This is a genomic window from Streptomyces smyrnaeus, assembly GCF_017676345.1.
GTDB classification, from domain to species: Bacteria; Actinomycetota; Actinomycetes; order Streptomycetales; family Streptomycetaceae; genus Streptomyces; species Streptomyces smyrnaeus.
Window position 1 is genome coordinate 1 of record NZ_JAFFZM010000010.1, and the last position, 114,631, is coordinate 114,631.

The 114,631-nt window shown below is 72.2% G+C and carries 99 protein-coding genes and 2 pseudogenes (1 of these 101 cut by a window edge); 51 read left to right on the forward strand and 50 right to left on the reverse strand.

All coding sequences use genetic code 11. The features are described 5' to 3' along the window. Positions 1–73: 73 nt before the first annotated feature. The 10 genes from JW613_RS17515 (at position 74) to JW613_RS17560 (ending at position 13,830) form a co-directional block, all read left to right on the forward strand. Positions 74–1,024 (forward strand): carbohydrate ABC transporter permease, encoded by a 951-nt coding sequence (locus JW613_RS17515; protein ID WP_180289783.1) that lies wholly within the window; start codon positions 74–76, stop codon positions 1,022–1,024. Then, entirely contained in the window at positions 1,024–1,926 is a 903-nt protein-coding gene (locus JW613_RS17520; RefSeq protein ID WP_209211761.1) for a carbohydrate ABC transporter permease, read from the forward strand. The genes JW613_RS17515 and JW613_RS17520 overlap by 1 nt, the downstream gene beginning before the upstream one ends. A 222-nt stretch (positions 1,927–2,148) precedes the next feature. Beyond that, positions 2,149–3,336 (forward strand): ROK family transcriptional regulator, encoded by a 1,188-nt coding sequence (locus JW613_RS17525; protein ID WP_209211942.1) that lies wholly within the window; start codon positions 2,149–2,151, stop codon positions 3,334–3,336. 224 nt (positions 3,337–3,560) lie between these two features. Then, complete coding sequence (locus tag JW613_RS17530; RefSeq protein WP_099884909.1) at positions 3,561–4,673, forward strand: substrate-binding domain-containing protein; 1,113 nt, start codon at positions 3,561–3,563, stop codon at positions 4,671–4,673. A 67-nt stretch (positions 4,674–4,740) separates the two neighbouring features. Next, positions 4,741–5,565 (forward strand): ATP-binding cassette domain-containing protein, encoded by an 825-nt coding sequence (locus JW613_RS17535; RefSeq protein WP_209211762.1) that lies wholly within the window; start codon positions 4,741–4,743, stop codon positions 5,563–5,565. Continuing rightward, on the forward strand, positions 5,562–6,920 hold the full coding sequence (locus tag JW613_RS17540) for a sugar ABC transporter permease (RefSeq protein ID WP_372447956.1): 1,359 nt from the start codon (positions 5,562–5,564) through the stop codon (positions 6,918–6,920). Before JW613_RS17535 ends, JW613_RS17540 begins: the two co-directional genes overlap by 4 nt. Before the next feature lie 315 nt (positions 6,921–7,235). Further along, positions 7,236–9,152 carry a 1-deoxy-D-xylulose-5-phosphate synthase gene (dxs, locus tag JW613_RS17545; protein WP_209211763.1) on the forward strand — a complete coding sequence of 639 codons (1,917 nt, stop codon included), beginning with the start codon at positions 7,236–7,238 and terminating at the stop codon, positions 9,150–9,152. A 190-nt stretch (positions 9,153–9,342) separates the two neighbouring features. Beyond that, a complete protein-coding gene (locus JW613_RS17550) occupies positions 9,343–10,872 on the forward strand; it encodes a glycosyltransferase family 39 protein (protein ID WP_209211764.1) in 1,530 nt (509 codons plus the stop codon). Positions 10,873–11,044: 172 nt separating this feature from the next. Then, complete coding sequence (locus JW613_RS17555) at positions 11,045–11,518, forward strand: hypothetical protein (protein ID WP_209211765.1); 474 nt, start codon at positions 11,045–11,047, stop codon at positions 11,516–11,518. Continuing rightward, positions 11,515–13,830, forward strand: coding sequence for a hypothetical protein (locus tag JW613_RS17560; protein WP_209211766.1), 2,316 nt, complete (start codon positions 11,515–11,517; stop codon positions 13,828–13,830). The genes JW613_RS17555 and JW613_RS17560 overlap by 4 nt, the downstream gene beginning before the upstream one ends. Before the next feature lie 79 nt (positions 13,831–13,909). Here JW613_RS17560 and JW613_RS17565 read toward each other — a convergent pair whose 3' ends face one another. From JW613_RS17565 to JW613_RS17585, 5 genes are all read right to left on the reverse strand, one after another. Further along, entirely contained in the window at positions 13,910–16,039 is a 2,130-nt protein-coding gene (locus tag JW613_RS17565) for a 3-hydroxyacyl-CoA dehydrogenase NAD-binding domain-containing protein (protein ID WP_209211767.1), read from the reverse strand. Continuing rightward, positions 16,036–17,253 carry a thiolase family protein gene (locus tag JW613_RS17570; protein ID WP_209211768.1) on the reverse strand — a complete coding sequence of 406 codons (1,218 nt, stop codon included), beginning with the start codon at positions 17,251–17,253 and terminating at the stop codon, positions 16,036–16,038. The genes JW613_RS17565 and JW613_RS17570 overlap by 4 nt, the downstream gene beginning before the upstream one ends. Before the next feature lie 120 nt (positions 17,254–17,373). Beyond that, positions 17,374–18,636 (reverse strand): ribonuclease D, encoded by a 1,263-nt coding sequence (locus JW613_RS17575; RefSeq protein WP_209211769.1) that lies wholly within the window; start codon positions 18,634–18,636, stop codon positions 17,374–17,376. A gap of 124 nt (positions 18,637–18,760) precedes the next feature. Continuing rightward, positions 18,761–19,441 carry a response regulator transcription factor gene (locus JW613_RS17580; protein ID WP_099884917.1) on the reverse strand — a complete coding sequence of 227 codons (681 nt, stop codon included), beginning with the start codon at positions 19,439–19,441 and terminating at the stop codon, positions 18,761–18,763. 423 nt (positions 19,442–19,864) lie between these two features. Continuing rightward, positions 19,865–20,536, reverse strand: coding sequence for a DUF3000 domain-containing protein (locus tag JW613_RS17585; RefSeq protein ID WP_209211770.1), 672 nt, complete (start codon positions 20,534–20,536; stop codon positions 19,865–19,867). A 73-nt stretch (positions 20,537–20,609) separates the two neighbouring features. On the opposite strand from JW613_RS17585, the gene hemE reads away from it, so the two are divergent. After that, a complete protein-coding gene (gene hemE / locus JW613_RS17590) occupies positions 20,610–21,704 on the forward strand; it encodes a uroporphyrinogen decarboxylase (RefSeq protein WP_209211771.1) in 1,095 nt (364 codons plus the stop codon). A gap of 147 nt (positions 21,705–21,851) precedes the next feature. On the opposite strand, the gene JW613_RS17595 is transcribed toward hemE, so the two are convergent. Further along, the gene (locus JW613_RS17595; RefSeq protein WP_209211772.1) at positions 21,852–23,249 is read right to left on the reverse strand and encodes an FAD-dependent oxidoreductase; all 1,398 of its coding nucleotides are present in this window, start codon (positions 23,247–23,249) and stop codon (positions 21,852–21,854) included. A 106-nt stretch (positions 23,250–23,355) separates the two neighbouring features. Here JW613_RS17595 and hemG point away from each other — a divergent pair, with 106 nt between their 5' ends. Both hemG and hemQ read left to right on the forward strand, forming a co-directional pair. Next, positions 23,356–24,801 (forward strand): protoporphyrinogen oxidase, encoded by a 1,446-nt coding sequence (gene hemG, locus JW613_RS17600; RefSeq protein ID WP_209211773.1) that lies wholly within the window; start codon positions 23,356–23,358, stop codon positions 24,799–24,801. Then, positions 24,794–25,510 carry a hydrogen peroxide-dependent heme synthase gene (gene hemQ / locus JW613_RS17605; RefSeq protein ID WP_209211774.1) on the forward strand — a complete coding sequence of 239 codons (717 nt, stop codon included), beginning with the start codon at positions 24,794–24,796 and terminating at the stop codon, positions 25,508–25,510. Before hemG ends, hemQ begins: the two co-directional genes overlap by 8 nt. 15 nt (positions 25,511–25,525) lie before the next feature. Here hemQ and JW613_RS17610 read toward each other — a convergent pair whose 3' ends face one another. The 5 genes and pseudogenes from JW613_RS17610 to JW613_RS17630 all read right to left on the reverse strand — a co-directional run bounded on the left by JW613_RS17610 (position 25,526) and on the right by JW613_RS17630 (position 33,318). Further along, the gene (locus tag JW613_RS17610; RefSeq protein WP_209211775.1) at positions 25,526–27,139 is read right to left on the reverse strand and encodes an alpha/beta hydrolase; all 1,614 of its coding nucleotides are present in this window, start codon (positions 27,137–27,139) and stop codon (positions 25,526–25,528) included. A 196-nt stretch (positions 27,140–27,335) separates the two neighbouring features. Then, a pseudogene (locus tag JW613_RS17615) lies at positions 27,336–28,539 on the reverse strand (MbnB/TglH/ChrH family RiPP precursor modification enzyme). 147 nt (positions 28,540–28,686) lie between these two features. Then, positions 28,687–30,186, reverse strand: a complete 1,500-nt coding sequence (locus JW613_RS17620; RefSeq protein ID WP_209211776.1) for an ABC transporter substrate-binding protein — start codon at positions 30,184–30,186, stop codon at positions 28,687–28,689. A 3-nt stretch (positions 30,187–30,189) separates the two neighbouring features. After that, entirely contained in the window at positions 30,190–32,388 is a 2,199-nt protein-coding gene (locus JW613_RS17625; RefSeq protein WP_372447962.1) for a hypothetical protein, read from the reverse strand. Between the two features lie 210 nt (positions 32,389–32,598). Beyond that, complete coding sequence (locus JW613_RS17630) at positions 32,599–33,318, reverse strand: peptidyl-tRNA hydrolase (RefSeq protein WP_209211778.1); 720 nt, start codon at positions 33,316–33,318, stop codon at positions 32,599–32,601. A 33-nt stretch (positions 33,319–33,351) separates the two neighbouring features. On the opposite strand from JW613_RS17630, the gene JW613_RS17635 reads away from it, so the two are divergent. Together JW613_RS17635 and JW613_RS17640 are read left to right on the forward strand one after the other, a co-directional pair. Then, on the forward strand, positions 33,352–34,239 hold the full coding sequence (locus JW613_RS17635; protein WP_209211779.1) for an ABC transporter ATP-binding protein: 888 nt from the start codon (positions 33,352–33,354) through the stop codon (positions 34,237–34,239). After that, positions 34,236–34,913 carry an ABC transporter gene (locus tag JW613_RS17640; protein WP_209211780.1) on the forward strand — a complete coding sequence of 226 codons (678 nt, stop codon included), beginning with the start codon at positions 34,236–34,238 and terminating at the stop codon, positions 34,911–34,913. Before JW613_RS17635 ends, JW613_RS17640 begins: the two co-directional genes overlap by 4 nt. Before the next feature lie 48 nt (positions 34,914–34,961). Here JW613_RS17640 and JW613_RS17645 read toward each other — a convergent pair whose 3' ends face one another. Beyond that, positions 34,962–36,359 carry an alkaline phosphatase PhoX gene (locus JW613_RS17645; RefSeq protein ID WP_209211781.1) on the reverse strand — a complete coding sequence of 466 codons (1,398 nt, stop codon included), beginning with the start codon at positions 36,357–36,359 and terminating at the stop codon, positions 34,962–34,964. Between the two features lie 172 nt (positions 36,360–36,531). Further along, the gene (gene zapE / locus JW613_RS17650; protein WP_209211782.1) at positions 36,532–37,656 is read right to left on the reverse strand and encodes a cell division protein ZapE; all 1,125 of its coding nucleotides are present in this window, start codon (positions 37,654–37,656) and stop codon (positions 36,532–36,534) included. A gap of 64 nt (positions 37,657–37,720) precedes the next feature. On the opposite strand from zapE, the gene JW613_RS17655 reads away from it, so the two are divergent. From JW613_RS17655 to JW613_RS17675, 5 genes are all read left to right on the forward strand, one after another. Beyond that, complete coding sequence (locus JW613_RS17655) at positions 37,721–38,542, forward strand: pyrimidine reductase family protein (RefSeq protein WP_209211783.1); 822 nt, start codon at positions 37,721–37,723, stop codon at positions 38,540–38,542. 100 nt (positions 38,543–38,642) lie between these two features. Further along, the gene (locus tag JW613_RS17660; RefSeq protein WP_209211784.1) at positions 38,643–39,116 is read left to right on the forward strand and encodes an indole-3-glycerol phosphate synthase; all 474 of its coding nucleotides are present in this window, start codon (positions 38,643–38,645) and stop codon (positions 39,114–39,116) included. A gap of 133 nt (positions 39,117–39,249) precedes the next feature. After that, entirely contained in the window at positions 39,250–40,665 is a 1,416-nt protein-coding gene (gene murC / locus JW613_RS17665; protein WP_209211785.1) for a UDP-N-acetylmuramate--L-alanine ligase, read from the forward strand. A 52-nt stretch (positions 40,666–40,717) separates the two neighbouring features. Continuing rightward, a complete protein-coding gene (gene msrB / locus JW613_RS17670; RefSeq protein WP_209211786.1) occupies positions 40,718–41,122 on the forward strand; it encodes a peptide-methionine (R)-S-oxide reductase MsrB in 405 nt (134 codons plus the stop codon). Positions 41,123–41,276: 154 nt separating this feature from the next. Beyond that, positions 41,277–42,800 carry an MFS transporter gene (locus JW613_RS17675; RefSeq protein ID WP_209211787.1) on the forward strand — a complete coding sequence of 508 codons (1,524 nt, stop codon included), beginning with the start codon at positions 41,277–41,279 and terminating at the stop codon, positions 42,798–42,800. On the opposite strand, the gene treZ is transcribed toward JW613_RS17675, so the two are convergent. Together treZ and lpdA are read right to left on the reverse strand one after the other, a co-directional pair. Continuing rightward, positions 42,797–44,554, reverse strand: coding sequence for a malto-oligosyltrehalose trehalohydrolase (gene treZ / locus JW613_RS17680; protein WP_209211788.1), 1,758 nt, complete (start codon positions 44,552–44,554; stop codon positions 42,797–42,799). The genes JW613_RS17675 and treZ overlap by 4 nt on opposite strands. 58 nt (positions 44,555–44,612) lie before the next feature. After that, complete coding sequence (lpdA, locus tag JW613_RS17685) at positions 44,613–46,067, reverse strand: dihydrolipoyl dehydrogenase (protein WP_209211789.1); 1,455 nt, start codon at positions 46,065–46,067, stop codon at positions 44,613–44,615. Positions 46,068–46,172: 105 nt separating this feature from the next. Between lpdA and JW613_RS17690 the strand changes: the two genes are divergently transcribed. Next, complete coding sequence (locus JW613_RS17690; RefSeq protein WP_307865933.1) at positions 46,173–47,081, forward strand: LysR family transcriptional regulator; 909 nt, start codon at positions 46,173–46,175, stop codon at positions 47,079–47,081. Positions 47,082–47,087: 6 nt separating this feature from the next. Here JW613_RS17690 and treY read toward each other — a convergent pair whose 3' ends face one another. Then, positions 47,088–49,496 (reverse strand): malto-oligosyltrehalose synthase, encoded by a 2,409-nt coding sequence (treY, locus tag JW613_RS17695; RefSeq protein ID WP_209211790.1) that lies wholly within the window; start codon positions 49,494–49,496, stop codon positions 47,088–47,090. Between the two features lie 61 nt (positions 49,497–49,557). Continuing rightward, on the reverse strand, positions 49,558–51,696 hold the full coding sequence (gene glgX, locus JW613_RS17700) for a glycogen debranching protein GlgX (protein WP_209211791.1): 2,139 nt from the start codon (positions 51,694–51,696) through the stop codon (positions 49,558–49,560). A gap of 178 nt (positions 51,697–51,874) precedes the next feature. Between glgX and JW613_RS17705 the strand changes: the two genes are divergently transcribed. Both JW613_RS17705 and JW613_RS17710 read left to right on the forward strand, forming a co-directional pair. Further along, positions 51,875–53,218, forward strand: coding sequence for a DUF5919 domain-containing protein (locus JW613_RS17705; protein ID WP_209211945.1), 1,344 nt, complete (start codon positions 51,875–51,877; stop codon positions 53,216–53,218). Between the two features lie 145 nt (positions 53,219–53,363). Then, on the forward strand, positions 53,364–54,602 hold the full coding sequence (locus JW613_RS17710; RefSeq protein WP_209211792.1) for a S8 family peptidase: 1,239 nt from the start codon (positions 53,364–53,366) through the stop codon (positions 54,600–54,602). A gap of 136 nt (positions 54,603–54,738) precedes the next feature. Here the strand turns inward: JW613_RS17710 and JW613_RS17715 are convergent, their stop codons facing one another. From JW613_RS17715 to JW613_RS17770, 13 genes are all read right to left on the reverse strand, one after another. Then, positions 54,739–55,530, reverse strand: coding sequence for a sirohydrochlorin chelatase (locus tag JW613_RS17715; protein ID WP_209211793.1), 792 nt, complete (start codon positions 55,528–55,530; stop codon positions 54,739–54,741). Then, a complete protein-coding gene (locus tag JW613_RS17720; RefSeq protein ID WP_209211794.1) occupies positions 55,530–56,519 on the reverse strand; it encodes an ABC transporter permease in 990 nt (329 codons plus the stop codon). Before JW613_RS17720 ends, JW613_RS17715 begins: the two co-directional genes overlap by 1 nt. Beyond that, the gene (locus tag JW613_RS17725) at positions 56,506–57,288 is read right to left on the reverse strand and encodes an ABC transporter ATP-binding protein (protein WP_209211795.1); all 783 of its coding nucleotides are present in this window, start codon (positions 57,286–57,288) and stop codon (positions 56,506–56,508) included. Before JW613_RS17725 ends, JW613_RS17720 begins: the two co-directional genes overlap by 14 nt. Continuing rightward, positions 57,285–58,382, reverse strand: coding sequence for an ABC transporter substrate-binding protein (locus JW613_RS17730; protein ID WP_209211946.1), 1,098 nt, complete (start codon positions 58,380–58,382; stop codon positions 57,285–57,287). The genes JW613_RS17725 and JW613_RS17730 overlap by 4 nt, the downstream gene beginning before the upstream one ends. A 226-nt stretch (positions 58,383–58,608) precedes the next feature. Beyond that, positions 58,609–60,015, reverse strand: coding sequence for a sulfate adenylyltransferase subunit 1 (locus tag JW613_RS17735; RefSeq protein WP_209211796.1), 1,407 nt, complete (start codon positions 60,013–60,015; stop codon positions 58,609–58,611). A gap of 3 nt (positions 60,016–60,018) precedes the next feature. After that, positions 60,019–60,954, reverse strand: coding sequence for a sulfate adenylyltransferase subunit CysD (gene cysD / locus JW613_RS17740; RefSeq protein WP_209211797.1), 936 nt, complete (start codon positions 60,952–60,954; stop codon positions 60,019–60,021). Then, positions 60,951–61,493 (reverse strand): adenylyl-sulfate kinase, encoded by a 543-nt coding sequence (cysC, locus tag JW613_RS17745; RefSeq protein ID WP_209211798.1) that lies wholly within the window; start codon positions 61,491–61,493, stop codon positions 60,951–60,953. The genes cysD and cysC overlap by 4 nt, the downstream gene beginning before the upstream one ends. A gap of 52 nt (positions 61,494–61,545) precedes the next feature. Continuing rightward, complete coding sequence (locus tag JW613_RS17750; protein ID WP_099884946.1) at positions 61,546–62,262, reverse strand: phosphoadenylyl-sulfate reductase; 717 nt, start codon at positions 62,260–62,262, stop codon at positions 61,546–61,548. Further along, positions 62,262–62,444: a hypothetical protein gene (locus tag JW613_RS17755; RefSeq protein WP_209211799.1), complete on the reverse strand. Its 183-nt coding sequence runs from the start codon at positions 62,442–62,444 to the stop codon at positions 62,262–62,264. The genes JW613_RS17750 and JW613_RS17755 overlap by 1 nt, the downstream gene beginning before the upstream one ends. Further along, positions 62,441–64,165 carry a nitrite/sulfite reductase gene (locus JW613_RS17760; protein ID WP_245225884.1) on the reverse strand — a complete coding sequence of 575 codons (1,725 nt, stop codon included), beginning with the start codon at positions 64,163–64,165 and terminating at the stop codon, positions 62,441–62,443. Before JW613_RS17760 ends, JW613_RS17755 begins: the two co-directional genes overlap by 4 nt. A gap of 233 nt (positions 64,166–64,398) precedes the next feature. Beyond that, positions 64,399–64,482, reverse strand: a complete 84-nt coding sequence (locus JW613_RS36805; protein WP_344569275.1) for a putative leader peptide — start codon at positions 64,480–64,482, stop codon at positions 64,399–64,401. 197 nt (positions 64,483–64,679) lie between these two features. Next, positions 64,680–65,255 (reverse strand): GNAT family N-acetyltransferase, encoded by a 576-nt coding sequence (locus tag JW613_RS17765; RefSeq protein WP_209211800.1) that lies wholly within the window; start codon positions 65,253–65,255, stop codon positions 64,680–64,682. Between the two features lie 74 nt (positions 65,256–65,329). Next, positions 65,330–67,177 carry an ABC-ATPase domain-containing protein gene (locus JW613_RS17770; protein ID WP_209211801.1) on the reverse strand — a complete coding sequence of 616 codons (1,848 nt, stop codon included), beginning with the start codon at positions 67,175–67,177 and terminating at the stop codon, positions 65,330–65,332. A gap of 311 nt (positions 67,178–67,488) precedes the next feature. Between JW613_RS17770 and JW613_RS17775 the strand changes: the two genes are divergently transcribed. Then, entirely contained in the window at positions 67,489–68,622 is a 1,134-nt protein-coding gene (locus JW613_RS17775; RefSeq protein WP_209211802.1) for an MFS transporter, read from the forward strand. 55 nt (positions 68,623–68,677) lie between these two features. Here the strand turns inward: JW613_RS17775 and JW613_RS17780 are convergent, their stop codons facing one another. Then, positions 68,678–69,208 carry an SRPBCC family protein gene (locus JW613_RS17780; RefSeq protein WP_209211803.1) on the reverse strand — a complete coding sequence of 177 codons (531 nt, stop codon included), beginning with the start codon at positions 69,206–69,208 and terminating at the stop codon, positions 68,678–68,680. Positions 69,209–69,429: 221 nt separating this feature from the next. Between JW613_RS17780 and JW613_RS17785 the strand changes: the two genes are divergently transcribed. Continuing rightward, positions 69,430–69,864, forward strand: coding sequence for a protein-tyrosine phosphatase family protein (locus tag JW613_RS17785; RefSeq protein WP_209211804.1), 435 nt, complete (start codon positions 69,430–69,432; stop codon positions 69,862–69,864). A gap of 26 nt (positions 69,865–69,890) precedes the next feature. Here the strand turns inward: JW613_RS17785 and JW613_RS17790 are convergent, their stop codons facing one another. The 3 genes from JW613_RS17790 to JW613_RS17800 form a co-directional block, all read right to left on the reverse strand. Next, a complete protein-coding gene (locus tag JW613_RS17790; protein WP_209211805.1) occupies positions 69,891–70,676 on the reverse strand; it encodes a Mut7-C RNAse domain-containing protein in 786 nt (261 codons plus the stop codon). Then, positions 70,673–70,978, reverse strand: coding sequence for an acylphosphatase (locus JW613_RS17795; RefSeq protein WP_209211806.1), 306 nt, complete (start codon positions 70,976–70,978; stop codon positions 70,673–70,675). The genes JW613_RS17790 and JW613_RS17795 overlap by 4 nt, the downstream gene beginning before the upstream one ends. 155 nt (positions 70,979–71,133) lie before the next feature. Further along, positions 71,134–71,625, reverse strand: coding sequence for a MarR family winged helix-turn-helix transcriptional regulator (locus tag JW613_RS17800; protein WP_209211807.1), 492 nt, complete (start codon positions 71,623–71,625; stop codon positions 71,134–71,136). 119 nt (positions 71,626–71,744) lie between these two features. Between JW613_RS17800 and JW613_RS17805 the strand changes: the two are divergent. Together JW613_RS17805 and JW613_RS17810 are read left to right on the forward strand one after the other, a co-directional pair. Next, positions 71,745–73,273, forward strand: a pseudogene (locus JW613_RS17805) (MFS transporter). Between the two features lie 74 nt (positions 73,274–73,347). After that, positions 73,348–73,809: a TIGR03618 family F420-dependent PPOX class oxidoreductase gene (locus JW613_RS17810; RefSeq protein ID WP_209211808.1), complete on the forward strand. Its 462-nt coding sequence runs from the start codon at positions 73,348–73,350 to the stop codon at positions 73,807–73,809. Between the two features lie 45 nt (positions 73,810–73,854). Here the strand turns inward: JW613_RS17810 and JW613_RS17815 are convergent, their stop codons facing one another. Continuing rightward, positions 73,855–74,208, reverse strand: coding sequence for a MerR family transcriptional regulator (locus JW613_RS17815; protein WP_209211809.1), 354 nt, complete (start codon positions 74,206–74,208; stop codon positions 73,855–73,857). Positions 74,209–74,271: 63 nt separating this feature from the next. Here JW613_RS17815 and JW613_RS17820 point away from each other — a divergent pair, with 63 nt between their 5' ends. After that, positions 74,272–75,114, forward strand: a complete 843-nt coding sequence (locus JW613_RS17820; protein ID WP_209211810.1) for an aminotransferase class IV family protein — start codon at positions 74,272–74,274, stop codon at positions 75,112–75,114. A gap of 5 nt (positions 75,115–75,119) precedes the next feature. Here JW613_RS17820 and JW613_RS17825 read toward each other — a convergent pair whose 3' ends face one another. Together JW613_RS17825 and JW613_RS17830 are read right to left on the reverse strand one after the other, a co-directional pair. Further along, positions 75,120–75,668 (reverse strand): GNAT family N-acetyltransferase, encoded by a 549-nt coding sequence (locus JW613_RS17825; protein WP_209211811.1) that lies wholly within the window; start codon positions 75,666–75,668, stop codon positions 75,120–75,122. A gap of 68 nt (positions 75,669–75,736) precedes the next feature. After that, positions 75,737–76,066 carry a winged helix-turn-helix transcriptional regulator gene (locus tag JW613_RS17830; RefSeq protein ID WP_209211812.1) on the reverse strand — a complete coding sequence of 110 codons (330 nt, stop codon included), beginning with the start codon at positions 76,064–76,066 and terminating at the stop codon, positions 75,737–75,739. Positions 76,067–76,245: 179 nt separating this feature from the next. On the opposite strand from JW613_RS17830, the gene JW613_RS17835 reads away from it, so the two are divergent. Then, complete coding sequence (locus JW613_RS17835) at positions 76,246–77,181, forward strand: NAD(P)-dependent oxidoreductase (RefSeq protein ID WP_209211948.1); 936 nt, start codon at positions 76,246–76,248, stop codon at positions 77,179–77,181. A gap of 246 nt (positions 77,182–77,427) precedes the next feature. Continuing rightward, positions 77,428–78,159, forward strand: a complete 732-nt coding sequence (locus tag JW613_RS17840) for a dienelactone hydrolase family protein (RefSeq protein WP_209211813.1) — start codon at positions 77,428–77,430, stop codon at positions 78,157–78,159. A gap of 272 nt (positions 78,160–78,431) precedes the next feature. On the opposite strand, the gene JW613_RS17845 is transcribed toward JW613_RS17840, so the two are convergent. The 5 genes from JW613_RS17845 to JW613_RS17865 form a co-directional block, all read right to left on the reverse strand. Beyond that, a complete protein-coding gene (locus JW613_RS17845) occupies positions 78,432–78,893 on the reverse strand; it encodes an SMI1/KNR4 family protein (protein ID WP_307865935.1) in 462 nt (153 codons plus the stop codon). After that, a complete protein-coding gene (locus JW613_RS17850; protein WP_209211814.1) occupies positions 78,890–79,249 on the reverse strand; it encodes a DUF4180 domain-containing protein in 360 nt (119 codons plus the stop codon). Before JW613_RS17850 ends, JW613_RS17845 begins: the two co-directional genes overlap by 4 nt. A 68-nt stretch (positions 79,250–79,317) precedes the next feature. Then, the gene (locus JW613_RS17855; protein WP_209211815.1) at positions 79,318–79,623 is read right to left on the reverse strand and encodes a DUF397 domain-containing protein; all 306 of its coding nucleotides are present in this window, start codon (positions 79,621–79,623) and stop codon (positions 79,318–79,320) included. 36 nt (positions 79,624–79,659) lie between these two features. Next, on the reverse strand, positions 79,660–79,881 hold the full coding sequence (locus tag JW613_RS17860; RefSeq protein ID WP_209211816.1) for a DUF397 domain-containing protein: 222 nt from the start codon (positions 79,879–79,881) through the stop codon (positions 79,660–79,662). Beyond that, positions 79,862–80,716 (reverse strand): helix-turn-helix domain-containing protein, encoded by an 855-nt coding sequence (locus tag JW613_RS17865; protein ID WP_209211817.1) that lies wholly within the window; start codon positions 80,714–80,716, stop codon positions 79,862–79,864. Before JW613_RS17865 ends, JW613_RS17860 begins: the two co-directional genes overlap by 20 nt. Before the next feature lie 181 nt (positions 80,717–80,897). On the opposite strand from JW613_RS17865, the gene JW613_RS17870 reads away from it, so the two are divergent. From JW613_RS17870 to JW613_RS17890, 5 genes are all read left to right on the forward strand, one after another. Next, the gene (locus JW613_RS17870; RefSeq protein ID WP_209211818.1) at positions 80,898–81,140 is read left to right on the forward strand and encodes a hypothetical protein; all 243 of its coding nucleotides are present in this window, start codon (positions 80,898–80,900) and stop codon (positions 81,138–81,140) included. Then, positions 81,137–81,568, forward strand: a complete 432-nt coding sequence (locus tag JW613_RS17875; protein ID WP_307865936.1) for an ATP-binding protein — start codon at positions 81,137–81,139, stop codon at positions 81,566–81,568. The genes JW613_RS17870 and JW613_RS17875 overlap by 4 nt, the downstream gene beginning before the upstream one ends. Before the next feature lie 33 nt (positions 81,569–81,601). After that, positions 81,602–82,231, forward strand: coding sequence for a TetR/AcrR family transcriptional regulator (locus JW613_RS17880; RefSeq protein ID WP_209211819.1), 630 nt, complete (start codon positions 81,602–81,604; stop codon positions 82,229–82,231). Further along, the gene (locus JW613_RS17885) at positions 82,228–83,676 is read left to right on the forward strand and encodes an MFS transporter (RefSeq protein ID WP_209211820.1); all 1,449 of its coding nucleotides are present in this window, start codon (positions 82,228–82,230) and stop codon (positions 83,674–83,676) included. The genes JW613_RS17880 and JW613_RS17885 overlap by 4 nt, the downstream gene beginning before the upstream one ends. A 106-nt stretch (positions 83,677–83,782) precedes the next feature. Further along, the gene (locus JW613_RS17890; protein ID WP_209211821.1) at positions 83,783–84,889 is read left to right on the forward strand and encodes a metallophosphoesterase; all 1,107 of its coding nucleotides are present in this window, start codon (positions 83,783–83,785) and stop codon (positions 84,887–84,889) included. 75 nt (positions 84,890–84,964) lie between these two features. On the opposite strand, the gene JW613_RS17895 is transcribed toward JW613_RS17890, so the two are convergent. Next, the gene (locus JW613_RS17895) at positions 84,965–85,171 is read right to left on the reverse strand and encodes a hypothetical protein (protein ID WP_209211822.1); all 207 of its coding nucleotides are present in this window, start codon (positions 85,169–85,171) and stop codon (positions 84,965–84,967) included. A 447-nt stretch (positions 85,172–85,618) separates the two neighbouring features. On the opposite strand from JW613_RS17895, the gene JW613_RS17900 reads away from it, so the two are divergent. Continuing rightward, a complete protein-coding gene (locus tag JW613_RS17900) occupies positions 85,619–86,566 on the forward strand; it encodes a carbohydrate kinase family protein (protein ID WP_209211823.1) in 948 nt (315 codons plus the stop codon). A gap of 105 nt (positions 86,567–86,671) precedes the next feature. Here JW613_RS17900 and JW613_RS17905 read toward each other — a convergent pair whose 3' ends face one another. Then, the gene (locus JW613_RS17905) at positions 86,672–87,637 is read right to left on the reverse strand and encodes a beta-ketoacyl-ACP synthase III (protein WP_209211824.1); all 966 of its coding nucleotides are present in this window, start codon (positions 87,635–87,637) and stop codon (positions 86,672–86,674) included. A gap of 91 nt (positions 87,638–87,728) precedes the next feature. On the opposite strand from JW613_RS17905, the gene JW613_RS17910 reads away from it, so the two are divergent. Then, a complete protein-coding gene (locus tag JW613_RS17910; RefSeq protein ID WP_209211825.1) occupies positions 87,729–88,340 on the forward strand; it encodes a TetR/AcrR family transcriptional regulator in 612 nt (203 codons plus the stop codon). A 120-nt stretch (positions 88,341–88,460) separates the two neighbouring features. Here the strand turns inward: JW613_RS17910 and JW613_RS17915 are convergent, their stop codons facing one another. Further along, a complete protein-coding gene (locus JW613_RS17915) occupies positions 88,461–90,146 on the reverse strand; it encodes an acyl-CoA dehydrogenase family protein (protein WP_209211826.1) in 1,686 nt (561 codons plus the stop codon). A 140-nt stretch (positions 90,147–90,286) separates the two neighbouring features. Here JW613_RS17915 and JW613_RS17920 point away from each other — a divergent pair, with 140 nt between their 5' ends. The 3 genes from JW613_RS17920 (at position 90,287) to JW613_RS17930 (ending at position 94,506) form a co-directional block, all read left to right on the forward strand. Further along, on the forward strand, positions 90,287–91,363 hold the full coding sequence (locus JW613_RS17920) for a YihY/virulence factor BrkB family protein (protein WP_245225885.1): 1,077 nt from the start codon (positions 90,287–90,289) through the stop codon (positions 91,361–91,363). A 356-nt stretch (positions 91,364–91,719) separates the two neighbouring features. Continuing rightward, positions 91,720–92,832: a ribosome small subunit-dependent GTPase A gene (rsgA, locus tag JW613_RS17925; RefSeq protein WP_209211828.1), complete on the forward strand. Its 1,113-nt coding sequence runs from the start codon at positions 91,720–91,722 to the stop codon at positions 92,830–92,832. A gap of 132 nt (positions 92,833–92,964) precedes the next feature. Beyond that, the gene (locus JW613_RS17930) at positions 92,965–94,506 is read left to right on the forward strand and encodes an AlkA N-terminal domain-containing protein (RefSeq protein WP_209211829.1); all 1,542 of its coding nucleotides are present in this window, start codon (positions 92,965–92,967) and stop codon (positions 94,504–94,506) included. Here JW613_RS17930 and JW613_RS17935 read toward each other — a convergent pair. Beyond that, positions 94,460–94,879, reverse strand: coding sequence for a PPOX class F420-dependent oxidoreductase (locus JW613_RS17935; RefSeq protein WP_209211830.1), 420 nt, complete (start codon positions 94,877–94,879; stop codon positions 94,460–94,462). The genes JW613_RS17930 and JW613_RS17935 overlap by 47 nt on opposite strands. 152 nt (positions 94,880–95,031) lie before the next feature. Between JW613_RS17935 and JW613_RS17940 the strand changes: the two genes are divergently transcribed. Next, positions 95,032–96,204, forward strand: coding sequence for a protein phosphatase 2C domain-containing protein (locus tag JW613_RS17940; RefSeq protein WP_209211831.1), 1,173 nt, complete (start codon positions 95,032–95,034; stop codon positions 96,202–96,204). Between the two features lie 74 nt (positions 96,205–96,278). On the opposite strand, the gene JW613_RS17945 is transcribed toward JW613_RS17940, so the two are convergent. Beyond that, positions 96,279–97,445 carry a DUF2637 domain-containing protein gene (locus JW613_RS17945; RefSeq protein ID WP_209211832.1) on the reverse strand — a complete coding sequence of 389 codons (1,167 nt, stop codon included), beginning with the start codon at positions 97,443–97,445 and terminating at the stop codon, positions 96,279–96,281. Positions 97,446–97,665: 220 nt separating this feature from the next. Further along, entirely contained in the window at positions 97,666–98,517 is an 852-nt protein-coding gene (locus JW613_RS17950; RefSeq protein ID WP_209211833.1) for a (2Fe-2S)-binding protein, read from the reverse strand. 143 nt (positions 98,518–98,660) lie between these two features. Here JW613_RS17950 and JW613_RS17955 point away from each other — a divergent pair, with 143 nt between their 5' ends. Next, entirely contained in the window at positions 98,661–99,437 is a 777-nt protein-coding gene (locus JW613_RS17955; RefSeq protein WP_209211834.1) for a GntR family transcriptional regulator, read from the forward strand. An 83-nt stretch (positions 99,438–99,520) separates the two neighbouring features. On the opposite strand, the gene JW613_RS17960 is transcribed toward JW613_RS17955, so the two are convergent. Next, a complete protein-coding gene (locus tag JW613_RS17960; RefSeq protein WP_209211835.1) occupies positions 99,521–100,351 on the reverse strand; it encodes a hypothetical protein in 831 nt (276 codons plus the stop codon). 515 nt (positions 100,352–100,866) lie between these two features. Here JW613_RS17960 and JW613_RS35845 point away from each other — a divergent pair. The 4 genes from JW613_RS35845 to JW613_RS17975 are packed head-to-tail and all read left to right on the forward strand — an operon-like array spanning position 100,867 to position 105,592. Continuing rightward, positions 100,867–102,387, forward strand: coding sequence for a hypothetical protein (locus JW613_RS35845; RefSeq protein ID WP_245225886.1), 1,521 nt, complete (start codon positions 100,867–100,869; stop codon positions 102,385–102,387). After that, on the forward strand, positions 102,308–103,423 hold the full coding sequence (locus tag JW613_RS17965; RefSeq protein ID WP_307865937.1) for a glycosyltransferase family 4 protein: 1,116 nt from the start codon (positions 102,308–102,310) through the stop codon (positions 103,421–103,423). Before JW613_RS35845 ends, JW613_RS17965 begins: the two co-directional genes overlap by 80 nt. Further along, positions 103,417–104,901 (forward strand): sensor histidine kinase, encoded by a 1,485-nt coding sequence (locus tag JW613_RS17970; RefSeq protein ID WP_307865938.1) that lies wholly within the window; start codon positions 103,417–103,419, stop codon positions 104,899–104,901. The genes JW613_RS17965 and JW613_RS17970 overlap by 7 nt, the downstream gene beginning before the upstream one ends. Next, positions 104,882–105,592 carry a response regulator gene (locus JW613_RS17975; RefSeq protein WP_209211837.1) on the forward strand — a complete coding sequence of 237 codons (711 nt, stop codon included), beginning with the start codon at positions 104,882–104,884 and terminating at the stop codon, positions 105,590–105,592. The genes JW613_RS17970 and JW613_RS17975 overlap by 20 nt, the downstream gene beginning before the upstream one ends. A 113-nt stretch (positions 105,593–105,705) precedes the next feature. On the opposite strand, the gene JW613_RS17980 is transcribed toward JW613_RS17975, so the two are convergent. Then, entirely contained in the window at positions 105,706–107,562 is a 1,857-nt protein-coding gene (locus JW613_RS17980) for a PucR family transcriptional regulator (RefSeq protein ID WP_209211952.1), read from the reverse strand. A gap of 306 nt (positions 107,563–107,868) precedes the next feature. On the opposite strand from JW613_RS17980, the gene JW613_RS17985 reads away from it, so the two are divergent. From JW613_RS17985 to JW613_RS18005, 5 genes are all read left to right on the forward strand, one after another. Further along, positions 107,869–108,774: an FAD binding domain-containing protein gene (locus JW613_RS17985; RefSeq protein WP_209211838.1), complete on the forward strand. Its 906-nt coding sequence runs from the start codon at positions 107,869–107,871 to the stop codon at positions 108,772–108,774. Beyond that, on the forward strand, positions 108,765–109,289 hold the full coding sequence (locus JW613_RS17990) for a (2Fe-2S)-binding protein (RefSeq protein ID WP_209211839.1): 525 nt from the start codon (positions 108,765–108,767) through the stop codon (positions 109,287–109,289). The genes JW613_RS17985 and JW613_RS17990 overlap by 10 nt, the downstream gene beginning before the upstream one ends. Position 109,290: 1 nt before the next feature. Next, positions 109,291–111,684, forward strand: a complete 2,394-nt coding sequence (pucD, locus tag JW613_RS17995) for a xanthine dehydrogenase subunit D (protein ID WP_209211840.1) — start codon at positions 109,291–109,293, stop codon at positions 111,682–111,684. A 232-nt stretch (positions 111,685–111,916) separates the two neighbouring features. Next, positions 111,917–113,398: an NCS2 family permease gene (locus JW613_RS18000; RefSeq protein ID WP_209211841.1), complete on the forward strand. Its 1,482-nt coding sequence runs from the start codon at positions 111,917–111,919 to the stop codon at positions 113,396–113,398. A 119-nt stretch (positions 113,399–113,517) separates the two neighbouring features. Next, a protein-coding gene (locus JW613_RS18005) for an XdhC family protein (protein WP_209211842.1) crosses the window boundary here: on the forward strand, positions 113,518–114,631 show its 5' portion. Its footprint extends 50 nt past the window's final position; only the first 1,114 of its 1,164 coding nucleotides appear in the window; its start codon is at positions 113,518–113,520; its stop codon lies beyond the right edge, outside the window.

Here is a 114,631-nt window from a genome sequence, read left to right on the forward strand (position 1 = left end):
TCCGCGATGCGCAGCAAGGGGCACCCCCTGACCGGCCCCCGACAGCACAACCTCCGCACCGCAAGGAGACCCCGTGTCATTGAAGGCCCCGCCGTCCCCGGCCAGCAGGAGCCGGGGACGTGGCGGGCAACCCGTCCGGCCGGTCCGCCGCACACGAGGCGGACTGGCCCGGCTCGGCCCGCTTCCCTGGATCGCCCCGGTGGTCCTGCTCATTCTCGCTGTCGTCGTCTGGCCCGTCATCGAGCTGGTCAGGACCTCGTTCCTGAACATCAGCATCGCGGGGATCGTGCGGGGCTCGGCCGGCACCGACAAGTACAAGAAACTCCTCGACGAGACCGATTTCGGGCACGTCATCCTCTGGACCGTGCTGTGGACGGTCGTGGTCGTCGGCGTCACGATGATCGTCTCGCTGGGCCTGGCCCAGCTGTTCAACCAGCGCTTTCCGGGCCGCCGCGTCACGCGCTGGGCCCTGATCGCGCCCTGGGCCGCCTCGGTGCTGATGACGGCCATCGGCTTCAAGTGGATGCTCGACCGCACGGCCGGTGTCCTCAACACCGTGATGATCGACCTGGGCCTCATCGACGACTCCAAGGACTGGCTGGGCTCTGCGGGCACCGCCTGGCCCTGGATGATGTTCGTGGCGGTCTTCGTCTCGCTGCCTTTCACCACCTACACCCTGCTGGCCGGGCTCCAGACGATCCCGGCGGACGTCTACGAGGCCGCCCGGATCGATGGTGCGGGGGCCTGGCAGACCTATCGGGGGATCACGCTGCCGCTGCTGCGGCCGGCCTTCCTGGTGGGTGTGGTCATCAACCTGATCAACGTCTTCAACTCGTTCCCGATCATCTGGGCGATGACGCAGGGCGGCCCGGGCAGCGACACCGCGACGACCACGGTGTTCATGTACAAGCTCAAGGAGACCGACATCGGCGAGTCCGCGGCGATGTCGGTGGTCAACTTCCTGATGGTCGTCGTGCTCGTGCTGATCTTCCTGAAGGTCAGCCGGTGGAACGAGGAGGACTGATGGCGACCGCAACACAGACCGCCGGACCCGAACCGGTCGAGAAGGGGACGGCCCGGCGCGCCCCGCGCCCGGCGCGGCCCAAGCGCACCTTCCGGCCGCGCACCCTGGTGATCACCGCGGTCGCCTGGCTGCTCGCGGCGCTCTTCCTCGCGCCGTACCTGGAGATGATCGTCACCGCGCTGCGGCCGGCGGAAGAGCTGCGGGACCGCACCTATCTGCCGGACAAGCTGCACTGGTCCAACTTCATCGACGTGTGGAAGGAGTCCTCGCTCGGGGACAACCTCCAGGTGACGCTGCTGATCTCGGGCGGTGCCACGCTGCTGGTGCTGCTGGTCTCGCTCCCGGCGGCCTACTACACGGCCCGGATGCGGTTCAAGGGTCGCAAGTGGTTCCTGCTGCTGGTGCTGGTCACCCAGATGTTCCAGCCGACGGCGCTGCTGGTGGGTCTCTACCGGGAGTTCCATCAGCTGGACATGCTCAACTCGGTCTGGACCCTGATCCTCACCAACGCCGCGTTCAACCTCGCCTTCGCCGTCTGGATCCTGACCGCCTACATCGGTTCGATCCCGCCGGAGCTGGAGGAGGCGGCGATGGTCGACGGCACCAGCCGCTTCGGGGCGATGATCAAGGTGACGCTGCCGCTGGCGCTGCCCGGCGTCGTCACCGCGGTGATCTTCACCTTCATCACGTCCTGGAACGAGTTCGTGATGGGGCTGACGCTCTCCACCGAGCCGGACAAACAGCCGCTGACGGTCGGGATCAACAACTTCATCGGTGCCTACACGGTGCAGTGGAACTACCTGTTCGCCGCGTCGGTCGTCGCGATCGTGCCGGTGATCATCCTGTTCGCCTTCATCGAACGGCACGTGGTCTCCGGCCTGACGGCAGGCTCCGTGAAGTGATCTGCGGCGGCGGGAAGCGGGTACGCACCCGAGCGCACCCGCCGCTGCTCACGGGTCCCCGGCCGCGGCCGGGGACCCGGCGTTTTCCCCCGTTCAGCTCCGTATGATGACCCACAAATGAGCACCAACCGCTCCCAGCCGAGCTCGAAGGGCTTGACGGGAAGAACCGCTGGGGCTCTTCTTAGGGTTCAGTTGTTGGAGACAAACGGGGAGTGAACAGTGGTGGAGACTCCGGGGTCGCAGTCCTCGCTGCACCGGGCGAACCTCGAGCGCGTCGTGCGGGCCGTCCGGATGGCGGGTTCGCTGACCCAGGCCGAGATCGCCCGCACCACCGGGCTGTCGGCCGCGACCGTCTCCAACATCGTCCGTGAACTCAAGGACGCCGGGACCGTGGAGGTCACCCCCACCTCCTCCGGCGGGCGCCGGGCCCGCGCCGTCTCGTTGAGCGCGGACGCCGGGATCGTCGTCGGTGTCGACTTCGGCCACTCCCATCTGCGCGTCGCCGTGGGCAACCTGGCGCACACGGTGCTGGCCGAGGAGGCCGAGCCCATCGATGTGGACGCCTCGGCCGACCAGGGCTTCGACCGCGCCGAGCAGTTGGTGCGGCGGCTGGTGGGGCAGAGCGGAGTCAGCCCGGCGAAGGTCATCGGCATCGGCCTGGGCGTGCCGGGCCCCATCGACATGGAGACCGGTGTGCTCGGCTCCACCGCCATCCTGCCGGGCTGGGTGGGCACCAACCCGCGCGACGAGCTCGCCGCCAGGATGGGCGTCCCGGTCTACGTCGACAACGACGCCAACCTCGGCGCCCTCGGCGAACAGGTCTGGGGGGCCGGCCACGGCGCCCATGACCTGGCGTACATCAAGGTCGCCAGCGGCGTCGGCGCCGGACTGGTGATCAACGGCCGGATCTACCGCGGCCCGGGCGGCACCGCCGGGGAGATCGGCCACATCACGCTGGACGAGTCGGGCCCGGTCTGCCGCTGCGGCAACCGCGGCTGCCTGGAGACGTTCACCGCGGCCCGCTATGTGCTGCCGCTGCTGCACTCCAGCCATGGAACGGATCTGACGATGGCCCGGGTGGTGCGGCTGGCGGCCGAGGGCGATCCGGGCTGCCGACGGGTCGTCGCCGACATCGGCCGGCACATCGGCAGCGGTGTCGCCAGCCTGTGCAACCTCCTCAACCCCTCGCGGGTCGTCCTGGGCGGTGACCTCGCCGAGGCCGGGGACCTGGTGCTGGGTCCGGTACGGGACTCGGTGGCGCGCTACGCCATTCCGAGCGCGGCCCGCCAGTTGAAGGTCCTGCCCGGCGAACTCGACAGCCGCGCCGAGGTGTTGGGTGCCCTGGCGCTGGTCCTCAACGAGATGGGTGACACCACCCTGGTCGATGCCGCCGCCTCTGCTGTCGCCTAGCCGCTGGGGCGGCGACCCGCCGTTGCGGATTCGCTCTGTTGCCGGGTGCGGCGCCGTTGTGGTTGCTCGCATAGTTCCCCGCGCCCCTTTCGGGGTTCGGGGTTTCAACGGATGGCATCGTTGTCATCTCGTTAAGTATTTGCTTATTGACCGCTGAGTCACCGGCGAGTTGACTTCCGGCTACCTCGGCCGCAACGCCGCGGCCCCGTCAGGGAGGTCTCTCAATGCACGCAGCGCTGCGCGGCATCGTCCTCGGCACCGTCACACTCTCACTCGCCCTCACCACGGCCGCCTGTGGCAGTGCCGACCAGGCGGACGGCAAGGACAGCGACAAGTCCAAGAAAGGGCCGCTGACCATCGGGCTGCTGCTGCCCGAGAACCAGACGGCGCGCTACGAGCGCTTCGACAAGCCGCTGATGGTCAAGAAGATCAAACAGCTGGCGGGCAAGGACACCAAGGTCCTCTACGCCAACGCCAAGCAGGACGCCAACCTTCAGCAGCAGCAGGTCGACACGATGATCGCCAAGAAGGTCGACGCGCTGATCGTCGACGCGGTGGACGCCAAGTCGATCTCCAGCTCGGTCAAGAAGGCCGACGACAGCGACATCCCCGTGGTCGCCTACGACCGCCTCGCCGAGGGCCCCATCAAGGCCTACACCTCCGTCGACAACCCGCGGGTCGGCCGGATCCAGGCCAAGTCCCTCCTCGACGAGCTGGGCGACAAGGCCGACAAGGGCAAGATCGTCATGATGAACGGCTCCGTCACCGACCCCAACGCCAAGATGTACAAGGAGGGCGCCCACTCCGTCCTCGACGGCAAGGTGAAGATCGGCAAGGAGTACGACACCAAGGAGTGGAAGCCGGAGAACGCCAACGAGAACATGAAGGGCGCCATCTCCTCCCTCGGCAAGAAGAACATCGTGGGCGTCTACTCCGCCAACGACGGGATGGCGGGCGGCATCATCACCGCGCTGAAGCGGGCCGGCTTCGACAAGGACGAGCTGCCCCCGGTCACCGGCCAGGACGCCGAGCTCAACGCGGTCCAGCGGATTCTGGCGGGCGAGCAGTTCATGAGCGTCTACAAGCCGTACGTCCCCGAGACCTCCGCCGCCGCCGAGTTCGCCGTCGCGCTGGCCCGGGGCGAGTCGCTGGACAAGATCGCCACCTCCAAGACGGACAGCGAGTCCACCAAGGACATCCCGACGAAGATCGTCACGCCGCTGCCGCTGGTCAAGGACGACATCAAGAAGTACGTCGGCAAGTCCGGCTTCTTCACGGCCAAGGAGATCTGCACCGCCGACTTCAAGAAGGCATGCGCCGAGGCGGGCATCAAGTAGACCCCGGCAGCGGTCGGCACCCCCACCGCTTCGGCGGTCGGGGGGTGACGGCCCAGGGGCATAAGGAGTGATTCACGTGTCCGCTTCGCCCGTGCTGGCGTTGCGCGGAATCTCCAAGCGGTTCGGCGCCGTCCAGGCGCTCACGGACGTCGAGCTGGAGATCCACCCCGGTGAGGTCGTCGCGCTCGTCGGCGACAACGGTGCGGGGAAGTCCACCCTGGTCAAGGCCATCGCGGGTGTCGCCCCGGCCGACGAGGGCACCGTGGAGTGGGACGGCAGGCCCGTCCGTATCGAGCGGCCGCACGACGCCCAGGAACTGGGCATCGCGACCGTCTACCAGGACCTCGCGCTGTGCGACAACCTCGATGTCGTCGGCAACCTCTTCCTCGGCAACGAGATCAAGACCCGCGCCGTGCTGAACGAGGTGGAGATGGAGCGCCGCGCCAGGGAGCTGCTGTCCACCCTCTCCATCCGCATCCCCAGCGTCCGCGTCCCGGTCGCCTCGCTCTCCGGCGGGCAGCGGCAGACCGTCGCCATCGCCCGCTCGCTGCTGGGCGACCCCCGTGTCGTCATCCTCGACGAGCCCACGGCGGCGCTCGGCGTCGAGCAGACCGCGCAGGTGCTCGACCTGGTGGAGCGGCTCCGGGAGCGGGAGCTGGGAGTGCTGCTGATCAGCCACAACATGGCGGACGTACGAGCCGTCAGCGACCGGGTCGCGGTGCTGCGCCTCGGCCGCAACAACGGGACCTACACGGTGAGCGAGACCACCCAGGAGGAGATCGTCTCCGCGATCACCGGGGCGACCGACAACGTCGTCACCCGCCGCAACGCCCGTACCGCAGACAACGCCCGTACCGCAGACAGCGTGCCCACGACGGAGGTGCACAAGTGACCACCGGCACCCCCACCGACGGCACACCGGCCGACGGCACCCCCGTGGACGTCACCAAGGCGGACTCCGGTGAGGCGGACGCCGCGCAGGCCCCGGGCGCGGCGGAGAACCAGTCGGCGGCCCCGGACGCGTCCGTGGCCACCCTCGACCCCCGGCTGCTGGTCCGCCGGCGCGGCTTCGCCGGCTATCTGGAGGACCTGCTGCGCCGGCTGCGCACCGGCGAGCTGGGCTCCATTCCGGTCATCGTCGGTCTGCTGGTCATCGGCGCGGTCTTCCAGCTGCAGGACTCCGCGTTCCTGAGCGCCAACAACCTCAGCAACCTGTTCGTGCAGAGCGCGGGCACCGGGCTGATCGCGGTCGGCATCGTCTTCGTGCTGATACTCGGCGAGATCGACCTGTCGGTCGGCTCGGTCAGCGGTATGTCGGCCGCCGTGCTGGCCGTCCTCAACATCAACCACGGCATGAACGAGACGCTGGCGGTGCTGCTGGCCGTCCTCACCGGAATGGCGGCCGGTGCGATCCACGGCTTCTTCTTCGCCAGGATCGGCGTCCCGGCCTTCGTGGTCACCCTGGCGGGCCTGCTGGGCTGGAACGGCCTGATGCTCCAGATCCTCGGCCCCAGCGGCACCATCAACCTGGACGACGACGGGCTGGTGGCGCATCTCACCAACTACTACTTCTCCGACAAGGCCGCGGCCATGGGCCTGGCCACCTTCTGTGTGCTGGCCTTCCTCGGCTTCTCGCTGCTGGACCAGCGCCGGCGCAAGGCCGCCGACGTCCCCAGCCGTCCGCTCAGCGAGATCCTGCTGCGTACAGCGGTACTGGCGGTACCCGCCTACGTCGCGGCCGCGGTCTTCAACTCCTACAAGGGGCTGCCGCTGGCGGTGGTGATCTTCCTCGGTGTGGTCGTCCTCGGCGACTTCGTGCTGCGCCGTACGAGCTACGGGCGCCAGGTCTTCGCCGTCGGCGGGAGCAGCGAGGCCGCCGGGCGGGCGGGGATCAACGTGCCGATGGTGCGGATCACCGTCTACGCCATCGCCGGAACGATGGCGGCGGTCGGCGGACTGTTCTTCGCGTCACAGATCAACGCGGCCAACCAGTCCTCCGGCGCCGGCAGCCTGCTGATGAACTGCATCGCGGCAGCCGTCATCGGCGGCACCAGCCTCTTCGGCGGTCGCGGCAAGACCTGGTCGGCGCTGCTGGGCGCGCTGGTCATCCAGTCCATCAACTCCGGAATGGCCCTGCTGGGCACCGGTTCGGCGCTCCGCGACATGATCACCGGCGCGGTGCTGCTGGCGGCGGTCGTGATCGACTCGGTCTCGCGCCGGACACAGAAGACGGCCGGTCGGGCCTGACCATTTCCGGCCACTTTTCCTGGCCCGGCATCGACCGACGAAAGGCCCCTGACCAGGGAATCCCTTGTGTCGAACGTATGCACTAGACCGGTGGAGGCCTGCCGGAATGCGAGGGCCACTCCGGGCAATCCTCCCGGAGTGGCCCTCGCATTCGGCCGGGTACCGCCGGTAGGGACCGGCATTCGTGTGAGTGAGATGCCACCGTCCGGTGAATCCGGACGGGGGCGGAACATTAGACTCGACGGATCGGAAGCGGCACGGTCCGACAACGACGGCTCGACAGCGTTCGATCACGCTTGACGCAAGGAGGTACGGGTGGCGTTGCTGACCCGCATCAGGGGACCACGCGATCTGGACCGGCTCACCCCGGAGCAGCTCGACGAGCTGGCCGGGGAGATCCGCACCTTCCTGGTCGAGGCGGTCTCCAAGACCGGCGGCCATCTGGGCCCCAACCTCGGTGTGGTCGAGCTGACCATCGCCCTGCACCGGGTCTTCGACTCACCCGCGGACAAGGTGCTCTTCGACACCGGGCACCAGTCCTATGTGCACAAGCTGCTGACCGGGCGGCAGGACTTCTCCAAGCTGCGGGCCAAGGGCGGCTTGTCGGGCTACCCCTCGCGGGCCGAGTCGGAGCACGACGTCATCGAGAACTCGCACGCTTCCACCGTGCTGGGCTGGGCGGACGGCCTGGCCAAGGCGAACGAGGTGCGGGGCCGGGACGACCATGTGGTGGCGGTCATCGGTGACGGCGCGCTGACCGGCGGAATGGCCTGGGAGGCGCTGAACAACATCGCCGCGGCCAAGGACCGACCGCTGGTGATCGTCGTCAACGACAACGAACGCTCCTACTCGCCCACCATCGGCGGTCTGGCCAACCACCTGGCCACCTTGCGCACCACCGACGGCTACGAGCGCTTCCTGGCCCGGGGCAAGGACGTCCTCAACCGCACCCCCGTCGTCGGCAAGCCCCTCTACGAGACGCTGCACGGCGCCAAGAAGGGGCTCAAGGACTTCATCGCGCCGCAGGGCATGTTCGAGGACCTGGGGCTGAAGTACGTGGGTCCCATCGACGGGCACGACATCGCGGCTGTGGAGTCGGCCCTGCAGCGCGCCAAGCGGTTCGGCGGCCCGGTGCTGGTGCACTGTCTGACCGAGAAGGGCCGTGGCTACCAGCCCGCGCGGCAGGACGAGGCCGACCAGTTCCACGCCGTCGGCGTCATCCACCCCGACACCGGACTGCCCGTCAAGTCCTCCGGCGCCGATTGGACTTCCGTCTTCAGCGACGAGATGGTCAAGCTCGGCCGCGAGCGGGAGGACATCGTCGCCATCACGGCGGCCATGATGCGTCCCGTCGGACTCCACGCCTTCGCGCAGGAGTTCCCCGACCGGGTCTACGACGTGGGCATCGCCGAGCAGCACGGCGCGGTCTCCGCCGCCGGACTCGCCACCGGTGGGCTGCACCCGGTCTTCGCCGTCTACGCCACCTTCCTCAACCGCGCCTTCGACCAGCTGCTGATGGATGTGGCGCTGCACAGGTGCGGCGTGACGTTCGTACTCGACCGGGCCGGGGTCACCGGCTCGGACGGCGCCTCGCACAACGGCATGTGGGACATGTCCGTCCTCCAGTGCGTACCCAGCCTGCGGCTGGCCGCGCCCCGCGACGCCGACCAGGTGCGCGCCCAGCTGCGCGAGGCCGTCGAGGTGGAGGACGCGCCGACCGTGGTGCGGTACTCCAAGGGCGCCGTCGGCCCGGCCGTCCCCGCGGTGCGCCGGGTGGGCGGCATGGACGTACTGCGCGAGCCCGCCACCGGCGCGGCGGCCGATGTGCTGGTGGTGTCGGTCGGGGCGCTGGCCCCGATGTGCCTGGAGGTCGCCGACCTGCTCGACAAGCAGGGCATCACCGCGACCGTGGTGGACCCGCGCTGGGTCAAGCCCGTCGACGAGTCGCTCCCGCCGCTGGCCGAGCAGCACCGGGTCGTCGTCACCGTCGAGGACAACAGCCGCGCGGGCGGTGTCGGCTCTGCCGTGGCGCAGGCGCTGCGGGACGCGGGCGTCGATGTGCCGCTGCGGGACTTCGGCATCCCCGAGCGCTTCCTGGACCACGGGTCCCGGAAGGAGATCATGGCGGAGATCGGGCTCACCGCGCCGGACATCGCCCGTCAGGTGACGGGGCTCGTCGCCAAACTGGACGGGCGCTTCGACGCGGAGCGGGCCGAGGTGGCCCGCGACTAGCCGCTTCGCGGGGTGCCCCGCTGCCCCTGTGTGGAGGGGGTGCCCCGCCCGAAGTCGGCAGGCTGCGGGCAGTTGCTGGTCGCTCGCGCGGGTGCCCCGCGCCCCTGACGGAGTGCGGTCCCCTGCGGCGCTTGAGGGAGCAGGGCGGCCAAGCGCAGCCCCCCGTGTCAGGTGCCGCTAAATTGGGGGGATGCCGTCGTCCCCAACCGCGGAACGCCACACCACCGCTGCGAGCGCCAAGGAGCCCGCAGTCGACTGGACGCGGCTCGTCGTCGTCCTCACCGCCCTCACGGTCCTCACCCGACTGCCGTCCTTCGCGCGTACGCCGTGGAACCCCGACGAGGGCTATCTGGCCACCCAGGCGCGCCAGCTGGCGGACGGCGGTGTGCTCTACGACACCGTCGTCGACCGCAAACCGCCCTTCGTGCCCCTGCTCTACCGCGGTGCGTTCGCGGTCTTCGGCGACGACTCGCTGTGGCCGCTGCGGGTGGCGGCCATCGTCGCCGTACTGGTGGGCGCGGTCCTGGCCGCCTCCATCGCGGCCCGCCGCTGGGGTGAGCGGGCGGCCTGGACGGCGGGTGTCTGCTACGTCTTCCTGACGGTCGGTCTCAAGCCGGAGGACACCCAGGCGGCGACGTTCGAGGTCTTCATGCTCCCGTGGACCGTCGCGGCCATCTGGTACGCCGAGCGGGCCCGCTGGCTGGGCGCCGGACTGGCGGTGGCCGGAGCGGTGCTCTCGAAGCAGACCGGTGGTGCCGTGCTGCTGCCGGTCCTGGCCCTGCTGTGGCAGTCCCGCGCGGGTTGGGCGGCCTTCGTCCGGGTGAGCGCCGCGGCCGCGCTCCCCGTGGTGAGCGCCGCTTTCGCTTTCGACCCCGGCCGGTTCCTGTACTGGATAGCGACCGGCTCCGGCTCCTATCTGTCCGCCGACGGCGCCGGGATCAAACCGCTGCTGCGCGCGCTCGCCGGTGTCGGCCTGCTGACGCTCGCCGCCCTCCCGCTCGTCGTCGCCCTCGTCCGCGTCGTCCGCTCCCGCGCCGCCGCCCGACCGGGCACCCGCGCCCCGCTCAGCGGCACCGCGGATCTGTGGGTGTGGCTCGCCGCCTCGCTCGGCGCCGCCACCGTCGGCTTCCAGTTCTTCGGTCACTACTTCCTCCAGCTCGTTCCGCCGCTCGCGCTGCTGGGTGCCGCGGCGCTGCACGAGCTCACCGCCAGGGCCGCCACCGCGGCGCTCGCCGCCACGGCGCTCGTGGCCTGCGGGTACGTCGGCTGGGGCTTCACCGACAGCCGTGCCGAGGTCGACCACGCGCGACGGCTGGCCGACACCGTGCGCTCCTACACCGACCGCAAGGACCGGGTGCTGCTGTGGGGCATGCACCCCGAGGGGTACTGGCTGTCCCAGCGCTCTCCCGCCTCCCGCTATCTGACCGCCGGGTTCCTCACCAACTTCAGCGGCGGCCGGGGCGAGGCGCGGGTGGGGGAGCGGTACGCGATGGAGGGCGCCTGGCCGCACTTCGAACGTGAGCTGCGGCGGCGCCCGCCCGAGCTGATCGTCGACGACTCGCGCGGCAAGCGGTACGGCGTCCAGCAGATCCCCACGCTGCGTCGCCATCTGGCCCGCCACTACGAGAAGGTGGCCACCATCGACGGCTCGTCGTTCTATCTGCGCAACAGCCCGAAGATCCGCTCCTCCCGCGCCGGACACGCGCCTCCGGCCCGCTGACCACCGTCCACCCTCGCGGCCTGCGGCTGCTCCCGGCTGCCCCCGGCTGTCCAGTTGCCGCTCTCCCGGTGATCGACTGTTGTTTCCCTGCGCCGATTAGGTTCGCCGCCCCGCGTGCGTCACGTCGGCATACGCGGGGCAGTCGCACGGCGCAGGGCACGGGGAGGACAGCTTGTCGTTCGAGCAGGAGTGGGCCGGGCTCAAAGCCGCGTACGCGCCGGAGTCGACGGCGCACATGCGGCTCGCCGGGGCCGATGTGCCCGGGGGCGGGGGTGGCGGCGGCACCGGAGGCGGGCCGGCCGGGAAGAAGCGGCTCCAGGTGACCGACCATGTGCTGCGGGAGCGCGCGGGCCGCGCCGAGACCGTACGGGGCCAGTTCCTCAAGGCGGACGACGAGGTCATGCGCGAGACCGGGCAGATCGGCGGCGGTCTCAAGGGGTTCCGTACCGAAGCGGCCCTCGCCACCTTCCAGGAGCGGTGGCGCGACCAGATGTCCTACGTCAAGCAGCAGCTCACCGGCACGGCGTCCGCGCTGCGCACCGCGGCGGGGGCGTTCACCACCGAGGACCACCGGCGCAAGAAGGAGATCGACGACGCGGCGGGCGGGAAGCCCGGCCACACTCCGCCCGCGGGTGACCGCCCGTGAGTGACACGCTCAGCTACACCGACGTACGGCACGCCGACCTCACCCCGCTGGACGAGGCCGTCGGCAAGTGGAAGAACGCCCCCGGCAAGTTCCAGCAGGTCGCCACCAACTTCCGTACCGAGGTCGTCAAAGGGCTGGCGAACTCCGACTTCGAGGGCGAGACGGCCGAGGCGGCGTGGCGGAAGTTCCGGGCGGTCAAGGCCCAGTTGCTGGCCGCGCAGGAGGAGTCCCGGCGGATGCACACCGTGCTCTCCCAGGCCCTGGAGAAGTTCCGTACCGCGCAGAAGGCGCTCAAGACCATCGAGGAGGAGCTCGAAGGCCATGAGCATCTGCGACTGGACAAGAGCGACGGCTCGGTCGAGCTGAAGCTCACGGACGAGGAGGAGAAGGCCCGCACCGCCTACGCCAAGGCCTACCGCGAGGTCATCGCCGGGTACCGGGACCGCACCCGCGCCGCCGTCGACCTCGCCGACCAGGCCGACCGGGACCTCTCCCAGGCGCTGACCACCGACGTCAACGGCACCGCACGCGGCTTCAACGACCACGCGTACGACAGCCTCAAGGCCGCGCGCGAGCACTCCGCGCGGGACCTCAGGGAAGCGCTGCACCTGGCGCGGACCAAGAACGGCGAAATGACCTCCGACCAGCTGGAGCGGCTCACCGCGCTGATCGCCCGGCACGGCCGGGACCCGCAGTTCGCCGAGCGGTTCGCCACCGAACTCGGCGCCGAGCGGACGCTGCAGCTGTGGTACAACGCCACCCACCCGCACCATCCTGATCACCCGGACACGAAGATCGACGAGAAGGCGTGGTGGAAGTCGGCCCGGACGCTGCAGGAGTCCTTGAGCACCACCCTGGCCACCGCCTCGCACTCCGACTCACCGGCGATGCGGCAGTGGCAGCAGGACATCATCGCGCTGGGCGATCAGCGGCTGGAGAGCAGCGGCGGCAGAACGCACCCCTTCGGCTTCCAGCTGATGAGCAACCTGATGCACTCGGGCACGTACGACAGCGGCTTTCTGAACCGCTACGGCGACCGGCTCGTGGCCTGGGACAAGGAACTCAACACCCGCGACAACTACGCCTACTGGGCCAACAGCGCCGACACCGACAACCTCGACCCCGGCGGCGATCCGGGCGACACCGGGCACGACGCCGTGGTCGGCTTCCTGGAGGCACTGGGCCACAACCCCGAAGCCGCCACCGACTTCTTCGGCCGGCCCGGCACCGTCAACGGCGCCGTGGATCGGGACGCCGAGCTCAACGACCACCTCAAGTACCTGACCAAGGACCGCAACTGGGTCTTCGACGGCAACACCCGGGCGGGCCCGCGCGAGATGCCCGGACACGAGGCGCTCGGCCACGCGCTCACCGCCGCCACGACCGGTTACACCTGGGACGACCCGCAGCTGACCGGCGAGGACCCGGAGATCTTCAAGCACGGCGGCGACCGGCGCACGGCGGCCACGGCCGGTGTGATGGAACAGGTCGTGCACGTCTACGGCGGCGCGGACGGCCCGAAGCTCCTGCACGACCAGCCGGCCCTCGCCCCGAGCCTGGGCGCGATGGGCGGTGCCTACGTGGACGACATCAACCGCGCCGTCTCCGGGGTGGGCGACTCGCTGCAGAGCACCGGGGCCTTTCCGCCCGGCTACCGAGGCGCCGCCCGGCTCGGCCGCGACCAGGCCGTGGACTTCCTCAGTGTGCTGGGCCAGAACGAGACCTCGCACGGCATCATGAACCAGGCCGAACACCTCTACACCCTCGACCGGTTGGCGCAGCATCCGCCCTCGGCGAGCGACGAGAGCTGGGCCACGGGGCGGCGGGTGCTGCTGACGGAGGCCGAGGCGCGGGGGACGCTCGACCACGCCCGGGTGCAGCAGATCGAGGCCCGGTACGCGGCCGACAGCGCCGACGCGCAGACAGCCTTCCGGGAGTCGGCCAACTGGACCCGCGTCGGCATGAGTTCCGCGGCACCGGCCGTCGCCAACGGCGTGCTGAACGTGGTGAGCAAGAGCGGGCCCTGGGGCGTGGTGATCCCGATCGCCCAGGCCGGCGGGGTGGAGTTCGCGAAGCTCTTCCACGACGACGCGGTTTTCGGCGGACCCGATCTGCCGGACCCGCCGGAGAACAAGGATCAGTTCTTCGCCCGCGGTGAGCGCGATCTCGGTGCGACGGCGGAGAAATATTTGGAGAAGTACGGGCGCGGCCCCGATGTGACCGGGGAACTCGCCGACGACATCAAGTCCAAGTACCTGGCCATCGGGCCGCAGGGCAACGCCTTCGAGGGCCGCGAGCCCTATACGGGGTGAAAGAGCCCCTGCCCCCCTTCCCGAATCCAATGGCGAAGGCCAAAAGAAACGGCGAAAAGGAGGGGCAGGGGCTATCGGCTCATTCCGGGATGCTGGCCAGGCCCGGAGCCAGGAAACGGCGGCCGGTGACGCGCTCGCTGACGCCCTCGCGGTCGAGGTAGGGCGTCACTCCGCCGAGGTGGAACGGCCACCCGGCGCCGGTGATCAGACACAGGTCGATGTCCTGCGCCTCGGCCACCACACCCTCGTCCAGCATCAGCCGGATCTCCTCGGCGATGGCGTCCAGCGCCCGCTCGCGCACCTGCTCCTCGGTCAGCACGCCGTCTCCCACCTGGAAGAGCGAGGCGACCTCCGGGTCCAGCTCCGTCGTCCCGGGCAGGTACAGGCTCCGCTTGCCGGCCTCGACGACCCGGCCCAGGTTCTCCGAGACGGCGAACCGGTCGGGGAAGGCCTGGTGCAGTGTGCCCGCGACATGGTGGGCGACGGCCGGGCCGACCAGCTCCAGCAGCTGGATGGGCGACATGGGAAGTCCCAGCGGCGCCAGCGCCCGGTCGGCCACCTCGACGGGTGTGCCCTCGTCGATGGAGCGCAGCACCTCGCCGAGGAACCGGGTCAGCACCCGGTTGACGACGAAGGCGGGGGCGTCCTTGACGAGCACGGCCGTCTTCTTCAGCTTCTTGGCGACCCCGAAGGCGGTGGCCAGCGCGGCGTCGTCGGTCTTCTCGCCCCGGACGATCTCCAGCAGCGGCAGGATGGCCACCGGGTTGAAGAAGTGGAAGCCAACGACCCGCTCGGGGTGCTTGAGCTGGGAGGCCATCTCGCTGACGGACAGCGAGGAGGTGTTGGTGGCGAGGATGGCGTGCTCCGGCACGACCGCCTCGACCTCGGCGAACACCTTCTGCTTGACGCCCATCTCCTCGAAGACGGCCTCGATGACGAAGTCCGCGTCGGCGAAGGCGGCGGCCTTGTCGAGCGAGCCGGTCACCAGGGCCTTGAGGCGGTTGGCCTTGTCCTGGTTGACACGACCCTTGAGCAGCAGCTTGTCGATCTCCTCGTGGCAGTAGGCCACGCCCTTGTCCACGCGCTCCTGGTCGATGTCGGTCAGTACGACCGGCACCTCGAGGCGGCGGGCGAACAGCAGCCCGAGCTGCGAGGCCATCAGACCGGCGCCGACCACGCCCACCTTGGTGACCGGACGCGCCAGGTCCTTGGAGGGGGCGCCCGCCGGGCGCTTGGCGCGCTTTTGCACCAGGTTGAAGGCGTAGATGCCGCTGCGCAGTTCGCCGCCCATGATCAGGTCGGCCAGCGCCTGGGTCTCGGCCTCGAAACCCTTGCGCAGGTCACCGTTCTTGGCGGCGGCGATGATGTCCAGGGCGCGGTAGGCGGCCGGAGCCGCGCCGTGCACCTTGCTGTCGGCGATCTGCCTGCCGCGCTCGACGGCCGCGTCCCACGCCTCGCCGCGGTCCACCTCGGGGCGTACGACCTCGATCTCGCCCTTGAGGACGGACGCCGTCCAGCGCAGCGACTCCTCCAGGAAGTCGGCGCCTTCGAACAGGGCGTCGGCGATGCCCAGTTCGTAGACCTTCTCGCCCTTGAGCTGGCGGTTCTGGTTGAGCGAGTTCTCGATGATGACGCTGACCGCGCGGTCGGCGCCGATCAGGTTCGGCAGCAGCGCGCAGCCGCCCCAGCCGGGGACGAGGCCCAGGAAGACCTCGGGCAGCGAGAAGGCGGGCAGCGCGGCGGAGACGGTGCGGTAGGTGCAGTGCAGCCCCACCTCGACGCCGCCGCCCATCGCCGCGCCGTTGTAGTACGCGAAGGTCGGTACGGACAGGTTGGCGAGCCGGACGAAGACGTCGTGGCCGCCCTTGCCGATGGCGACCGCGTCCTCGTGCCGCTTCAGCAGCTCGACGCCCTTGAGGTCGGCGCCGACGGCGAAGATGAAGGGCTTGCCGGTGAGGCCGACGCCCTTGATCTCGCCGTCCGCCGCCTCCTTCTCCACCTGGTCGATGGCGGCGTTCAGATTGGCCAGCGACTGCGGACCGAAGGTGGTCGGCTTGGTGTGGTCCAGCCCGTTGTCCAGCGTGATGAGGGCGAACCTGCCCGCGCCGTAGGGCAGATCGAGGTGGCGGACGTGGGCCTGGGTGACGACCTCGTCGGGGAACAGCTCGGCTGCGCCCCTCAGCAGCTCGGTGGTGGTGTTGGCGCTCACTTGTTGCCCTCCCAGTGGGGGTTCTCCCAGATGACGGTCCCGCCCATGCCGAAGCCGACGCACATGGTGGTCAGGCCGTAGCGGACGTGCGGCTGCTCCTCGAACTGGCGGGCGAGCTGGTTCATCAGCCGTACGCCGGAGGAGGCCAGCGGGTGGCCGAAGGCGATGGCGCCGCCGTACTGGTTGACGCGCGGGTCGTCGTCGGCGATGCCGTAGTGGTCCAGCAGCGCGAGCACCTGGACGGCGAACGCCTCGTTGATCTCGAACAGGCCGATGTCGTCGATCGACAGTCCGGCCTTGGCCAGCGCCTTCTCGGTGGCCGGCACCGGGCCGACGCCCATCACCTCGGGCTCCACACCGGCGAAGGCGTAGGACACCAGGCGCATCTTGACCGGCAGCCCCAGCTCCTGGGCCACGTCCTCGGCGGCGATGAGGGAGGCGGTGGCACCGTCGTTGAGCCCGGCGGAGTTGCCGGGCGTGACGCGGCCGTGTGCGCGGAACGGCGTCTTGAGGCCGGCCAGGCCCTCCAGGGTGGTGCCGGGCCGCATCGGCTCGTCGGCGGTGGCCAGGCCCCAGCCGGTCTCCCCGCCCTCGGGCGAGGTGCGGCGCACGGAGATCGGCACCAGATCGGGCTGGATGCGGTCGTTGGCGTAGGCCTTGGCCGCCTTCTCCTGGCTGCGCACCGCGAAGGCGTCGGCGCGCTCCTTGGTCAGGTGCGGGAAGCGGTCGTGCAGGTTCTCGGCGGTCATGCCCATGAACATCGCCGACTCGTCGACCAGCTTCTCCGAGACGAAGCGCGGGTTGGGGTCCACGCCCTCGCCCATCGGGTGCCGACCCATGTGCTCCACACCGCCGGCGACGACGATGTCGTAGGCGCCGAAGGCGATCGAGCCGGAGGTCGTCGTCACGGCCGTCATCGCGCCCGCGCACATCCGGTCGATGGAGAAGCCGGGCACGGTCTGCGGCAGCCCCGCGAGGATTCCGGCGGTGCGGCCCAGGGTCAGCCCCTGGTCACCGATCTGGGTGGTCGCGGCGACGGCGACCTCGTCGATGCGCTCCGGAGGCAGGTCGGGGTTGCGGCGCAGCAGCTCACGGATGCACTTGACGACCAGGTCGTCGGCGCGGGTCTCGTGATAGATGCCCTTGGGGCCCGCCTTGCCGAACGGTGTGCGAACGCCGTCGACGAAGACGACGTCCCTTGCGGTACGAGGCACGATGGCTCTCCTCCAGGTGCGGCCAGGGGTCTGTCGTCCCCCATGCTACTTGTCGGTAACCGCCTGGCAAGGGTTGCCCTCCTCACGGCTGGGCACGATGCCGATCGCCGGGCGGCCGCCTCACACGGAGGCGGTGAGCGCGGCGCGCAGCAGCTCGGCGGTCTGGGCGATCTGCCACTCGCGCGCGCCGAGCTCCCGCAGCGCGCCGGAGACCGACTCCACCGTCACCTCCGCCGGAGGCTCCCAGCACAGCCGGCGGACCGTGTCCGGCGTCAGCAGGTTCTCCTGCGGCAGGTTCAGCTCCTCCGCGTGCTGGGTGACGGCGGCGCGGGCCGCGGCCAGCCGGGCCGCGGCGGCCGGGTCCTTGTCGGCCCAGGACCGGGGCGGCGGGGGACCGTTGGTGGCCTGCGCCTGCTGCGGAAGCTCCTCCTCCGGCAGCGCGCGGGCCCGCTCGACGGCCGCCTGCCACTGGTCGAGCTGCTTGCGGCCCACCCGCTGACCGAAACCGGGCAGGGCCGCCAGCGCCCGCGCGTTCGACGGCATGGCCAGCGCCGCCTCCACGATCGCCGCGTCGGACAGCACCTTGCCCGGTGACACGTCCCGCTTGCGTGCCACCGCGTCCCGCGCCTGCCACAGCTCCCGTACGACGGCCATCTGCCGGCGCCGCCGCACCTTGTGCATGCCCGAGGTGCGGCGCCAGGGGTCCTTGCGCGGCGGTGGGGCCGGAGCCGCCGCGATGGCCGCGAACTCCTCCTGGGCCCACTCCAGCTTGCCCTGCCGGGACAGCTCGTCCTCCAGCGCGTCCCGCAGATCCACCAGCAGTTCCACATCGAGCGCCGCGTACCGCAGCCAGGGCTCGGGCAGCGGACGCGTGGACCAGTCCACGGCGGAGTGGCCCTTCTCCAGGGCGTAGCCGAGCACGTTCTCCACCATCGCGCCCAGTCCCACCCGGGCGAATCCGGCGAGCCGCCCGGCCAGCTCGGTGTCGAAGAGCCGCGTGGGCCGCATGCCTATTTCCCGCAGGCACGGCAGGTCCTGGCTGGCGGCGTGCAGCACCCACTCGGTGCCCGCCAGCGCGGCGTCGAGGCCCGACAGATCGGGGCAGGCCACCGGGTCGATCAGCGCGGTGCCCGCACCCGCGCGGCGCAGCTGCACCAGATAGGCCCGCTGCCCGTACCGGTACCCGGACGCGCGCTCGGCGTCGACAGCCACCGGGCCGGACCCGGTGGCGAAGGCGTCGGTCACCCGCGCCAGCTCCTCGGCCGTCACGATGACGGGCGGGATGCCCTCGCGTGGTTCCAGGAGCGGGACCGGCGCCGGCGCTGCGTCCTGGAGGGGGGCCTGAGCTGCGGATGCTGATGCGGTCTCTTGGGCGTCGGTCACCAGTCAAGGGTATCCGCGCGCACGCAATGGCGAGCGCCCGCCGACGGAACGTTACGTCGACGGGCGCCCGGAGAGCCGAAGCGGTGGGGGAGGGAGCGGGAGTACCGGGGAGTAGGGGCAGGAGTCAGTGGATGATGCCCGTCCGCAGGGCGACGGCGACCATGCCCGCGCGGTCGCCGGTGCCCAGCTTGCGGGCGATCCGGGCGAGATGGCTCTTGACGGTGAGCGCCGAAAGGCCCATCGACACGCCGATGGCCTTGTTGGACTGGCCCTCGGCCACCAGACGCAGCACCTCGACCTCGCGGCCGGACAGCTCCCGGTAGCCGCCGGGGTGGCCGGGACCTCCGGGACCACCGCCCGGCCTGCGGTGCATACGGGCGGCAGCGGCGGCGCCGATGGGGGCGGCGCCGTGCCGGGTGGGCAGCGGGCCGCCCAGGTTGGTGCGGGTGCCGGTGACGACGTAGCCCTTGACGCCGCCGGCCAGTGCGTTGCGTACGGCACCGATGTCGTCGGCGGCGGACAGCGCGAGGCCGTTGGGCCAGCCCGCCGCCCTTGTCTCGGACAGCAGGCTGAGCCCGGAGCCGTCGGGCAGGTGGACGTCGGCCACGCAGATGTCGCGTGGGTTGCCGATTCGGGGGCGGGCCTCCGCGATGGACGACGCCTCGATCACGTCCCGCACGCCGAGAGCCCACAGATGGCGGGTCACGGTGGAACGGACGCGGGGGTCGGCCACGACGACCATGGCCGTCGGCTTGTTCGGGCGGTAGGCGACCAGGCTTGTGGGGTGCTCAAGGAGAACAGACACCGGGCCTCCTGAGGGAGTGGCTGTGGGGGACGGAACCGAACGAGTCGGGTATTCCGCGTGAAGGGTCACAGACTCCTTCGGCACCTTCTCCACCCCCCTTTAGAGAAAGATCACGAATTAGTGACCCGAAATTCCACAATCCTGTTTCCCCGGGCATTTTCCCCCGGCTGAAAACATTCCTTTGTCTACACAGAGACCGTCGTGTCGGCGATCGGAATTGTGCGGCGTCTTTGTAGACAAAACGCCGCACCCGGCGGGAGGGGCTCCCGCCGGGTGCGGCGATGAAGAGAAGAGACGCGCCCCGTAAGGGGCGCGGGGAACTGCGCGGCGAGCCAGGTCACACCCGCAGTCTGCTGACGACGCACAGGGGCAGCCCCCTCCCCGGCACAAGGGAGGGGGCGAGCAAGCTCCGTCGGACAAGCCCTAGCGCGGGCCCCTGCGCTGGGGCAGCTGCACCACGGAGGTGGCCTCCCCGGTCTCCGGGGGCAACCCCGCGCACTGGCAGAGGAGTTCGCACCAGGCGGTCAGATGCGCGGCCGCATCCGGAGTGGCGCCCTCGGGCGTCCAGCTCGCCCGGATCTCCAGCAACTCCTCCGCGGGGCGCTCCGCCAGCCCGCCGAAGTAGGCGGAGCTCGACCGCGTCACCGTCCCGCTCGGCTGCGTGTACCCGGCGCCCCGCGCCTCCAGCGCCCCGGTCAGCCAGGTCCAGGTCACCTCGGGCAGCAGCGGGTCACCGGCGATCTCCGCCTCCAGCTCGGCCCGGCCGAGTGTGACCACCCGGAAGGTGCCCTGCCAGGACTCCTGGCCCTGCGGGTCGTGCAGCAGCACGAACCGTCCGTCGGCCAGTTCGGTGTCCGTGTCGTCCGGATCCGTCACCGTCGCCTCCAGCGCGAAGGAGTACGGCGCCAGTCTCCGGGGTGCCGGGAGGGTGGCGAGCCTGATCTCGGGGCGCGGCCGGGTCTCGCTCAGCGCCGCGACAGCCGCCCGGAAAGGCGGCGGAGAGGAGTCCCCGCCCCCGCCACCGGAGCCTCCCGTCCCGCTGGTGTCTTCCACTCCGCCGGAGCCTCCCGCCTTCGCCGCCCGAGCCGCAGTCATGGGCCGAAGAGTAGGCGGACGGCGGGCTTCAGGCTGGTAAGGACACCCCATTAGGCCGTGGGAGACTTCGGGTGTGAGTGGAAACGACCGCCCTGAGGGCCAGCCGACGCAGCCACCGGACGTCGCAGCGAGCGCTGCGGCGGACACGGCCTCTTCACCGTTTCTCCGCGCGTGCCGCCGTGAGCCGGTGCCGCACACACCGGTGTGGTTCATGCGGCAGGCCGGCCGTTCGCTGCCCGAGTACCGCAAGGCACGCGAGGGCACCGCGATGCTGGAGTCGTGCATGCGGCCCGATCTGGTCGCCGAGATCACCCTCCAGCCCGTACGGCGGCACAAGGTGGACGCCGCGATCTACTTCAGCGACATCGTCGTCCCCCTCAAGGCCATCGGCGTCGATGTCGACATCAAGCCGGGCGTCGGCCCCGTCGTCGAGAAGCCGATCCGCAGCCGGGCCGACCTGGAGCGGCTGCGGCCCCTGGAGCCGGAGGACGTCTCCTATGTGACCGAGGCGGTCGGCATCCTCACCCGCGAGCTCGGCTCCACCCCGCTCATCGGCTTCGCCGGTGCGCCCTTCACCCTGGCCAGCTATCTGGTCGAGGGCGGCCCCTCGAAAAACCACGAGCGCACCAAGGCGCTGATGTACGGCGACCCCGAACTGTGGGCGGAACTGCTGGACCGGCTCGCCGACATCACCGCCGCCTTCTTGAAGGTGCAGATCGAGGCAGGGGCCGCTGCGGTGCAGCTCTTCGACTCGTGGGTGGGCGCGCTGGCCCCGGAGGACTACCGGCGCAGCGTGCTGCCCGCCTCCGCGAAGGTCTTCGGGGCCGTCGCCGGTTACGGGGTGCCCCGGATCCACTTCGGCGTCGGCACCGGAGAGCTGCTCCCGCTGATGGGGGAGGCCGGTGCCGACGTGGTCGGCGCCGACTGGCGGGTCCCGGTGGACGAGGCAGCGCGCCGGGTGGGTCCCGGCAAGGCGATCCAGGGCAACCTCGACCCGGCCGTGCTCTTCGCGCCCCGCGAGGCGGTCGAGCGCCAGGCCGCCCGCATCCTGGAAGCCGCACGGGGGCTGGAGGGGCACATCTTCAACCTCGGACACGGTGTCCTGCCGGACACCGACCCGCAGGCGTTGACGGATCTGGTGGCCTACGTGCATGAGTGCTCGCGCTGAGGCGCGGGCCGCGGGCCGTGGGCGGGTGCGTGCTGGTTGCGGCCGTCTTTGATTCCGCCGGACCCTCGCCGTCGTGGTGTACCGCCGTCGCGGCGGGAAAAGGGGAAGGTCCCGGGGGAGAGGGGGGGAGGTCCCAGTGGCGGTGGGTCAGTGGGTTCTCACTGCCGCTGCGGCCTTCCGGGCGGCGACCAGTACCGGGTCCCACACCGGGCTGAACGGTGGGGCGTAGCCCAGGTCGAGGGCGGTCATCTGCTCCACCGTCATGCCCGCGTGCAGGGCGACCGCGGCGATGTCCACGCGTTTGCCCGCGTTCTCCCGGCCGACGATCTGGACGCCGAGCAGTCGCCCCGAGCGGTGCTCGGCGAGCATCTTGACGTGGATCGGCCGGGTACCGGGGTAGTAGCCGGCCCTGGTGGTCGACTCGATGACCACGCTCGCGAACCGTAGTCCGACGGCGGTGGCCTGCGCCTCCAGCAGACCCGTTCTGGCGATCTCCAGATCGCACACCTTGCTGACCGCCGTGCCGACCACGCCGGGGAAGGTGGCGTAGCTGCCGCCGATGTTGGCGCCGATGATCTGCCCGTGCTTGTTCGCGTGCGTGCCCAGCGGTACGTGCTGGGGGCGGCCGGAGACGAGGTTGAGGACCTCCACGCAGTCGCCGCCCGACCAGATGTTCTCCTGGCCGCGGACCCGCATGCTCAGATCCGTCAGCAGCCCCCCGGACTCGCCCAGGGGCAGCCCCGCCTCGCGGGCCAGCGCGGTCGCGGGCCGCACGCCGAGGCCAAGTACGACCACATCGGCCGGGTATTCGGCGTCCTGGGTCGCCACCGCGCGGGCCCGCCCCTGGTTGTCGGTGAGGACCTCGGTGACGGCCGCGCCCAGCACCGTCTCGATGCCCAGCGAGCACATCGCCTCGTGGACCAGCTTGCCCATGTCCGGGTCGAGGGTGGACATCGGCTGCTCGGCCTTCTCCAGCACCGTCACCTCGTAGCCGCGCTGGACGAACGCCTCGGCCATCTCCACGCCGATGTAGCCGGCCCCGACGACGACGGCCCGGCGCCGCCCGGACCCTCCACCGGCGGCCTCCACCCCCCGCTCCAGCCCGTCCAGCAGTTCCTGTCCGTCGTCGAGTGTCTGCACCCCGTACACGCCCTCGGCGTCGATTCCGGGCAGCGGCGGGCGCACCGGGACGGCTCCGGTGGCCAGCACCAGCTGGTCGTATCCCACCCACTGCTCGGTGCCCTCCTGCTCCCGCACCCGCACCCGCTGGCCGTCCACGTCCAGCTCGACCGCCTCGGTGCGCATCCGCAGGTCGATGCCGCGCGAACGGTGCTCCTCGGGCGAGCGGGCGATCAGCTCGTCACGCTCGGGGACGGCACCGCTCACCCAGTACGGGATGCCGCACGCGGAGTACGAGGAGAACCGGCCCCGCTCGAAGGCCACGATCTCCAGCTCCCCCGGCTCCTTGAGCCGGCGTGCCTGCGCTGCCGCCGACATTCCCGTGGCATCGCCACCGATGACCACCATCCGCTCCGCTGCCGCCATCGCGGACGCTCCCTTCGCCGTACGGGCCGTACGGGGCCCACCGGACCTGCTGCCACTGACAGGGCCCACGCTATGCGCCGGTCACCGTTCTGCGAGACTTGCCCACATGCACGTACTCGTCATCGGGGGCGGTATCTCCGGGCTGGCCGCAGCGCACCAACTGCTGGCCTCCGGTGTGCGGGTGACCCTGTTGGAGGCCACCGACCGGCTCGGCGGCAAGCTGAGGGCGGGCAGCATCGCCGGGACCGCCGCCGTCGACCTGGGCGCGGAGTCCATGCTGGCCCGGCGCCCCGAGGCCGTGGAGCTGGCGCGTGCCGTGGGGCTCGGCGAACAGCTCCAGCCGCCGTCCGTGGCCGGGGGCGCGATCTGGACGCGCGGCGCCGTGCGTCCCATGCCCAAGGGGCATCTGATGGGCGTCCCCGGGGACCCGGCCGCGCTCGGCGGGGTGCTCTCACCCGAAGGGCTGGCGCGTATCGCCGAGGACGGGCGGCTGCCGCGTACCGAGGTCGGCGAGGACGTGGCCGTGGGCGACTACGTGGCACGAAGGCTCGGCCGGGAGGTCGTCGACCGGCTCGTGGAGCCCCTGCTGGGCGGGGTGTACGCCGGTGACGCGTACCGGATCTCGATGCGCGCCGCCGTGCCGCAGCTGTACGAGGCGGCGCGCGGTGAGCGCTCCCTGCTGGCCGCGGTGCGTGCCGTCCAGGAGCGCGCCGCCACCTCTCCCGCCCCGCCCGGGCCGGTCTTCATGGGCATCGAGGGCGGCATCGGTCGGCTGCCCGGGGCCGTGGCCGAGGCGTGCACCGCCAAGGGCGCCGACATCCGGCTGAACACCCCTGTCACCCGGCTGGGCCGGGTGCCGTCCGAGGCCGGGTCCGGCTGGATCGCCGAGACCCCGCACGAGACGGTACGGGCGGATGCCGTCGTGCTGGCGACGCCCGCACCCACCGCCGCCCGGCTGCTGGCCCCGCACGCGCCCGCCGCCGCCGCGGAGCTGGACACGGTCGAGTACGCCTCGATGGCCCTGGTCACGCTGGCCTTCCGCAGGTCCGAGGCGGACCGCGTCCCGGACGGCAGCGGCTTTCTGGTGCCCCCGGTGGACGGCCACGCCATCAAGGCGGCCACCTTCTCCGCGCACAAGTGGAGCTGGGTCGCGGCCCAGGACCCCTCCCTGTTCGTGCTGCGCACCTCGCTGGGCCGCTACGGCGAGGAGAGCACGCTGCAGCGGGACGACGCCGAACTGGTCGAGCTGTCGCTGCGCGACCTGCGCGCCGCCACCGGTCTGCGGGCGCGCCCCGTCGACACCCTCGTCTCCCGCTGGGACGGCGGCCTGCCGCAGTACCCGGTCGGACACCTCGAGCGCGTCGCCGCCATCCGGGCAGCCGTCGACGCGCTGCCAGGACTCGCCGTGGCCGGTGCCGTCTACGAGGGCGTGGGCATCCCGGCCTGCGTGGCCAGTGGCCGGCGCGCGGCCCGGCACGTCCTGCAACCAGCCCACGTACCGGAACCAGCCGAGTCAGCCAACGAGAACGGTGAGAAGACACGCCATGAGTGAGGCAGCGCAGAAGTCCCCCAACGCGGGCAAGAAGGCCAAGGACCTCAACGAGGTCATCCGCTACACCCTCTGGTCGGTCTTCCGGCTGCGCGACGTGCTGCCCGAGGACCGCGCCGGGTACGCGGACGAGGTGGAGGAGCTGTTCGGCCGGCTCGCCGACAAGGACGTGGTCGTCCGCGGCACCTACGACGTGTCCGGACTGCGGGCCGACGCCGATGTGATGATCTGGTGGCACTCGGAGGACTCCGACGCACTCCAGGACGCCTACAACCGCTTCCGCCGCACCAAGCTGGGCCGCGCGCTGGAGCCCGTGTGGTCGAACATGGCGCTGCACCGCCCCGCGGAGTTCAACAAGTCGCACATCCCCGCGTTCCTCGCCGACGAGGAGCCGCGCGCCTATGTGAGCGTCTACCCGTTCGTCCGCAGCTACGAGTGGTACCTGCTGCCCGACGAGGACCGCCGCCGGATGCTCGCCGACCACGGCAAGATGGCCCGCGGCTTCCCCGACGTACGGGCCAACACCGTGCCGGCCTTCTCGCTGGGCGACTACGAGTGGATCCTCGCCTTCGAGGCCGACGAGCTGTACCGCATCGTCGACCTGATGCGGCACCTGCGCGGTTCCGAGGCCCGGCTCCACGTCCGTGAGGAGGTCCCCTTCTACACGGGCCGCCGCAAGCCGCTGAGCGAGCTGGTCGCGGGACTGGCGTAACCGGTAGCCGACCGTTCAGCGCCCGGCCCGCGCGACGGTGGCCGGTGGCGACTTCTTCGCGGCGCCCGGCTCGGGCGCGGGCCGGGCGCCGCACTCCGCATGGTGGCCCGGCGTCCTGCCCTGGAAGAGGTATCGCTCGACGTGCTGGTCCACGCACGCGTTGCCGCCGCTCACCCCGTGGTTGCCCGCGCCGCGCTCGGTCACCAGTGCGGAGCCCGGCAGCCGGCGCCGGGTCTCCAGCGCGCCCTTGTAGGGGGTGGCCGCGTCCCGGGTCGCGGCCACCAGGAGCACGGGAGGCAGCTCCCCGGGTTTTGCGCGGACGTTCGTGGGGGTGGCCGATTCCGTCTTCCAGTAGGCGCACGGCAGGTTCATCCAGGCGTTGTTCCAGGTGTTGAACGGGGCCACCGCCGCGGTGGCGGTGTTGTCCCGGTCCCAGCGGGTCCAGTCGCGGGGCCAGGGAGCGTCCTGGCACTCGACGGCGTTGTAGACGGCGTTGCCGTTCTCCTCGCTCCCGGCCCGTTTCATCTCGGGCGCCGCCACCTTCACCAGTGCCTGCGGGTCGCCCTTGCGGAAGTCCGCGAGCGCCCGGGCGTACGGGGCCCAGGTCACGTCCGCGTAGCCGGTGTCCAAGAAGGTGTTCAGCAGTTCCTTGGAGCCGACCGTCCCGCCCGCCGGCTCGCGGTCCACGGCTGCCCGTACGGCGTCGAAGGACTCCTGCACCTGGCGGGCCGTGCGGCCCAGCCGGTAGGTGTCGTGGTGCCGGGCGACCCATGTCTTCCAGTCCTCCCAGCGCCGCTGGAAGGCCCGGTTCTGGTCGAGGTTGGCCTGGTACCACACGCTGCCGGGGGACGGGTCGACCACGCTGTCCAGCACGAGGCGCCCCACGTGGCCGGGGAAGAGGGTCGCGTAGACGGAGCCGATGTACGTGCCGTAGGACACGCCGAAGTAGCTGAGCTTGCGCTGCCCCAGCGCGGCGCGCAGCACATCCAGGTCGCGGGCGTTGTTCGGCGTCGTGTAGTGCCGCAGCCGGTCGGGCTGGGCCTCGGCGCACCCGGCGGCGTAGGCCGCGGCCTTCCGGTTCATGGCCTGTTTGAACGCCCAGGTGGGGCGCTCGGGGGCGAAGTTGGGGCCCTTGAGGAACTCCTCGGGGTCCTGGCAGGAGAGCGGGTCGGAGCGGCCGACGCCGCGAGGGGCGTAGCCGATGAAGTCGTAGCGGGTGTTGAGGCGCTTCCACAGGCCGCCGAGCCGGGGATAGAGGGGGAAGTTCATCCCGTTGCCGCCCGGGCCCCCCGGGTTGTAGACGAGCGGCCCCAGGCGTTTGTCGGCCTCACCGGTGGCCCGGGCCCTGCTGACGGTGAGGGAGATGTGCTCGCCGTCCGGCCGCGCGTAGTCCACCGGGACCGAGACCGTGCCGCACTCGACGGACCGGGGCAGGCGCTCGGCGGCGGGACAGTGCCGCCACCGGATGCCGTCGGCGGCGGCCTCCCGGGCCGCCGCGGCGACACCGGCCGACTCCGGTACGCCGTCCGAAGGACGGGAGTCGTCGCGGGCGTCGGCCCCGGAGGCAGGCGCCAGGGCGAGGGCCAGGGCCAGGGCACCGGCTGTGGAGGGGATCGCTGCTGCACGCACTGGGGCTCCCGCTGTGTGTCGCTGTTGCTCCGTCAGCCGTGCTCCGAGCACTGCCGTTCATATTGGATGCTCAGCGGCTCATACGCAGATGTAAAGCATCCTCATCCGGTGTCGCGGAACACCCCTCGGATGGGGTGTGCCGTGGCATCGGAGGGCACCGGGGGCCGAGGGCGGCTGTCCGGACCGGCCGGCCGCCTCAGCGGGGCGCCGGGCCGGTGCGGTGTCTGTACCAGCGTTTGAGCTCCCGGCGCGAGCGGCGGGGCAGCCGGGCCCGCTCCAGCACGTACGCGGCGAAGTGCAGGGCGTCCCACCGGTAGTTGGCCTCCATGGGACGCCCTGTCGCATAGGCGTTGAACAGCCTGCGGTACTCCGCCTCGCCGAGGAGGGCCGGCAGCTGAGGGGCCACCTTGGCGACGATGTCGGCGCGCTTGGCCCGCAGCGCCCCGGCCTGCACCCTGAGCCTGGCCGGATCGAAGCCGGGCGGCGCGGGCGCGTCGGCGACCAGCGCCGACAGCAGCGCCGCCTGGGCCCGGCCCAGCCGGGCCCGCGCGTCATCGGACACCGGTGGCCTCCTGACGCGCGGCGCGGACCACGGCACCGATCCGCTCCAGCTCCCCGGCGAGCTCGGCGAGCGGCGGGAAGTTCTCGTCGCGCTCCAGCAGCACACCGGGCGGCACCGTCCTGGCGCACAGCTGGGCCAGCACATCAAGCACCGGCCCGGTCACCGGATGGCCGTGGCTGTCGTGCCAGACGCCGTCACGTTCGACTCCGCCCGCCACATGGACGTACGCGAGCGCCTCCAGCGGCAGCCGGTCCAGCGCGGCCACCGGGTCCTCGCCCCGGTTCACCCGGTTGGTGTGCAGATTGGCGACATCGATCAGCAGGCCCACGCCGGTGCGCTCGACCAGCTCGGCGAGGAACTCGCCCTCGCTCAGCTCCTCGTCCGGCCAGCTGATCAGGGCCGCGATGTTCTCCACGGCGAGCGGCACCGGCAGCGCGTCCTGCGCGATGCGGATGTTCTCGCACAGCACGTCCAGCGCATCCCGGGTGCGGGGTACCGGCAGCAGGTGACCCGCCTCCATCCGGGGCAGCCCGCTGTCGCCGCCGCCGGCCCGTACGAACGCGATGTGCTCCGTCACCAGGGGAGCGCCCAGGGCCTCGGCGCACTCCGCGAGCGCCGTGAGCCGTTCCTGGGCGGGACGCTCGGCACTTCCGAGGCCGAGCGCGACCCCGTGCGGCACCACGACCGTGCCGCGCGCCCGCAGCCGCAGCAGCGAGTCCGGGAGGTGCCCTGGACAGATGTTCTCCGCGACGACCTCGACCCAGTCGATGCCCGGCAGTGCCTCGATCCCGTCCGCTATCTCGGGCCGCCAGCCGATCCCCGTGCCCAGCTGCTCCATCTCTCACTCCTCCCCGTGCCGCGCGGGGGATCCCTCCCTGAGCCGCGCGGGGGATTCCTGCTCGGTCGGCGGCGGTTCATGCGTGCCCGCCCGGTCTTCAGAGCCGCACTTGAGCTTCGGCCGGAGCGTGTGGCCGCCCTGCGCGCCTCACTTGTCGGGCGGCGCTCCGCGCGGGGCCGAGACCTCGACGAACTCGGCGCGTTTGTGCTCTGTCAGCCGCAGGATGGGCACCGCCTTGTTGCGCGGGTTGCCGTTGTTGAGGAAGGAGAGGAAGCCGCTGCCGCCGGGCACGCTGTCGTCGAGGTTCATCTTGTGGAACATCCGGCCGACCGACTCGCCGGCCACCTCGCCGCCCCACTGCGCCGCCATGCTCACTCCGCGGGCCGCCGTCAGTACGGCGTCGTGCGCCATGATGGCCTGCCCGTCGTCGCGGTCGTCGCGGGGGAACCAGCGGTCCAGCTCGCCCCCGGCACGGAACTTGCGGGCCGTCGCGGCGGAGACCGCGCGCTTCCCGGCCGCGCCGCTGTCCCACATGTCGGGGTGCGCGAGTCCCGTGTACAGCACCTCGACGCCGGTGCGGTGCGCCCGCTCCAGTTCGCGCACGGTCAGGTTGGTGGTGTCGTCACCGGTGACGACGCGGAACTTCTGGTCGGTGCAGGTGCGGTTGGCGAGCGAGTCGAGGAAGTGGGTGAGGTGCCGGCCGCGTCCGGCGAAGAAGACGACCTGCGGCTTCTGCTGGCACAACTGGCCGGTCATATGGCGGATCTCGTTCTCCCAGCCGGTGCGTGCCGACGAGTCGAAGGTCAGCTCCTCGTCCGCGACGATCCGGTGTTCGCCCTTCTTGTCGGGGAACGCCTTCTCGAAGGCGGGTCCCAGCGTGTTCGCGTAGTGGTTCTTGCGCGCGATGTCCTGCACGATCACTGCGGTACGGACGTCCTTGCGGCGCAGATACCCGGCCGCGGCCCGCGCCTCGTCGATATTGGTCGGCGCGACGCGCACGAACCCGGTTATGTCGCGGATGTTGGTGGCGGTCATCGTGCTGGCCACCATCGCGATCCGGTGCTTCTCCAGCGCGCGGAGGGCACTCAGGTTCTCCGTCGTGCTCGGGCCCAGACCGGTGACGGCCACCAGCCGGTCCGGGGCCTTGGTGCGCTCCGCGAGCCGGTCGACGATCTGTTGCCAGTGTGCCGAGGAACTGCCCGAGTTGGCGATCAGCAGCCGGATCTTGGGGGAGCCCCGCAGATCACCGGTGTTGTGGCGGCGCTGCGCCAGGTAGGCGCCCTCCAGCTCGTGCCGGACCGACTCGGCCGAGTTGCTGTCGTCGTCGGTGAGGGTGAACGTCGTCAGATAGGCGATGCTGACGTAGCGGTCCTCCTTCTTCGCCACCCGGTCGTTCTCCGCCTTGATCCGCTCGGTGACGGTCCGCAGATGCGGTGCGAAGGCGTGCGAGCCGTCCGTGACCCCGACACACTCCTGTTTGCCCGGGTGGCCCTGGACGTCCGCCTTGACGACGCCGTCGGCACAGCGGGAACCGCGCTCGCTCAGCCACTGGTAGGTCAGCGGTACCGCGACACCCAGCACGGCCAGGGCCGCCACGACGGCGAGGACGCGCTTGACGACGTGCAGCGGCCAGGTGATCCGGAACATGCTTCACCCTTCCTCGATCCACGTTTGGGGGTGGATCCAACTGCGGTACCGTTCGGCCTCGTTGAGCAGGTGGAGGCTCTCCCCGCGCGGATGCTCCTCGGACAGCCGCTCGAACCGGGCGGCGAGTGTGGGGCCGAGCCGCATCTCGGGGTCCACCAGCGGGTCGTTCCACAGCCAGCGGGCCACCAGCAGACCGCGCACGGCCGCCTCCAGCGGGGTCTCGGCGGCCGAGAGGGAGCGGGTGAGCGGGCCGAGCAGATCGCGGTAGACCTTCTCCAGGGGGACGCGGGTGGGTGCGGCGGTGACGGTGTTGAACTCCGCCACCCAGCGCGGTGTGTCCACCGACTCCAGGCGCCGCACCAGGAACTCGGTGACCGCGCCGATCTGCTGCAGGGCCAGCCGGTGGTACATCGCGCGCACCGGCTGCCCCTCGGCGGTGTAGTGGTCGCTCAGCCGCTGGTGCGCGGCCTCCCAGTCGCCGGGCCGCTCGGCGAGCCGCCACAGCAGCAGCCGCCGCGGCCACGGGTGCAGCACGGGACGGTCGTCGGGGTGGCCGTGCGCGAGCAGGAAACCCGCGTGGGCCTTGGTGAACAGGGAGCCCGAGGGCTCCGCGCGCGCCGAGCCCGCGCCCTCGCCGAACACCTGGCAGCCGACGGAGAGATCAGGTGTTGCCGCGCACGCCTCCAGCGTGGCCCGCTCGGCGGCGTCGAAGCCGTCGAGCAGTGGATCCAGTGCCGCCTCGACCAGCCGGACGCCCTCGTCACCGGCCGGGAGCGGCGGCCGGTCGGCGGAGGTGCGACGACCGGGCCCGTCGCCGTCCTGCCGGCCGTCCTGCCGTGCCTCCTGCCGACCGGCACCGGTCCGGCCGCCGCCTTGCTGCCGACCGTCCTGCCGCCCGAGCCGGGCGGGATGGATCGGGCCCGGCAGCGTCCGTTCGGGCAGCCGCCGCAGCCACGCCGCCCGCTCGTGGCCGCTGCCCGCCGGCAGGTCAGCCTGGTCCAGCAGCGTCAGCACCTGCTGGACGGCGCGCGGCAGTCCGCAGGTGAGCCGGTGCACGAACGGGGCGAGCGCCGGGTCGCGCTGCGGCCGGTCGGAGAGCCGGGTCCGTACTTCGTCCAGCGTCAGGTCCCGCAGCCGCAGCGGATACCAGTACGCTCCGCTCCCCGGCGGTCTGCGCCGGCGCCAGTCGGACAGCCCCGCGTGGTCCGGGGTGCGGACGGACCACCCCCACGGCTCCCCCGAGGGCGGTCCCCAGCCCGGCAGCCATCTGTTCGTGCTGGCGACGACGGTGAGCGGATCACCCGTCGGCGCTGTCGGGGAGCCGAGGCTGCGGGTCGCCGCCCAGGTGTCCTCGCGGGTGGTCAGCAGCAGTTGCAGGAAGCGGCGGCCGTGTTCGGTGTGGCAGCCGTCGAGCAGCAGCAGATACGAGCCCGGCGCGAACGACAGTTCCGCGTTCCGCCGCAGGTCCTCCAGGAACGCCGCGAACAGGATCTGCTCCAGCTTCTCCACGTTCTCCGCGGAGCCCAGGCGCCAGTGGTTGAGCTCGATCACCGCGTCCCACGGATTGGAGCCGCCGGTCAGCCGGTGTGCGGCGTACCAGCGGGCGCTCTCGGTGAAGCGGTGCCGCGACAGCAGCCCGGACACCATACGGGCGCCGTCGCGCGCCGCGCCCATCACCATGTCCTCGAACACCGACGGGATGCCGGCCGGCAGGCCGAGCGCGGATCTGCCCACCTGGAGGAAGCCGGAGAGGTAGTCGCCGTAGTTCTCGAAGGTGCGGTCCTCGAAGTGGCTGAGGCGACGGTGCAGCTGGCGCCGCTGGTCGCGCAGCGGCACCGTGCCGAGGTCGCCGATGTCGCTGTCGGAGGCCAGCAGGCCCAGCGTGAGCCGGGGGAAGCGGGAGACCCGGTAGCGGGCCAGCTTCCGCTCCAACTGCCTGGCGATCAGGCCCAGCGCGTACCGGGGGCGCAGGGGCTGCTCGGAGCCGAAGTTGAGATAGGCGAACGGCGCCTGGTCGGTGCCGAACCGCGCCATCAGCGCCCCGTGCGCGTCGCTGGCGCCGGAGCCGCGGGGCCCCAGCAGCACGATCACCGGCCGCTCCGCCTCCGGCGGCTGCGTCAGACACTCGCCGACCAGCTCCACCAATCCGGCGGGGGCGGTGGGAACGGTGACCCCCGCCCGCCCCGGATACACCTGTGTCATGTCTCGCACGCCCCCCGGCACCTCGCGCTCCGCGCCCCGCCCGGGCTTGATGCCCGCTGGTACGCGCCGCACGCTTCGTGTCCCACTCTGTGCGTCCTGTGAGGAGGATGCCACTATCCGTGGCCGAGTGGCAGGGGATTCCCCGGCATCGGCCGCGGACCGGCGGGTTCAGCTCGCGGCTCGGCGGGTTCGGTCACCGGGTCGGCGGGTTCAGCCCGCGGTACGCAGCGCCGGGTGCTCAGCGACGACCGTGCACGAGCCGGGGGCGACCTCCGTGAACCCGGCGTCCCGCACCACGGGGAGTCCGCTGCCGGTCAGCTGCGCCCAGTGGGCTCCGTCGCGCGCCGGACGCACCGCGAGCGGAAACCCCGCCTGCTGCCAGGCCGTGCGCCCGGCGGCCCCCAACCGCCACCAGGCCAGCTGCGCGCCGTGTCCGGCCTGTGCCATCGCCTTGCCCGCCGACATCTCCACCTCGGGGTTGAGCCAGAGCACGGGCGTACCGGGGTCGGGGGCGACCGGCGGCTTCGGATCGTCCAACTCCGTACCCGAGACCTGCAGCCGCGCCAGCTCCTTGGGCCAGCCGTCCAGCGGGACCGGCGGAAAGACCCGCACCTCGGCGCTGCTCCCGGCCACGGTGATGCCCTCCAGCGGCTGAGCGCGCCGCCACTCCGCGCCCCGCGCCCGCCGTACGACCTTGCGGATCTGAAGCTCCTCCCACAGCCGTACCCGCTTGTGCCACGCGCCGGTCTCCGCCACCGTGCGGGGGTCGGCGAGCAGCGTGAGCACCGCGCGGGCCGCCGTCTCCAAGGCGTCGGTGCGCGCCGGTGGCGCGGCGCGCTCGATACGGACGACGAGGGGCAGGACGAAGCGGTCGGCCCCGGTGGGTTCGGGGTCGGCGGGGTGCTCGGTCGCGGAGTCGGTGAAGGTCACCTGTTCAGTCTGCCAGCGGTAGATGCCGCCCCTATGATCTGGTGCGTGAGGCTGGAGGATGTGGGCCGCCGCTACCGGGTGGGCGGGCCCTGGGTGCTGCGCGGAGTCGACCTCGACGTGCGCGCGGGCACCCTGCTGCGCGTGGAGGGCGGTAACGGAACCGGCAAGTCCACGCTGCTGCGGTTGCTGGCGGGGATCGACGCGCCCAGCGCGGGGCGGGTGCGCGGGCGCCCTCGCACGCGCGGGTACGTCCCCGAACGCTTTCCCGCCGCACTCCCGTTGCCTGCGCTCGGTTACCTCACCCATCTGGGCCGGGTCCGCGGCCTGGGACGACGCGCGGCAGCCCGGGAGGGCGCCGCCTGGCTGGAGCGGCTCGGCGCCGGACAGTACGCCGCGACCCGGATGCGGGAGCTGTCCAAGGGCAGCGCCCAGAAGGTCGCCGTCGCGCAGGCCCTGGTCGGCGGCCCCGAACTGCTGCTGCTCGACGAGGCCTGGACCGGCCTCGACCAGGACGCACGCACGGTCCTGGACGGTGTGGTGCGCGAACGGGTGGCCGCGGGCGGCGCCGTGGTCTTCGTCGACCACGATCCGGCACGGCTCGCCGGCGCCCCGCACGTCATCGTCCGGGTGGCGGCCGGAGGCCGGGTGGCGGCCGAGGTGCCGGCCGGCGCGCGGCGGCCCGCGATGACGCGCATCGAAGCGCTGGGGGCGCCCGGGGCCGGGGTGCCTGAGGGGTTGCCGACAGGCGCGCGCCCGCGGCTCACGCCGTACGGCGAGCTGTCGCTGACGCTGCCCGCCCCCGCTTCCGACGCGGCGCTGCGGGTGCTGCTGGCCGCACGACCCGGCTGGCACGTCCGCTCCGTACGTCCGCTGGGGGAGTGGGAGACGGACGAGGGGAATGACGAGGGGAGTGCCGGGTGAGGGCGACGCTCGCGCTGATCCGCTATCAACTCGCCCTGCTGGTGCGCTCCCAGCGGTGGCTGGCGCCGCTGCTGCTGTACGCCGGGCTGCTGGCCGTCGGTGTGCGGGCCGGGCAGCCGCTGCTGGACTCGTTGGGGCTCGCCGCCGCCGCGCTGCTGCCTTCCGCCGCCTGGCTGGTGCGCGGCTGTGTGACGGCCGAGCCGCCCGCGGCCCGGCACTGCGCGGCTGCCGCGGCGGGGGCCTGGCGGGTGCACCTCGCGGGTGTGGCCGCCGGGGGCGTGGCGGCCCTGCTGTTCGGCTGCGCGGGAGTGGGGCTGGTGGCCGCGACGAGTGCCCCGCGCAGTACGGACGGGTCGGTCGCCGTGCCCTTGCTGCCGGCCGTGGGCGCCGGGCTGTGCGGAATGCTCGCGTGCGTGCTGACGGGGGCCGCGGTGGGGGCGCTGGGCAACCGGCCGCTGGTCCGGTCCCGGGGATATGCGGTGGCCGCCACGCTGCTGGGCAGCGTGGCGGCGCTCGCCCTGGGCGCCTCACCCGCCAACGCGGCGGTCACGGGGCTGGTCCGCGGCTCGGCACAGGGAGCCGTCCAGGTGCCGTGGGTGCCGTCGCTGTGCGCCGTGGCCCTCGCGGGCCTCGCCGCGGCGGCGGCCTGCGCGGTGGCCACCCGCCGCGAGTGAGGGCTCCTGTTCTTCCCGCTTTCCCCGGCTCCTTCGGGGCGCGTCCCGTCAGTGCTTCCAGGGCCCGGTGACCGCGAAGGTCGTGCCCGGTGTGTAGCAGTTGACGTACATGGTGCGGCCGTCGGGTGCGAAGGTCACGCCCGCGAACTCGCCCCACTCCGGCTCCTCGGGGGTGCCGATGTTCTGGGCGCCCCGCGCCATCGGGTAGACCGTGCCCTTCCGGGTGAGACCGTAGACGTGCTGTGCTCCCGCGCCGTCCTCGCACACCATCAGTCCGCCGTTGGGGGCGAGGCAGATGTTGTCGGGCTCCTCGCCCGGCAGCTGCACATCGGTGTCGGGGCCGAAGACGATGACGAGGGTGAGCCGGCGGCGGCGCGGATCGTAGCGCCAGATCTGCCCGTAGTGGTCGCCCTGCGAACCCTCGGCGCTGCGCGCGTAGCTGGAGACGAAGTAGACGCAGGAGCCGCCCCAGTAGCACCCCTCCAGCTTCTGTGCATGGGTGATGCCCCCCTTGCCGAAGTCCTGGAGGCGGATGGGGGTCTGCGCGGCGAGCGGGTCGGGGACCTCCACCCACTCGACGCCGTCGAAGGAGCTGCCCGTCTCGGTGACGGCCGAGAGGTCGGGCACGCCCGGCACCCGCATGGCCTCCAGCCTGCCACCCGCGTGCAGCGAACCGTATCCGCCCTTGGGCTTGTCGGGCAGGAAGCGGTAGAAGAGCCCGAAGGGTTTGTCGAAGGCGTCCTCGGTCTCGTAGACCACACCGGTACGCGGATCGAAGGCGACGGCCTCGTGCTGGAAGCGGCCCATGGCCTTCAGCGGCTCGACCGAGGTGGGGCGGCGCCGGTCGAAGCCGACCTCGAAGATGAAGCCGTGGTCCTTGGTGTAGCCCTCCTCGCCGGCCCGGAACTCGGTTTCCTCGCAGGTCAGCCAGGTGCCCCAGAGGCTCGGTCCGCCGGCGCAGTTGGTGGAGGTGCCCGCGATGCCCACGCGCTCGGTCAGCACGTCGTTGTCGCCGTCCACTTCGAGGACCGTGCAGCCGCCCTCGGCCTCCGGGTCGTAGGTCAGCCCCTCGACCGTGGGGACGGGCACCCGGGAGTCCATCCGGTTCTCGTGGTTGCGCACCAGCCAGGTGCGGCCCCTGCCATGGCCGTGACCGTGGCCGCGCCGCTCACCGGCGAAGGCGGCCATGCCGTCGAAGTTGCTGGGGACCTTGCCCTCTCCCGAGCGGAGCTGATCGCCCTCGCGGGAGAGCACCTTGTAGCGGAAGCCCTTGGGCAGATCGAGCAGCCCGTCGGGGTCGGGGACGAGCGGGCCGTAGCCCGCCCTGCCGCCGGTGGCCTGGGCGGCGGCGGTCCCTGTGAACAGTTCCGAAAGCGCGCCGCTGAAGGCGACCGCGGCTCCAGCGGCTCCGGTTCTTGCCAGCACTTGACGTCGGCTCGTGGACATCGGGCACTCTCCCCTGTTGGCGGACAGGTGAACCCAGTGTGTGTACCACGCGTACCAGCAAGCGCACACCGCTCAGGACGCAACCGGAGTCAACTCGGCCGGGTCTGTACCCCGCTGCCGACGCGGATCAGCCGCCCCCGGTTCGGATCAGCCGCCGGCCTCGGCGCGCGCATCAGCCGCCGGTGCCGGCGAGTCCGCCGCCGTCCCGGGCGAGCGCGGTCAGCCGGGAGATCGCCCGGAAGTACTTCTTGCGGTACCCGCCCTTGAGCATCTCCTCGCTGAACAGCTCGTCGAAGGGCACTCCGGAGGCCAGCACGGGGACCTCGCGGTCGTAGAGCCGGTCGGCGAGCACGACCAGGCGCAGCGCAGTCGACTGGTCGGGCACCGGCCCGAGCCCTGTCAGACAGACCGCCTGCACGCCCTTGACCAGCGCGCCGTAGCGGCTGGGGTGGACGCGCGAGAGATGGTCCAGCAGCGCGGGGAAGGCGTCCAGCGAGGCGCCGGGTATCCGGTGCGCGGCGCGGGTGACCTCTTCGTCGGTGTACGGCTCGGGGGCCTCGGGCAGCCCGCGGTGGCGGTAGTCCTCGCCGTCGATGCGCAGGGTGCGGAAGTGCGCGGACAGGCCCTGGATCTCCCGCAGGAAGTCGGCGGCGGCGAACCGCCCCTCGCCCAGCTTGCCCGGCAGCGTGTTCGAGGTCGCCGCGAGGGCCACGCCGTTGTCCACCAGTCTGGCCAGCAGGCTGGAGACGAGCACCGTGTCGCCCGGGTCGTCCAGCTCGAACTCGTCGATGCACAGCAACTGGTGGTCGCCGAGCGTCTGCACGGTCTGCTGGAAGCCCAGCGCGCCCACCAGGTTGGTCAGCTCGACGAAGGTGCCGAACGCCTTGCGCTCGGGGGCGGCCGGTGCCGCGTGCCACAGGGAGGCGAGCAGATGGGTCTTGCCGACGCCGTAGCCGCCGTCCAGGTACACGCCCCGGGGACCGGCGGGGGTCGCCTGCTTGGGCACCCGGCGGAACCAGCGCTTAGGCCCGCCGCTGCCGCCGCTCCGCGCCGCGCCGCCGAGGCCCTGTGCGAACGCGGCCAGTACCTGGACCGCCTCGGTCTGGCTGGGCTGCGCGGGGTCGGGTATGTAGGTGTCGAAGCGCACGCCGTCGAAGCGCGGTGGCGGCACCATCTCGGCAACCAACTGGTCGGCCGGTACGCGCGGCTCCAGTGCGGTCAGGGCGGCGGGGGCGTCGCCGGGGGCCCGGGAGCCGGTCTCGGATATGTGCGCTTCGGTCGTTGACACGATTGTCATGCTAGTCGGCCCGCCCCCGCGGACGTGCCGCCCGCCGGGCGTGCGCCGTGCCACACTGCGCTGCATGCGACGCCTGTTCCCATCGAGTAACGCCCCTGTACCGACCCCTGACGCGCCCGCACCGGACGTCTCGGCCCCGGAGTGGAGCATCGCGGAGATCGCCGAGGAGTACGCCTATCCGCCGGTGGGCGAGGGCGCCGACGAAGCGGACCGGTGGCTGCGCGGCAACATGGTCGCCTCCCTGGACGGTGCCATCCACCACGGCGGGCGGTCCCAGCCGCTCTCCTCCAAGGCCGACATGTGGATCTTCGGGGTGCTGCGGGCACTCGCCGACGTGGTGGTCGTCGGCGCCCGGACCGTACGCCAGGAGGGGTACCGGCCCGCCAAGCGGCGCAGCGGCTTCGCCGACCGCCGTGCCGCCGCCGGGCAGGCGCCGGTGCCCGCCATCGCGGTGGTCAGCGCCGGTCTGGAGCTGGACTTCTCGGCACCCCTGTTCACCGAGCCCGTCGTCCCCACGCTGCTGATCACCGGCAGCGGTGCCCCGGCGGACCGGGTGGCGGAGGCGAGCCGGGCCGGTGCCGAGGTCGTCTTCGCAGGTGAGGGCAGCTCCGCGGACCCGTCGCGAGTGCCGGGGCTGCTCGCCGCGCGGGGGCTGCGGCGGCAGCTGACGGAGGGCGGCCCCACATTGCTTGGGGAATTCGCCGATGCCGGGGTACTTGATGAGCTATGTCTGTCGATCTCCCCTCGAATCGTCGCCGGATCGGCGCCGCGGATCATGAACGGGCCCGTCCTGCCGGACCCCGACGAGTTCACGTTGGAAGGGGTGCTGGAAGAAGAAGGGTTCCTCTTCACGCGTTACCGTCGGTTGCGACCCACTGCGGAATGAGACGTTCCGCTTCTGTGTCGCTGGGCAGACTGACAATCGCAGGACCCGTGGGAACACGGGGCAGCAGGGTTTCTTTCCGACCGCAGAAAGGGCGCCCGTCGTGATCACGACAGTGCTGATGATCGAGAAGCCACTGGTGTCCGCCGACGCGGAGATGGTGACGACGCTGCACGGCGAGGAGCCCGTCTCCTTCGTCGTCCTCATGCAGCCGCGCGGCGACCAGGACCGACTGCTGCGAGCGCTGGACGATGTGGCGCTCGGCGAACTGGACCAAGTGGTGCGTGAGGGCGACGAGCCCGAGGGCGGCGACGCCGTCGGGCCCGCCGAGCAGGCCCTGGAGCTCTCCTTGAAGCGCCTCAGAGACGCCGGCTGCGAGGCCGTCGGTCAGATCATCGAGGAGCACCCCCTCGATGTGCTGAAGTCCGTCGCCGACCAGACCCGCGCCGACGAGGTCATCGTCTTGACCGCCCCCCATCTGGTCGAGGAGTTCTTCCACCGGGACTGGGCCTCCCGGGCCCGGCACAAGGTCGGCGTGCCGGTGCTGAAGCTGTTCGCGCACAACGACGAGGAGTAGCGGCCGGGGACAGCGGGGGAGGGGGGTGGCTGTGCTCCGGACGGGAGGCCGCACCGCATAGGCTTGCGCCGTTCCTCGTCCTCCCCGGCCCGCGGTCGGGAGGTGCCCGATCGAGCCAGCAGGAGAAGTCCGTATGACCGCTGCCGCCACTCCCTCCCTCCCCTCCGCCATGGAGCGGCCGCACTTCGTCGGGATCGGTGGCGCGGGGATGTCCGGCATCGCGAAGATCCTGGCGGTGCGCGGCGCCCGGGTCGCGGGCAGCGACGCCCGTGAGTCGGCGACGGCCGACGCGCTGCGCGGTTTCGGCGTGACCGTCCACATCGGTCACGCCACCGCGCACCTGGCGCCGGACGCGACGGTCGTGGTCGTCTCCAGCGCCATCCGCGAGGACAACCCGGAGCTGGTCGAGGCGAACCGGCGCGGTCTTCCGGTGCTGCACCGCGCCGACGCGCTGGCCGCGCTGATGGAGGGGCTGCGCCCGCTGGCCGTCGCCGGTACCCACGGCAAGACGACGACCACCTCGATGCTCGCCGTCAGCCTGGCCGATCTGGGCCTGGACCCCTCCTACGCGATCGGCGGCGATCTGGAGGGACCCGGCTCCAACGCGCACCAGGGCACCGGGGAGATCTTCGTCGCGGAGGCGGACGAGAGCGACCGGAGTTTCCACAAGTACGCGCCCGAGGTCGCCATCGTCCTCAATGTGGAACTCGACCACCACGCCAACTACGCCTCCATGGAGGAGATCTACGAGTCCTTCGAGACGTTCGCCGACCGCATCGTGGACGGCGGCACCCTGGTGATCTCCGCCGACCAGGAGGGGGCGCGGGAGCTGACCCGGCGGCTGCGCGCCGCTCCGCGCGAGCGTGCGCTCACCATCCGTACGTACGGGCAGGCCGAGGACGCCGACGTACGGGTTCTCAAGATCACCCCGAAGGGGCTGACCAGCGAGGTCGTCGTCGTGCTGGACAGCGCGGAGCTGGCCTTCGACGTCGCGGTCCCCGGCAACCACTACGCCCTCAACGCGGTGGCGGCCCTCGCCGCGGGTGCGGCGCTGGGGGTGCCCGCCGGGGAGCTGGGGCGCGCGCTCGGCTCGTACACCGGCGTCAAGCGCCGCCTCCAGCTCAAGGGGCTGGCCCGTGGCGTACAGGTGATCGACTCCTACGCCCATCACCCCACCGAGATGACCGCCGACCTGGAGGCCATCAGGGGCGGTGCGCGAGACAGCCGGGTACTGGTGGTCTTCCAGCCGCACCTCTTCAGCCGCACCCAGGAGCTGGGCAAGGAGATGGGGGAGGCCCTGGCGCTGGCCGACGGCTCGGTCGTGCTGCCGATCTATCCGGCGCGCGAGGACCCGATCCCGGGCGTGACCAGCGCGCTGATCACCGACGCGGCGCAGGCCGCGGGCGCGGCCGTGCGTGCCGTGGACGCGCCGGCCGAGGCCGTGGAGGCGGTGGTGGGAATGGCCGAGCCCGGCGATCTCGTTCTCACCATGGGCGCGGGTGACGTCACGGAGCTGGGCCCCGGGATTCTCGCCCGGCTCGCGGAGTGACGGGCCGCCGCCCGCACCCCGCCCGTACCCCGAACAGCGCTGAGGAGCCGAGATGGCCTACGAGATCGACAAGACCGAGGAGCAGTGGCGCGCGGAGCTGACGCCCGAGGAGTACCACGTGCTGCGCGAGTCCGGTACGGAGCGCCCGTTCACCGGTGAGTACACCGACACCGAGACCACGGGCGTCTACACCTGCCGGGCCTGCGGCGCCGAGCTGTTCCGCTCGGACACCAAGTTCGCCTCCCACTGCGGCTGGCCCAGCTTCTACGACCCGGCCGACTCGGACGCCGTCGAGCTGCTGACCGACAGCTCCATGGGCATGGTCCGCACCGAGGTCCGCTGCGCCCGCTGCGGCTCCCACCTCGGGCACGTCTTCGAGGGCGAGGGCTATCCGACGCCCACGGATCAGCGCTACTGCATCAACTCGATCTCCTTGAAGCTGGAGCCCAAGGAGTAGGAAGACCGAAGTGCCCGCCCTCCGGCGGAATACGCGACCGACCCCGGCAGTTCATTTGTACGCTGCACGCAGCTGATGTCATGCGTCTGGTCATGCGGCGCGACACGGTGGACAGCGCAACAGTGAACTCAACAGTGAAGGGGTGGCGAGGCGCGTGGGGGAGAGCTTGGCTGCGGGGCCGGGTGGGCACATAGGTACGGCGGCGGGCGGGCGTTGGATCGTCCCCGTACTGGCGTTCGGTGGGATCTCCGTCGCCGTCATGCAGACCCTCATCGTCCCGGTCGTCGCCCAACTGCCGACCCTGCTGCACACCACGACGTCCAACGCCTCCTGGGTGATCACCTCCACCCTGCTGTCCGGCGCCGTCGCCACGCCCATCATGGGCAGGCTCGGCGATCTGTACGGGAAGCGGCGGATCGTGCTGCTGAGCCTGGGACTGATGGTGCTCGGCTCGCTGATGTGCGGCTTCACCTCGGCGCTGGTGCCGATGGTCGCCGGGCGAGCCGTGCAGGGGTTCGCGATGGGCGCCATTCCGCTGGGCATCGGCATCATGCGCGACGCGCTGCCGCCCGAACGACTGGGCTCGGCCATGGCGTTCATGAGCTCGTCGCTCGGAGTGGGCGGCGCGCTGGGCATGCCGCTGGCCGCCTACATCGCCCAGTACACCGACTGGCATGTGCTCTTCTTCGGCTCGGCGGGCATCGGCGCGCTCGCCATGGTGCTCGTCGCCCTCCTGGTGCCCGAGTCCCCGACCCGCGCCCCTGGCCGCTTCGACGTGCTGGGCACCCTGGGGCTGACCGCGGGACTGGTGACGCTGCTGCTGCCCATCTCCAAGGGCGGTGACTGGGGCTGGTCGAGCGGCACCGTACTGGGCCTGTTCGGTTCCGCCGCGGTGATCTTCGCCGTCTGGGGGCTGTTCGAACTGCGGATCCCCCACCCGCTGGTGGACCTGCGTACGACGGCCCGCCGCCAGGTGCTGCTGACCAACCTCGCCTCCATCATGGTCGGCCTCGCCTTCTACGCCCTCACACTGGTCCTGCCGCAACTCCTGCAACTGCCCGCCGCCACCGGATACGGGCTCGGCCAGTCGATGGTGGTCTCCGGGCTGTGCGTGGCGCCCATGGGCATCGCCATGATGCTCGTCTCCTCGCTGTCGGCGCGGCTGTCCAAGGCTCGCGGCCCCAAGGTGTCGCTGATGACGGGTCTGCTGATCCTGGCCGTCTCCTATCTGCTGGGCACCCGGCTGATGTCGGCGGTGTGGCAGACGGTGGTGCTGTCCGTGCTGATCGGCGTCGGCATCGGAATCGCCTACTCCGCGATGCCCGCACTGATCCTCAAAGCCGTCGCCCCCTCCGAGTCCGGCGCGGCCAACGGGCTGAACACTCTGATGCGTTCGATCGGGACATCGACGTCGAGCGCGGTCGTCGGCGTGGTCCTCGCCCATATGACCAGCCCGCTCGGCGCCACCCGGGTGCCCAACATGGACGGCTTCCGTACGGCCTTCCTCATCGCGGCGGGCGCGGCGGTGCTGGGCCTCCTGATCGCCGCGTTCCTGCCGTCATCCTCCGGCCGCGACACCGGCGCGCCCCGTCAGGGGCACGGGGAACCGCGCGAGCTGCCACCAAGCTCCCGCAGTCCGCGAACGACCAGTAGGGGCATCCCCTCTCCGAACCGCTAGCGCAGCACCGCGGCGGACGCCGGCGGCAGCCGCACCGCACCGTCCACCACCCGCGTCTCCGGCTCCCAGGCGGCGAGCAGCGCCGCCTGCGCGGAGGGCAGCGGCACGGTTGCCGCACGCTCCGCGGAGAAGTTCACCGCGACGTACAGCGGCCCGTTGCAAAGCAGCAACCACCGCTCATCGCCGCCCTCCGCGCAGCGGACACCCGCCTCGCCCAACGGCAGGTGCGCCAGCACGGGATGGGCCCGGCGCACCCCCAGCAGCGTGCGGTGCCAGTCCAGCAGCCGGGCGTGCGGCGCCCGGGAGGGCTCGTCCCAGTCCAGGCACGAGCGGCGGCGGGTCGCCGGGTCCTGCGGGTCGGGGATCTCCTCGGCCTCCCACCCGTGTTCCGCGAACTCCCGTCGCCGCCCCGCGCGTACGGCCTCGGCCAGTTCGGCGTCCTGGTGGTCGGTGAAGTACTGCCAGGGGGTGCGGGCGCCCCACTCCTCGCCCATGAACAGCATCGGCGTTCCCGGCGCCAGCAGTACCAGTGCGGCCGCGCACGCCAGCAGTCCGGGCGGCAGGGACATGGAAAGCCGGTCGCCCAGCGCCCGGTTGCCGATCTGGTCGTGCGTCTGCGCGTACGCCAGGAAGCGGTGTGCCGGGGTCTCGGCGGCTCCGGGACGGCGCACGGGCCGGCCGTGGCCGCGCCCGCGGAAGCTGGAGTACGTACCGTCGTGGAAGAAGGCGCCGGTCAGCGTCTTGGTGAGGGCGGCGAGCGGTGCGGCTGCGAAGTCGGCGTAATAGCCGTGCGACTCGCCGGTCAGCGCGGTGTGCAGGGCGTGGTGGAAGTCGTCGTTCCACTGGGCGTGCACGCCATGGCCGTTGGCGCTGCGCGGGGCCGTGGTGCGCGGGTCGTTCAGATCGGACTCGGCGATCAGGAACAGCGGGCGCCCGGTGTGTGCGGCCAGCGTGTCGACGGCCTCGGACAGCTGGGCCAGGAAGTGCTCCGCACGGGTGTCGGCCAGCGCGTGGACGGCGTCCAGCCGCAGCCCGTCGAGGTGGTGGTCGCGCAGAAAGGCCAGCGCGCTGCCGATGAGGTGGGCGCGCACCTCGTCGGAACCGGGCGCGTCCAGGTTGACGGCCGAACCCCAGGGGGTGCGGTGGCGGTCGGTGAAGTACGGCCCGAACGCCGGCAGTCGGTTCCCGGACGGGCCCAGATGGTTGTGCACGACGTCCAGGACGACCCCGAGGCCGTGGCCGTGTGCGGCGTCCACGAACGCCTTCAGCCCGTCCGGCCCCCCGTAGGGCTCGTGCACCGCCCACAGCGCCACTCCGTCGTAGCCCCAGCCGTGGGTGCCGGGGAACGGACAGACGGGCATCAGCTCGACATGGCTGACACCCAGGTCCGCCAGGTGGCCGAGACGGTCGATCGCCGCCTCGAAGGTGCCCTGGGGCGTGAAGGTGCCGATGTGCAGCTCGTACAGGACGGCCCCGGGCAGCGGCACCCCCCGCCAGGGGTGCCGCCAGGTGTACGCGTCGTGTTCGACGACGGCGCTGAGCCCTTCGGGCCCGTCGGGCTGGCGGCGCGACCTCGGGTCCGGCAGTACCGGCCCGCCGTCGAGGGAGAAGCCGTAGCGGGTGCCGTCCCGGGCCGGTGCCTCGGCCTGCCACCACCCCCGGTGGGTGGGCGAGGGGGTCATCGGGAGCCCGGGGGCGGGCGGGAGATGCAGGGTGACGGTTCGCGCGGTGGGAGCCCATACGTCGAACAGCATGCGCTCCATTCTCACCGGCCGCCCGGCACCTGTCGCCGGGCGGCCGGGACCGGGCCGCTCACCCGTGCTGGTGCAGTCCCCGTCCCGCCAGCGTCAGGAAGGCCTCCCCGACCGCCTCGCTCAGCGTCGGGTGCGGGTGGATGTGCTGGGCGATGTCCTCGGGGGAGGCGTCCCAGGCGACGGCGAGCTGGGACTCCGCGATCATCTCGGAGACGTGCGGGCCCACCAGATGCACGCCCAGTACCCGCCCGGCGGGGCCGGGTTCGGCGACGACCTTCACCATGCCGCCCTGACCGTGCACCATGCCCTTGGCCGTGGCGGTCAACGGCAGCACATTGGTCACCACCTCGCGCCCGTCGGCCCTGGCCGCCGCCTCGCTCAGCCCGACCGAAGCGGTCTGCGGGCTGGAGTACGTCACACGCGGCACCGCCGCGTAGTCCACCGGACGGGGCGAGAGTCCTGCCAGCGTCTCCGCGACCACCAGCCCCTCCGCGAACGAGGCGTGCGCCAGCCCCAGGGAGGGCGGCGGGAGGAGATCGCCGACGACGTGCACACCGGGGACGGCCGTCTCCAGGGTGGTCCAGTCGGCCGGTGGCACATGGCCCCGCTCGTCCGTCGCCACCCCGGCCGCCGCCAGGCCCAGCCCGTCGGTGACCGGGACGCGGCCCACCGCCACCAGCAGCCTTTCTGCCGCCAGGACGGTCTCCGCCCCGCGCGCCGGCCGCACCCGCGCCTCGACCCCCGCGCCCGACCCGCCGGTCCGCCCCGCGTCGGTCCGGTGCGCGTCCACCAGGCGGGCGCCCGTCAGCACGGTGATGCCCCGCTTCTTCAGCGCGCGGGTCAGCTGGCGGCTGACGTCCGCGTCCTCCAGCGGCAGCAGCCGCTCCGCAGCCTCCACCAGGGTGACCTCGGCGCCCATGGAGCGGTGGAACGAGGCGTACTCCACACCGATCGCTCCGCCGCCCAGCACCAGCACGCTGCCCGGCAGCCCGGGAGCGAACAGCGCGTCGTCGCTGGTGACCACGTGCTCCCCGGACGGCTCCAGGCCGGGCAGCGTACGCGGCCGGGAGCCGGTCGCCAGGACGAGACCGCGCCGGGCCGTCCACCGCTCGCGTCCCCCGTGCGCCGCGGTCTCGACGTCGACATGGTGGGGCCCGGCCAGCGTCGCGGTGCCCCGTACGACCGTGACGCCGGCCTTGGACAGCTGGCCTTCCACGCCCTTGTGGTTGCGCGAGACGATGTCGTCGCGGGTGGCGACCAGGGCGCTCCAATCGACGCTGTCCAGCGTGGCCTTGACGCCCCACCGCTCGCGGGCCTCGGCCACCCCGTCGACCAGTTCCGCGGCGTGCAGCATCGCCTTGCTGGGCACACAGCCGCGATGCAGACAGGTGCCGCCGACCAACTCCCGCTCGACGAGGGTGACGCCGAGACCCAGGTGTGCGGCGCGAAGTGCGGTGCTGTAGCCGCCCGTTCCGCCGCCGATGACGATCACTTCTGTGGTGTTCCCACTCATGGCCCCAGCCTCGGCCCCCGTCGGCTGATGAGTCCAACGCAATGATTCTATGGAAGCGATGAGAAGCATTCATGGGAGTTTCGGCCAGCGCCCGGAGGTCGACTGGTGAGTCTGCGGCAGATGGAGTATCTGGTGACGGTCGTCGAGGAGACCTCCTTCACGCGCGCCGCCGAGGCGCTGCACGTCACCCAGTCGGCACTCTCGCACCAGATCAAGGCGCTGGAGCGTGAGGTCGGTGGCCCGCTGCTGGAACGGCTGCCGCGCGGTGTGCGGCTGACCCCCATGGGGCGCGCCTTCCTGCCGGACGCCGAACTCGCCGTCCGCAGCGCCCGCCAGGCCCGCCGTGCGGCCCGCGCCGCGGCCGGTGCGGGCGGCGGCGAGCTGGAGATCGCCACCGTGCACGGGCTGGCGGTCGGCGTCCTGACCGAGGCCGTCGCGCGGATGCGGCAGCTCCACCCGCGGGTGACGCTGCGGCTGCGCGAGTACGCGACGGAGGAGGAACTGCGGGAACGGATGGCACGCGGGGTCGCCGACCTCGCCGTCGGCTACCGGGTCGAGGACTGGCACGGCCCCTGCTGGGAGATCGGCGAGGAGAGGATCGTCCTCGTCGTTCCGCCCGACGACCCGCTGTGCGACCGCCCGGGTGCCAAGGGGGAGCCCGTGGCGCTGGAGGAACTGGCCGACCGCGGCTGGGTGCGGTGCGGGATGGAACCCTGGATCGAGGGCCGGCCCTTCGTCGACCTGGTCTGCGGCCGGGCCGGTTTCGTCCCGCACACCGCCCTGCGGGTCGAGCACCCGACGACGGCGGCCCGGATGGCCGCGGCCGGCGCGGGCATCTGTCTCGTCTCGGCGCATCTGACTCCTGCCCTCGTGCCCGCCCGGCAACTGGTGGACATCGGCCCGCCCTGGCGCCGCCCGCTCACCGCCTTCTGCCGCTCCCGGCCGACCGGGGCGGCGGAGGCCTTTCTGCGCGTACTGCGGCGAGAGCAGCCGCCCGGCGACCGGCCCGGCTAGCTCCGGCTAGACCCGGCGTTCGAGCAGGGCCACCGGTGCGCTCCGGAAGAGGTGGCTCAACAACACGGTGCCGGACAGTTCGCGCGTGCTGCTGCCATCTGCGAGGGCGTCCCGCCAGGTGCCCTCAGGCAGCGTCAGGCTCGTGGTGCCCCAGCCGCCGTGCCGGTGCACACGCAACGACAGCCGGGTGACCGCGACCAGCACCGCACCGGTCCGTACGAACGCCACGCAGTGCGCGGCCTGCTCGCCCTGGGCGTACAGCGGTTCGTACGCGGACGCGGCCCTGGACAGGAACAGCTCCGGGCGGTCGGCGCGCAGCCGCAGCGCAGTTGCCGTCAGCCGCGCCTTCTCCGTGTCCAGCAGACCGCGTCCGTGCCGCTCGCCCAGCACCGCCGGATCCCGGTTGTCGGGGTCCACGAGCGCCCGGTAGGTGTGCTCGGTGCCCTGGTACAGATCGGGCACGCCGGGCATCGTCAGCTGCACCAGTGCGGCCCCCAGCACGTTGGCCCGCACATGAGGGGCGAGACCGGCAGCGAAGGCGGCCGTCGCAGGTGCGTCCGCGCTGTCGCGCTGGGCGGTGACGAAGTGCTCGACGGCGGCCTCGTACTCCGCGTCCGGCTCCGTCCAGGTGGTGCGCAGCCCCGCTTCCCGTACCGCCTTCAGCAGGGCGGGCACCAGCCGTTCGGGCGGCGGCGGGAACACGCCGAGGGCGAGCGCGGTCTGCCGGTACACCCAGGCCGTGTGGCGGTCGGGCGCCGCCGAGGTGTCGGTCCGCGCCAGCAGTTCGGCCCACTGACCTGGGCACTCGCTCAGTACGGCCAGTGCGGCGCGGGCGTCACCGCTGCGTTTGGTGTCGTGTGTGGACAGCACCACGCCCGATGTGGGCCGCTCCCGCTGCATACGGGCGCAGTACGCGTGGAACCGCTCGGGCGGCACTGCCGGGCTGCCCGGCTCGCCGCCCACCTCGCACGCCGACAGCAGCGGCACATAGCGGTAGAAGGCCGCGTCCTCCACCGACTTGGCGCGCAGCGCGGAGGACAACTGCGCGAACCGCACCGGGAACCGCCTGCTGTCCGTGCCGGACCCGGTCGAGGCGTCGCCCAGCGCGAGCCGCAGTACGGCGTCCACCGCCGCGGCCTCCTCCGCCGGCCGGAAAACCTCGCGGGCCCCTGCCGCGGCGCGCTCCAGCAGCGCGGCGTCCTCCGGCCCGGCGGGAGCGCCGTGCGCGGTGTACGGGCGGTACACCGGCAGCCGCACCAGCAGCTCGCACAGCGCGGTCCGCAGCGCCCAGGGCGCGTGGTCGTGCAGCGCCAGGTCCGGGGACGCGGCACACGCCCGGACGGCGGTACGGGTCAGCCGTTCCGTCTCGGCGGCCAGGTCGTGGGTCAGCACGCGACGGGCGGCGCGCTGCCGGGTCGCCTCCCACTCGCCCCCCAGGTCCGCCGGCACCCCGGTGAACGCCCGGTACGCCTCGACCAGTTCGCGGTGGCCGTGCGGGTCGGTGAAGAGCCCGTCCACGTGCCGGAGCGCGTCGTACCCCGTCGTGCCCGCCACCGGCCAGTCGCGGGGCAGCGCTTCCCCGTCGGCGAGGATCTTCTCCACGACCGTCCAGCGGCCCCCGCTCTGCTCGTGCAGCCGCCGCAGATAGCCGCCCGGATCGGCGAGACCGTCCGGATGGTCGACGCGCAACCCGTCGATGACGCCCTCGCGCAGCAGCTGGAGCACCTTGCGGTGGGTGGCCGCGAACACCTCCGGGTCCTCGACCCGTACCCCGATGAGCCCGGAAATGGTGAAGAATCGACGGTAGTTGAGCTCGCTCCTGCCCAGCCGCCACCACGCCAGGCGGTAGTGCTGCGCCGCGCACAGTTCGGGCAGCGGCAGCTGCTCGGTGCCCTCGCGCAGGGGCAGCACGTGATCGTGGTAGCGCAGGGTGCCGTCCTTGACCCGCATCCCGGGCAGCGCCTCGTGCAACCGCTCCCCGAGCACCGGCAGCAGCACCCGCCCGTCGCCCGCCGCCCAGTCGATGTCGAACCAGCGCGCCCAGGGGGAGGCGGGGCCCTGGCGCAGCACCTCCCACAGCGGGCGGTTCAACCGGGTGTCGGAGGGGACGGCCATATGGTTCGGCACGATGTCCAGGACCAGCCCCAGCCCGTGGGCGCGGGCGGTGGCCGCCAGCGCCCGCAGCCCGCGCTCGCCCCCCAGCTCCCGGCGCACCGAGCCGTGCTCGGTCACGTCGTAGCCGTGGGTGGAGCCCGGCACGGACGTCAGCACGGGGGACAGGTGCAGATGCGAGACGCCGAGCCGCGCCAGGTAGGGGACGGCGCGCTCGGCGGCGGCGAACGGGAAGTCCGGCTGGAGCTGGAGGCGGTAGGTCGCCGTGGGCGTGGCCGCCGACGGAGTGCCCTCACATGTCATATGAGCCCTCTTTCCCGGCCGGGGACGCCCTCAGACGGGAAAGCAGGGGCCGCACCGTCGGTCACACCGGGCGTTGCAGCACCGCCATGCTGCGGGACTCCAGGGGCAGCTGCGCGCCCGCGGCCACCTTCGGGCCCCCTCCTTGCACGTAGGTCTCCTCCTGGGCGGTGTCGACGACGACCTCCCACTCCCGGCCGTGGTTGACCGGGATCACGAAGTCCACCGGCTCGTGGTGGGCGTTGAACAGCAGCAGGAACGAGTCGTCCGTGATGCGCTCCCCGCGCTCGCCCGGCTCGGAGATGGCGTTGCCGTTGAGGAAGACGGTCAGGGAGCGGGTGTGGGCGGCCTGCCAGTCGCGCTGGGTCATCTCGGCGCCCTGCGGGGTGAACCAGGCGACGTCGGAGAGCTCGTCGTGGGTGCCCTCCATGGGCCGCCCGTGGAAGAAGCGGCGGCGGCGGAAGACGGGGTGGTCGCGCCGCAGCCACACCATGGCGCGCACGAAGTCGCACAGCGCCTGGTCGGGCGCACCGGACCAGTCGGTGGGGGCACCGTCGCCCGGCCACCGCACCCAGGCCAGCGGGCCGTCCTGGCAGTAGGCGTTGTTGTTGCCGTGCTGTGTGCGGCCGAACTCGTCGCCGTGGCTGAGCATCGGCACACCCTGGGACAGCATCAGCGTGGCGATCAGGTTCCGCTTCTGCCGGCGCCGCAGTGCCACCACCGAGGCGTCGTCCGTGGGCCCCTCGGCGCCGCAGTTCCAGGATCTGTTGTAGCTCTCCCCGTCGCGGTTGTCCTCGCCGTTGGCCTCGTTGTGCTTGTCGTTGTACGAGACCAGGTCGTGCAGGGTGAATCCGTCGTGGCAGGTGACGAAGTTTATGGAGGCCAGCGGGCGGCGTCCGTCGTCCTGGTAGAGGTCGGAGGAGCCGGTGAGCCGGAAGCCGAACTCGGCCATGGCACGCGGTTCGCCCCGCCACAGGTCGCGTACGGTGTCGCGGTAGCGCCCGTTCCACTCGGTCCACAGGGGCGGGAAGTTGCCCACCTGGTAGCCGCCCTCGCCCAGGTCCCACGGCTCGGCGATCAGCTTCACCTGGCTGACGACGGGATCCTGCTGCACCAGGTCGAAGAAGGAGGAGAGCCGGTCGACCTCGTGGAACTGCCGCGCCAGGGTGGCGGCCAGATCGAAGCGGAAGCCGTCCACGTGCATCTCCAGCACCCAGTAGCGCAGCGAGTCCATGATGAGCTGGAGGACGTGGGGGCTGCGCATCAGGAGTGAATTCCCCGTGCCCGTCGTGTCCAGGTAGTAGCGCCGATCGTCCGCGAGGCGGTAGTACGAGGCGTTGTCCAGTCCCCGGAAGGAGAGCGTGGGGCCGAGGTGGTTGCCTTCCGCCGTGTGGTTGTAGACGACGTCGAGGATGACCTCGATGCCTGCCTCGTGCAGCGCGCGCACGGCGTGTTTGAACTCCTGCACCTGCTGGCCGCGCTCGCCCCAGGAGGCGTAGGCGTTGTGCGGGGCGAAGAAGCCGATGGTGTTGTAGCCCCAGTAGTTGCTCAAACCCGCCTCGGCGAGCCGGTGGTCGGTGACCGACTGGTGCACCGGCATCAGCTCCAGCGCGGTGACGCCCAGCTGCGTCAGATGGGCGATGACCGCGGGGTGCGCCAGCGCCGCGTAGGTGCCGCGCAGCTCGTCCGGCAACTGCGGGTGCAGCATGGTGAGGCCCTTCACATGTGCCTCGTAGAGCACCGTGCGGTGGTAGTCGGTGCGCGGCGGGCGGTCGTCGCCCCAGTCGAAGTAGGGGTTGATCACCACGGAGGTCATGGTGTGCGGTGCGGAGTCGAGGTCGTTGCGCCGCTCGGGGTCGTCGAAGTGGTAGCCGAAGACGGCCTCGTTCCAGTCGACCGAGCCGCTGATGGCCTTCGCGTACGGATCGAGCAGCAGTTTGGCGCTGTTGCAGCGCCGGCCGTTCTCCGGCGTGTACGGGCCGTGGGCGCGGAAGCCGTAGCGCTGGCCGGGCAGCACCCCGGGCAGATAGGCGTGCCGTACGAACCCGTCCGACTCGCGCAGCTCGACCGCCGTCTCCGAACCGTCCTCGTGCAGCAAGCACACCTCTACGCGCTCCGCCGCCTCGGAGAAGACGGCGAAATTGGTGCCCGCGCCGTCGTAGTTGGCCCCCAAGGGGTACGCGTGTCCCGGCCAGACCTGCATAGGAGTGTCTCTTCCCCATCGACGTGTCGCTACCGCACCGCGGCGGGCGCGGTGGGCCCCGTCGTCATCTTCCCCCGTCCGCCGGTGCGGTTACCGGAAGTTGACAGGGGTTCCGGGTGCACCTGTCGGACGGCCGCAGTAGTCTTCCTTGATCGAACAGCGGGGGCCGAGACCGGGCGTGGAAGGCGGTGCGCAGTTGGGCGCGGGAGGGCTTGAACTCCCCCCAGGCGACGGCGGTGAGGGGCCGGAAGGCGGTGGTGCCGCCTCGGAGGCCGGAACGGCGGACGATCCCATGGGCGGGCTGGGGACGGGAGGACCGCCCGGCCGGAGGCTGGGGGAGGCGGGGCTGCAACCCGGCGCCGTCCCGCTGGCGCGCCCCATGGAGATCGGCGCGGACGTGGGCTGGAGCGAGGACGACTGGGCCGAGGTACGCACCAGGGCGCAGCGCGCCGGGCGCGCCTACGTCTGGCTGAACCTGGTCGAACAGCGGACGCGGGCCGTCGTCGCCGCCGTACTGCGGCCGATCTACGAACCCGTCCACGGCGAGGAGTGGGTGATCGCCGCGGCCGGACCGGCGGGGCAGGAGTGGGTGCAGCGGGCCGCGGCCGTACGGGAGGTCAGCCGGCGCAAGGGCTATCTCCTGGACCCCGCCGACGACACCCTCATCTCGTTCCTGACGCTGCCGCAGCTGCGCGAGTTGATGGTGCAGCACTGGCCCTGCTTCGAGCCGTACTTCGACGACCGGCGCGAGGTGGAGCTGGCGCTGGACGAACTGGAGGTGGCGCGCAGCGCCGTGGCGCGCAACCGCGCGCTGTCCGAGACGGTGCTCGCACAGGCCGAGCGGATGTGCCGGCGGCTGCTGGAGTTGCTGGGGACCGTGCCCGAGGGGGCGGCCGCGGTCGGCCGGCTGCCGGTCGACGCCGTGGAGGAGCTGGTCGGGGACCGCTTCGCCGATGTGGTCGGTGTGCACGCCGACCGGGTGCGGCTCCAGCGGCAGCTCCCCGCCGAGGACCTGTTCGGCGGGGCGCGACGGCTGGACGCCATCGGGATCGGGCTCAATCTGCTGGTGCAGAACTACAGCGGGCGGCGGCTGGTGCGGCTGGCCGAGGCGGGCTGCCGGGTGCGGCTGCTGTTCCTCAACCCGGCCAGCAGCGCCGTGAAGCGGCGGGAGCGGGAGCTGGGCCTCAAGCGGGGCGAACTGGCCCGCTCGGTGGAGACCAACATCCTCCATATGCGGCGGGTCCGCTCCCGGCTGCGGGACCAGGCGGCCTTTGAGATCCATGTCTTCGACGAGACCCCGCGGTTCACCGCGTACATGGTCGACGGGGACGGCCCCGACGGGTTGGCAGTCGTCCAGTCGTATCTGCGCGGCGCGCGGGGGATGGAGACGCCCGTCTTCGTGCTGCGCGGTCCCGGTCGTACGGTCTCGCCGGCCGCCCGCGACGAGTCGGAGGGGGCGCTCTTCCCCGCCTACCGTGAGGAGTTCGAGTCGTTCTGGGCGGACTCGCGGCCGGTGTCGTAGATGTGCGGCAGCAGGCGGCCACCCCCGTGTGTCGTGTGTGTCACAGTCCCCCAAGTCCCTTGAGCCACACCGGGCAATCCGACAGTGTTTCGAACGATCCATCGACGGATCGGCTCGACCGCACACTTCGGAGGACTTCCTCGGCATGGCACAACACGGGGCACGCCACACCAAGCGCCGGATATCCCTCGCGATCGGCGCCGCCGTCGCCGTCGCGGGGGGAGCGACACTGCTGACCCTCCCAGCCGGTGCCGCACCTGCCGAGGGCACCGTCCTGGGGGCCGGCGCGAAGGGCGCGGTCAAGGGCGACTACATCGTGCTGCTCAAGGGCGACCCCGCCAAGGGCACCGGGGCCAGGGCGGCCACGGAGGCCGAGGACCTGTCCGACGAGTACGGCGGCAAGGTCGAGCACACCTACCACACCGCGCTCAACGGCTACTCCACCAAGGGGCTCAGCGCCGAGGACGCCCGGCGGCTGGCGGCCGACGACAAGGTGGCCAAGGTCGTCCAGGCCCGGGTGATCACCGGACAGGCCACCCAGACCGATCCGCCCTCCTGGGGACAGGACCGGGTCGACCAGGCGGCCAAGACGCTCGACAAGAAGTACGGCTACCCCGACAGCGCCGGTTCGGGCGTGCGGGCGTACGTCGTCGACAGCGGCGTGCGCGTCAGCCACCAGGACTTCGGCGGCCGGGCCGTCAACGGCTACGACGTCGTGGACGGCGACAAGACCGCGCAGGACGGCGCCAACCACGGCACACACGTCTCCGGCACCATCGCGGGCACCAAGTACGGCATAGCCAAGAAGGCGAAGATCGTCGCCGTGCGCATCCTCGGCAACGACAACAGGGGCACCACGGCCGACGCCGTCGCCGGGATCGACTGGATGATCAAGGACCACAAGGCCAAGGGCGGCCCGGCCGTGGCCAACATGAGCATCGGCGGCTTCAAGGACTACGCGCTGGACGAGGCCGTCGAACGAGCTGTCGCCGCGAACATCACCTGCGTCGTCGCGGCCGGCAACGACAGCGGTGACGCCTCCGCCGCCTCCCCGGCCCGGGTGCCCCAGGCCATCACGGTGGCAGCCAGCGACCAGCAGGACCGGCAGACGGACTTCTCCAACTACGGCAAGAGCGTCGACCTGTACGCCCCCGGCATCGACGTCGTCTCGGCCAGCAACAGGAGCGACACCGCCTCCATGGCCGGCTGGGGCACCTCCATGGCCACCCCGCACGTCTCGGGCGCCGCCGCCCTCTATCTGAGCCGGCACAAGACGGCCACTCCCGCGCAGGTCGCCAAGGCGCTGACGGACGGCGCGACCAAGTCGGCGATCACCAACCCGAGCACCGGCACGCCCAACAAGCTGCTGCGCGTGCCCAAGTAACGCTCATTCACGGTCATTTCTGACCGACGCCCGTGCGTAACCCCGGATTTCCGGGTAAGCGCCCACCAGGCCCGCCGCGCCCTCCCCCCACGGGGCACGGCGGGCCGCTCCCGTACCGGCGCCGCTTCGACAGCCGCTACGCGGCTGCCGCTTGTGCGGTCCTTCGCCGACCGGCCACGGCCGTGTAGCGCTCGATCACCACCCGGGCCACCTCCGGCGCCGCGCCCAGTGCCGGGGCGAGTACGTCGGCTCCGGCCTCGTGGGCTCCGGCCGCGATGCGGTCGGGGAGGCGGCCGGGGGCCAGCACATAGGGGGCGACGGCGACCCGGCGGGCTCCGGCGGCGCGCAGGTCCCGCACGGCGTCCGCCGTGCGGGGTCGAGCAGCGGAGGCGAACGCAGGCCGCACGGCACACCAACCGGTGGTACGCCGCCACTCCCGCGCGATTTCAGCGATCACTGCGCTCGCCTCCGGGTCCGAGGAACCGGCGGACGCCAGGACGACGCCGGTCGAGTGCGCGTCGCCGGGGGGCAGCCCGGCCGCGCGCAGCCGCCGCTCCAAGGCGGCGGTCAGCAGGGGGTGCGGGCCCAGTACGTCGGCCTGCTGGACGGTCAGGTCCGGCAGCGCGGACGTCACCTCGGCCAGTACCCCCGGAATGTCGGTCTTGGCGTGGAAGGCACGGGTGAGCAGGAGCGGGACGGCCACGACCTCGCGGGTCCCGGCCGCGTACAGCCGTCCCAGCGCCCCGTGCACCGACGGCGCGTCGAAGTCCAGGTAGCTTGCCGCCACCCGGACGCCGGGCAGCCGCCGCCGTACCCGGGTGGTGAGCGCGCCGATCGTCGCGGCGTGTCTGGGGTCCCGGCTCCCGTGCGCGACGAGCAGCAGTGCGGGTGGCCGCGGGCCGGCGGGGTCCAGTGGTGCGGGGTACATCAGCGCAGCAGCCCCCGGTGGCGCAGGACGCGCCGCTCGACGGGCGCGAAGATGAGCAGTTCGATGCCGATGCCCACCAGCAGGATGAGCAGAATCGCCCCGAGCACCAGCGGCATGTCCTGGTAGGAGCGTCCGGTCTCCAGCAGCCGGCCCAGACCGGCGCCCAGCTCGGGGGAGGTGGCGATGAGTTCGGCCGCCATCAGGGAGCGCCAGGAGAACGCCCAGCCCTGCTTGAGGCCCGAGATGTAGCCCGGCAGCGCGGCGGGCAGCAGCACATGCCGTACGCCCCGCACTCCTGTCGCGCCGAGGACCTTTCCGGCGCGCAGATGCAGCGGATCGATCCGGTCCACGCCTGCGACCAGCCCGTTGGCGATGGAGGGGACGGCGCCGAGCAGTACCACCGCGTAGATCGTGGCGTCCGTCAGCCCGAACCAGATGATGGCGGCGGGCACCCACGCCACCGACGGCAGCGACTGCAGCCCCGACAGTATCGGCCCGATCGCCGCGCGTACCGGTCGCACCCGCGCCACCAGCAGCCCCAACGGTGTACCGACCGCCAGCGCCACCACGAAGCCCAGCGCGCCCCGTGAGACGCTCTGCCAGATGATGCTGAGGATGGTGCCCTTGTACCACTCCTCGGCCAGCGCGTCCCACACCATCAGCGGGCTCGGCAGCTGGTAGTCGGGCTTCAGGTCCAGCGCGAACGCGGTCTGCCACAGCCCCAGTACCAGGGCGACGGCCACCAGCGGCGGCAGCGCCTTGCGGCGCAGCAGGACCGGCAGCGGTGTGCGGGTCGCGGTGCGGGTGTCGAGCGCGTCGAGGCCCGCCTCCAGTCCGGCCAGGTCGCTGCCGGCCTCGCGGCCCTTCGCCGGGGCGGCGGTGGCGTCTGAGGCAGCACCCTCTGCGGCGGCACCCTCTGTGGCAGCGGCCCCTGCGGCGGACGCCACCCGTTCGTCGTCGGCTTTCGGCTGTGTCTCAGTGCTGGCCATGGCGGCGGATCTCCCCCCGGAGCTGTTCGGTGATCTCGACGGACAGTCCGGCCACGTCCGCGTCCTCGATCCGGCGCGGGTGCGGGATGCCGACCTGCCACTCCCGGGCGATCCGCCCGGGCCGGGAGGAGAGCAGCACGACGCGCTCGGCCAGGCGTACGGCCTCCCGGACGTTGTGCGTGACGAACAGGACGGCGACGTCCGTCTCCGACCAGATGCGGGTCAGCTCCTCGTGCAGGACGTCCCGGGTGATGGCGTCCAGCGCGGCGAACGGCTCGTCCATCAGCAGCAGCTTGCTGTCCTGCGCCAGCGCGCGGGCCAGCGCGACCCGCTGCCGCATCCCGCCGGACAGCTCGTGCACCCGCTTGCGGTGCGCGCCCTTGAGCCGTACGAGCTCCAGCAGCCGCTCGGCCTCGGCCGGGCGCTCCGCCTTGGGCATGCCGCGCAGCTTGAGCGCCAGCTCGATGTTCTTGCCCGCCGTCAGCCACGGGAAGAGCGCGTGCTCCTGGAACATCAGCGCCGGGCGGCCACCGGGCACCTCGACGGTGCCCGAGGTGGGGGTGTCGAGCCCGGCGACGAGGTTGAGCAGCGTGCTCTTGCCGCATCCCGACGCGCCCAGCAAGGTGACGAACTCGCCGTCGGCGACATCGATGCTGATGTCGTCCAGCACCTGCTGCCGGCCGAACGTCTTGGAGACGTTGGCGATACGGGCGGCAGCGGCGCGCCTGGTCGTTGTCACGGTCACCGGTTCACCTCCTGCAGTGGTCATCGGCTCTCGTTCCGGCCCAGCCCGGCGTCGCCAGGAGCGGGGCGGCCCTCGCTCTTGAGGACCCGGGTCAGCGGGGTCAGGTCGTAGATCCCGGACAGCCGGGGCTGCTTCAGCAGGCCCACCGAGGCCGCGTGCTCGGCCTGCCGGCGCAAGGTGGCGGCCAGCGGGTCGTCCGTCACATCGATCTGTGCGAACGCGCGGTCGAGCACCTTGCGGGGCAGGGGCTTGCCCGCGTCCCGCCGGAGGGCTTCGTTGAGGTGCTTCTTGGCCGCCTCCGGGTGCGAGCGGATCCACGCGTTCGTCCGCACGGATCCGCGCACCACCGCTTCGACGGCGTCCGGGTGCTTTTCGAGGAAGTCCTGCCGCACCACCAGGTTCGTGGTGACGAACTTGCCGTCCTTCCACAGTTTTTCCTCGTTCAGCAGGACCTTGCCGCCCTTGCTGACGAGTCTGGAGGCGGTCGGCTCGGGCACCCAGGCGCCGTCGATGCCGCCCTGCTGGAAGGTGGTGGGGATCTCCTTGTTGTCCTGTCGCAGTACCGAGGTCGCGCCCTCGCCCGTCTCAGGGTCGATCTTGATGCCCTTGGTCCTGAGGTAGTGCAGCAGGGCGACGTCCTGGGTGTTGCCCAGCTGCGGGGTGGCGATCTTCTTGCCCTTGAGGTCCTTGAGGGAGTCGACCTTCTCGGGGTCGACGACCAGCGAGGCCCCGCCGGAGGTCGCGCCCGCGACGATGCGCAGGTTCTTCCCGCCGGATTGCACATAGCCGTTGATGGACGGCGACGGTCCGACCCACGCCATGTCCACGGCCTTCGCGTTGAGCGCCTCTATCGCGGAGGGGCCCGCGTTGAAGACCTGTGTCCTGACCCGCGTTCCGCCCAGCTCCTGCGGGACGGGTCCGCCCGAGCGCAGCCCCACCAGAGGGGTGGCGTGGGTGACGTTGGGGAAGTAGCCGAGCTTCACCTCGTCCAGCCCGTCGACCTTCTTGCCGCCCACGGGCTCCGGATCGCCGCTCTCGACGGCTTTGGAGCCGTAGCCGCAGCCGGCGGCCAGCAGCAGGGAGGGCACGGCGACCAGGGCGCCCAGAGCGGTGCGGATGCGGCGGACGTGGCGCGGCGGCCGAGGGCTCGGATTGCGGACAGGGGACACGGGGCGTCCTCTCAGGAGGGGATGCGGGACGGGGACCGGGCGTACTCACCTACGCTCGTCACCGCCCACATCGCCCGACTCCGCCCTGGCCGCTGCCGCGTGCGCCGCTGCCGATGCGGCCACCGGTCTGGTCGAAGGTGGAGAAGGCCTCTCCCGGGATGCGGATGCCCATGGTTCAGAAGTCCCAGCCGTCGTCGTCGGGCGCCGCCACGGAAGCCGTCCGGGCGCCGGCGAACGCCTCGCCGGCCATTCCGGCCGTCAGAGTGGAGCCGTCGGCCGGGTCGATCAGCAGGAAGGAGCCGGTGCGCCGCGAGCTCGCGTACGGGTCGACGGGCAGCGGCTCGGCGGTGCGCAGCACGACGCGGCCGATGTCGTTGGCGGCCAGTTCTCCGGGCGCCGGGTGGTGGGAGAGGTCGTCCAGGGTCAGCCGGGAGGGGATCTCCTTGACGATGGCCTTGACGGTGCGGGTGGTGTGCTTGAGCAGCACCCGGTCGCCGGGCCGCAGCGGCCGGTCGTGCAGATGGCAGACGGTCGCGGTCAGATCCTGGCTGGGCCGCACCGATGCTTCGGCCGGGGCGATCAGGTCACCGCGTGAGATGTCCAGGTCGTCGGCGAGCCGGACGGTGACCGACTGGGGTGCCCAGGCCACGTCCACCGATTCCCCCAGCGCGTCGATCGCCTCGATGGTGCTGGAGCGGCCGGAGGGGTGGACGGTGACGCGGTCGCCGACGCGCAGTACGCCGGAAGCCAACTGGCCGGCGTAGCCCCGGTAGTCGCGGTGCTCGGCGGTCTGAGCAGAAGGGGCCGCGCGAAGCGCGTCGTTGTGCGGGCGGGGGCGGGTGACGGGCGGGCGGATGACGTACTGGACGGGGAAGCGGGCCGGGTCGTCGGTGGGGTCGTGGGTGACCGCGACCGTCTCCAGGTGTTCCAGGACGGTCGGCCCGCTGTACCAGTCCATGTGCGCGGAGGGCGTCACCACGTTGTCGCCCTCCAGCGCGGAGATCGGGACGGCGGTCACCTCGGGCACGCCCAGGGAGGTGGCGTAGTCGGAGAACTCGCCCGCGATCCGCGCGAACGTCTCCTCGGCGTAGTCGACCAGGTCCATCTTGTTGACGGCGAGCACCACGTGCGGGACGCGCAGCAGCGCGGCGACGGCGGCGTGCCGGCGGGTCTGCTCGACCACGCCGTTGCGGGCGTCGACCAGGACGACGGCCAGCTCGGCGGTGGAGGCGCCGGTGACCATGTTCCGGGTGTACTGCACATGCCCCGGGGTGTCGGCCAGGATGAACCGGCGCCTGGGGGTGGCGAAGTAGCGGTAGGCCACGTCGATGGTGATGCCCTGCTCGCGCTCGGCGCGCAGCCCGTCGGTGAGCAGCGCCAGGTCGGGTGCTTCCTGGCCGCGTGCCTGCGAGGCCCGGGAGACCGCCTCCAGCTGGTCGGTCAGCACCGACTTGGAGTCGTGCAGCAGGCGGCCCACCAGGGTGGACTTCCCGTCGTCGACGCTTCCGGCGGTGGCGAACCGCAGCAGTGAGGTGGCCGCCAGCGCTTCGGCGGCCTGAGCTGTTCCGGCTGTGGTGCTCATCGTCTAGAAGTAGCCTTCCCGCTTGCGGTCTTCCATCGCGGCCTCGGAGAGCTTGTCGTCGGCCCGGGTGGCGCCGCGCTCGGTCAGCCGGGAGGCCGCGATCTCGGCGATCACCTTCTCCACCGTGTCCGCGTCGGAGTCCACGGCGCCGGTGCAGGACATGTCGCCGACGGTGCGGTAGCGCACCAGTCGGGTCTCCACCCGCTCCTCGTCCTTGGGGCCGCCCCACTCGCCGGGGGCGAGCCACATCCCCGAGCGGGAGAAGACCTCCCGCTCGTGCGCGTAGTAGATCGAGGGGAGTTCGATCTTCTCCCGCGCGATGTACTGCCACACGTCCAGCTCGGTCCAGTTGGACAGCGGGAAGACCCGCACATGCTCGCCGGGAGCGTGCCGCCCGTTGTAGAGCTGCCACAGCTCGGGGCGCTGCCTGCGGGGGTCCCAGCCGCCGAACTCGTCGCGCAGCGAGAAGACGCGCTCCTTGGCCCGGGCCTTCTCCTCGTCCCGGCGTCCGCCGCCGAAGACCGCGTCGAAGCGGTGCTCGTTGATGGCCTCCAGCAGCGGCAGCGTCTGCAGCGGGTTACGGGTGCCGTCCGGGCGCTCGCGCAGGGTGCCCGCGTCGATGTAGTCCTGCACCGAGGCGACGTACAGCCGCAGTCCGTGCTCGGCCACCGTCTCGTCCCGGAAGCGCAGCACCTCGGGGAAGTTGTGCCCGGTGTCCACGTGCAGCAGCCCGAAGGGCAGCGGCGCCGGGGCGAAGGCCTTCAGCGCCAGGTGCAGCATGACGATCGAGTCCTTGCCGCCGGAGAAGAGGATCACCGGGCGCTCGAACTCTCCCGCGACCTCGCGGAAGATGTGCACCGCCTCCGACTCCAGCGCGTCCAGGTGGGTCAGCGCGAAGGGGTTGTCGATCTCCTCCGGCGCGGTCACCGCCGTGGTCATAGCAGTCCCCTCTCCTTCAGCAAGGTGTGCAGCGTGCCGGCCGATTCGGCCACGTCACGTCCGTGTGTCTCCAGGCGCAGGTCCGGGTCGGCCGGCTCCTCGTACGGGTCGTCGACACCCGTCAGTCCCGTCAGTTCGCCGGTGGCCTGCTTGGCGTACAGGCCCTTCACATCGCGCTGCGAGCACACCTCGACCGGTGTGGCCACGTGCACCTCCAGGTAGGGCGTGCCCTCGGCCATGTGCCGCTTGCGCACCGCCTCCCGGCTGTCGGCGTACGGTGCGATGACCGGTACCAGCGTGATCACCCCGTGCGAGGCCAGCAGTTCGGAGACGAAGCCGATGCGCTGCACGTTGGTGTCCCGGTCGGTACGGGAGAAGCCGAGTCCGGCGGAGAGGAAGGTGCGGATCTCGTCGCCGTCCAGTACCTCGACCCGGCGTCCCTCGCCGCGCAGCCGCTCGGCGAGCGCCGTGGCGATCGTCGTCTTGCCCGCGCTGGGCAGGCCGGTCAGCCATACCGTGGCGCCGCGTGCTCCGCTCATCGGTCTCCCCTGCTCGTCTGGTTCGGTCGCTTTGTCCCTGATACCCCCGTTGTCACTGGTGCAGCCCGCACTCGGTCTTGCCGCGGCCTGCCCAGCGCCCGGCGCGTGCGTCCTCGCCCGCCAGCACCCGGCGGGTGCAGGGGGCGCAGCCGATGGAGGCGTAACCGTCGGACAGCAGCGGATTGGTCAGTACGCCGTGCTCGGCGACGTACTCGTCCACGTCCTGCTGGGTCCAGCGGGCGATGGGGGAGACCTTGACCTTCTGCCGCTTCTCGTCCCAGCCGACCACCGGGGTGTTCGCCCGGGTCGGGGATTCCTCGCGGCGCAGGCCCGTGGCCCAGGCGTCGTAGTCGCGCAGTCCCTCCTCCAGCGGCTGCACCTTGCGCAGCGCGCAGCACAGATCGGGGTCGCGGTCGTGCAGCCTGGGGCCGTGCTCCGCGTCCTGCTGGGCGACCGACCGGCGGGGGGTGAGGGTGATGACCTCGACGTCCATGACGGCCTTGACCGCGTCGCGGGTGCCGATGGTCTCGGGGAAGTGGTAGCCGGTGTCGAGGAAGACGACGCGTACGCCGGGGAAGACGCGGGAGGCCAGATGCGCGACCACGGCGTCCTCCATGGAGGAGGTCACGCAGAACCGGTGCCCGAAGGTGTCGGCGGCCCAGCGCAGTACCTCCAGCGCGTCGGCCTCCTCGAAGTCGCGGCCCGCCTGTTCGGCCAGCGAACGCAGCTGGTCGGCAGAGCGCTGCCGGGCTATGTGCGCGGTGCTCATCAGAGGGGTTCCTCTCCATCGGAGTGTGCCGGGCGCAGCCCGGAGGCGAGCAGCCCGAGGAACTTCAGCCGGAACGCCCGGTTGCAGGCGGAGCACTCCCACGCCCCGGGACCTTCCTCACTGGGGCGCAGATCCTCGTCCCCGCAGTACGGGCAGTAGAACGGTGCGGCCCTCTCACTCACTTGAGATCACTCTCCGCCGCCCGTGCCGCCCACTGGGCGAACCGTTCGCCGTCCTCGCGCTGGGCCTGGAAGGCGCGCAGCACGCGTTCGATGTAGTCGGGAAGCTGCTGGGCGGTCACCTTCAGCCCGCGCACCTTGCGGCCGAAGCCGGGCTCCATGCCCAACGAGCCGCCCAGGTGCACCTGGTAGCCCTCGACCTGGTTGCCGTCGGCGTCGGTGACCAGCTGGCCCTTCAGCCCGATGTCCGCGACCTGGATGCGGGCGCAGGAGTTGGGGCAGCCGTTGAGGTTGATGGTGACGGGCTGGTCGAAGCCGGGGAGCCTGCGCTCCAGTTCGTCGATCAGCCAGGAGCCGCGGCCCTTGGTCTCCACGATGGCCAGCTTGCAGAACTCGATGCCGGTGCACGCCATCGTCCCGCGCCGGAAGACGGAGGGCCGGGTGGTCAGGTCGAGTGCCTCCAGGCCCTCGGCCAGCGACTCGACCTGGTCCTGCTCGACGTCGAGCACCAGCATCTTCTGCTCGACGGTGGTGCGCACCCGCCCCGACCCGTGGGCCTCGGCCAGGTCGGCGATCTTGCTGAGGGTCGCACCGTCGATCCGGCCCACCCGCGGGGCGAAGCCCACGTAGTAGCGGCCGTCCTTCTGCTCGTGCACGCCGATGTGGTCGCGCCACTGCTGGGCGGGCTGCGCGGGTGCCGGGCCGTCGATCATCTTGCGCAGCAGGTACTCGTCCTCCAGCACCTGCCGGAACTTGTCCGGGCCCCAGTCGGCGACCAGGAACTTCAGCCGGGCGCGGTTGCGCAGCCGCCGGTAGCCGTAGTCGCGGAAGATGCCGGTGACGCCCTCGTGGACGTCGGCGACCTCCTCCAGCGGCACCCAGGCGCCCAGCCGCACGCCCAGCTTGGGGTTGGTGGACAGCGCGCCGCCGACCCACACGTCGAAGCCGGGCCCGTGCTCGGGGTGTTCCACGCCGACGAACGCCACGTCGTTGATCTCGTGCGCGACATCCAGCAGGGGCGAGCCGGAGACGGCCGTCTTGAACTTGCGGGGCAGGTTGGAGTAGGCGGGGTTGCCGACGACGCGGCGGTTGATCTCCTCGATGGCGGGGGTGCCGTCGATGATCTCGTCGGCCGCGATGCCCGCGACGGGCGAGCCGAGGATCACGCGGGGGGTGTCGCCGCAGGCTTCGGTGGTGGACAGCCCGACGCCCTCCAGCCGCCGCCAGATCTCCGGCATGTCCTCGATGCGGATCCAGTGGAACTGCACGTTCTGCCGGTCGGTGATGTCGGCGGTGCCGCGGGCGAACTCCTGGGAGATGTCCCCGATGACCCGCAGCTGCCCGGTGGTCAGCCGTCCGCCGTCGATGCGGACGCGGAGCATGAAGTACTCGTCGTCCAGCTCCTCCGGCTCCAGTACGGCGGTCTTGCCGCCGCTGATACCGGGCTTGCGCTGGGTGTAGAGGCCCCACCAGCGCATCCGGCCGCGCAGGTCGGCGCCGTCGATGGACTCGAAACCGCGATGAGCGTAAATCGTCTCAATGCGCGTCCGCACATTGAGACCATCGTCGTCCTTCTTGGTCTGCTCGTTGCCGTTGAGCGGCGTGAAGTGACCAGCGGCCCACTGCCCTTCGCCGCGGTGGCGTCCCGCCTTACGGCGGGCGGGGGCTGGGGGCACCCCCTGCTCGGAGAGCTTGGGGGAGGGGCGCTCGGAGGTGTCGGCCATGGCGGGAGATCCTTCGGGCAGGGGGCGCGGGCACACGTCGGGCGGGTGCGGTCGGGGTGCGCCGGGCGGTCCGGTCTCGTCAAGAGCGGTCGAGGCGCCCGTACGCAGGGGTTTCGGCACCGCTTCCGGGCGGCTCGCCCGCGACGGTGAGGGCGGCGGCTGCGGTTCGGCGATACCGGGTCGGCGTCGGAGGACGTCAGGAGGGGGGTGTCAGAACGGCGGTGCTGTGACTGTCAGCTCGCCGGACAGATGGCGCTGGACACGCGAACGAGGTCGACGTGACGTCGACTCACCAAGGCGATTCCAGCGCGAGACATGACGGAAGCGTCGCACGCGCGTCTGACGTCAGTCCACTGATGTCCGCATGGCGGACAGATGTCGCTCACCTTGTGAGATGCCCTCTTGTGTTGCCGCGGTCGGGGTCCCGCCGCGGGGGCTTGTGGCGTCCTCCGTGTGCGGCCGGGTGCTGGGCTGAGCGCGCCGTTCCCCGCGCCCCTTCGGGCGCCGTCCCGTCTCAGGCACCCGGCCAGGGGCCCGGCGGGGGCACCCGCGGCTCCTGCTTCGTCTCCGTGCGGTACACGCGGAACCCGCGCCGTTCATAGTTGGCCCGCGCGTGGCGACCGTCCAGAGAACAGGTGTGCAACCACACGCGCCGTGTTGCCGGGTGGCCCTCCCGGCGTTCGGCCAGGTCCCAGGCGCGTGCCGTGCCGTAGGAGAGCAGATGGCCGCCGATGCCCCGGCCGCGGAAGGCGGGCAGCAGTCCGAAGTAGCTGATCTCCACCGACCCCGGCTCGCTCGCGCCGTCCAGTTCGACGAACCCGGCGGGGGTGCCCCGTTCGTAGGCGACCCACGTCTCGACGCCCGGGCGGTCCAAGAAGCGCTGCCACTGGTCGTACGTCCACGGCAGCCGGTCGATCCAGGTGTTGTCCGCGCCGACCGAGGCGTACAGGAACCGGCTGAACTCCGGGCTGGGCACCTCGGCGCGCGCGACACCGACCCCGGCGTCGTGGCCGGGTACCCGCGCGGGCGCCAGGTCCGCAGCCGAGGTCTGTTCCAGGTACCAGGTGGTGACGTCCACGGTCGCGCTCATGGGGACAGCCAACCACGCCCGCTCCTCCCCGCTCGGCCGGGCCCCCGCCCGGCTCCGCGCCCGCCCGGGTCTCCTCAGCGGAGCATCCGCAGCCCTCTGACCCGGTTGATCGCGGCGGCCGTCTCGAAGCGCCGGGGCGCGGCGAAATCCTCGTCCCGAATGCTGAGCAGCGGGCCCGTGGGGCCGTCCGCCAGCAGCTCGTCCAGCAGATCGAGGGCCTCGCCGAGGGTCCGCCGCCCGTCCAGCAGCCCGCGCCGCACCATCAGCTCCAGGGCCAGGCCGATCCCGGTGACCTGGCGCGGGTCGGCGATCTGCTCGACGGCGCGCAGATCCACCTCGTGGTCGCCGAAGGAGAGCACGTCCTCGCCCCGCGCCCGGATGCGGGAGCGCCCGCGTACCTCGGCGTCCAGCGACGAGGGGTCGGGCACCCGTGCGACGACGCCGGGGAACGACTCCGCCTCGGCGTGCCGCCCGGTGGGCACCGCCGCGAGCTCGTGCGCCCGCGCGGTGACGTCCGAGGGGCGGTAGGCGTCCATCATCACCACCCGGTCGGCGACCTCCAGATAGTCCCCGGAGCCGCCCATCACCAGCACCGTGGAGACGCCGTGGTCGCGGTGGAGCGAGCGGATGGTGTCCACCAGCGGGGTCAGCGGTTCGCGGTCCTTGGCCACCAGCGACTGCATCCTGGCGTCCCGGATCATCAGGTTCGTCGCCGCGGTGTCCTCGTCGATCAGCAGCACCCGGGCCCCCGCCTCCACGGCCTCGCACAGTGAGGCGGCCTGCGAGGTGGAGCCGGAGGCGTTCTCGGTGGAGAAGTCGCAGGTGTCCGAACCGTCCGGCAGATGGTCGACGAACGCGTGCACATCGACCCGCTCGACCCGGCGGCCGTCCTCGGCGCGCAGCTTCACCGTCTCGTTCCGTGAGACGACCAGCTCGCGCCCGTCGCCCGGCACATGGTCCCAGATGCCGGTCTCCAGCGCGCGCAGCAGCGTCGACTTGCCGTGGAAGCCGCCGCCGACGACGAGGTTCACGCCCTCCGGCACCCCCATGCCGGTCACCGTGCCCGCGTGCGGCAGCTCGACCGTCACCCGCAGCTGGTCGGGGGAGGCGAACGGCACCACACCGCCACCGGTGGCCGGCCGGTCGTCCACGCCGCTGCGGCGCGGCAGCACCGCGCCGTCGGCGACGAACCCCACCAGCCCCAGGCCCGGCAGCACGTCCCGCAGCGTCACCGAGTCCTCGACCGTCTCGACGAAGCGCCGGACCTCGGCCGCGTCCAACACCGCGTAGCGCAGGGCCTGTTCGACCACCCGGGGCAGCACCCGGCACAGCAGCCGCTCGGCCTCCCGCCCGTCGATCCGCCGTCCGTGGCCCGGCAGCGCGGCACCCAGCCGCAGGGTGACCGAGCCGTCCTCGCCGCTGACGGTGCACGAGCTGCGCTCCAGCACCTCCTGCCCGCCCGCGTCCACCCGCAGCGCCTTCTCGCCGCGCACCGTGCGCGCGGCCTGCCGCACCAGGTAGGAGGAGAGTGCGCGGCGCCGGGTCGCGGTGCGCCACAGCTCGGCCGGCAGCGCGGCGAGCTGTGCCGGTACGTGGAGGGCGACCCGGGCGGGCGGCGCGTACGGGTCGGACTGCCCGCGCACCAGCTCCAGCAGCTCCCCGCCGGGCATCTCCCAGCGCCCGACCAACCCCTTGTACCGCCCGTACTGCGCGCCCTCCAGCGCCCGCAGCTCCGCCGCCAGCCCGGTGCGCACGGGGCGCGGACGGTGCTCGTCGTACGCGGAGCGGCCGGGGTGCTCGCGCGGCGGGCCGCCGTGTCCACGCGGCCGGTGCCCGCCGCGCGGCCCTCCGTGGCCGCCGCGCCCGTAGGGCCGCCCGCCGCCGCGCCGCTGCCCGCCGGCTCCCGAGGACTGCTCCCGCACGCCGCTCGCCTGCCTTTCTGTTGTCGGTCGGGTGGTGCGCGGAACCCGACGATACGGTGCCGAACCGACTGCCCCGAAACTCCGCCGGTGGTTCGGCCCGGTACGGACCCGGCCGTGGAAGTCGGTTCCGCGAGGGAATGCTGACCGAGTCCCCAGAAGGGGTCAAATTCCAGCACAGGCCATCTTCTTGGGGAAATCGCCCATATTCTCTCGTCCCATGGGGTTCGCCGCAGGCGAGCCGACCGCGTCCTGGCCGACCACCGGGGCGACGCCCGGCCGACCACCGGGAAAACCAGGAGAGAGGGGGCACCATGTCAGCGCTGCGCTGGGCAGCCGCCCTCGGCAACGCCGACTGGCACCTGGCCGCCCCCCTGCTCGCCGCCCTCGCGACGGCCTGGCACACCGACATCGGCACCGTCACCACGGGCCTCGCCGCCTACTCCCTCGGCCAGGGGCTCGCGCTGCCCCTGTGGGGCTGGCTGGCCGACCGCTACGGGCCCGGGCGCAGTCTGCGCACCGGACTGCTGGTGGCGGCAGCCGCGTCCGTGGGCTCGGCGCTGTGCCCGGGACCCGCCTGGTGGATCGTCCTGCGTACGGCGGCCGGCGCGGGCTTCGCCACCGTCACCCCCTCGGTCTCCCTGTACTACGAGTCGCTGCGCCCCGCGCAGACCAGACAACGCGCGTTTGCCACCCTCACCACCGTCACCGCGGCGAGCGCCATCGCCTCGCCCGTACTCGCGGACACCGTGCTGCGCTGCGGCTCCTGGCGGCCCGCGTTCGCCGTCATCGCCGTCCTCACCGCGGTGACGGTCTGCCGTATCCAGGCCGCCCGCCCCGGCCCCGCGCCCCCGCGGCGGGACCGGGCCCCCGACGAGGTCCCGGGCCCTGCGACCGGACGGCCCGTGGCCGCGTACGCGACCGTGCTCGGACTCGGCGCCGCCGAAGGCGCCGTGATGCTCGGGCTGCCCGCCCTCCTCGCGCCCGCGCTGGCCACCACCGGCGGGCAGGCGTCGACCTCCGCCGTACTGGTCAGCTACGCCCTCGGCGTGCTGTCGAGCACGTTCGTGCTGCGCCGGCACGCGCGGGTCTGGGGCCCCAGGAAGCTGCTGGCCACCGGCGGTTCGACGGGTGTCGCGGGGGCGCTGCTGGCCGCCCTGGTGCCCGGCACGGCTGTACTGATGGTGTGCGCCGCGCTGTTGGGCACGGCGTGGAGCTATCTCCACACCACGCTGCAGACCTGGCTGCCCCGACTGCTGCCCGCCCCGGCCCGGGCCCGCGCCGCGTCGCTCTTCTCCGCCTCCGCCATACTGGCCAGCTCCGCGACGGTGGCGTTGACCACCTCGCTGCTGGAGGAGGGCAGGCACGCCACCGTCTTCGCCGCCGGCGGCGTCCTGTGCGCCGCCCTGACCTGCTGGACGCTGTACGTGGCCCGCCGCTGGCGGTGACCCGCACGCGCCCTTGCCGCTCGCCGTCCCCCACCTGTCGTCCGTCCCCGCCGTCTCAGCCCGGGTCGCCGCCGTCGGGCAGCGGGGCGCCCGACGGCATACCGGCGGCGACGTACGCGTCGTAGCGGGCCTGCCAGTCGGTGGCGGTGCCGTCGTGCGGGCCGGAGGGGGTGCCGCCGCTGAGGAGCTTGGCCAACTCGTCGAGGCACACGTCCCAGCCCGCCGCGTTGCGGGCGGCGGCCTCGCGGCCCTCCAGCACATCGGTGAGGGCCAGTACGCAGCCCTCGCCGCGCCGGCCGATCTCGAACAGGAGCTCGTCGTCGCCCCAGGTGTAGCCCAGCCGCCGCGGCGGGTCGTACTCCAGGACCGTGCCGGAGTGGTCCTCCGCGTACGGGTCGCCGGCGAAGTCGACGCGCCCGCCCACCATCGGCTCGATGTGCACGGTCGGCGAGGGGAACCACGCCGCCATCCGGTTCGGTTCCGTCAGCGCCCGCCACACCTCCTCAGCGCCCACGGCGAACGGGCGCTCCAGCCGTACGGCGGGCAGCCCGTCCCGTTCCACGAAGATCCCCAGCTCCACGTTCATGCCACGTCCACGCCTTTCGCCGGCCGGCTGCCCTGGGCTGCCGTCCCGCCGAGTCTCCTGCCCGGTGGCTGCGTCCGCTCCCCGAGCGGGTCCGTACGGGTGGGACGGGGCCGTCGGAACATTCGGGGCCTTCGGGGTCTTCGGGGCCTTGCTTCGCGGGGGCTCCCGGAGCTCTTCCGGAACGACCCGCGCCGGGCCGGGGAGCGGGCTAGGCTCGCCGCATGTCCGCCACCTGGGAACGCGACGAGACGGGGGTGCTGCGCCTGCCGTCCGGCCGGCTCGTCCGCGGCCGGGGGATGCGCCACCCCCTGCCGCCCGGCCCCGAACCGCACTTCGGCCTTTATCTGCTGGGCCGCCCGCCGTCCCCTCTCGACTGGGAGTACCGCTGGCTGCGCTGGCCCGACTTCCGGTTGCCGAGCGACCGGGCCGAGGCATGTGAGGCCCTGCACCAGGTGTGGGAGCGCGCCGCGTCCGAGCGGGTGGAGGTCGCCTGCGGCGGCGGCCAGGGCCGTACGGGCACGGCCCTGGCCTGCCTGGCGGTCCTGGACGGAGTACCGCCGGGCGAGGCGGTCGACTACGTCCGTACGCACTACTCGCGCCGTGCGGTGGAGACGCCCTGGCAGCGCCGCTATGTGGCCCGCTTCCAGCCGGCGTAGGGCGGGGGCGTAGGGGGCAGAGCTGCCTACCTAGGTCCCTCGCCCTCGGACGCGCGCCGTGCCGCTTCGACCCGGGCCGTCAGCCGGGCGTGGTGCGCTCCCGCCCAGTAGAGGCGTCCGCATGCGACGCACCGGGTGAAGGTCTGGTACGTACGCCGTGTCCCGGGCGGCAGCTGATCCGCGATCTGTTCCTTGGCGACGGCCGCCAGCGTCCCGTTGCACGCGGGGCAGCGCGTCCAGGGGTGCAGCGGCGGCGCGAAGCGGGCGAGCACGTCGGTGACCTGGTCGTCCGGTCGGCTGCCCCGCACATAGGCCCCCAGCCACAGGGTCCGTCGGCGCAGCAGTCCGCGGTCCTGGGTCAGCAGGATGCGTCGCTCGGCGTTGGCCTGCCGCACCAGTTCCGCGTCGTCCGCGTCGTTGCGGTAGGCGGTGTCCACGCCGAGCAGCCGCAGGCGGCGGGCCAGCGCTCCCAGGTGTACGTCGAGCAGGAACCGGGGCGGCGTGGGCGCGGACGGCGGCAGCGGCTGCGGGCGGGGCATCGGGGTCAGCGTGAGGTGGGCACCGTCCGGCGGGCGGTGGGAGTCCGGAGCGGCCACGCCGTCGACCCGCAGCTCGGACACTTCCGTCAGCGGAACGCCGAGCGACTGCACGACGTGTCCGAGCGAGGAGGTGCCGTCGTACGGGCAGGACACACCGTGCGGGTCCTCCGCGGCGGCTCGGCGGCGCTGCCGTGAGGGCAGGAAGAGGCGCAGTTCGGCGGGGACGTGCACGTGGAGGGCGGCCTCGCCGCCGTGGGCCTGGGGGCCGGTCATCCTCCGTTCCCCGGCGGCGCGGTGGCCCGTACCTGGAAGGTGTCGTGCCCCTGCGGCTCCTGCTCGGTCACCCGCACCTCGTCGACGAACGCCGCGGGCGGCCCCTCGTGCGCCCACTCCACCAGCGCGTCGACGGCTTGCGGCTCTCCCTCGAACACGGCCTCCACGCTGCCGTCGGGCAGATTGCGCACCCAGCCCCGGACGCCGTGCGCTGCGGCTGTCTGCCGACAGGTGTCCCGGTAGAAGACCCCCTGCACCTGTCCGGTCACGATCACGCGCTTGGATGTCGCCGTCGCCGTCATCGGTTCACCTCAGCCGTCCCGTGGTTGGCTCCTCGTCCCATGAGTGCTCGCGCTCCATGGTCGCGCGAAGGCCGTTGCCGGGCACCCCCGGCGAATGCCCCGGCCGGTGGCGCCGCCGCCGGTGGCGGCGCCGACCCGGTCATGGCCGTGCCGGGTCATCGGCTGCTCTGCCGTGCCCGGCGGGCCGGAGTGGGGGAGGGGGTGGGGCTGCTGAGGTGGCCGGTGGCCAGATGGTCGAGCAGCCGCAGAAACGTCTTGCGGTCGCCCTCCGGCAGTGCGCCCAGCGCCTGTTCGTGCACCTCGTCCACGATGCGCTGGCTGCGCTCGGCAGTCCGCGCTCCCTCCTCGGTGACCGCGATGATCCGTGCCCGGCGATCGGTGCTGGAGGGGCGGCGCTCGGCGAGCCCGGCCTTCTCCAGGGCATCGACGGTGACCACCATCGTGGTCTTGTCCATGTCGCCGATCTCGGCGAGTTCGCTCTGGGTGCACTCCCGCTCCAGCGCGTGCACCAGGACGCAGTGCATCCGTGCGGTCAGCCCGATCTCGGCGAGCGCTGCCGCTATCTGGGTGCGCAGCACATGACTGGTGTGGTCCAGCAGGTAGGAGAGGTCCGGCTGGGTGCGGGTCGGTGGCGTCATGGCGGTCATGGTGGCCAGTTTACCGGGGAGTGCTTCCGAAAAATATCGTCTGCAACGAAACTATCTGCTACGGTCTCGTCATCGCACCACCCCGTTCCTTCACTCGCTGTGCGACCAGAGAGGCCGACATGCCCGCCATACCTGCTGAAAACGGCTCCAGCGCCAGACGTCCGCGCTCGCTCGCTCTCGGCGTCATCGCCGCCGGGACCCTGATGATCATTCTCGACGGCTCCATCGTCACCGTGGCGATGCCGGCCATCCAGCAGGACCTCGACTTCAGCTCCTCGCAGCTGAGTTGGGTCGTCAACGCCTACCTCATCGCCTTCGGGAGCCTGCTGCTGCTCGCCGGCCGGCTCGGCGACCTGATCGGCCGCTGGGGGCGCCCCCGGCCGGAGGTTGGGGGAGGATGTTCCTGGCCGGCACCGGCGTCTTCACCGCGGCCTCGCTGCTGGCCGGGGTCGCCACCACCCCCGCCGTGCTGCTCGCCGCCCGCTTCCTGCAGGGCGTCGGCAGCGCCATGGCGGCTGCCGTGGGGCTGGGCATCCTCGTCACGCTGTATCCGGGCTCCCGGGAGAGGGCCCGCGCCATCGCCGTGTTCAGCTTCACCGGTGCCGCCGGTGCCTCCATCGGGCAGGTCCTCGGCGGTGTACTGACCGATGTGCTCACCTGGCACTGGATCTTCTTCATCAATCTGCCCATCGGCGCGGCCGTCATCGCGCTCGCCCTGCCGGCGCTCCCGTCCGATCAGGGCCTCGGTCTGCGGGCCGGAGCCGACGCCTGGGGCGCCCTCCTGGTCACCGGCGGCCTCATGACGGGGATCTACGGCGTGATCAACACCACCACGCACGGCTGGAGCTGGTCGCACACCGTCGGGCCCGTGCTCCTGGGCGCGGCTCTCGTCACCGGCTTCTTCGTCCGCCAGTCCCGAGCCCGGACACCGCTGATGCCGCTGCGCATCCTGCGCTCCCGTACCGTGGCCGCCGCGAACCTCGTGCAGATGCTGATGGTCGCGGCGCTGTACTCCTTCCAGGTGCTGGTGGCCCTCTATCTGCAGGGAGTACTGGGCTACGGCGCCGCGCGCACCGGTGCCGCCATGCTGCCGGCCGCCCTGGTCATCGGCCTGGTGTCACTCGGTGTCTCCGCCCGGCTGATCGCGCGGTACGGGGAGCGCGCGGTGCTCCTGACCGGCCTCGCGCTGCTGATCGGCGTGCTCGGCCTGCTGACCCGGCTGCCCGAGCGCGCCCACTACACCACCGACCTGCTGCCCGTGATGCTGCTCGCGGCGGGCTTCGGCCTCGCGCTGCCCGCCCTCACCGCGCTGGGAATGTCCGGCGCGGGCGCCCGCGACGCGGGGCTGGCCTCCGGCCTGTTCAACACCACGCAGCAGATCGGTATGGCCCTCGGCGTGGCGACGCTCTCCACCCTGGCAGCAGCCCGTACCGATGCCCTCACCGCCTCCGGCAGCTCCCGCAACGCGGCACTGACCGGTGGCTACCACGCGGCCTTCGCCGCCGGGACCGGACTGCTCGTCGCCGCGCTCGTCGTCGCCACCGTGACGCTCCGCAAGCCCCGCATCCCGGCAGGCGCGGCGACATCCCCGGACCCGGCGATCGCCACGGACCCGGCGGCGGCCTCCGCACCGCGTTCCGCGGGCTGACCACCGTCTGCGGCCCCGCCGCCCTCCGCCCCCGCCACTTCGACCCGCTCCCCTCCGACCCGAAGGAATCCTCCATGTCCGGTCCGGCTCCCCGCCCGCTCACCGCACCCGAACTCCACCGCCTCCTCGCCGAGCAGCAGTTCGGCGTGCTGGCCAGCGTCCGCAAGAGCGGTCATCCGCATCTGACCACGGTGCTGTACCGCTGGGACGGGACGGAAAGCGTCCTGCGGATCTCCACGACGCGCACCCGCCTCAAGCCCCGCCACTTCCGCGCCGACCCGCATGCTGCGCTGCATGTGAGCAAGGACGTGTGGACATACGCGGTCGCCGAAGGGGAAGCGGAGGTGTCCGAGCCCACCGCCGCCCCCGGTGACGCGGTCGGCCGGGAACTCGCCGCCATGGCCGGTCCCTTCGCCACCCCTGGGGACGAGGAGGCGTTCTTGGCCGAGGCGGTCGAGGAGGAGCGGGTGGTCATCCGTCTCCACGTCGCACGGCTGTACGGCACCGCCCTCGACGTCGCAGCAGCCGCCGACTGACCCGCACCGACCGGTCCCGTCCCTCGGACCCCTCCGGCTCCCGGCTCAGGAGGCGTTCGAGGGAGCCAGGAGATCGGCGAGGGTGCCGCGGCTGCGCTGGAGAGCGTCGATCTGCTCGTCCATCGCCTCCAACTCACCGTTCAAGACGGCACGCAGCTCCGCACACCAGTGGATGGCCGGCTGTTCGCCCCGGGCACAGGGCAGCACCGAGCGGATGACTTCGGTGGACAGGCCCGCCCGCAGCAGGGAGCGGATCTGCTGCACGGTAACCACCGCGTCCTCGGCGTAGTCGCGGTAGCCGTTCGGCCCGCGCTCGGCGGTCAGCAGCCCCTGCGCCTCGTAGTAGCGCAGCATCCGGGTGCTGGCTCCGGTGCGCCGGGACAACTCCCCGATCAGCATGTGCCTGCGACCTGCCCTTCTCGTGTTGACCTTCACATCGGTGTCAGACCTTAACCTCGCCGCATGAACGCACATTCCACGAACGCCCCCGAGGGGCGCACCCGACCGGCCCCCTACGTCGCCCAGCGCGACGGGCGGACCGCCACCGCCGAGGACCTGGCCCCGCTCGCCTTCGCGGGCTACGCCCACTTCACCGCCATGCAGGTACGGGACCACCAGGTGCGGGGGCTCGACCTCCATCTGGCACGGCTGCGGGCGGCCTCCACCGAACTGTTCGGCCGGGCGCTGCCGGACGACCTGATCCGGTCGCATCTGCGGACGGCGCTGCAGAGCGGGCCGGCGGACGTTTCCCTGACGGCGACCGTCTACGCGCCCGGCGGCGAGTTCACCGCCGGGCCGGAGGCGGATCTCTCCGTCCTCGTCCGCACCGGGCCGCCCGCCTCCGGGCCGACGGGACCGCTGTCCCTGGGCACCGTCGAGTACGAGCGCGTCCTTCCCCAGGTGAAGCACGTCGGCGAGGTGGCCAAGACCTACTACCTCCGGCAGGCCGTGGGCGAGGGCTTCGACGACGCCGCTTTCGTCGACCGGCGTGGCCGGTTCAGCGAGGCCACGATCTGGAATTTGGCCTTCTGGGACGGCGAGGCGGTCGTCTGGCCCACGGCCGCGATGCTCGGCGGGACCATGATGCAGACGGTCCGCCGCCAACTGGACCGCCTCGGCATTCCCCAGCACGACCGGGAAATCACCCTCGACGACCTGCCCGCGCTGGCCGGGGCCGTGGTCATGAACTCCTGGACCCCGGGCGTCGCCGTGCACCGCATCGGTGCGGTGGCCCTGCCCGCCGCACCGTCCTTCCTGGATCTGCTGCACCGGGCGCACCAGGCCGAACCTCTCACCTCGCCCTGAGAGTGTCACCCTGAGAGCGGACGGGACCGCCGATAGACCACGCTGGGCCGCAGCGGACCCGGTGGCACGGTGGGATCGTCGAAGTCGTCGGCCGGATCGCGGGTCATGCCCAGGCGCCGCATCACCGCCTGGGAGGGCAGATTGGTGGCGGTGGTGATCGCCACGATCTCCGGGAGGTCGAGCGAGTCGAAGCCGAACTCCAGTACCGCCCGGCCCGCTTCGGTCGCATAGCCCCGGCCCCAGGCCGAGCGGGCCAGCCGCCACCCCGCCTCCACCCCGGTGACCGGCAACTCGTCCTCCACCGGGTCCAGCCCGGTGAACCCGACGAACTCGCCGGTCTCCCGGACCTCGACCGCCCACCATCCCCAGCCCCGCGTCTGCAGGTCCCGCTGGAAACGGGCCACAGACGCGTCGCTCTCCTCCTGGGTGAGGACGCCCGGAAAGTACCTGCGCACCTCGGGGTCGGCGTTCATCGCCGCCCATGGCGCGAGATCGCTCTCCCGCCATCCGCGCAGCAGCAGACGGTCGGTTCGCAGCTCTGTCTTCTCTGTCACCGCGCCAACCTAACGGCCCATTGACCGGGCGGCGATGGAATTACCTCCCGGCGGCTGCCGTGCCCGGCTCACGGGAGGGCCTCAAGACGCTCCATGTGTTCCTCGCCCCACTGGCCGAGTGGGGCGAGAGCGGCGATGAGCGAGTGACCGAAGTCGGTCAGCGAGTACTCCACCTTCGGCGGGACCTGGTGATGGACCTCGCGGTGCACCAGGCCACTGGCCTCCAGTTCCCGCAGTTGCAGGATCAACATCCGCTCACTGATACCGGACACTGTCCGACGCAACTCGCCGAATCGCAGCGGTTTTTCTTCGAGCCAGAAGAGGATCAGCCCCTTCCATTTCCCTCCCATGACGTCGATGGCAGCGTCCAGCCCGCAGGTATAGCTCCGCCTCTTCATCAGCATTCCCCTAACAAAAATGTGAGTACCGGACAGAATTGTAGGTACTTGCAGATGCGTTGGTGCACCCACAGCATGGAGCAGGCATCGCACCGGGCTCGCGGCAATTCCGCGCAAATGGGCTTCCTTCGGTGTCGTTTCAGGCGCTCGCAAAATTCCGTCTCAGGCAGGAGCAACGAATGACAGGGCAGCACCGCACTCCCGTGACCGTCGTCGGGCTGGGCTCGATGGGCAGCGCACTGGCTGAGGCGTTCATCGACGCCGGACATCCGACCACCGTCTGGAACAGGACCCCGTCGAAGGCCACGCCGCTCGTGTCCAACGGTGCCGTTCACGCGCACACGATGGATGAGGCGCTTGCGGCCAGTCCGCTGATCATCGCCTGCCTGACGACGTATGAAAACACGATGGAGGCCCTCGAACCGGCCGCTGCCCGGCTCAAGGGGCGAGCCCTGGTGACCCTGAACAGCGGTTCACCGGCCGGGGCCCGGCAGCTGGCCGAGTGGGCGCTCGGGCACGGAGCACGCTACCTCGGTGGAGCGATCAAGAACGTGCCGTCCGCTGTGGGCGCCGAGAACACCCTCCTGTACTACGGCGGCGACAACAGCGTCTTCGAGGAGTTCGCTTCGACGCTGCGGGTGCTGGGTGGCGACACCGTCTACCTCGGGGCCGACTCCGACCTCGCCGCCCTGTACGAAATGGCGGTGGGCGGCACCCTGCTGCCCGCGCTCGTCGGTTTCTTCCAGGGCGCGGCAGCAATGCAGGCCCGTGGCCTCACGGCGGCCTCGATGGTTCGGTTCAGCGTCAAATGGTTCGAAATGATCAACTCGGTACTGCCGGTATTCGCCGAGGAGATCGACAGCGGCGATTACAGCAAGCCCGCCTCCTCCGTGAACCTGTTCCTGGCCGGAGCTGCCCATGACGAGGAACTCGGCAAGGAAGCGAGCCTCGACATGAGTTGGCACAAGCCCTTCCACGACCTGCTGGAGCGAGCGGTCGAAGCCGGCCACGGCGACCACAGCATCTCTGCCCTGACAGAAATCCTCAAGAACCCTGGGCACACCGGACAGCTCCATTCCGTCGAGGGGGAGGTGGCGGCCACCGCCTTGGCGTAGATGGTTCAGCTCCAGCTCGGAGTGGGGCGCGATGCCCTGTCGGTCGCGCAGTCCCCGCGCTCCCCCCCCCCACTCACCCTTGCGTACCTGTCTGGCCCGGTGGTTGCCGTCGTGATACGTTCCAGCCGCCGTGCGCTGCTGCGAACTGAGGAGGTGAGACCGATCAACGCTTCGACAGGTCGGGCCTCCCTCCCCCGCATGGCCTAGGGAGCGCCCGCAAAGGCATCCCGAAAGGCACGAATCGCTATGCGCTTCATCTCTGAGACGTCGTTCGACGGCGTCCGCGAACAGCTCTTCACTCTCGGCGAGATTCCTGGCGTGTTGTGGACGCCGGAGGATTCCGTCGGCACGCGTCCGCTCGTCCTGATGGGACACGGTGGCGGCCAGCACAAGCAGGCTCCCGGCATCCTTGCTCGTGCACGCCGCTTCGTGACCGAATGCGGTTTCGCTGTCGTGGCGGTCGACGTGCCCGCCCACGGCGATCGGCCGAAGGTCGAGGAATACGACCGGATCGCGACCGAGAACCAGGCTCGCGTGGAAGCCGGTGAAGAGTTGGCCCAGTTGATGGCCGACTTCCAGGCGCTGGTGGCCCGCCGGACCGTGCCGGAATGGCGCGAAGTCCTGGACGCGGTCCAGCAACTCGATCATGTCGGCGCCGGTCCGGTGGGCTACTGGGGGGTCTCGCTGGGATGCGGACTCGGCATTCCCTTCGTCGCTGCCGAACCACGGGTACGCGCGGCGGTACTGGGCTTGGGCGGGGTGCTTGGCCAGGCTGAGGCCGCCGCGCGGATCACCGTCCCGGTGGAGTTCCTGGTGCAGTGGGACGACGAGCGGGTGCCGCGGGATCAGAGCTTGTCACTCTTCGACGCCTTGGCCTCGACCGAGAAGACGTTGCACGCCAACCCCGGCAAGCACGGGGAGATCCCGGGATTCGAGCTGGAAAGCACACTGAGGTTCTTCGCCCGGCACCTCGGCTGAATCCGCCGCACGTGCTCCGTGACGCGCCGATCCGGACCCGGTTCCGGATCGGCGCGTTCACCGAAACCTGCCGGGTGCGGCCGACAGCGTTCAGGTCCGACAGACCGACGGGGATGAGGGGCAGCACGTGCTGCGCACCATCCGCAGAGGTACTGGGTCAGTAGCGACTTGGCGGCGGGCCCACCCGCGCGGACGCGGAGCGGATCGTCGGCGTGCCGCTCGCCGGTCCGACCGAGGCGCCCGTCGATCGGCCGTCGGCCGGTCTCACGCATTCAAGTGCGGTGGCGGTACCAGTCGTCGTCGCCGTCCGCGAGTGAGCGGCCGAGGTAGTCCCGCAGATCCCCGGCGACCCACCGCCGGCTGTCGTCCTCGTGCTCCCATACGAAGATGTCGGCCCGGGGAGGCGTGCGAACGAAGGCGAACTGGTCGCCGCCTCCGTTGTCGCCGAAGAAGAGAAACGGCTGGAACGGCATGTAGAGGGCCGCGAAGCCGCTGTCGGACCAGAAGCGGAGGTTGTCCTCCACGATCCGGCCCAATGTCCAGACGGTGTCCACCCCGTCGTGCCCGACGATGCCGTCGGTCTCCCGCAGAAGATCCGCCAGCTGGGACGGCAGACGGCAACCCAGCCGCTGCTCCGCGTCCGCCACTCTGTCCGGGTGGACCGGCTCCCCGAATTCGGCCTCCGGGCACGACTGGTGGACGGCCTTTTTCCACGGCCCGGGTCGCAACGTCACGCCAGCCGTTCCCGCAGCTGTTCCATGTCGGCCAGGAACCAGGTCTGCCGCCCACGGTTGCACTCCGTCACGAAGTCGCGGAGCGCGGAGCTGGCCTCCAACTGCGCGGAGAGGTCACCGACGACCGCGAGCCCGACCCGGTACTGGACGAACTTCTGGATGATGTCGCCCGCGAGGCGGGTACGCAGCCGGAAGAACCCCTCGTCCAGCCGGGAGACGGGGACGACCGCCCACTCGGCACCCTGGTACGACGTGTCGCCGATGATGTCCAGCGCATCGCGCTCACCGGCGATGGTCCGCCCCTCGGCGGGGTGGACGAGGACAGTGACGCCGCTGATCGTCTCCAGGCTGCTCATGACTGCCGAGGTTAGACGGCTTCGCCGCCGACGGCGACGCAATTGTGGCGCCGCCGCCGTCGCCGATGTCAGGCCCCGCCCACGTCTCCGCTATGGAGCGCCCCGATGAAGCGGGCCCACTGGGTTGCGGGGAAGGTGATCACCTGGCCGGTGGGTGCGGTCTTGGTGTCCCGGACCGGGACGATGCCGCCACCGGTCCCCTCGATGGCGACCTCCACGCATTCGCCGCCGTCGCCGTTGCAGTACGAGCTTTTGCGCCAGCGTGCGGCTCCGGGGAAGTGTTGCCCGACTTCGAGGCAGTTGCCGCCGTCGCCGTTGCTGTAGCTGCTCTTTCGCCAGTTCGCTGTACGGAGGTCGGGTCGGCTTGCTGGCATCTTGGGCTCCTCTGTGTGGGAGTGCGCCCGCCTGTGTCAGGCGTTCAGGTCCCCGTTGTGGAGAGCTTCGATGAAGTGGGTCCACTGGGTTGCGGGGAAGGTGAGAATGGGGCCGCTGGGTGCGGTCTTGGTGTCGCGGACCGGGACGAAGCCGCCGGTGGCGTTGGCGGCGACCTCTACGCATTCGCCGCCGCTGCCGTTGCTGTATGAGCTCTTGCGCCAGCGAGCCAGCTGCGAGTCAGTCTCGGTGTTTGCCATTTCGGAAGTCCTCTGCCGCTGCCTGGATCATGGCTAGGGACGCCTCCGGCGGCAGCGCGGCGGCCCTGAGCAGATCGTAAGACCTCCGGTACTCCTTCACGAGAGCTGGTTCATCAATGGTGTCCCCGCTGTGTAGCGACTCCGTATAGACCATAGATGGAGCATCGGGGAAGGTCATGATCATGGCCGTCCCCATCATGAAGGGATGCGGCCCTGCGTTCCACGGCAAGATCTGTGGGACGATGCGTGGGCGGCGCGCCAACTCCTCGATGTGTTCCAACTGATCCGCCATCTGCGCATCCGGGAGGATCGGCAGTCGCAACAGCGCCTCATGCAAGATCACCCAGTACATGGGCCTCTTACGATCCACTTCGAAGAGTTCGGCGCGAGCCAGGCGGGCGTCTACCTTGATCGCCACCTCGTCAGACGTCTCCATCGGGTGTGTTGCTCGAACGACTGCCTCGGCATACGCCCGGGTCTGGAGGAGTCCCGGGAGAAGGTTCGGCCCCCATACCTCGATGGTGTCTGCCCTCTTCTCAGCGTCGAGAGCCTTCTCGTAATACCAGGCGTGCCCCCTCCGTCGCGCGCGGCGCACATCCTCACACCGGCGGCTGAAGAACCCATCGGTCTTCAGCACCACATCCACGTGCGCGGCGAGGTCCGGGGGCATGCGCCGCTCCCCGCGTTCGATCTCGCTGAGGTGGCTGTAGCCGTAGAAGCTGCCCTCCACCAGTTGTTGCTGGGTCAGTCCGGCCTGCTCGCGCTTCCAGCGGAGCTCCTTCCCGTAGAAGGTGGGCACGCCTGCTGAGCCGTCGATGTCCTTGGGTCCTGGCACGGTTCACCGCCGAGAGAGTGATGGCTGTTTTCGTTCGGGTGGGAGCCATTCCCGGTGGGTCCGCAATTGGTCGTAGCTGATGGGCAGTTCGCTTGCGGGAGCCCGATGAGCAGCAACGCTACCCGTACTGGGGCCATTGTGTGAGGGGTTCGTCACGCAGTGCTCAGGAAGGGTGCGACAAATGAACGAATGTGCGTACGGGCGATCGAAAAGCGACGGGGAAAGCGAGGAATGTATCGCCGAGTTGGATGCGGCGCTCCGCGCCCATGGGCTCACGTTGCCCTCGCTCGGCGTCGATCCGGTGACGTATGCCGGAGGGCAGCCGTACACGCTGATCTCGCTGGGCAACTGCAACACCGCGACGGCTCGCGCCCTCGCAGCAGTGCTGCGCCACGCGGCGGGGGAGGGGCGGGTCGAGGGGTGAGGACCCAGACGTGGCGGATCACCGCCACCCCGCAGCGGCCCGCGCTCTCCCTCGCGGTGCTGGCGCGAGCCGCGGACATCGGCGCGGTGCGCCATGAGGTGGCCGCCCACTGCGCGCGGTGGGGAGCGCCGCAGGCGGCCGAGGTGGCGGCGCTCTGTGTCAGCGAACTGCTCACCAACGTCGTGCTGCACGTGGGGGAGGGTGCCCCGGCGACCGTGCGGGTGACCTGGTGCGGGAGTGAGCGGGTCCGGGTCGGGGTGACGGATCCGGACCCGCGCCCGCTCCCCGTTCTCCTCGCGGCGGCGCCCGACGCGGAGGGCGGCAGGGGGATCGCGCTCATCGACGCGCTGGCGCTGCGGTGGGGAGTGGAGCAGGGGGCGTACGCGAAGACGGTGTGGTGTGAGCTACCTGCGGCGCCGACCGCGTAGACACTGTCTACGGCGAACTGGTAGACAGTGTCTATGAATGAACCGAACACGGCGGCCGGGCTGCGCGAACGGCTGGTCGACGCAGGGGTGGAGCTGGTCGCGAAGGAAGGTGCCCGGGGGGTCTCCCTCAGGGAGATCGCCCGGCACGCGGGTGTCTCCCACGGGGCGCCACGCCGGTACTTTCCGACCCATCTCTCGCTGCTGTCCGCCATCGCCCGCGAGGGGTTCGCCCGGCTGGCGGCCGAGGCCGGACGCGTACTGGCGGAGCGGGAGGAGGACGGCCCCCGGGCTCAGCTGACCGCGCTGGCGGCCGTCTACCTGGCCTTCGCCCGGGACCAGCGCGGGATGTACGAGCTGATGTTCCGCCACGATCTGCTGGAGAGCGGCGAGCTGGGGTTGCGCGAGGTGAGTCTCCCGCTGTTCGACGTCCTGGCGGACCTGGTCGCACGTGCTCGGCGCGACGATGGAATCGGCGGCAGCAGCAACCCCGTCGGCGGCCCGGGGGTGGCGGACCCGCGTACCGTCGCGGGCGCCCTCTGGGCGAGCCTGCACGGTATCGCCCAGCTGGGCGCCTGGCGCAGCCTCCAACTGGCCACCGGGGCCGAGGAGGACGATGTGCTGCGTGCCGTCCTGGAGGCGCATCTCGGTCCGGAGGGCGCGTGAGTGCGCCCTCCGGGCGGGGCATACGGGCGCTCACCCTCGTCGCCAGCGCCACCGGGGCCGCCGTCGTGGCGCTGGACGGCACCGTGCTCGTCGTCGTACAGCCGTCGCTGCAGCGGGAGTTGGGTGCGACGCTCGCGCAGGTGCAGTGGACGAGTACCGGCTACCTGGTCGCGGTCGCCGGTCTGCTGGTCTTCGCCGGGCGGCTCGGCGACCGGTACGGGCACCGGCGGCTCTTCGCCCTCGGCATGCTCGGCTTCGGTGCCGCTTCGGCGGGGATCGGTGTCGCCGACGGCATCGGCTGGGTCATCGCACTGCGCGCCGTGCAGGGGGTTTTCGGTGCACTGCTGCAACCGGCCACACTCGGCATGCTGCGCACGGCCTTCCCGCCGGAGCGGCTCGGGATGCCGATTGCCGTGCGGACGAGCGTCATCGGGCTGGCCGCCGCGACGGGCCCGGTGCTCGGCGGGGTGGTGGCGGCCGAACTGGGCTGGCGGGCGGTGTTCTTCCTCAACGTCCCGGCCGCACTGGCGGTGGGACTGCCCGTGCTGCTGGTGAGGCGGAGCGCCCCGGTGTCCGCCCCGCCCGGCGGCCTCGACCTGCCCGGCGCCGGTCTGTTCGCGGTGGCGCTGCTGTGCCTGGTGCACACGCTGATCGCCGTACCGCAGGGCGGCTGGACGGCGATCAGCGGGCTCGCGGCGGTCGCGGGCGCGGCGGCGTCGGTCGCCTTCGTGCGCCACGAACGCCGCACCCGGGCCCAGCCGTTGCTGCCTGCCGGGCTGCTGCGTACGCCGGGCATCTCGCCCGCGCTGGCACTGTTGCTGCTGGCTTCGGCGGCGCTGCACGGGACGCTGTTCATCGGGACGTTCCTCCTCCAGGACGTGATCGGACTCGATCCCTTCGAGTGCGGGCTGCGCACGCTGCCGCTGGCGGCGACCATGGTGGCGGGCGCACCGCTGTGCGCCGTACTGCTGCGGCGGTACGGTCCGCGCCGCGTCGCCCAGGGCGGGGTGGTGGTGCTCGCGGCCGGGGTGGGGCTGCTGTCCCGTACGGACGCGGGCACGGGTGCCGGTGCGGTCGGGGTGGCGTTCTTCGCGCTGGGCGCGGGGTTCGCGGCCGTGATGGTGACCGCCACGTCCGTCGTCGTACGCCGGGCCCCGGCGAAACACGCGGGGGTGGCGGGCGGACTGAAGCAGACGGTGATGAACCTCGGGCCCGCGTCGGGTGTCGCGGTGGCGACGACGCTGATGTCCGCCTGGACGCCTGTCGGACAGTCGGCGGACGCCGCGTTCGTCGCGGCGGCGGGCCCCACGCTGACCGCGCTGGCGCTGGCGGCGGGCGCCGGTCTGCTGCCGGCCGCCCGGCTCGCCGTCCCGGACCAGAATGTGCGCGGGTCCGGAAGTCCGGCCGCCGTCGGGGAGCGAAGCGGGGTTACCGGCAAGTATTGACACCTGTCACCGCCGCGCCCACTCTTAGCTGCGCCGTGTACATGCCACCTTCAGCTGTGGGAGGTGGCGTGTGCGCAGGACACCTGTGGCACGGGAGGAGAGACGCATGGGGACCGAGGGGACCGGCGGCGGCGTCAGCAGACGGACGGTGCTCGCGGGGGTCGGCGGCGCGGGCGCCGCCGCCGTACTGGGCGGCGGCGCACTGGCGCACCCCGTGCACGCCGCCGGGGGCGGGGCCGACAAGCTGCCGATACCCGACAAGGCCGAGCTGACCGTGCTGCTGACCGGCGACGCGGGCACCGGCGAGGACGGCCAGTGGAAGGTCGCCGACGCCGCCCGCGCGGTGTGCGCCCGGCGCGGCGTGGATCTGGCGATCGGGCTCGGCGACAACATCTACGAGAACGGCCCCGAGAGCTCCACGGACGACGAGTTCCAGTCCAAGTTCGAGCGCCCCAACACCGGTATCGACGTCCCCTGGCTGATGGTCCTCGGCAACCACGACACCAGCGGCATCATCCCCGGCAGCGGCGGGTGGCCCTCACGCGGCGACCACGAGGTGGCGTACCACGCGCACTCGGCGCGCTGGTACATGCCCAGCCGCTACTACTCCGTGGCCGTACCCGGCGGCGCCGCCGAGCCGGTGGCCGAGTTCTTCGCGCTCGACACCACGCCGCTGTCCTCCTACGTGCTCCAGACCGACCCCGAGTACTACTGGAACGGGCCCTTCGCACGCGAGCAGCGCGCCTGGCTGGCGAAGGCCCTCGCCGCCTCCCGCGCCCGCTGGAAGTTCGTCTTCGCCCATCACCCGCTGCGCAACAACGGCACGCACCGCAACGCCGGCGAGTACGAGGGCATCAGCTGCGGCGACTATCTGAGCGGCAAGCACGTCAAGAAGCTGTACGAGGAAGTCGTGGTCGGCAAGGCCGAGTTCATCCTCTCCGGCCACGACCACACGCTGCAGATCCTGGACACCGGCGCCGACTACCAGGGCACCCAGCAGATCGTGTGCGGCGCCGCCGCCAAGACCAAGGGGCGCGCGGACGAGCCGAGCAACAAGGCGTTCTGGGAGGCGTACGACACGCTCGGCTTCATGCTGCTGACCATCAACGCGCAGCAGGTGGCCGTGGACGCCTACACCCTCGACCCCGGCACGGGCGAACCCACCCACGCCTACCACCACACCCGCACCGACCGGCTGCCAGCCCGCAACTGAGCCGGCGATCGGCCCGTGGACGTGCCCCGGGGCGTTGGCCCTGGAGCACGCCACGGCGGATTCCGACAGCGGTGGTCAGAGGTCCAGCAGGTGCTTGCACTTCAGATGGGCCTGGAGGTCAGTCAAGCCATCCGCCTTGGCCTTCGCCTTGCACTTCAGGTAGGCGTCCCTGTCGGCCGCTGCCGATGCCGAGGCGTCGTGTGCGGAGGCGGGCACCACCGCCCCGCCGAGTGCGGCGGCTGTGGCGAAAGCGAGGGCGGCGAGCGCTGTGCGAGCGCGCATGTTGTTCTCCATTCCGTCTGTGTTCCGTCTGTGGAGCACGAAGCGCCTGAATCGGCTGATTCGGTCACTCGGTACTTGTCCGGAAGTGCTGGCTGTCCGAACGGAAAGCGGCCGAATTTCCCCCATACCGGGGAGCACGGACAGGGGAGCACGGACCGACGGGTGGCGTACGGACGACGGCTTCACATCCGCCGGCGGGCAGTCGTCGTCACAACGGCCCCACCGGCCCGACCTCCCGGACGTGGAGCCGTGCGTCGAACCAGTCAGCGGCGGGGACGAGGGGCGCTCGGAGCCCTCGGCGAACCGGGATTGCCGGGGATCGGCCGCAGGGGACGGGGATGAATCCCCCGGGTGCGGGTGCCGCGGCTCGCCCGGGTGCGGGGTGACCGTACCGTAGGAGCCCGTCAGGACTGGACCCGTGTTCGAGGCGAGACCGAGAGGGCCGAGATGACCGCTGAACACCCCATCGCCGTGCTGGGCGAGTGCGTTGCCGACGCGTTCGTCGCACCGCCGGGCGGCGAGGCTGCCGCGCCGCTCGCGCTGGACGTCTTCCCCGGGGGCGGCCCCGCCAACACGGCGGTGGCGCTGGCGCGGTTGGGCACCCCCACCCGGTTCCTGGGCCGGCTCTCGCACGACGTGTTCGGGCGGCTGTTCGCCTCCCGCCTCGCGGGGTCCGGGGTCGACCTGAGCCACGCGGTGCGCGCTGCCGAACCCAGCACCCTGGCCGTGGCGGACGTCGCCGAGGACGGCACTGCCGACTACGCCTTCCACGCGCAGCAGACCGCCGACTGGCAGTGGACCGACGACGAATTGGCCACCGCAACCGCCGGCTCCCTGACCTGTCTGCACACCGGCTCGCTCGCGCTGGTCCAGCAGCCCGGCGGCCCGGCCGTCGAGCGCCTCCTGGCGGCGATACGCGACCGCGCCACCGTCTCCATCGACCCCAATGTGCGTCCGCTGCTGGTCGATCCGGCCGTCTACCGCGAGGCGCTGCCCCGCTGGTGCGCGACCGCCGACATCCTGCGCCTGTCCGACGACGATCTGGCCCAGCTGCACCCCGGCGCCGCCCCCGAGGACGCCGCCGACATCTTCCACGCGGACGGTGTGCCGCTGGTCGTGGTCACCCTGGGCGCCGAGGGCGTCCTGGCCTCGCTCAACGGCGCCCGCGCCCATGTACCTACGCCGCCCACCCGGGTCGTGGACACCGTGGGTGCGGGCGACTCCTTCATGGCCGGCTTCCTGCACGCCCTGCACACGGCCGGGGCGCTGGGCGGCAGACTGGACGGCCTCACCGGGCAGCAGGTCACCGAAGCCCTGGAGTTCGGCGTACGGGTGGCCGCCGCCGTCGTCTCGGTACGCGGAGCCAACCCGCCCTGGGCGAAGGACCTCGATTAGGAGCCGGGCCCTCTCAGGGGCGCGGGGAACTGCGCGACCAGCCACGGCACTCCCGCACCCCGAGATGCGCCGACAGGGGCACCCCCTCCCCGGGGGCGGGGGCCCTCACGGGCAGCGCACCACTTGGCCCGCCCAGGAGAGGCCGCCGCCGAAGCTGAGCAGCAGCACGGGGGCGCCCGGCGCGAGTTCGCGCCGCTCCACCAGCTTGGCGAGGGCCAGCGGTACGGAGGCGGCCGAGGTGTTGCCGGACTCCGCCACGTCCCGGGCGATCACCACGTCCTCGGCGAGGTCCAGCTGGCGCAGCAGGGCCTCGATCATGCGCAGGTTGGCCTGGTGGGTGACCACACCCGCCAGGTCGCCCGGCGCGAGCCCGGCCCGTTCGCACGCGCGGCGGGCCAGTGCGGGAAGTTCGGTGGTGACCCAGCGGAAGACGGCCTGCCCCTCCTGTGCGAACCGCGGCTGCCAGTCGTCCAGCAGCCGTACCGTGTCGCCCCGCGACGGGTCCGAGCCCCACTCGACGGGCCCGATGCCCTCCGGCCCGCCCTGCTGTTCGGTGTCCGGGACGGCGCTGACGACCGCCGCGCCCGCTCCGTCGGCCAACAGGACGCAGGTGGTGCGGTCGGTCCAGTCCGTGACGTCGGACATCTTCTCCGCGCCGATCACCAGTGCGTGCCGCGCCGCGCCCGCGCTCACCGAATGGCTCGCGGAGGCCAGCGCGGTGCAAAAGCCCGCGCAGCCGTTGTTGAGGTCGTAGGCGACGGCGGAGGGGATGCCGAGGGCGCGGGCGACCTGCGCCGCGTTGCTGGGGCAGCGGTCCCGCGCCGAACAGGTCGCCAGCACGACCAGGTCGATGTCGGCGGGGTCCAGCCCGGCCGCGGCGAGCGCCTTGCCCGCGGCCACGGTGGCCAGGTCGGCGACCGTCTCGGTCTCGGCGGCGATGCGCCGGGTGACGATTCCGGTGCGCTGGCGGATCCACGCGTCGCTGGTCTCCACCATGTTCGCCAGCTCGTCGTTGGTCATGACGCGTTCGGGCTGGTGGTGGCCCAGCGCTGCGATGCGGGTTCCCGGCACGGTGTTCTTCTCCTCGCTGAGGGAATGGATGGCGGGAATATAGCAACCGATCGATCGGAAGTTAAACGGATGGGCTGGTTACGATGGGCGCATGAGCCCACGCAAGTCCGCCGCCGAGGCCCGCAGAACGCGGGAGCGGATCATCGAGCGCAGCGTCGCCATCGGTTCCGTCGAGGGGCTGGAGGGATTGACCATCGGGCGGCTCGCCACCGACCTCGGTATGAGCAAGGCGGGCGTGCTCGGCCACTTCGGCTCCAAACAGGCGCTCCAGCTCGCCGCGCTGCACGGCGCCTCCGGGCTGTTCACCCGGCTGGTGTGGGAGCCCGTCGCCGGACTGCGACCGGGCCTGGTCAGGCTGCGGGCCTTCTGCGAGGCATGGATCCGCTATCTGGAGGTGGAACGCACCGCCTTCCCCGGCGGCTGCCTGTTCACCGCCGCCTCCATCGAGTTCGACACCCGCGGCGGCCCGGTCCACGACACGGTGGCGCGCTTCATGCTGCGCGGCCGGCGGCTGCTCGTGAACGATCTGCGCATCGCCGTCGAGGTGGGGGAGCTCCCCGGCGATGTGGAGCCCGAACAGCTCGCCTTCGAACTGCACGGGCTCTACATGGGACTCAACCAGGAGCTCCAGCTCTTCGCCGACGCCACCGCGCCGGCGCGGACGCGCCGGGCGCTGGACCGGCTGCTGGGTCCCAACGCCTGATCCTCAGGCGCCGCAGGGGACGTGCCCCGAAGGGGCGCGGGGAATGGCGCGACGAACCACAAAGCACTCGCAGCCTGCGAGCGACCGACAGGGGCACCCCATCCCCAGCAGCTGAGCGCCCTACGCCACCGGCAGCGCCCGCTCCACGATCGCCGCCAGGTCGAGGCCCGAGGGCAGGGTGCCGAAGGCTGCCCCCCAGTCGCCGCCCAGCCGGGAGGCGCAGAAGGCGTCGGAGACCGCGGGCGGCGCGAACCGCACCAGCAGCGACCCCTGGAGCACCAGCGCCATCCGCTCCACCAGCCGCCGCGCCCGGGACTCGATCCCCTCCAGGTCGGCCAGCTGGGAGAACACGTCCTTGGTCGCGGCGTCCAGCCGGTGGTCGGCGCCGTGCGCCTGCCCGATCTCGGTCAGGAAGGCGTTCAGCGACTCGGGGGAGCGCTGCAGCGCCCGCAGCACATCCAGGGCCTGGACGTTGCCCGAGCCCTCCCACAGCGAGTTGAGCGGCGACTCGCGCAGCAGCCCCGGCATCGGCGACTCCTCCACATAGCCGTTGCCGCCCAGGCACTCCAGCGCCTCGCCCGCCAGCGGCACACACCGCTTGGTCACCCAGTACTTCGCTGTCGGCAGCGCCAGCCGCAGGAACGCGCGGTCCGCTGCCGCCTGCTCGCCCTCGCCCGCCGCGCTGTCGTACGCCGCCGCCAGCCGCAGCGCCAGCGTGGTGGCCGCCTCCGACTCCAGCGCCATGTCCGCCAGCACGTTGCGCATCAGCGGCTGCTCGATCAGCAGCTTGCCGAACGCCGAGCGGTGCGCGGTGTGGTGCGTGGCCTGTGCGACGGCCTGCCGCATCAGCGCCGCCGACCCCGTCACACAGTCCAGCCGGGTCGCCGCCACCATCTCGATGATCGTCGCCACCCCGCGGCCCTCCTCGCCGACGCGGCGCGCCCAGGTGGTGCCGTCGAACTCGACCTCGCTGGAGGCGTTGGAGCGGTTGCCCAGTTTGTCCTTGAGCCGCTGGATACGGAACGCGTTACGCGTACCGTCCGGCAGCACCCGGGGCACCAGGAAACAGCTCAGTCCCCCCTCTCCCCGGCCAGGGGAGGCCTGCGCCAGCACCAGGAAGACGTCCGACATCGGCGCGGAGCAGAACCACTTGTGCCCCAGCAGCGTGTACTCACCCTCGCCGGCGCCCTCACCCGTCAGCGGCACGGCCTCGGTGGTGTTGGCCCGTACATCGCTGCCGCCCTGCTTCTCCGTCATGCCCATCCCGGCGATCGCCCCCAGCTTGGCGCTCGCCGGCCGGTCCAGGCCCCAGTCGTAGGAGTGCGAGCTCAGCAGCGGCTCCCACTCGGCGGCCAGCACGCGATCCTTGCGCAGCGCGGGCACGGCCGCGTGCGACATCGAGACCGGGCAGCTGTGCCCCGCCTCCACCTGGGACCACACGTAGAAGCCCGCCGTGCGCCGCAGCTGCCCGTCGGGCCGCGACCACGCATCCGTCAGCCCCGCACCCACCGCGCGCTCCATCAGCCGGTGATACGCGGGATGGAAGTCGACCTCGTCGATCCGGTGGCCGTACCGGTCGTGCGTCCGCAGCACCGGCGGGTACGCGTTGGCCTGCCTGCCCCACTCCTGCGCCTGGGCCGAACCGGCGGCGCCGCCCAGCTCGGTCAGCTCGGCGTGCGCCTCCTCGGCGTGCTCGGAGGCCACATGGCGGGCCACGCCTTCGACCAGCGCGGGGTCGGTGGAGAAGACGTCGTAGTCGACCAGCGGCGGGGCCTGGTTGGTCACGGTGTGTGTCGAGGGTGGCATACAGATACGTTAAAGAGGTGCGTGCAGTTGAGGAAACCCCTGAGCAGACCGCCGGACGGGCCCCGCGGTGGGCTCCTCGGCGGTCCCACAGCCACTTCCGCCGGGCGCGGGTCAAGTACCGCGACGTCCCCAAAAGGAGGATGGCGTGGCTGCTGCTCAAGGACACCGTCAATTCGTGCATGGAGTACCGCGTCCTGGGGCTGGCGGCCGAGGCGGCGTTCTTCACCCTGATCTCGATCCCGCCGCTGCTCCTGGGCGTGATCGGTCTGCTGGGCTACCTGGACTGGATCGGCGCCGACACGATCGAGATGATCCGGCAGAACTTCCTGGACGCGTCCTCCACGGTCCTGTCCGAGAAGGGCGTCGACCAGATCGCCCGGCCGCTCATCGACGATGTGATCAGGGGCGGCGGGCCCGACGTCATCTCGCTCGGCTTCGCGCTGGCCCTGTGGTCCGGCTCCCGCGCGGTCAACGTCTTCATCGACACCATCACCGTGATGTACGGGCTGGACGGCCGGCGCGGCATCGTCAAGACCCGGCTGCTGGCCTTCTTCCTCTACCTCGTGGCACTGGTGATCGGCGCGGTGGCGCTGCCGCTGATGGTGGCGGGTCCGGACGCGGTGCTGCGGCTGGTGCCGCAGGCCCAGTGGGTGGTCGGCGTCTTCTACTGGCCCGTCGTGCTGCTGCTGTCCATCGTCTTTCTCACCACGCTCTACCACGTCTCCGTGCCGGTGCGCTCACCCTGGCGGGAGGACATCCCCGGTGCGCTGGTGGCGCTCGTGATGTGGGTGCTCGGCAGCTTCCTGCTGCGGCTGTATCTGACGAACACCGTCGAGGGCCCCACCATCTACGGCTCCCTCGCCGCGCCCGTCGCCGTACTGCTGTGGATCGGCGTCTCCGCCTTCGCCGTGCTGGTGGGCGCAGCGGTCAACGCGGCCATCGACCATGTGTGGCCCTCGGTGGCCACGGCGGCGGCCCGGCGCGCCAACGAGCGGCGCCGCGAGGAGGCGGCGGCCGAGGTCGTCGCCGCCGTGGCGGCGCGCCGCCGCCGGCTGGCCGAGGAAGAGGACGACGACCCCTTCGACCTGGACGCCCCCGCCGAGTTCCCCGAGCGCTGGACGAAGTTCCTGCCTCCCGAGGACGTCCGGGGCCGACTGCTGCGCCCACGCGGGCGCGACCGCGACGAGGCGGACGACGACGCGCCGCGGCGCGACTGACCCTCCGGCACCGGGCCACCGGACGGCGGGCGGCGTGCGGCGGACGGCGTGCGGCGGACGGCAGGAGGTGCCGCCGCGGAAAATACGGTGGCGGCGGGGCGCGGCCCGGGGTTACTGTCCCTGCCATCCGCACGGTGGCGCCGGGCCACGGTGCCGGCCGTGCCGCAGGTTTTCGCTGCGCGACGAGGAACGGAGGTGTGACCGATGGCTGTCCGTGCGACGGGCGCTGCCCGTATCCGGTCCCTCATATCCACCTCCGTGGCCACCGGCTGACCAGCTGATTCGCTGAGACCTCCCTTCTTCGAGCCGGGGCCGCCCCTGCGAAGGGCAATCCTTTGTTGCACAGCACGTCCGACATGCGTGACGAGGCGCTGGTCGCATACGGCTGGGACGCCGAGTGGCAGGCCGCCTTCGTCCGGGCGAGCGCCGATCCGGCAACCGCCGGACCGGACCCGCTCCCCGGCAGGGTGGTGCGCGTCGACCGGGGCCAGTGCGATCTGGTCACCCCGGCGGGCATCCTCCGCGCCGACACCGAATTCGTCGTCCCGCGCGACCCGATGCGGGTCGTGTGCACGGGCGACTGGGCAGTGGTCGACGCGTACGGCGCCCCGCCGTACGTACGGACACTGCTTCCGCGCCGTACCGCCTTCGTCCGCTCCACCTCCTCCAAGCGCTCCGAGGGCCAGGTCCTCGCCGCCAACGTCGACCACGCGCTGATCGCCGTCTCCCTCGGCGCGGAACTGGACCTGGGCCGTATCGAGCGGTTCATCTCCCTGGCGTGGAGCAGCGGCGCGCAACCGCTGCTCGCCCTCACCAAGGCGGACCTCGTACCCGACGAGGCCACCGTCGCGCACCTGGTCGCGGACGCGGAGACCTGCGCGCCCGGTGTCCAGGTGCTGCCCGTCAGCGCGGAGACGGGCGAGGGCGTCGACATCCTCGCCGCCGTCCTCGCGGGCGGTACCACGGCGCTGCTCGGCCAGTCGGGCGCGGGCAAGTCCACGCTGGCCAACGCGCTGCTCGGACACCGGGCGCAGTCGGTGCAGGCCATCCGCGACCGGGACGGCAAGGGCCGGCACACCACGACCACCCGCAATCTGCTGCCCCTGCCCGCCGAGTCGGGCGGCGGTGTCCTCATCGACACCCCGGGACTGCGGGGGGTCGGCCTGTGGGACGCCGAGGACGGGCTCGGCCAGGCGTTCTCCGAGATCGAGGAGCTCGCCTCCGACTGCCGCTTCCAGGACTGCGCGCACCGGTCCGAGCCCGGCTGTGCCGTCCTCGCGGCGGTCGAAGGCGGCGCCCTGCCCGAACGGCGCCTGGACAGCTACCGCAAGCTGCTGCGGGAGAACGCCCGCCTCGCGGCCCGTACGGACGCACGGCTGCGCGCCGAGCAGCGCAAGGTGTTCAAGCAGCGGCAGGCGCTGGGCCGCCACATGATGGAGCGCAAGCGCGGCCCGCGCCACCAGCGGTAGCCGAGCCTGCGGCCACGGGCTCCTTGAGCGACCGGGAGCGATCAGGAGCGAGCGGGAGCGGGCGGATACGGACCGACGGTCATGTCCGATTCCCGCTAGCTCCTGGTCGGTGCTCCTCGCACACTGGAGGACGTGACCACACAAGACAGCAGGTACGAGGCCGTACGCAGCAGGGACGCCCGCTTCGACGGGGTGTTCTTCCTGGGGGTGCGCACCACCGGCATCTACTGCCGGCCGAGCTGCCCGGCAGTGACCCCGAAGCGGGAGAACGTCCGCTTCTACCCCACGGCCGCGGCGGCCCAGGCCGCCGGCTTCCGCGCCTGCCGCCGGTGCCGCCCGGACGCGGTACCCGGCTCCGCCGAGTGGAACGTACGCGCCGACCTGGTGGGCCGCGCGATGCGGATGATCTCCGACGGTGTGGTGGACCGGGAGGGCGTGGCGGGCCTGGCCGAGCGGCTCGGCTACAGCCCCCGCCAGGTGCAGCGCCAGCTGACCGCCGAGCTCGGCGCCGGACCCGTGGCGCTGGCGCGGGCCCAGCGGGCGCACACCGCGCGGGTGCTGCTGCAGACGACGCCGCTGCCCGTCACCCAGGTCGCGTTCGCTGCGGGCTTCGCCAGCGTGCGGCAGTTCAACGACACGGTCCGGGAGATCTACGCCCGGACACCCAGCGAGCTGCGCGCGGCCTCGGCGCGGGGCGGACACGGGCCCGCGGGCCGCCCCGAGGCGCGGGAGGCCGCCACCCACGGCGGTGGGGCAGCCGCCGGTGTGCCGCTGCGGCTGGCGTACCGCGGGTCGTACGCCACCGGACAGATCTTCGGCTTCCTGGAGCGCCGCGTGATACCCGGCGTCGAGGAGATGCTGGGTGCGCCCGGCAGCCGCACCTACCGGCGCACCTTGAACCTGCCGTACGGCACCGGCCTCGTGGAGGTCGACGAGTGCCCGGCGCGCAGTGGCAAGGGCTGGCTCGACTGCCGGCTGCACCTGGGGGACCTGCGGGATCTGACGACCGCCGTACAGCGCGTGCGGCGGCTGTTCGACCTGGACGCCGACCCGTACGCGGTCGTCGAGCGGCTCGGCGACGACCCGGCGCTGGCGCAACTGGCCGCCCGCACACCGGGCCTGCGCTCACCCGGCGCCGCCGACGCGCACGAGCTGGCGATCCGCGCGGTCCTCGGCCAGCAGGTCACCGTCGGTGCCGCACGCACGCTGGGCGGCCGGCTCGTCGCGGCCTACGGCAAGCCACTGGCGGCGCCCGACGGCACGCTCACCCATCTGTTCCCCGAGGCGGACGCGCTCGCCGAGGCGCCCCTCGCGGAGCTGGGCATGCCCGAGAGCCGCCGCCGCACCATTCGCACCGTCGCCGCGGCCCTCGCGGACGGCACCGTCGTGCTCGACCCGGGCGCCGACCGTCAGGAGACCGAACGCGCTCTGCTGGCCCTGCCCGGAGTGGGCCCGTGGACGGCCGGCTACATGCGGATGCGGGCCCTGGGCGACCCGGACGTCTTCCTCCCCGGCGACGTCGGCGTACGCCACGGCCTGGCGCTGGTCGGGGCCGAGGCCGCACAGGCCGAGCAGTGGCGCCCCTGGCGGTCGTACGCGCTGCACCACCTGTGGCACGCCACGACGCTCACTCCTCCTCCAGACCCCAACTGTGCACCCGGCGCGGATGGATGACGATCAGCTCGTCGCTGAAGTGCGGACCCAGATCGTGCGGCCCTTCGCGCAGTTCGGCGACGCCCCGGATCTCCACGCCGCGCACCCGCCACGGCTTGAGGCTGACGATGTCGTCCACCACGAGGGCGAGCCGGGGCCGGGTGCGCAGGTTGCGCCACTTCTTCGTCCTGCCGAGCGCGAAACCGCCCACCAGGACCGTGCCGTCGTCCTGCGGGAAGAAGCCGACCGGATTGTTCTGCGGCTGCCCCTCGGGGTCCACCGTCGCCAGCCGCCCGAGCCGCTGGGAGGACAGGTACTCCCGCTCGGCCCGGGTGAACGCCTTGTCGCGGGGATCGGTGGGAGAGGAGCCGGAAGCGTGCGTCGCAGGTGTCATGTCAGGCAGCGTCACACGCTCCGCTCGGTACCGCATCGGAGCCCGGTCGGCTGCCGCTCCGCCGCTGGTCCTAAGACTCGGGCCTTCCGCCTTCCGGTGGCGGATCCTCCGTACGGTCTTCCCGCCCGATCCGGGGGAGGGACAATGAGTCCATGAGCGGTCAGGAGGCACAGGGCGACGCTGAACATCCCGACTGGTGGGCGCAGTTGTACGACCCGCAGGCCGCCGACACGGGGCGTACCCGTGCCCGGGACACCCTCGACGAGCGCTACCGCTCGGCGAGCCGCACTCTGACCGACACCCCTGTGCCTGTGCCCGAACCGGCGCCCGAACCTGCTCCTGGACCCGCACCGGCCGAGGCGCCGACCACCCCGCCTCCGTCGCCGTCCCCGCCCCCGTCCCGGCCCCCTGCCGAGGCGCCGGCCGGGGTGCTGCCGGCGGCCGAACCGGCTTCGCTGGGGGAGGTGGTGCCGGACACGGTGGTGGAGGGCACCCGGTACGGCTGCGCCGTACTGCGAGCGGCGTCCGTGCGCGGCGAGCGCGCCCGGCAGGCGGGGGAACTGCGCACCGACGCGCTGCTGGTCGTACGGTTCGGGGCCGGGCAGGACGGCTTGCTGCTGTGCGTGGTGGCGGCAGGAGCCCGGTCGGGACCGGACGGACACCGGGCCGCCCGCGAGGCGTGTCACTCGATCGGGGCGGCCGTCGGCCGCAGCAGCGCACGGCTCGCGGAGGACATCCGCAGGGACCGCAGGAGCGCCCTCCAGCCCGGTCTGCACCGGCTGACGGACCGCACGTTCGGCAGGCTGCGCGCCCAGGCCGCGGCGCTGGGCCTGGAGCCGGAGCAGTACACCGTCGATCTGCGGTGCCTCCTGCTGCCCGCCGATCCCCGCTGCCGCACACGGGTGTTCTTCGGCAGCGGCGCGGGCGGATTGCTGCGGCTGCGGGACGGTGGGTGGCAGGACGTGGAACTCTCGGCCACCACCTCGCCCGCGCCGGTGGGGGACGCGGTGATCGGCCGGGATCCGGCCGCGGGCGCGGCGGCGGTCCGCGACGGCTTCACCCCGGCGGAGCCGTCCGAACCGGCCCGCACGGAGCCGTTCCGGTTCCGATGCCACGTCGCGCAGCCCGAGGACGTACTACTGCTGTGCAGCCCCGGCCTGGCGGAACCGCTGCGTGCCGAGCCTCCCTTCGCGGACCGGCTAGCAGCCGACTGGGCCGCCCCCGGGGCTCAGCCGCCCGGACTCGCGGCCTATCTCACCGCCCTCCAGGGCGGGGTGGACGGGTGCGAGGGCGACCGTACGGCCGTGACGGTGTGGGAGGGCTGAGCCGGAGCGGCACAGGGACGGTGCCACGGCGGCCTTCCCACCACACCGGCCGGTGCGGTGGGAAGGCGTGACGGTCAGCCGAACTGCCGCTCGATCTCGGCCAGTTTCTCCTCCAGGGTGTCGAGCCGTGGACTGGCGGCGTTCTTCTCGTCCCTGCCGCCGTCGCCCCGACCGGGAGCGCTGCCCTCCCCGATCGCCTGCAGCGCGGGCCTGCCACGCGCCACCGCCGACGGGCTCACCGGGGCCGCGCCCACGGCCTCGCCCACCGGTTGGGCGGCCGACGGAGCGGCGGGCTGGGCGGTGGGCTGCGCGGTCGACTGCGCGGTCGGGGAGGACGCCGCAGCGGGTGTGCCGAGCTCGATCCCCACGCGGGACCCGGGCTCGCCGCGTCCCCGACTCCACCGGCGGTGCTGCCGGTTGATGGCCTTGACCCGGGCCCGGTCGAGGCGTTCCTTGTCCTTGCGGCGCTGCCGCTCCTGTTCGCGGCGGCGCCTGTCGTCGCGCACCTCGTCGACGGCCTCGTCCAGCGTCCGTACGCCCTCCAACAGCATCAGGGACCAGGCCCCGAACGTCTCGCGGGGCGCCCGCAGCCAGCGGACGATACGGATCTGCGGCAGCGGGCGGGGCACCAGGCCCTGGTCCCGCAACGCCGCCCGGCGCGTCTGCTTGAGCGCGCGGTCGAACAGGATCGCCGCCGAGAGGGACATGCCGGCGAAGAACTGCGGCGCGCCGTCGTGCCCCACGCCGCGCGGCGCGTGCACCCAGTTGAACCACGCCGCGGCACCCGCGAAGATCCACACCAGCAGCCGGGAGCCCAGCGAGGCGTCGCCGTGGCTGGCCTCGCGCACGGCGATCATGGCGGAGAACATCGCGGCGCCGTCCAGTCCGAACGGGACGAGGTATTCCCAGCCGCCGCTCAGACCCAGGTTCTGCCTGCCGAAGCCGACCAGTCCGTGGAAGGAGAGTGCGGCAGCGACCGCGGCGCAGCAGAAGAGGAGCAGATACGCGGCTGTCGCGTAGAGCGTCTCCTTGCGGCGGCGCCGCTGCTCCATGCGCTCCCAGGAGTCGGGCTGTCCGTGCTGTTGCTGCGCCGTGGCCGCGTCGTCAGCGGTGGAGGTGCCGCCCTCGGCGGAGGAGCTGTGACGGCGTGAACGCGCCATCACCAGCACCGCGGTCAGAGTGCCGACGAGCAGCACGGCGCTCGGCAGCACCCAGTTCAGCGATATGTCGGTCAGTCTCATCGGGTGTGTGCCCCTTGCCGCGCGGTACCGGGGGCGCGCACGTCGCGGACGCCGCGTACGGGTCCGTACGTGCGCGAGGCGGTGCCGCGCTCGCGCTCTGGCTTGTTTCGTGTTGCCGAGCATCCTTACGGCAGCGCGGTACCCCGCTGGGGGGTTTCAGGGGAAGAGAACGCTAAAAGGGGGCACCGGGGGCCGACAGGGGCACACGGGGTCGAACTTCCTAGCGGATCGCGGTCATCCGCTCGATACGTTCCGCGTCACACGTTCGGGGGCAGGTGACGCAGGTGTCCTCCGGACGGAGGGTGTAGAAGAGGCAGCAGCTGGCCCGGTCGCGGGTGGTGAGCGCCGAGCCGTCGGGCCCCGTCAGCCGACGGAAACCCGCGCCCTGGGCGAACGGTTTCATCGCGCCGGGGAGCAGCAGTTCGGCCTCCGCCATCGCCCGCGGCTCCTCGCCCAGCAGATGGCCCAGATACCAGAGCCCCTCGGTGATCTCGTCCGTGGCCATCCCCCACAGCGCACGCGAACCGCGCCGCATCCGTGGCCTGAACCCCTCCAGCACGGGCGCGAGATGGGCGGCGACGGCGTCCCGCACCTCGGCGCGCAGCGCCTCCTCGTCGGGCACCACACGCGCGCCGGGCGCGGCGGCGGCCGGGTCGTCCGGCAGACAGGCGAACTCCTCGACACGGACCGCCAGCCGCCCCAGCGAGCGCTGGAAGGCCACCGCCTCGACGGGCAGCCGTGGCACGCGCCGGTGCAGGAACCACGGGATGGTGACCAGCAGGCAGACGGGCCAGGCGTAGCGGTGCAGTCCGAAGCTGGCGACGACGTCCGGGCGTCCCGGCTGTCCGTAGTCTCGCACGATCTGCTCCGCGTCCCGTGCGAGGAACGCGTCGAGCGCGTCACCGCCGGCGGCCAGAGCGCTCGCCCGTACCCAGCCGGGGCCTTCGGGAAGGGCTTCACCAGCCGTGGTCTCGGTCACACCCAGGGAGGGGAACACCTCGGTCAGCCGTGCGTACGCCGCACGGAAAGGAGAGACGTCAAAGGCTACGGGGGCGAGGGTGGGCACGGCCATGAGGACCACCGAATCGACGATCGTTAGCAGGTAAGCCTTACCTTAGCTGATTGTGGCCGAGGTTTGATCTCGTGTCGCGTCGGCCTAGGGTGCACGGCAGCCTGCACTGGCGAAGACACGGACGAAAGAGCGCTGGGGGCCACATGGAGCAGAGTCGAGCGGAGCCACGTACGGCGCCGACCGCCGTCTCGCCGTCCGGAAGCCCGGCGGCGGACTTCGCCGGGCCGCCCGGCTCGCGCACCGAGCGGCGGGCGGAGACGACCGCACGCGGTGAGCACACCCACAGCGAGCCGGCGGCCCCCAGGGTGGTGCCGCAGCGGCACTCCGTACGCGACCAGATCCTCGAAGCCCTTCGTACCGCCCTGCTCGACGGCGAACTCGCCCCGGGCGAGGTCTACTCCGCACCGGCGCTGGCGGAGCGCTTCGGCGTCTCACCGACACCCGTACGGGAGGCCATGCAGCTCCTGGTGAGCGAGGGCGCCGTCGAGACGGTGCCCAACAGGGGCTTCCGGGTGGCCTGTCACAGCCCCCGCGACCTGGCCGAACTCAGCGAGATCCGGGCCCTGCTGGAGGTGCCGGCCGTACTGGCGCTCGCCCGGACCCAGCCCACCGAGCACTGGGCCGGACTGCGACCGCTGGCCGAGGACACCCTGCAGGCGGCGGCGTGCGGTGACCGTACCGCCTACGCGGAGACCGACCGCGCCTTCCACCGCGCCATGCTGGAGCTGACCGGGAACCGGCAGCTGGTCGCGGTCGCCGAGGATGTGCAGCGCCGTGCGCACCTGTCGGCCCTGCGCGCCTCTCCCGCGCCCCGCGCCACCGACCTGCTCGCCGAGGCGGCCGACCACCTCGCACTGCTGGACGCGCTGACCGACCAGGACTTCCCCGCGGTCGAACGACTGGTGCGCGGGCACTTCTGACGCACGAGGCGCTCCCGCCCCGGCTGCGCGGGGAAGGGGCCCCACTCCCGGCTGCGCGAGGAAGGGCGCTCGGTGCCGGGCGCTCAGCTCCGCGTGGGCGCCGGGGCCGCACCGCCGGGCCCGTCCTCGTCCGGTCCGCCGGGGTCCGCAGCGCCGGGGTCCGCAGCGCCGGGGTCCGCAGCACCGGGCAGCCGGTCGGCGAGCCAGGTGGGAACCCCGCCCAGCAGCCGGAACAGCCGTCCGGCCTCCTCGCGCAGCCGGGTGGCCTCCGGCTCCGGCTGGACGTCGGCGAGCGAGGCCAGGGCGGGTGCCATACCGACGAGGAAGCCCAACTCCTCGCGCAGCCGCAGCGATTCGGCGAACCCGTGGCGCGCTTCGGCCAGTTCGCCCTCGCGCGCCGCGAGCCCTGCCAGATGCCGCCAGGTCGAGGAGCACAGCAGCAGATCTCCGCGCGCGGTCGCGCCCGCGTGCGCCCTCCGATAGGCGGCGCGCGCCGATTCCGGGGTGTCGCTCAGGTTCTCGGCCAACAGCCCCCGCCGGAAGTCCAGCAGGGCGCGGCCCGGCGCGTTGGGCTCCAGCAGTGCGGCGGCCCGGCCGAGCGCCGCCCGCGCCTCGTCGGTCCGGTCGCGTACGCCCAGCACCGTCGCGGCATAGGCGAGTTGCCCGCGCTCGCAGGCCGCGGCCCCGCGGTCGTCGTCCACCTGGGCGACGGCCTCGGCGCCGCGCAGCGCGTCCTCCGCCGCAGCCCAGCCGTCCGCCGTGTACATGCACCGCTCGACGAAGAGCGCGGCTCTGCCGACGGCCGCCTGCGGGTGTTGCTGTGCGTACGGTTCCAGCAGCGCCGCCGCGTCCTCCCAGCAGCCGCGCGAGCGCAGCCGCCACACGGCTTGCCCCAGCGGGCTGTCGGGGCCCATCGCCGGAGGGCGCCCGTCGGACTTCGCGGGGTCCGTGCTGCCTGCAGGGATTGCGGGGCCGGTGGGCCCTGTGCGGCCTGCGGTGCCTGTGGGATCCAGCCTTTCCGAACGTGACATGGCGGTGTCCGCCACAGTGCCCTCCCCAAGCGCGCCTTCGAGCCGGATGTGAGCGCATCACAGCACGGGTTGAGCCGTCGGGCCAAGGGGGTGGTGTGAATCAGTTCACAAAGTTTTACTCGAAGGGGCGGACTGCCAAGGCGAGGAGCGCGTTCTCAACTGCCGTACGCGCCGGGCCGGTCGGGGTCGGCCGACGTGACGGATGAGGCGGAAGAGCTGGAGGGGGCGGAGGAAGGGGACGAGGCGAACGAGCGGGAGGAGGGGTGGACGGCGAGCTGGGACGAGGCGAACGAGGCTGGGGCAGCCGGTGGGGCAGCCGGTGGGGTAGAGCCAGCTCTACCGCAAAGTCGGTAACTGGCTGTAGTGATCTCGGCGGTGAAGCGCGGTTCGCTGGATACGTGAACATCTCCGCCGCACGTCGCACCGCATACGCCGGATCCGCCCTCTGGACGGTCTGCGCCGTCTTCGCCGCCCTCACGGCGGCCGTGACCGCGCTTCCGCCGCACCGGACGTGGGGAGCGCTCGCGGCGGTCGGCTACGCGGTCCTGGCGCTCGTCCCGGCTGCCACCGTCCGGTCCGCGCCGCCGCCCGTCGCTCCCGCCGCTACCGACGTCCCCGCCGCGCCCGGCGCCGCCTGCCGGGCCGGTCCGCCGACCCGGCGGCAGCCGCGGCATCGGTGGCTGACCGGCAGACTTCCGCTCGCCGGCTGCGCGCTGACGGCCGTGCTGCCGCTCCTCGTGCTCGCGTTCACAGACAGCGCCCAGGAAGAGGTGCACGTCGTCCACCGCGCCGGCGCCCGACTGCTGGCTCACGGCACCCCCTATCTGAGCCCCGACCAGCTGGCCGGCGCCGACTACACGGCCTACAACCCGTACCTGCCCGGCATGGCCCTCTTCGGGGTGCCACGGCAGCTGCTGGGGCTCGACGCCCGGTTCGGCTTCGCCGCCGCCTTCCTCCTCACCTTCGCCCTCAGCCTTCGGACAGCCGGCCTGCGGACCACCGGCGGCCTGCGGGCCACTGGGGCCGGGCCCGGCGCACGCGGTTCCGTCGGCCGCCGCACGCTGCTGCTGACGGCTTCGCCGCTGATCGCACTGCCGTTGGCGGTCGGCGGGGACGACCTGCCCGTGCTCGGCCTTCTCTGCCTCGGCCTGGCGCTGGCCGGACGGCACGGAAGAGCAGCGGCGGGCCGGTCGGGCCTGGTGCTCGGCGTGGCCTGCACCCTCAAGGCGACGGCGTGGCCCGCACTGCCGGTCGTCGCGGCGCTCCTCGCGGTCCGCGAAGGCCGCCCGGCGGTGCTGCGCCTGACCGGCGGTGCGGCCCCCGCCCTGGCGGCCGGGCTGGCGCTGCCCGTGCTGGTGGACGGCGCGGGGCTGGCGGCCAACGCGATCCGCTACCCGCTCGGCCTGGCGGAAGCCGCCTCCCCTGCAGCGGCCCCGCTGCCGGGCAGGCTGCTCGCCGCCCTCGGTCCGGCCGGGCAGCTGTGCGCCGTCGTGGCCCTGGTGCTCGCCGCCCTGCTGATAGGCGGCTCGCTGCTGCCGCGCCCACCCCGGGACGCGGGCGGCGCGGCCCTGCGGCTCGCGCTGGGCCTGCTGATGGCGATGGCGCTGCTGCCCGCGTCCCGCTTCGGCTACGCCGTCTACCCCGCTGTACTCGCCCTGTGGGCGTACTGGAGGAACCTCGATGCGCGACGACTCGAACCCGGACCAGGCCGTCGGCCGCCCGCCGCACGGCGGCCCACCGCACGGCGACCCGCCGCACCGTGGGGCGGAGCCGCACACCCGGACCGGGAACCGGGGCTGCGACCGCACCGGCAGCCGCTCACCGGGCCGCACGCTGATCGTGACGAACGACTACCCGCCCCGGCGGGGCGGCATCGAGACGTTCGTCCACGAGATCGCACACCGCTTCCCACCCGGTGAGGTCGTGGTCTACACGGCCGCCCAGCCCGGCTCCGACGCCTTCGACGCGCGCCAGCCGTTTCCCGTCGTCCGCGACCGGGCCCGCACGCTGCTGCCGTCCCCCAGGGTGGCGGAGACGGCGCGGGCCCTGGCCTTCCGCTACGGATGCGACCGCGTGTGGTTCGGCGCGGCGGCCCCGCTCGGGCTGCTCGCGGGACGGCTCGGACTGCCCTGTGTCGCCACCACGCACGGGCACGAGATGTGGTGGGCCGCGCTCCCGGGCACGCGAGGTGTGCTGCGCCGCATCGGCCGCGGCGTCGGCACGGTCACCCATCTCACGGCGCACTCCCGGGCCCGTACGGCGGGGGCGTTCGGGCCGCGGGCGCACACGGCCCGTCTGGTGCCCGGCGTGGACACGGCCCTCTTCCGCCCCGACAGCCGGGAGCGGGCGAGGATACGGCGGGAACTGGGCCTGGTGGGGCGGCCGTTGATCCTGAGCGTCTCACGGCTCGTCCCCCGCAAGGGGCAGGACGCCCTGATCCGCGCGCTGCCCCGCGTGCGGTCCGCCGTGCCGGGGGCCACCTTGCTGATCGTCGGCTCCGGCCCGTACGAGGGGGCGCTGCGCCGCTCGGTGCGGCGGCTGCCGGGGCTGCCCGAGGACGCGGTCGTCTTCACCGGACCCCGGGCACACAGCGATCTGCCGCCCTACTACGCGGCAGCCGACGTCTTCGCCATGCCCTGCCGCACCCGCCGCCTCGGTCTGGAGGCCGAAGGCCTGGGCATCGTCTATCTGGAGGCGGCCGCTGCCGGACTGCCCGTGCTCGCGGGGCGGTCCGGCGGGGCACCGGAGGCGGTCAAGGACGGCAGCACCGGCCATGTGGTCGACGGGCGCGATGTGCAAGCCGTGGCCGACGGCCTCACCGCGCTGCTCACCGCACCACGGGCGGCCGCCGCGATGGGCGCCGAAGGCCGCGCCTGGGTCGAGGCGGAGTGGAGCTGGGACGCCTCCGCCCGGCGACTGCGCAGCCTGCTGTCCCGTACGGTCGACACGTGGTGACCAGCGACAACACAACAACGAAGCCCTCGGCCCGAGCTGCCGGGGGCACCGGGGAGGAACTGCCCGGCGGTGCTCGGCGGGAGTCCGCCGTCGGCGGGGTGTGGCAGGCGTTGGCGAGCGGGCCCGCAGGGTTCCTGGGCTCCCTGTGGCCGGTGCGGGCGATGGGCTATCTGCTGGCGGGCGGGGTGCTGGGGCTCGGCTGGCTCTTCCTCGCCGTGGGCCTCGTGGTGGTCGGGATCCTGCTGCTGCCCACCGGTGTCGGAGTGATCGCGCTGCTGTGCGTACCGGCGTCCGCCGCCGGGCTCGCCGGGCTGGAGCGGCGGCGGTTGCGCTGGCTCGACCCCCGGGAGGCCCCCTCGCCGCACCAGAACGGGTACGCCCCGGGCGAGGACGAGGCGGGCGGCAACGCGGCGCGGCGGGCGCTGCGCAGACTGTGGCGGCGCGCCAGAACCCCCGCCACCTGGGTGGAGTTCGGCTTCGCGCTGCCCAACGCGGTGCTGTCGGTGCTGGACCTGCTGGTGGTGGTGCTGGGGCTCGGGCTGGTCGCCAGCCAGCCGTTCGCGCTTCTCACCGTGCTGGGCGGCGACCAGGTGATGTACGGCGAGGGCATCGTGCTGACCGAGCCGGTGCAGGTCCTGCCGTGGCTCCTGCTGACACCGGTCTTCGCCGCGCTCGCCTGCTACACCTTCGCGGGGCTGGCCGGAATGCGGGCGGCACTCGCCCGGGCCGCGCTGGTGGGGCCGCGCCGGGAGAAGGAGTTGGACGCGCGGCTGACGGAAGTGACCGCCTCCCGTGCCCGGCTGGCCGACGCGTTCGAGGTGGAGCGCCGCCGGATCGAGCGCGATCTGCACGACGGCGCCCAGCAGCGACTGACCGGCCTGATCATGACGCTGGGCCTGGCGAAGCTGGACGCCGACCCCGCCCTTGTCGCCAAGGCGCAGGACGAGGCGCGCGCGGTACTGGCCGAACTGCGGGATCTGGTACACGGAATCCAGCCGTCGGTGCTCACCGACCGGGGCCTGGGGGCGGCGCTCGAAGCGCTGGCCGAGCGCTCGCCCGTACCGGTACGGGTGGACGAGCGCCTCGGTTCCTTGCGGCCCGCCGAGGCGCTGGAGATCGCCGCCTACTTCGCCGCCTCGGAGGCGTTGACCAATGTGGCCAAGCACAGTGGGGCCGCACACGCCACGGTGACCGTACGGGGCGGGCGGACACTGACGGTGGAGGTCCGCGACGACGGCCGGGGCGGCGCCGACCCGGAGCGGGGCACAGGTCTGACGGGGCTCGCCGACCGGCTCGCGGTGCACGGCGGGAGGCTCCGCCTCTCCAGCCCGCCCGGCGGCCCCACCGTGGTGCGGATGGAGCTGCCGTGGGCGGACGGCGCACAAGGCGCCGGGGCAAGGGAGGATGGGAGCACAACCGGGTTGACGGAGCCACCCCGCGAGGGGCGCAGGGAGATACATGCGGCTGGTGATTGCTGAGGATTCCGTACTGCTGCGCGAGGGGTTGAGCCAGATCCTCGCGCGCTTCGGCCACGAGGTGTGCGCGGGCGTCGGTGACGCGCCGGCACTGCTGGAGGCCGTGGCCGCGCACGCGCCGGACTGCGTCGTCACGGATGTGCGGATGCCGCCCGGGCTGCGGGACGAGGGGCTGCGGGCCGCGCTCCAACTGCGCACCGAGCACCCCGCGCTTCCGGTGCTGGTGCTCTCGCAGTACGTCGAGAACTCCTACGCGGCGGACCTGCTGGCCACCGGCGACGGAGTCGGCTATCTGCTCAAGGACCGGGTCGGGGAGGTCGCGGAGTTCATCGAGGCGCTGGAGCGGGTGGCCGCGGGCGGCACCGCCATCGACCCCGAGGTGGTCCGGCGGCTGCTGGCCCCCGACCGCGAACCCGCCGAACTGCGGCGGCTGACGGCCCGGGAGCGCGAGGTGCTGGCCGCCATGGCGGAGGGGCGCTCCAACGGCGGCATCGCCCGCGCGCTGGTCGTCAGCGAGGCCGCGGTCGTCAAACACGTCCGCTCCATCCTCACCAAGCTCGACCTTCCGCCCGCACCCGACGACCACCGCCGGGTCCTGGCCGTCCTGGCGTATCTGCGCCACCCCGACCGGAGCCCCGCAACGGCGGCCGACCCCGCCCCCGCCCCCGCTCGTACTCCTCGGCACCCGGCCTAGCCGGGCGGGCCGCCCCCTCCTGGACCGGCCGCCCTCCTCAGCTCATCCGCAGTGCCAGGCTGTGCTTGTCCGGGGGCAACCCCCGGGCCCCCGGCCGGGACCGGCCACCCTCCTCAGCTCATCCGCAGTGCCAAGAAGAAGTCGAGCTTGTCCTCCAGGCGGGACAGGTCGCGGCCGGTGAGCTGTTCGATGCGGCTGACGCGGTAGCGAAGCGTGTTGACGTGCAGGTGGAGGCGGCCCGCGCAGCGGGTCCAGGAGCCGTCCGAGGAGAGGAACGCCTCCAGGGTGGGCACCAGTTCGGCGCGGTGCTTGCGGTCGTACTCGCGCAGCGGGTCCAGCAGGCGGGCGGTGAAGGCGCGGCGTACGTCGTCCGGCACGAAGGGCAGCAGCAGCACGTGCGAGGCCAGCTCCTCGTGGCCCGCCGCGCGGACCGCGCCCGGGCGGGCGGCGGCGACCCGGCGGGCGTGCCGGGCCTCCTCCAGCGCGCCCCGCAGTCCCTCGGCCGAGTGCACGGCAGCGCTGACCCCCAGCGTCAGTCGCCCGTCGTTCGCCAGGGCGCGTCCCAGCGGCTCGCTGACCTCGGCCAGCAGGGTGTCCGCGTGCAGCCCCTCCGAGCCGCGTACGCCCGTGAGCCTGGCGGGCCCCTGCTCCTGGGCGCCCTCCGCAGTGCTGCGCGCGCCGGTGCCCGGGTGCGAGTCCGCGCCGGAGGCCGAGGCCGTTCCGGAGTCCGGGGCCGCGCCGCGTCCCGTCTCGGTGCGTGCTGTCTCGGTGCGCCCCGTCCCGGCCCCGTCCTCGGAGCCGTCGGGGTGCTCGGCCCCCGCTTCGGCCTCCCCGGTCAGCGGCACCAGTGCCACCGCCTCGCCGTCCACATGGGCGACGGCGATCCGGTCCGAGCCGTCCGGGCCCGTGGCGCGCGGGTCGACCAGCAGCTCTTCCAGCAGGGACTGGGCGATGGCGCCGCCCTCCAGGGCGCGCGCCGGGTCGGGCTCGTCCCAGTCGACGCGGGCCACGATCACCTGCCAGGCGGGTGCCGCACCCTGTCCGGGCAGCAGTACGGGTGCCGCCACCCGCAGCCGCGCGGCGATCTCGGAGGGCGGTGCCCCGGTCTGCACCAGTTCCAGCACCTCCTGCGCCAGCCTGCGGCGCACGGTGCGGGCGGCGTCGCGTCTGTCGCGTTCGACGGCGATGAGCTGGGTGACGCCGTGCAGCAGGTCGAGGCGTTCGGCGGGCCAGTCGCCGGTGTCGGCGGCGACGGCCAGCAGCCAGTCGGACAGGACGGTGCGGCGCGCGTCGCCGGTGCCGCGGCTGACGGGGAAGAGGGAGTAGGCCACGCCTTCGTCGACCGTCCGGTGCGGGCTGCGCCGTCCGGTGCGGACGGCGGCCATATGGGCGCCCGCCAGCCGGGCGGCGGCGGCGTGCGGCAGCACCGGTCCTTCGCTGGGGCCGGCGATCTGGCGGCCGGTGGGGGAGAGCACCCAGGCGGCCAGGTCCAGGTCCGAGCCGAGCAGGTCGAGGACCGCGTCGGGGCCCCCGCCGGCGGGCCCGGAGGACATCAGGCGCCGGTGCCGGTCCACGACGGCGGCCAGGTCTCCGGCGCGCTCGGTGGAGACCTGGCGGACCACGTGCTCGGTGATGGTGGCGAAGGCGACGGACTCGGTGACGGAGAACAGCGGCAGCCGGTGCCGGGCGCAGGCCTGCACCAGGTCCTCGGGGACGGTGCCGAGCTCCGCCTCGCCCGCGGCCAGGCCCGCGACCCCCGCCGTGGCCAGGATCTGGACGAAGGACTCGGAGTCCGTCGGCGCGTGTCGCCACGCCAGGCCCGTCAGCACCAGCTCACCGCCGGACAGATAGCGGCTGGGGTCGCGCAGGTCGGTGGTCATGACACCGCGCACCGTACGGTCCAGTTCCTCCTCGCCGCCGAGGAGCCGGAGGCCCAGCGAGTCGTTCTCCAGGAGCGCGCGCAGCCGCATCGTCTTGTCGCCTGCCGTTCGTGTTTCGTCTCGGGTGGGGCGGAGGGGCGTGGCCATGCCACCGGGGTGTGACCGGGAGGAAACCGTGAGGTTACTGGTTCCCGGCTTTCGTCTGAATCTACAAGACCGGGTGGCCGACCAGCCAAACGCTTCATGTTTTCGGTGACTGCACCGCGGCGGGTACCTGTCGGTGTACTGACCGCATCCCCTCCGCATCTCCCACCTCCCATCGCACCACTCCGGATCGCACCGCGAAACAGCACCCCCTGTCAGCACCCCCCAACCAGCACACCGAGAAGAGACACCATGGAGTTCCTGCGCCCGGCCAGTTGGGAGGAGGCGCTCGCCGCGAAGGCGGAGCACCCCTCAGCCGTGCCCATCGCGGGTGGCACCGATGTCATGGTCGAGATCAACTTCGATCACCGCCGCCCCACCCATCTCATGGATCTGAACCGGGTCCATGAGCTGCACGAGTGGGAGATCGGTGACGAGACCGTCCGGCTCGGCGCCTCCGTGCCCTACTCGAAGATCATCGACGAGCTCGCCCACGAGTTGCCGGGCCTCGCGCTGGCTTCGCACACCGTCGGCTCCCCGCAGATCCGCAACCGGGGCAGCGTCGGCGGCAATCTCGGCGCCGCCTCCCCCGCAGGGGACTCGCACCCCGCGCTGCTCGCAGCGGGCGCCGAGGTCGAGGCCGAGTCGGTGCGGGGCACCCGGTTCATCCCGGTGGAGGACTTCTACACCGGGGTGAAGCGCAACGCGCTCGCCGAGGACGAACTGATCAAACGCGTCCACATCAAGAAGGCCGACGGGCCGCAGCAGTTCTCGAAGGTCGGCACCCGCAACGCCATGGTCATCGCGGTCTGCGCCTTCGGTATCGCGCTGCACCCCGAGACCCGCACCGTCCGGGCCGGCATCGGCTCGGCGGCACCGACCCCGCTGCGGGCCCGCACCGCCGAGGACTTCCTGGGCGCGGCGCTGGAGGAGGGCGGCCTGTGGGACAGCGGCAGGACGATCCCGCCGTCCGTGGCCCGCGAGTTCGCCGAACTGTGCTCCGGCGCCTGCAATCCGATCGACGACGTACGGGGCAGCGCCGCCTACCGCCGCCGCGCCGTGGGCGTCATGGCCCGGCGCACGCTGGGCTGGGTCTGGGAGAGCTACCGCGCCACCGGGAACGGCCGCACCACCGAAGGAGGCGCCCAATGCGCGTGACATTCACCGTCAACGGACGGCGGCACGAGGCCGACGACGTGTGGGAGGGCGAGTCCCTGCTGTACGTGCTGCGCGAGCGGATGGGGCTGCCCGGCTCCAAGAACGCCTGCGAACAGGGCGAGTGCGGTTCCTGCACGGTCCGTCTGGACGGCGAGCCGGTCTGCGCCTGCCTGGTGGCCGCCGGGCAGGTCGAGGGCCGCGAGGTCGTCACCGTCGAGGGGCTCGCCGAGTACGCCCGGGAGCGGGACGGTTCCGAGGGGAGGGGGAGCACCGGTGATCTCGCACCGGTGCAGCAGGCGTTCATCGACGCCGGCGCCGTGCAGTGCGGCTTTTGCACCCCCGGTCTGCTGGTCGCCGCCGACGAGCTGATCGAGCGCAACCCGCAGCCGACCGACGCGGACATCCGCGAGGCGCTCTCCGGCAATCTGTGCCGCTGCACCGGATACGAGAAGATCATGGACGCCGTCCGGCTGGCCGCCGCCCGCGCCGACGACAGCGCGCCGGAGGTGGTCTGAGATGGCCCCCACGACCGGACCCGGCCGTACGCCCACCCAGCTCGACCAGGGCGCCGACACCAAAGGTGGTGTGGGGGAGTCCCCGCTGCGTCCGGACGGCACCCTCAAGGTGACCGGGGAGTTCGCCTACTCCTCCGACATGTGGCACGAGGACATGCTGTGGGGCTGCACGCTGCGCAGCCCGCACGCGCACGCCGAGATCGTCTCCGTCGACATCAGCGAGGCGCTCGAGCAGCCGGGCGTGCACGCCGTGCTGACCTACGACGACCTCCCGACCGAGATGAAGAACTACGGCCTGGAGATCAAGGACACCCCCGTCCTGGCCCACGGCCGGGTCCGCCACCACGGTGAGCCCGTCGCGCTGGTGGCGGCCGACCACCCGGAGACGGCCCGCCGCGCCGCGGCCAAGATCAAGGTCGACTACCGCGAACTGCCCGTCGTGCACGACGAGGAGTCCGCGCTGGCGAAGGACGCGCCGCTGCTCCATCCGGACCGCGACGACGACCACGCCCGGCATGTCCCGCACCCCAATGTGGTGCACCGCCAGCCCATCGTGCGCGGTGACGCGGGCGCGGCGGCCCGGCGCGCCGATGTGATCGTCACCGGCGAGTACGAGGTCGGCATGCAGGACCAGGCGTTCCTCGGCCCCGAGTCGGGGCTGGCCGTGCCCGCCGAGGACGGCGGTGTGGACCTCTACATCGCCACCCAGTGGCTGCACTCCGACCTGCGCCAGATCGCCCCCGTCCTCGGGCTGCCCGAGGAGAAGGTGCGTATGACGCTCTCCGGCGTCGGCGGTGCCTTCGGCGGGCGCGAGGACCTGTCCATGCAGATCCACGCCTGTCTGCTGGCGCTGGTCACCGGCAAGCCCGTGAAGATCGTCTACAACCGCTTCGAGTCGTTCTTCGGGCATGTGCACCGCCACCCCGCGAAGCTGTGGTACGAGCACGGCGCCACCCGCGACGGCAAGATCACTCATATGAAGTGCCGCATCGTGCTGGACGGCGGCGCCTACGCCTCCGCCTCCCCGGCCGTGGTCGGCAACGCGGCCTCGCTCAGCGTCGGCCCGTACGTGGTCGACGACGTGGAGATCGAGGCGCTGGCGCTCTACACCAACAACCCGCCCTGCGGCGCGATGCGCGGCTTCGGTGCGGTACAGGCCTGCTTCGCCTACGAGGCCCAGATGGACAAGCTCGCCGCCGAGCTGGGCATGGACCCGGTCGAACTGCGCCGGCGCAACGCCATGTCGCAGGGCACCCTGCTGCCCACCGGGCAGGCCGTGGACTCCCCGGCACCCGTCGCCGAACTGCTGCGCCGGGTCAAGGCGATGCCGCTGCCGCTGGAGGCGCAGTGGGAGACCGTCGGCGGCGAGCCCGATGTACGGGCCCTGCCGGGCGGCCTGTCCAACACCACGCACGGCGAGGGTGTCGTACGGGGCGTCGGCTATGCCGTCGGCATCAAGAACGTCGGCTTCTCCGAGGGCTTCGACGACTACTCCACGGCACGGGTGCGGCTGGAGGTGGTCGGCGGGGAGCCGGTGGCGATGGTGCACACCGCGATGGCCGAGGTCGGCCAGGGCGGCATCACCGTGCACGCCCAGATCGCCCGCACGGAGCTGGGCGTCGCCCAGGTGACCATCCACCCGGCCGACACCCAGGTCGGCTCGGCCGGCTCCACCTCCGCCTCCCGACAGACGTATGTGACCGGGGGCGCCGTCCAGCACGTGTGCCGACTGGTGCGCGAGCAGGTGCTGGAGCGCGGGCGCGAACGGTTCGGCACCTACCACCCGGCCTGGGCGAGCGCCGAACTGCTGCTGGAGGGCGGCAAGGTGGTCACCGACGGCGGTGAGGTACTCGCCTCGCTGGTGGACGTGCTCGGCGACGAGCCCGTCGAGGCCGAGGACGAGTGGCGGCACCGGCCCACCGAGGCCTTCGACCTGAAGACCGGTCAGGGCTTCGGCCACGTCCAGTACTCCTTCGCCGCGCACCGCGCCGTGGTGGAGGTCGACACCGAGCTCGGGCTGGTCAAGGTCGTCGAACTGGCTTGCGCACAGGACGTGGGCAAGGCGATGAACCCGCAGGCCGTGGAGGGCCAGATCCAGGGCGGCACCGTACAAGGGCTCGGGCTCGCGGTGATGGAGGAGATCGTGGTCGACGCCCGGGCCAAGGTCCGCAACCCCTCCTTCACGGACTATCTGATCCCCACGATTCTGGACACGCCGACCATCCCGGTCGACGTGCTGGAGCTCGCCGACGAACACGCGCCCTACGGGCTGCGTGGTGCCGGTGAGGCGCCGACCCTGTCGTCGACGCCTGCCGTGCTGGCGGCCGTCCGCGCTGCGACCGGTAGGGCGCTGCCGCGGGTGCCGGTGCGGCCGGAGCACATCGTCGAGGTGTGAGTTTCCCCGTCCCGTCCCTACCCGTTCCTCCGGGGGCCCCACGCCCCCGGACCCCCCATTCCCGGGCCGAGGGGCCGTAGCGGCCCTCCGCTTCGGAGGACCGCCGGCCGAAGGCCGGGCAAGGAGCGGGCGGGACCGGGAACAAGGCAAGACGCGGGCCGTCCCCCGGGTCGTGCTTCCCAAATCCTCGGCGTCTGCCGAGGTGCCCCTATGAACCTTGGGAGTCAGCACAATGACCCAGTCCAAAGTAGGGCCGACGACGTCGGCGGAGGACGCGGGCCCTGGCTCGCGCATCCCCGCGGGACGCTCGTGGCTCGACAGGTACTTCCACATCTCCGAAAGAGGGTCGACCTACGGCCAGGAGCTGCGTGGCGGTGTCACCACCTTCATGGCGATGGCCTACATCGTCCTGCTCAACCCCGTCATCCTCTCCGTGCCCGACGCCACCGGGCACAAGCTGGACGGCGGGCAGGTCACCACGGCGACGGCGCTGGCCGCCGCGGTGACCACCCTGGTGATGGGCTTTCTCGGCAACGTCCCGCTGGCCCTGGCGGCGGGGCTGAGCGTCTCGGCCGTGATGGCCTTCCAGGTCGTGCCCGAGATGACGTGGGGCAACGCCTGGGCGATGTGCCTCATCTACGGCGTGGTGATCATCCTGCTGGTGGTCACCGGGCTCCGTGAACTGATCATGAACGCGATCCCCCTGGCGTTGAAGCACGCGATCACCATGGGCATCGGGCTGTTCGTCTGCCTGATCGGGCTCGTCCAGGCCGGCTTCGTCACCTCGATGGCCGGTCCGGGCGGTGTCCCGGGGGCCAAGCCCATCCAGCTGGGCACCTCGGACATGCTCACCGGCTGGCCCGTGCTGTGCTTCGCCGTCACCGTGCTGCTCATCTTCGCGCTGCAGGTGCGCAAGGTGCCCGGCGCGATCCTCATCGGGATCGTCGGCGGCACCGTCCTTGCCGCGCTCGTGCACCAGTTCGCCGGTCTCGACAAGAAGGACTGGGGCGGCAGGAACGCCCCCGAGATCACCGGATCACTGGTCAGCTCGCCCGACTTCGGGCTGCTGGGCACCGTCTCGTTCGACGGGCTGGGCGACGTCGGCGGTATCACCATCGGTGTCATCGTCTTCACCCTCGTCCTGGCCGGGTTCTTCGACGCGATCGGCACCATCATCGGCATCGGCCAGCAGGCCGGGCTCGCCGACGAGCAGGGCCGGATGCCGGGGCTGAACAAGGCGCTGGCCATCGACGGTGCGGGCGGTGTCGTCGGCGGTATCGCCGGTGCCTCGGGCCAGACCGTCTTCGTGGAGTCGACGGCGGGCGTCGGAGACGGTGCGCGCACCGGTCTGGCCAGCGTCGTCACCGGTCTCGGTTTCGCCCTGTGCCTGTTCTTCACGCCCCTCGCGCAGGTGATCCCTCCGCAGGTGGCAGCCGCGGCGCTGGTCGTCATCGGCTCGATGATGATGACCAACGCCATGCACATCGACTGGACCGACCCGGCCACCTCGATCCCGGTCTTCCTGACCACGGTGCTGATGCCGTTCACCTACTCCATCACGGCCGGTATCGGCGCCGGTGTCATCGCCTACGTTCTGATCAAGGCCGTCCAGGGAAAGTTTCGCGAGCCCGGATGGTTGATGTGGGTACTGGGACTCGTCTTCCTGACCTACTTCGCGCTGAACCCGATCGAACAGTGGCTGGGGGTCAAGTAGCCGGCCGGTCCTGTTGACGACCGTCCAGGCGGGAGCGGGTGCGGTCCCCTGGCCGTTCCCGCTCCCACCTGGCGTCCCACCGGACGTCACACGCCGTATCACCGCCGAGGAGAGAGCACATGCTGGACATCGCCGCACAGCTGCACCGCTGGTGCCAGGAGGGGCGGGACTTCGCCGTCGCCACCGTCGTCGGCGTCGGCGGCAGCGCGCCGCGGCAGCCGGGTGCGGCACTGGCCGTGGACGCGGACGGCGAGGCCGTCGGCAGCGTGAGCGGCGGCTGCGTCGAGGGCGCTGTCTACGAGCTGTGCCAGGAGGCGCTGGAGTCGGGCGCGAGCGTCCGCCAGACCTTCGGCTACAGCGACGAGGACGCTTTCGCGGTCGGACTCACCTGCGGCGGCGTCATCGACATCCTGGTCACCCCGGCGCGCGCCGGGACGGACGTACGAGAGGTGTTCGCCTCGGCCGCCGCCGAGGCCGTCGAAGGCCGCACGGCCGCCCTCGTACGGATCGTGGAGGGCCCGCCGGAACTGCTGGGCGGCGCCCTGTGGCTGGACGCCGACGGGCAGCCGCACGGAGCCCTGGGCGGAGCCGGCGAACTGGACACCACAGCAGCCGCCGAGGGCGGTGCGCTGCTGGCAGCCGGCCGCACCGCGACGGTCACCGTCGGCGCCGACGGCAGCAAGTGCGGGCAGCCGGTGACGCTGCTGGTCGAATCCAGCGTTCCGCCGCCCCGGATGCTGGTCTTCGGCGCCATCGACTTCGCCGCGGCCCTCGTGCGGATCGGCAAGTTCCTCGGCTACCACGTGACGGTCTGCGACGCACGGCCCGTCTTCGCCACCGCCCGCCGCTTCCCCGACGCCGACGAGGTCGTCGTCGACTGGCCGCACCGCTACCTCGACTCCCAGGACGTCGATCCCCGCACGGTCATCTGCGTACTCACCCACGACGCCAAGTTCGATGTACCGCTGCTGGAGCGCGCACTACGGCTGCCGGTGGCCTACGTCGGTGCCATGGGCTCGCGCCGCACCCACCTCGACCGCCTGGAGCGGCTGCGCGAAGCGGGGCTGACCTCCCTCGAACTGGCCGCGCTGCGCTCACCCATCGGTCTCGACCTGGGCGCCCGCACCCCGGAGGAGACGGCGCTGTCCATCGCCGCCGAGGTCGTCGCCGCGCGGCAGGGCGGCAGCGGGGTCCCTCTCAACGGAGCCCACACCCCGATCCACCACGACACCG

Bases quoted from the DNA above. Each gene is read 5' to 3' on its own strand.
- JW613_RS17645 (WP_209211781.1), bottom strand. From the start codon at position 36,359: ATGTCCACGAGCCGACGTCAAGTGCTGGCAAGAACCGGAGCCGCTGGA.
- JW613_RS17840 (WP_209211813.1), top strand. From the start codon at position 77,428: ATGCGCTTCATCTCTGAGACGTCGTTCGACGGCGTCCGCGAACAGCTC.
- JW613_RS17860 (WP_209211816.1), bottom strand. From the start codon at position 79,881: ATGGCAAACACCGAGACTGACTCGCAGCTGGCTCGCTGGCGCAAGAGC.
- JW613_RS17985 (WP_209211838.1), top strand. From the start codon at position 107,869: ATGGAGTTCCTGCGCCCGGCCAGTTGGGAGGAGGCGCTCGCCGCGAAG.
- JW613_RS17950 (WP_209211833.1), bottom strand. From the start codon at position 98,517: ATGGCCGTGCCCACCCTCGCCCCCGTAGCCTTTGACGTCTCTCCTTTC.
- JW613_RS17910 (WP_209211825.1), top strand. From the start codon at position 87,729: ATGAGCCCACGCAAGTCCGCCGCCGAGGCCCGCAGAACGCGGGAGCGG.
- JW613_RS17900 (WP_209211823.1), top strand. From the start codon at position 85,619: ATGACCGCTGAACACCCCATCGCCGTGCTGGGCGAGTGCGTTGCCGAC.
- JW613_RS17635 (WP_209211779.1), top strand. From the start codon at position 33,352: ATGATCTGGTGCGTGAGGCTGGAGGATGTGGGCCGCCGCTACCGGGTG.
- JW613_RS17820 (WP_209211810.1), top strand. From the start codon at position 74,272: ATGAACGCACATTCCACGAACGCCCCCGAGGGGCGCACCCGACCGGCC.
- JW613_RS17715 (WP_209211793.1), bottom strand. From the start codon at position 55,530: ATGTACCCCGCACCACTGGACCCCGCCGGCCCGCGGCCACCCGCACTG.
- JW613_RS17530 (WP_099884909.1), top strand. From the start codon at position 3,561: ATGCACGCAGCGCTGCGCGGCATCGTCCTCGGCACCGTCACACTCTCA.
- rsgA (WP_209211828.1), top strand. From the start codon at position 91,720: ATGCGTGACGAGGCGCTGGTCGCATACGGCTGGGACGCCGAGTGGCAG.
- JW613_RS17810 (WP_209211808.1), top strand. From the start codon at position 73,348: ATGTCCGGTCCGGCTCCCCGCCCGCTCACCGCACCCGAACTCCACCGC.
- JW613_RS17620 (WP_209211776.1), bottom strand. From the start codon at position 30,186: ATGTTCCGGATCACCTGGCCGCTGCACGTCGTCAAGCGCGTCCTCGCC.
- lpdA (WP_209211789.1), bottom strand. From the start codon at position 46,067: ATGAGTGGGAACACCACAGAAGTGATCGTCATCGGCGGCGGAACGGGC.
- JW613_RS17895 (WP_209211822.1), bottom strand. From the start codon at position 85,171: ATGCGCGCTCGCACAGCGCTCGCCGCCCTCGCTTTCGCCACAGCCGCC.
- JW613_RS17710 (WP_209211792.1), top strand. From the start codon at position 53,364: ATGGCACAACACGGGGCACGCCACACCAAGCGCCGGATATCCCTCGCG.
- JW613_RS17585 (WP_209211770.1), bottom strand. From the start codon at position 20,536: ATGACTGCGGCTCGGGCGGCGAAGGCGGGAGGCTCCGGCGGAGTGGAA.
- cysD (WP_209211797.1), bottom strand. From the start codon at position 60,954: ATGACCACGGCGGTGACCGCGCCGGAGGAGATCGACAACCCCTTCGCG.
- JW613_RS17850 (WP_209211814.1), bottom strand. From the start codon at position 79,249: ATGAGCAGCCTGGAGACGATCAGCGGCGTCACTGTCCTCGTCCACCCC.
- JW613_RS17785 (WP_209211804.1), top strand. From the start codon at position 69,430: ATGTCCGCCACCTGGGAACGCGACGAGACGGGGGTGCTGCGCCTGCCG.
- hemQ (WP_209211774.1), top strand. From the start codon at position 24,794: ATGAGTGAGGCAGCGCAGAAGTCCCCCAACGCGGGCAAGAAGGCCAAG.
- JW613_RS17935 (WP_209211830.1), bottom strand. From the start codon at position 94,879: ATGACACCTGCGACGCACGCTTCCGGCTCCTCTCCCACCGATCCCCGC.
- msrB (WP_209211786.1), top strand. From the start codon at position 40,718: ATGGCCTACGAGATCGACAAGACCGAGGAGCAGTGGCGCGCGGAGCTG.
- JW613_RS17830 (WP_209211812.1), bottom strand. From the start codon at position 76,066: ATGAAGAGGCGGAGCTATACCTGCGGGCTGGACGCTGCCATCGACGTC.
- JW613_RS17750 (WP_099884946.1), bottom strand. From the start codon at position 62,262: ATGAGCACCGCGCACATAGCCCGGCAGCGCTCTGCCGACCAGCTGCGT.
- pucD (WP_209211840.1), top strand. From the start codon at position 109,291: ATGGCCCCCACGACCGGACCCGGCCGTACGCCCACCCAGCTCGACCAG.
- JW613_RS17880 (WP_209211819.1), top strand. From the start codon at position 81,602: ATGAATGAACCGAACACGGCGGCCGGGCTGCGCGAACGGCTGGTCGAC.
- JW613_RS17765 (WP_209211800.1), bottom strand. From the start codon at position 65,255: ATGAGCGCGACCGTGGACGTCACCACCTGGTACCTGGAACAGACCTCG.
- JW613_RS17955 (WP_209211834.1), top strand. From the start codon at position 98,661: ATGGAGCAGAGTCGAGCGGAGCCACGTACGGCGCCGACCGCCGTCTCG.
- hemG (WP_209211773.1), top strand. From the start codon at position 23,356: ATGCACGTACTCGTCATCGGGGGCGGTATCTCCGGGCTGGCCGCAGCG.
- treZ (WP_209211788.1), bottom strand. From the start codon at position 44,554: ATGCTGTTCGACGTATGGGCTCCCACCGCGCGAACCGTCACCCTGCAT.
- JW613_RS17735 (WP_209211796.1), bottom strand. From the start codon at position 60,015: ATGAGCACCACAGCCGGAACAGCTCAGGCCGCCGAAGCGCTGGCGGCC.
- JW613_RS17520 (WP_209211761.1), top strand. From the start codon at position 1,024: ATGGCGACCGCAACACAGACCGCCGGACCCGAACCGGTCGAGAAGGGG.
- JW613_RS17990 (WP_209211839.1), top strand. From the start codon at position 108,765: ATGCGCGTGACATTCACCGTCAACGGACGGCGGCACGAGGCCGACGAC.
- JW613_RS17800 (WP_209211807.1), bottom strand. From the start codon at position 71,625: ATGACCGCCATGACGCCACCGACCCGCACCCAGCCGGACCTCTCCTAC.
- JW613_RS17790 (WP_209211805.1), bottom strand. From the start codon at position 70,676: ATGACCGGCCCCCAGGCCCACGGCGGCGAGGCCGCCCTCCACGTGCAC.
- JW613_RS17760 (WP_245225884.1), bottom strand. From the start codon at position 64,165: ATGGCCGACACCTCCGAGCGCCCCTCCCCCAAGCTCTCCGAGCAGGGG.
- JW613_RS18000 (WP_209211841.1), top strand. From the start codon at position 111,917: ATGACCCAGTCCAAAGTAGGGCCGACGACGTCGGCGGAGGACGCGGGC.
- treY (WP_209211790.1), bottom strand. From the start codon at position 49,496: ATGACATGTGAGGGCACTCCGTCGGCGGCCACGCCCACGGCGACCTAC.
- JW613_RS17915 (WP_209211826.1), bottom strand. From the start codon at position 90,146: ATGCCACCCTCGACACACACCGTGACCAACCAGGCCCCGCCGCTGGTC.
- JW613_RS17920 (WP_245225885.1), top strand. From the start codon at position 90,287: ATGGCGTGGCTGCTGCTCAAGGACACCGTCAATTCGTGCATGGAGTAC.
- JW613_RS17815 (WP_209211809.1), bottom strand. From the start codon at position 74,208: ATGCTGATCGGGGAGTTGTCCCGGCGCACCGGAGCCAGCACCCGGATG.
- JW613_RS17960 (WP_209211835.1), bottom strand. From the start codon at position 100,351: ATGGGCCCCGACAGCCCGCTGGGGCAAGCCGTGTGGCGGCTGCGCTCG.
- JW613_RS17890 (WP_209211821.1), top strand. From the start codon at position 83,783: ATGGGGACCGAGGGGACCGGCGGCGGCGTCAGCAGACGGACGGTGCTC.
- JW613_RS17655 (WP_209211783.1), top strand. From the start codon at position 37,721: ATGCGACGCCTGTTCCCATCGAGTAACGCCCCTGTACCGACCCCTGAC.
- JW613_RS17625 (WP_372447962.1), bottom strand. From the start codon at position 32,388: ATGACACAGGTGTATCCGGGGCGGGCGGGGGTCACCGTTCCCACCGCC.
- JW613_RS17945 (WP_209211832.1), bottom strand. From the start codon at position 97,445: ATGAGACTGACCGACATATCGCTGAACTGGGTGCTGCCGAGCGCCGTG.
- JW613_RS17775 (WP_209211802.1), top strand. From the start codon at position 67,489: ATGTCAGCGCTGCGCTGGGCAGCCGCCCTCGGCAACGCCGACTGGCAC.
- JW613_RS17855 (WP_209211815.1), bottom strand. From the start codon at position 79,623: ATGCCAGCAAGCCGACCCGACCTCCGTACAGCGAACTGGCGAAAGAGC.
- JW613_RS17595 (WP_209211772.1), bottom strand. From the start codon at position 23,249: ATGGCGGCAGCGGAGCGGATGGTGGTCATCGGTGGCGATGCCACGGGA.
- zapE (WP_209211782.1), bottom strand. From the start codon at position 37,656: ATGACAATCGTGTCAACGACCGAAGCGCACATATCCGAGACCGGCTCC.
- glgX (WP_209211791.1), bottom strand. From the start codon at position 51,696: ATGCAGGTCTGGCCGGGACACGCGTACCCCTTGGGGGCCAACTACGAC.
- JW613_RS17550 (WP_209211764.1), top strand. From the start codon at position 9,343: ATGCCGTCGTCCCCAACCGCGGAACGCCACACCACCGCTGCGAGCGCC.
- JW613_RS17780 (WP_209211803.1), bottom strand. From the start codon at position 69,208: ATGAACGTGGAGCTGGGGATCTTCGTGGAACGGGACGGGCTGCCCGCC.
- cysC (WP_209211798.1), bottom strand. From the start codon at position 61,493: ATGAGCGGAGCACGCGGCGCCACGGTATGGCTGACCGGCCTGCCCAGC.
- JW613_RS17870 (WP_209211818.1), top strand. From the start codon at position 80,898: ATGAACGAATGTGCGTACGGGCGATCGAAAAGCGACGGGGAAAGCGAG.
- murC (WP_209211785.1), top strand. From the start codon at position 39,250: ATGACCGCTGCCGCCACTCCCTCCCTCCCCTCCGCCATGGAGCGGCCG.
- JW613_RS17835 (WP_209211948.1), top strand. From the start codon at position 76,246: ATGACAGGGCAGCACCGCACTCCCGTGACCGTCGTCGGGCTGGGCTCG.
- JW613_RS36805 (WP_344569275.1), bottom strand. From the start codon at position 64,482: ATGTCTCGCGCTGGAATCGCCTTGGTGAGTCGACGTCACGTCGACCTC.
- JW613_RS17725 (WP_209211795.1), bottom strand. From the start codon at position 57,288: ATGACCACTGCAGGAGGTGAACCGGTGACCGTGACAACGACCAGGCGC.
- JW613_RS17980 (WP_209211952.1), bottom strand. From the start codon at position 107,562: ATGCGGCTGCGCGCGCTCCTGGAGAACGACTCGCTGGGCCTCCGGCTC.
- JW613_RS17795 (WP_209211806.1), bottom strand. From the start codon at position 70,978: ATGACGGCGACGGCGACATCCAAGCGCGTGATCGTGACCGGACAGGTG.
- JW613_RS17940 (WP_209211831.1), top strand. From the start codon at position 95,032: ATGAGCGGTCAGGAGGCACAGGGCGACGCTGAACATCCCGACTGGTGG.
- JW613_RS17975 (WP_209211837.1), top strand. From the start codon at position 104,882: ATGCGGCTGGTGATTGCTGAGGATTCCGTACTGCTGCGCGAGGGGTTG.
- JW613_RS17720 (WP_209211794.1), bottom strand. From the start codon at position 56,519: ATGGCCAGCACTGAGACACAGCCGAAAGCCGACGACGAACGGGTGGCG.